At 70.1% G+C, this 81,504-nt stretch carries 64 protein-coding genes and 1 pseudogene; 42 read left to right on the top strand and 23 right to left on the bottom strand.

Annotated features, from left to right (window positions below):
- Positions 1–89 precede the first annotated feature (89 nt).
- Positions 90–557, bottom strand: coding sequence for a hypothetical protein (locus tag ABZ880_RS35710; protein WP_361271726.1), 468 nt, complete (start codon positions 555–557; stop codon positions 90–92).
- Positions 554–1,033, bottom strand: coding sequence for a hypothetical protein (locus ABZ880_RS35705; RefSeq protein WP_361271724.1), 480 nt, complete (start codon positions 1,031–1,033; stop codon positions 554–556). The genes ABZ880_RS35710 and ABZ880_RS35705 overlap by 4 nt, the downstream gene beginning before the upstream one ends.
- 63 nt (positions 1,034–1,096) lie before the next feature.
- On the opposite strand from ABZ880_RS35705, the gene ABZ880_RS35700 reads away from it, so the two are divergent.
- Complete coding sequence (locus ABZ880_RS35700) at positions 1,097–2,032, top strand: YafY family protein (RefSeq protein WP_361271722.1); 936 nt, start codon at positions 1,097–1,099, stop codon at positions 2,030–2,032.
- 75 nt (positions 2,033–2,107) lie between these two features.
- Entirely contained in the window at positions 2,108–4,015 is a 1,908-nt protein-coding gene (locus ABZ880_RS35695) for a rhamnogalacturonan lyase (RefSeq protein ID WP_361271720.1), read from the top strand.
- A 50-nt stretch (positions 4,016–4,065) separates the two neighbouring features.
- Here ABZ880_RS35695 and ABZ880_RS35690 read toward each other — a convergent pair whose 3' ends face one another.
- From ABZ880_RS35690 to ABZ880_RS35680, 3 genes are all read right to left on the bottom strand, one after another.
- Positions 4,066–4,371 (bottom strand): hypothetical protein, encoded by a 306-nt coding sequence (locus tag ABZ880_RS35690; protein ID WP_361271718.1) that lies wholly within the window; start codon positions 4,369–4,371, stop codon positions 4,066–4,068.
- Between the two features lie 103 nt (positions 4,372–4,474).
- The gene (locus tag ABZ880_RS35685; protein WP_361271716.1) at positions 4,475–7,138 is read right to left on the bottom strand and encodes a cellulose binding domain-containing protein; all 2,664 of its coding nucleotides are present in this window, start codon (positions 7,136–7,138) and stop codon (positions 4,475–4,477) included.
- Positions 7,139–7,421: 283 nt separating this feature from the next.
- Positions 7,422–10,337 carry a glycoside hydrolase family 48 protein gene (locus ABZ880_RS35680; RefSeq protein WP_361271714.1) on the bottom strand — a complete coding sequence of 972 codons (2,916 nt, stop codon included), beginning with the start codon at positions 10,335–10,337 and terminating at the stop codon, positions 7,422–7,424.
- A 284-nt stretch (positions 10,338–10,621) separates the two neighbouring features.
- Between ABZ880_RS35680 and ABZ880_RS35675 the strand changes: the two genes are divergently transcribed.
- Positions 10,622–12,097, top strand: a complete 1,476-nt coding sequence (locus tag ABZ880_RS35675; protein ID WP_361271711.1) for a cellulase family glycosylhydrolase — start codon at positions 10,622–10,624, stop codon at positions 12,095–12,097.
- Between the two features lie 55 nt (positions 12,098–12,152).
- Entirely contained in the window at positions 12,153–13,862 is a 1,710-nt protein-coding gene (locus tag ABZ880_RS35670; protein WP_361271709.1) for a glycoside hydrolase family 6 protein, read from the top strand.
- Between the two features lie 22 nt (positions 13,863–13,884).
- On the opposite strand, the gene ABZ880_RS35665 is transcribed toward ABZ880_RS35670, so the two are convergent.
- On the bottom strand, positions 13,885–14,691 hold the full coding sequence (locus tag ABZ880_RS35665; RefSeq protein WP_361271706.1) for a phytanoyl-CoA dioxygenase family protein: 807 nt from the start codon (positions 14,689–14,691) through the stop codon (positions 13,885–13,887).
- Positions 14,692–14,791: 100 nt separating this feature from the next.
- On the opposite strand from ABZ880_RS35665, the gene ABZ880_RS35660 reads away from it, so the two are divergent.
- Both ABZ880_RS35660 and ABZ880_RS35655 read left to right on the top strand, forming a co-directional pair.
- Positions 14,792–15,700, top strand: coding sequence for a methyltransferase (locus ABZ880_RS35660; protein ID WP_361271703.1), 909 nt, complete (start codon positions 14,792–14,794; stop codon positions 15,698–15,700).
- 88 nt (positions 15,701–15,788) lie between these two features.
- Complete coding sequence (locus ABZ880_RS35655) at positions 15,789–16,496, top strand: SDR family NAD(P)-dependent oxidoreductase (RefSeq protein WP_361271701.1); 708 nt, start codon at positions 15,789–15,791, stop codon at positions 16,494–16,496.
- A gap of 36 nt (positions 16,497–16,532) precedes the next feature.
- Here the strand turns inward: ABZ880_RS35655 and ABZ880_RS35650 are convergent, their stop codons facing one another.
- Positions 16,533–17,228, bottom strand: coding sequence for a glycoside hydrolase family 75 protein (locus ABZ880_RS35650; protein WP_361271698.1), 696 nt, complete (start codon positions 17,226–17,228; stop codon positions 16,533–16,535).
- A 186-nt stretch (positions 17,229–17,414) separates the two neighbouring features.
- On the opposite strand from ABZ880_RS35650, the gene ABZ880_RS35645 reads away from it, so the two are divergent.
- On the top strand, positions 17,415–18,026 hold the full coding sequence (locus tag ABZ880_RS35645; RefSeq protein ID WP_361271695.1) for a hypothetical protein: 612 nt from the start codon (positions 17,415–17,417) through the stop codon (positions 18,024–18,026).
- A 114-nt stretch (positions 18,027–18,140) separates the two neighbouring features.
- Here ABZ880_RS35645 and ABZ880_RS35640 read toward each other — a convergent pair whose 3' ends face one another.
- Positions 18,141–18,977, bottom strand: a complete 837-nt coding sequence (locus ABZ880_RS35640) for an aldo/keto reductase (RefSeq protein WP_361271693.1) — start codon at positions 18,975–18,977, stop codon at positions 18,141–18,143.
- 300 nt (positions 18,978–19,277) lie between these two features.
- On the opposite strand from ABZ880_RS35640, the gene ABZ880_RS35635 reads away from it, so the two are divergent.
- From ABZ880_RS35635 to ABZ880_RS35595, 9 genes are read left to right on the top strand one after another with little or no spacing between them, the layout of a single operon-like run.
- Positions 19,278–19,427, top strand: coding sequence for a pyrroloquinoline quinone precursor peptide PqqA (locus tag ABZ880_RS35635; protein WP_361271690.1), 150 nt, complete (start codon positions 19,278–19,280; stop codon positions 19,425–19,427).
- Between the two features lie 22 nt (positions 19,428–19,449).
- Positions 19,450–20,202, top strand: a complete 753-nt coding sequence (gene pqqC, locus ABZ880_RS35630) for a pyrroloquinoline-quinone synthase PqqC (protein ID WP_361271687.1) — start codon at positions 19,450–19,452, stop codon at positions 20,200–20,202.
- Positions 20,199–20,453, top strand: a complete 255-nt coding sequence (pqqD, locus tag ABZ880_RS35625) for a pyrroloquinoline quinone biosynthesis peptide chaperone PqqD (protein WP_361271684.1) — start codon at positions 20,199–20,201, stop codon at positions 20,451–20,453. Before pqqC ends, pqqD begins: the two co-directional genes overlap by 4 nt.
- Positions 20,450–21,526, top strand: a complete 1,077-nt coding sequence (gene pqqE, locus ABZ880_RS35620; protein ID WP_361271681.1) for a pyrroloquinoline quinone biosynthesis protein PqqE — start codon at positions 20,450–20,452, stop codon at positions 21,524–21,526. The genes pqqD and pqqE overlap by 4 nt, the downstream gene beginning before the upstream one ends.
- On the top strand, positions 21,523–22,713 hold the full coding sequence (locus ABZ880_RS35615; RefSeq protein ID WP_361271679.1) for a glycoside hydrolase family 88 protein: 1,191 nt from the start codon (positions 21,523–21,525) through the stop codon (positions 22,711–22,713). The genes pqqE and ABZ880_RS35615 overlap by 4 nt, the downstream gene beginning before the upstream one ends.
- Before the next feature lie 4 nt (positions 22,714–22,717).
- On the top strand, positions 22,718–23,506 hold the full coding sequence (locus tag ABZ880_RS35610; protein WP_361271676.1) for a Tat pathway signal sequence domain protein: 789 nt from the start codon (positions 22,718–22,720) through the stop codon (positions 23,504–23,506).
- 12 nt (positions 23,507–23,518) lie between these two features.
- The gene (locus ABZ880_RS35605) at positions 23,519–26,761 is read left to right on the top strand and encodes a glycosyl hydrolase family 28 protein (protein ID WP_361271673.1); all 3,243 of its coding nucleotides are present in this window, start codon (positions 23,519–23,521) and stop codon (positions 26,759–26,761) included.
- Positions 26,758–29,007 (top strand): alpha-galactosidase, encoded by a 2,250-nt coding sequence (locus ABZ880_RS35600; protein WP_361271670.1) that lies wholly within the window; start codon positions 26,758–26,760, stop codon positions 29,005–29,007. The genes ABZ880_RS35605 and ABZ880_RS35600 overlap by 4 nt, the downstream gene beginning before the upstream one ends.
- An 11-nt stretch (positions 29,008–29,018) precedes the next feature.
- On the top strand, positions 29,019–31,049 hold the full coding sequence (locus tag ABZ880_RS35595; protein WP_361271668.1) for a PQQ-dependent sugar dehydrogenase: 2,031 nt from the start codon (positions 29,019–29,021) through the stop codon (positions 31,047–31,049).
- Here the strand turns inward: ABZ880_RS35595 and ABZ880_RS35590 are convergent.
- On the bottom strand, positions 31,046–32,872 hold the full coding sequence (locus tag ABZ880_RS35590) for an AMP-binding protein (RefSeq protein ID WP_361271666.1): 1,827 nt from the start codon (positions 32,870–32,872) through the stop codon (positions 31,046–31,048). The two genes, ABZ880_RS35595 and ABZ880_RS35590, sit on opposite strands and share 4 nt — an antisense overlap.
- Positions 32,873–33,124: 252 nt before the next feature.
- Positions 33,125–34,660: an MFS transporter gene (locus ABZ880_RS35585; RefSeq protein ID WP_361271663.1), complete on the bottom strand. Its 1,536-nt coding sequence runs from the start codon at positions 34,658–34,660 to the stop codon at positions 33,125–33,127.
- A gap of 120 nt (positions 34,661–34,780) precedes the next feature.
- On the opposite strand from ABZ880_RS35585, the gene ABZ880_RS35580 reads away from it, so the two are divergent.
- Entirely contained in the window at positions 34,781–35,761 is a 981-nt protein-coding gene (locus ABZ880_RS35580) for an Lrp/AsnC family transcriptional regulator (RefSeq protein WP_361271661.1), read from the top strand.
- A 249-nt stretch (positions 35,762–36,010) separates the two neighbouring features.
- Here the strand turns inward: ABZ880_RS35580 and ABZ880_RS35575 are convergent, their stop codons facing one another.
- A complete protein-coding gene (locus tag ABZ880_RS35575; protein ID WP_361271658.1) occupies positions 36,011–36,883 on the bottom strand; it encodes a LysR substrate-binding domain-containing protein in 873 nt (290 codons plus the stop codon).
- 180 nt (positions 36,884–37,063) lie between these two features.
- On the opposite strand from ABZ880_RS35575, the gene ABZ880_RS35570 reads away from it, so the two are divergent.
- Complete coding sequence (locus tag ABZ880_RS35570) at positions 37,064–38,095, top strand: bile acid:sodium symporter family protein (protein WP_361271746.1); 1,032 nt, start codon at positions 37,064–37,066, stop codon at positions 38,093–38,095.
- Here ABZ880_RS35570 and ABZ880_RS35565 read toward each other — a convergent pair.
- Both ABZ880_RS35565 and ABZ880_RS35560 read right to left on the bottom strand, forming a co-directional pair.
- The gene (locus ABZ880_RS35565; protein WP_361271655.1) at positions 38,031–39,239 is read right to left on the bottom strand and encodes a DUF4185 domain-containing protein; all 1,209 of its coding nucleotides are present in this window, start codon (positions 39,237–39,239) and stop codon (positions 38,031–38,033) included. The genes ABZ880_RS35570 and ABZ880_RS35565 overlap by 65 nt on opposite strands.
- 10 nt (positions 39,240–39,249) lie before the next feature.
- Positions 39,250–41,115: a sialidase family protein gene (locus tag ABZ880_RS35560; RefSeq protein WP_361271652.1), complete on the bottom strand. Its 1,866-nt coding sequence runs from the start codon at positions 41,113–41,115 to the stop codon at positions 39,250–39,252.
- A gap of 407 nt (positions 41,116–41,522) precedes the next feature.
- Between ABZ880_RS35560 and ABZ880_RS35555 the strand changes: the two genes are divergently transcribed.
- Entirely contained in the window at positions 41,523–42,125 is a 603-nt protein-coding gene (locus ABZ880_RS35555; protein ID WP_361271649.1) for a GIY-YIG nuclease family protein, read from the top strand.
- Between the two features lie 206 nt (positions 42,126–42,331).
- On the opposite strand, the gene ABZ880_RS35550 is transcribed toward ABZ880_RS35555, so the two are convergent.
- Positions 42,332–43,252 (bottom strand): zinc-binding dehydrogenase, encoded by a 921-nt coding sequence (locus ABZ880_RS35550; protein WP_361271646.1) that lies wholly within the window; start codon positions 43,250–43,252, stop codon positions 42,332–42,334.
- Positions 43,253–43,355: 103 nt separating this feature from the next.
- Between ABZ880_RS35550 and ABZ880_RS35545 the strand changes: the two genes are divergently transcribed.
- Both ABZ880_RS35545 and ABZ880_RS35540 read left to right on the top strand, forming a co-directional pair.
- The gene (locus tag ABZ880_RS35545; RefSeq protein ID WP_361271644.1) at positions 43,356–43,793 is read left to right on the top strand and encodes a MarR family transcriptional regulator; all 438 of its coding nucleotides are present in this window, start codon (positions 43,356–43,358) and stop codon (positions 43,791–43,793) included.
- 32 nt (positions 43,794–43,825) lie between these two features.
- Positions 43,826–44,350, top strand: a complete 525-nt coding sequence (locus ABZ880_RS35540; protein WP_361271641.1) for an isochorismatase family protein — start codon at positions 43,826–43,828, stop codon at positions 44,348–44,350.
- Here ABZ880_RS35540 and ABZ880_RS35535 read toward each other — a convergent pair.
- Positions 44,259–45,077, bottom strand: a complete 819-nt coding sequence (locus ABZ880_RS35535; protein ID WP_361271638.1) for an SDR family oxidoreductase — start codon at positions 45,075–45,077, stop codon at positions 44,259–44,261. The genes ABZ880_RS35540 and ABZ880_RS35535 overlap by 92 nt on opposite strands.
- A gap of 128 nt (positions 45,078–45,205) precedes the next feature.
- Between ABZ880_RS35535 and ABZ880_RS35530 the strand changes: the two genes are divergently transcribed.
- On the top strand, positions 45,206–46,060 hold the full coding sequence (locus ABZ880_RS35530; protein WP_361271636.1) for a LysR substrate-binding domain-containing protein: 855 nt from the start codon (positions 45,206–45,208) through the stop codon (positions 46,058–46,060).
- A gap of 180 nt (positions 46,061–46,240) precedes the next feature.
- Here the strand turns inward: ABZ880_RS35530 and fdhD are convergent, their stop codons facing one another.
- Genes fdhD through ABZ880_RS35505 form a run of 5 tightly spaced genes read right to left on the bottom strand, consistent with a single transcriptional unit; the run spans position 46,241 to position 52,690 of the window.
- On the bottom strand, positions 46,241–47,089 hold the full coding sequence (gene fdhD, locus ABZ880_RS35525) for a formate dehydrogenase accessory sulfurtransferase FdhD (protein WP_361271633.1): 849 nt from the start codon (positions 47,087–47,089) through the stop codon (positions 46,241–46,243).
- Positions 47,090–47,096: 7 nt separating this feature from the next.
- Positions 47,097–47,957: a 2Fe-2S iron-sulfur cluster-binding protein gene (locus tag ABZ880_RS35520; protein ID WP_361271630.1), complete on the bottom strand. Its 861-nt coding sequence runs from the start codon at positions 47,955–47,957 to the stop codon at positions 47,097–47,099.
- Positions 47,954–49,768, bottom strand: coding sequence for an NAD(P)H-dependent oxidoreductase subunit E (locus ABZ880_RS35515; RefSeq protein WP_361271743.1), 1,815 nt, complete (start codon positions 49,766–49,768; stop codon positions 47,954–47,956). Before ABZ880_RS35515 ends, ABZ880_RS35520 begins: the two co-directional genes overlap by 4 nt.
- 5 nt (positions 49,769–49,773) lie before the next feature.
- Positions 49,774–51,699 carry a molybdopterin-dependent oxidoreductase gene (locus tag ABZ880_RS35510; protein WP_361271628.1) on the bottom strand — a complete coding sequence of 642 codons (1,926 nt, stop codon included), beginning with the start codon at positions 51,697–51,699 and terminating at the stop codon, positions 49,774–49,776.
- A 19-nt stretch (positions 51,700–51,718) separates the two neighbouring features.
- A complete protein-coding gene (locus ABZ880_RS35505) occupies positions 51,719–52,690 on the bottom strand; it encodes a 2-dehydropantoate 2-reductase (RefSeq protein WP_361271625.1) in 972 nt (323 codons plus the stop codon).
- Between the two features lie 224 nt (positions 52,691–52,914).
- On the opposite strand from ABZ880_RS35505, the gene ABZ880_RS35500 reads away from it, so the two are divergent.
- The 4 genes from ABZ880_RS35500 to ABZ880_RS35485 all read left to right on the top strand — a co-directional run bounded on the left by ABZ880_RS35500 (position 52,915) and on the right by ABZ880_RS35485 (position 56,283).
- Positions 52,915–54,255, top strand: coding sequence for an OFA family MFS transporter (locus tag ABZ880_RS35500; protein WP_361271623.1), 1,341 nt, complete (start codon positions 52,915–52,917; stop codon positions 54,253–54,255).
- Positions 54,224–54,358 (top strand): hypothetical protein, encoded by a 135-nt coding sequence (locus ABZ880_RS35495; RefSeq protein WP_266962832.1) that lies wholly within the window; start codon positions 54,224–54,226, stop codon positions 54,356–54,358. Before ABZ880_RS35500 ends, ABZ880_RS35495 begins: the two co-directional genes overlap by 32 nt.
- A 160-nt stretch (positions 54,359–54,518) precedes the next feature.
- Entirely contained in the window at positions 54,519–55,466 is a 948-nt protein-coding gene (locus tag ABZ880_RS35490) for a beta-ketoacyl-ACP synthase III (RefSeq protein ID WP_361271620.1), read from the top strand.
- A 139-nt stretch (positions 55,467–55,605) separates the two neighbouring features.
- On the top strand, positions 55,606–56,283 hold the full coding sequence (locus ABZ880_RS35485) for a GntR family transcriptional regulator (protein ID WP_361271618.1): 678 nt from the start codon (positions 55,606–55,608) through the stop codon (positions 56,281–56,283).
- A gap of 18 nt (positions 56,284–56,301) precedes the next feature.
- Here ABZ880_RS35485 and ABZ880_RS35480 read toward each other — a convergent pair whose 3' ends face one another.
- Positions 56,302–57,126, bottom strand: a complete 825-nt coding sequence (locus tag ABZ880_RS35480) for an NAD(P)H-binding protein (protein ID WP_361271615.1) — start codon at positions 57,124–57,126, stop codon at positions 56,302–56,304.
- Between the two features lie 231 nt (positions 57,127–57,357).
- On the opposite strand from ABZ880_RS35480, the gene ABZ880_RS35475 reads away from it, so the two are divergent.
- The 16 genes and pseudogenes from ABZ880_RS35475 to ABZ880_RS35400 all read left to right on the top strand — a co-directional run bounded on the left by ABZ880_RS35475 (position 57,358) and on the right by ABZ880_RS35400 (position 78,317).
- Positions 57,358–58,539: an ROK family transcriptional regulator gene (locus ABZ880_RS35475; protein ID WP_361271612.1), complete on the top strand. Its 1,182-nt coding sequence runs from the start codon at positions 57,358–57,360 to the stop codon at positions 58,537–58,539.
- A gap of 108 nt (positions 58,540–58,647) precedes the next feature.
- Positions 58,648–60,165, top strand: a complete 1,518-nt coding sequence (locus tag ABZ880_RS35470; RefSeq protein ID WP_361271609.1) for a sugar ABC transporter ATP-binding protein — start codon at positions 58,648–58,650, stop codon at positions 60,163–60,165.
- Entirely contained in the window at positions 60,162–61,178 is a 1,017-nt protein-coding gene (locus ABZ880_RS35465) for an ABC transporter permease (protein ID WP_361271606.1), read from the top strand. The genes ABZ880_RS35470 and ABZ880_RS35465 overlap by 4 nt, the downstream gene beginning before the upstream one ends.
- Positions 61,179–61,193: 15 nt before the next feature.
- Positions 61,194–62,255: a substrate-binding domain-containing protein gene (locus ABZ880_RS35460; protein ID WP_361271604.1), complete on the top strand. Its 1,062-nt coding sequence runs from the start codon at positions 61,194–61,196 to the stop codon at positions 62,253–62,255.
- 61 nt (positions 62,256–62,316) lie between these two features.
- Complete coding sequence (locus ABZ880_RS35455; RefSeq protein ID WP_361271601.1) at positions 62,317–63,525, top strand: Gfo/Idh/MocA family oxidoreductase; 1,209 nt, start codon at positions 62,317–62,319, stop codon at positions 63,523–63,525.
- 27 nt (positions 63,526–63,552) lie between these two features.
- Complete coding sequence (locus tag ABZ880_RS35450; protein ID WP_361271598.1) at positions 63,553–64,551, top strand: sugar phosphate isomerase/epimerase family protein; 999 nt, start codon at positions 63,553–63,555, stop codon at positions 64,549–64,551.
- 124 nt (positions 64,552–64,675) lie between these two features.
- Positions 64,676–67,180 carry a PQQ-dependent sugar dehydrogenase gene (locus ABZ880_RS35445; protein WP_361271595.1) on the top strand — a complete coding sequence of 835 codons (2,505 nt, stop codon included), beginning with the start codon at positions 64,676–64,678 and terminating at the stop codon, positions 67,178–67,180.
- Positions 67,181–67,191: 11 nt separating this feature from the next.
- The gene (locus ABZ880_RS35440) at positions 67,192–68,529 is read left to right on the top strand and encodes a ThuA domain-containing protein (protein WP_361271593.1); all 1,338 of its coding nucleotides are present in this window, start codon (positions 67,192–67,194) and stop codon (positions 68,527–68,529) included.
- Positions 68,530–68,630: 101 nt separating this feature from the next.
- Positions 68,631–69,755 (top strand): annotated as a pseudogene (locus tag ABZ880_RS35435) (inositol-3-phosphate synthase); the annotation flags it as partial.
- 506 nt (positions 69,756–70,261) lie between these two features.
- Positions 70,262–71,287, top strand: coding sequence for an SCO3242 family prenyltransferase (locus ABZ880_RS35430; RefSeq protein ID WP_361271591.1), 1,026 nt, complete (start codon positions 70,262–70,264; stop codon positions 71,285–71,287).
- A gap of 341 nt (positions 71,288–71,628) precedes the next feature.
- Complete coding sequence (locus tag ABZ880_RS35425) at positions 71,629–72,573, top strand: sugar phosphate isomerase/epimerase family protein (protein WP_361271740.1); 945 nt, start codon at positions 71,629–71,631, stop codon at positions 72,571–72,573.
- A 302-nt stretch (positions 72,574–72,875) separates the two neighbouring features.
- The gene (locus ABZ880_RS35420; RefSeq protein WP_361271588.1) at positions 72,876–73,757 is read left to right on the top strand and encodes an EboA domain-containing protein; all 882 of its coding nucleotides are present in this window, start codon (positions 72,876–72,878) and stop codon (positions 73,755–73,757) included.
- Complete coding sequence (locus ABZ880_RS35415) at positions 73,757–74,605, top strand: TatD family hydrolase (protein WP_361271585.1); 849 nt, start codon at positions 73,757–73,759, stop codon at positions 74,603–74,605. The genes ABZ880_RS35420 and ABZ880_RS35415 overlap by 1 nt, the downstream gene beginning before the upstream one ends.
- Positions 74,606–74,608: 3 nt before the next feature.
- Positions 74,609–75,778 (top strand): metabolite traffic protein EboE, encoded by a 1,170-nt coding sequence (gene eboE, locus ABZ880_RS35410; RefSeq protein ID WP_361271582.1) that lies wholly within the window; start codon positions 74,609–74,611, stop codon positions 75,776–75,778.
- Positions 75,775–77,175, top strand: a complete 1,401-nt coding sequence (locus tag ABZ880_RS35405) for a nucleotide pyrophosphatase/phosphodiesterase family protein (protein ID WP_361271579.1) — start codon at positions 75,775–75,777, stop codon at positions 77,173–77,175. The genes eboE and ABZ880_RS35405 overlap by 4 nt, the downstream gene beginning before the upstream one ends.
- A 101-nt stretch (positions 77,176–77,276) precedes the next feature.
- Positions 77,277–78,317: a sugar phosphate isomerase/epimerase gene (locus tag ABZ880_RS35400; RefSeq protein ID WP_361271576.1), complete on the top strand. Its 1,041-nt coding sequence runs from the start codon at positions 77,277–77,279 to the stop codon at positions 78,315–78,317.
- Positions 78,318–78,391: 74 nt separating this feature from the next.
- Here the strand turns inward: ABZ880_RS35400 and ABZ880_RS35395 are convergent, their stop codons facing one another.
- Both ABZ880_RS35395 and ABZ880_RS35390 read right to left on the bottom strand, forming a co-directional pair.
- A complete protein-coding gene (locus ABZ880_RS35395; RefSeq protein WP_361271574.1) occupies positions 78,392–79,783 on the bottom strand; it encodes an OFA family MFS transporter in 1,392 nt (463 codons plus the stop codon).
- 2 nt (positions 79,784–79,785) lie between these two features.
- On the bottom strand, positions 79,786–81,174 hold the full coding sequence (locus ABZ880_RS35390) for an OFA family MFS transporter (protein ID WP_361271571.1): 1,389 nt from the start codon (positions 81,172–81,174) through the stop codon (positions 79,786–79,788).
- Positions 81,175–81,504 lie beyond the last annotated feature (330 nt).

Raw genomic sequence — 81,504 nt, 5'->3', positions numbered from 1 at the left:
GTAGCTCCGCTACGAGGGCTTCCGCCCGGCACGCCGAGAGCACGCACCGAACGCCGCTCCTTCTCCCACGGAGATCCATCAGAAGAGCCCTAGGCGGCCTTCGGGCGGCTGAAGTCCATGGTCCAGTTGGTCAGCCAGGTCTCCCCGCCGTCGAGGGAGAAGGCCTGCTCCCAGCGCGCCGAGGTGGGGGAGACATCCGCCCACACGAACCGCACGCGCACGTCCTTGCCGTCGTGCGTGTCGTCGCCGTAGAACTCGCCGCGGTCGCCGTCGAAGCGGCCGACGACCGGCGGGAAGAGCTTGCCGCTGCGGCTCGCGGCCCAGTTCAGCGACCATTCCCCCCTCTCCCGGTCGAAGAGGCGCAGGGTCGCCCCCTTCGCCCCCAGGTGCGGCATGTCGATCTCGTCGACGTTCGCGGTCCCGTCGAACAGCGGCCAGCAGCGGTTCGTGGCCGGGAACTCCACCCAGTCGCTGTCCGGGTCGAGGAAGTCGGTGCGGCGGCGGTTCACGACCGCCCACTCGCCGTGGAAGAAGTCGAAGTCGTGCGGGCTGCTCATGAGCGCTCTCCAGTGGTTCCTGCGGGCAGGGAGTCGGCCAGGTAGGCGTCCAGGTCCGGGACTTCGGGCACGAGCATGTGCCGTACCCAGGCGTCCCGTTCGTGCTGGATCGGCGGCAGTTCGAAGACACAGCCGATCCAGGGCAGTTCCGGCCTGATGAAGTGGGTGGGGTCATGGTCCGGGCAGCCCGTCATCGGCTGGCCCGCCGCCGCGTTCGCGTAGTGCAGGACGTTGTCCCACACCCAGCTGTACGCGTTGATGTAGGCGCCGTCGTCGTTGCCCCGGTGCACCACGACGAAGGTCACCGGCGGAGTGCCGTCCGCCTCCGGCAGCAGCTCCGGGAGGATCGCGTACGCCGCCTTCTCCACGTCCGGCGCGATACCGGCCGGGTCGGCGGTGACGTGGTAGCGCTTGATGTGCCGCCCGGCCACCTCGATCGGCGGCGGCACGGTCAGGAGTTTTTCCTCGAAGGCCATGGCCAGGACGCTAGGACCACTTCACTGACATCATCTGTCAGTGAAGTCTGGGAACCTGAGGACGTGAAGTCCAGTCGCCTCGTCTCGATCCTGCTCCTCCTCCAGACCCGTGGCCGCATGACCGCCGCCCAGCTCGCCGAGGAGCTGGAGGTCTCGGTGCGTACGGTCTACCGGGACGTCGAGGCGCTGAGTGCGGCGGGCGTCCCGCTCTACGGCGACGCAGGGCACGCCGGCGGCTTCCGCCTGCTCGACGGTTACCGCACCCGTCTGACCGGCCTCACCGCCGGCGAGGCCGAGGCCCTGTTCCTCGCGGGCGCCCCCGGCCCGGCCGCCGAGCTGGGCCTCGGTTCCGTCCTGGCCGCCGCCCAGCTCAAGGTCCGTGCCGCGCTGCCGCCGGAGCTGCGCGCGGGCGCCGACCGGATCAGCGGCCGCTTCCACCTCGACGCACCCGGCTGGTACACGGACGCGGAGGAGACGCCGTATCTGCCGGCGGTGGCCGACGCGGTGTGGAACTGCCGGGTGCTCGACGTCCTGTACCGCCGCTGGGCGGAACCCACCGACGTGGAACGCCGCCTCGAGCCGTACGGACTGGTGCTGAAGGCGGGCCGCTGGTACGTCGTGTCGGGCCCCGGCCCGCGCACCTTCCGCGTCGACCAGATCCTCGAACTCGCCACCTCCGACGAGGAGTTCACCCGCCCCGACGACTTCGACCTGGCCGCCTACTGGACCACGTACCAGCGCGACTTCCACAACCGCCTGTACCGCGGTGAGGCACTGGTCCGCCTGGCACCGGGTGTACAGCTGCCGAGAGCGGTCAACTGCCGTACGGACGAGGACGGTTGGACCCTCGCCACGGTGCCCGTCGAGTCCGTCGAGCACGCGCACGGCGAGTTCCTGCGGCTGGGGGCGGACATCGAGGTGCTGGAGCCGGCGGAGTTGCGCGAGCGCATCGCCCGGACCGTCGCCGAACTGGCCGAAAGATACGCCAAGTTGGCGTAAAGACATGGCAACGCGGTGGCAAGCGGCGGCGACCGAGTGTGCGGAACCCGTCCGTCCTCTCTGGAGGTTCGTCCCTTGCAGCACCCGCACAAGCACCGCAGACGCCGAGTCCTCCTCTCGGCGGTGACCGGCGCCGCGGCCCTCGTGGCCGCAGGGCTCACCGCGCTCAACGCCGGTACGTCCCCCACGCTCGAACTCACTCGCGCGGGAGGGGCCCCCATGGCCGCCACCGCACGGCAGGTCGAGAAGCTCGACCGGGGTGTGGTCAGCGTGCACACCGACAGCGGCAACCTGGTCAGCTGGCGCTGGCTCGGCACCGACCCGAACGACGTGTCCTTCAACGTCTACCGGGCCGGCACCAAGGTCAACTCGGCCCCGATCACCGGCTCCACGAACTTCTTCCACTCCGGTGCGCCCGCCCAGGCCGACTACACCGTCCGGGCGATCGTGGGTGGCGTCGAGCAGGCCGACTCCGTGCACGCGGTCCAGTTCCGCACCGGCTACAAGGACGTGCCGATCAGCCCGCCCGCGGGCGGTACCACGCCCGACGGGGTCGCCTACACCTACGAGGCGAACGACGCCTCCGTCGGAGACCTCGACGGCGACGGCCAGTTGGACTTCGTCCTGAAGTGGCAGCCGACCAACGCCAAGGACAACTCCCAGTCCGGCTACACCGGCAACACGATCGTCGACGGCATCAAGCTCGACGGCACCCGCCTGTGGCGTGTCGACCTCGGCCGCAACATCCGCTCCGGCGCGCACTACACGCAGTTCCAGGTGTACGACTACGACGGCGACGGCAAGGCCGAGATCGCCATGAAGACGGCCGACGGCACGGTCGACGGAACGGGGACCGTGATCGGCAGCTCCTCCGCCGACCACCGCAACTCCAGCGGGTACGTGCTCTCCGGACCCGAGTACCTGACCATGTTCAACGGGCAGACCGGCAAGGCGATGCAGAGCGTCGACTACGTCCCGGCCCGCGGCACGGTGTCGTCCTGGGGCGACTCGTACGGCAACCGGGTGGACCGCTTCCTCGCCGGGACGGCGTACCTGGACGGTGCACGACCGTCGTTGATCATGGCGCGCGGCTACTACACGCGCACGGTGCTCGCCGCCTGGGACTGGCGCAACGGCTCCTTCACGCGGCGCTGGACCTTCGACACCAACTCGTCGACCAACTCCGGCAAGGGGTACGACGGTCAGGGCTCGCACAGCCTGTCGGTCGGGGACGTCGACAGCGACGGCAAGGACGAGATCGTCTACGGAGCGATGGCCGTGGACGACAACGGCAACGGCCTGTGGACCACCAAGACCGGGCACGGCGATGCCCAGCACCTCGGCGACCTCGACCCCTCGCACGCCGGCCTGGAGTACTTCAAGGTCTCCGAATCCGGCTCCCAGCCCGCCGAGCTGTACATCAACCCGGCCAACGGAACGGTCAATTGGAAGCTCGACCCCTGCTGCGACAACGGCCGGGGCGTGGCCGGTGACATCTACGCCGGAAACGACGGAGCGGAGGTCTGGTCGGCGTCCGACTCGTCCATCCGCGACGAGGCCGGCGCCACCAAGGGCCGCGAACCGTCCTCCGTGAACTTCCTGTCCTGGTGGGACGGGGACACCACGCGTGAACTCCTGGACGGCACCCACATCGACAAGTACGGCACCTCGGGAGACACCCGCCTGCTGACGGGCTCCGGCGTCCACTCCAACAACAGCACCAAGGCGACGCCGTCCCTGTCCGGCGACATCCTCGGCGACTGGCGCGAGGAGGTCGTCTGGCCGACCGGCGACAACACGGCGCTGCGGATCTACTCCACGCCGTACGAGACCGGCACGAGGATCACGACTCTGCTGCACGACACGATGTACCGCACGGGCATCGCCTGGCAGAACACGGCTTACAACCAGCCGCCGCACCCGAGCTTCTTCATCGGCAACGGCATGGCGACGGCACCGAGGCTGACGGTCTACACCCCGTGACACGGAGGCGGTCGCCCGCCGGCTGCGGGCGACCGCCTCATCGCATCGGTTCAGCCGCCGCCGAGGCCGCCCAACAGGCCGCCCAGCAGGCCGGTGACGACGCCCAGGATGCTGGCCAGGGGATCGTCGTCGCCCTTGTTGCCCTTGTCGCCCTTGTCGCCCTTGGAGGAGGTCTCGTCGTCCGAGGGCGTGAGACATGCCTCGTGGCCCAGGAGGGACACATGGGTTGTCCCCTCGCACTTGGCGGGGGTGTCGGCCGCAGCGGCGCACGGCGCCAGCAGGGTCACGGTGAGTACGGGCGCGGCGAGGACCGCCGCGATGCGGGCGCGAGTCGTCTTGCGTGTGCGCTGCGACATATCTGTCCCTTTCGACAGGTATGGGAATACTTCCTTGATCAGACTCACGTGATCCGCTGCGCTCCGCAACTCGAACAACACTCACCGTGACAGCCTGCTCGGGTCAGGCGACCGTGCAGCTCTGGTCACCCAGCGCGAACGACGTCGGTTTCGTGTTCGACCCCGACCAGCTCCCCGTGAACCCGAAGCCCACGGACGCACCCGCCGCCACATTGCCGTTCCAGCCCACGTTCTTCGCGGTCACCGCCGCACCCGACTGGGTGTGGTCGGCGTTCCACAGCTGGGCGATCTTCTGGCCGTCCGCGAAGGTCCACCCAAGTGACCAGCCGCTCCAGGCAGTTGACCCCGTGTTGCTCAGCTGCACGTCGGCCTGGAAGCCACCCGACCACTGATTGGTGATCTTGTATGTCACCGTGCAGGCACCGGTGGGCGTCGGCGTCGGGTCCGTGCCCCCGCCGCCGTCACCGCCACCGGTGTCCGACGTGTCGCCGTAGATGACGCCTCGCCCGTTGGTCGAGACGTACACCCGCCCGTAGACCCGCGGGTCACCGGTGATCGCCGCACCCGTCCAACCCCACTGGTGGGCATCGTCGTTGATACGGGTCCAGCTCACGCCCTTGTCGGTCGAGCGGAAGATGCCGCGTACGCCGCCGATCTTCGCGCTGGTGTACAGCGTCTGGTACGAGGCTCCCGTCGCCGCCTTGCCGAAGCCGATCGTGTCGGCCTGCTCGACGTTCGACAGCTTGGTGAAGCTCGCCCCGCCGTCCGTGGAGTGCCACAGGCCGTACGCGCCGTCCGAGGCGCCGCCCGCGAGCCAGACGTCGCCCTTCGTGCCGGGCAGCGCCTTGAAACGCACGCTGTCGCCGCTCGGGAGGCCGTTCGCCGACGATGCCGTGAAGGTCGCGCCGCCGTCCGAACTGACGTAGAACTTCCCCGACTTGAAGCCGTAGAAGGTCTTCGGGTCGACCCGGTCGGACTCGACGGTCGCACCGGAGGGGATGCCGCTCGACGCCGACCAGGACGAGCCGAAGCCGGTCGTGTACTGCACGCCCGTGCCCGCCGGGCTCCACACGAACCGGCTGCCGTCGGAGGCCGCGGCCACCGTCCCGCCGCCGCTCACTCCCGAAGGGTCCGTCCCGGCAAACCAGTTGGCGCCGTTGTCCGTCGAGAACGCGATGTGCGGCCCGGAGTCCAGGTTGCCGACGCGGACGACCGTGTTCGGGTTCGTCTCCGCGAAGTCCAGACTGGTCGTCGTCGTGAAGGTCGGCGAAGTGAACATCATCGACGGGACCTTGGTCAGGTCCGTGTGCCGGAAGCCGCCGATGTCACCGAGGGCGCTGAACAGCTGGGCGCCTCCCGACGGGGGAGCGGCGAGGTCGTTGACCGCCGTCTCCTCCAGACCCTGCACCATCGGCTTCACCGTGAACTGGCCCCCGCTGTCCCACTTGGTCAGGTCCTCGGTGCCGTAGAGCGTGTCGCCCGTCCCGTACATCATCCGGTCCGAGTTGAACGGGTCGATCTCCAGCGCCTCCGTCATCCAGCCCAGTTTCGGGCTCTGTTCGGGCGGGGACGGGTTCGCGCCGAAGGTCAGCCAGGGGGAGGACGAGACGTCCATCGTGTAGCGGTTCGAGCGGTTGGGGTACGAGGTGTAGTCCCACGCCTTGGTCCAGGTGCCGCCGCTGTCCGTGGAGCGGAAGATCTGGGTGTCCGGCCACCAGGAGCTGTAGGCGGTCGCCATGACCGTGCCCGGGTGCCGGCGGTCGACGCTCAGACCGCTGAAGCCGTAGTAGGTGTCGGCCTCCGCCACCGGGCTGATGTTCGTCCAGGTGCCGGTCGCCGTCGCATACCGCCACAGCTGACCCTTGCCGCCGTCGTACGGGCCGCCCTTGTCGCTGTAGGCGAGATAGAGGTAGCCGTTCTTGGCGTCGAGGACGCCCTTGTGGGCGAGGTAGCCGGTCGGCTGCCCGGCCAGCCGGGTCCAGCTCGCCCCCGCGTCCGTCGAGCGGTACACCGCGTTGTCCTTGTCGGCGACCCCGACGTAGATGGTCCTGGTGGCGCTTCCCGAGGTGCCGGTGGACTCGTCGAAGGTGACCCAGACGATCCCTTGGTTGTCGCTCGCGTACCCGCTGGTGTCGCCCGAATCCTGCACGTAGTTACCGACATTGGGGAAGTTCGTCACCTGCGACCAGGTCACGCCGGAGTCCGTCGACCGCCACAGGCCCTTGCCGCTGGGTGCGCCCAGGTACAGCACGCTGTCCTTGTTCGGGTCGATCGCGAGCCGCTCGCCCATGCCACGGCCGGGCATGTTGCCGCCGAGCTTGAAGGGCAGGGCGGTCTTCTGCCAACTGGCGCCGCGGTCGGCCGACCTGAGCACGGCGCCGTTCCCCGGGTCCCAGCTGTTGGTGTACGTCCCGACGGCCGCGTACACCTTGTTCGGGTCGACGGAGTCGGAGGCGAGGCTCACCACGCCGGTGTGCCCCCAGTCGTCCCAGCCGATCGAGTCCGTCAGGGGCGTCCAGGTCTTCGCCGACTCCTGCCAGCGGTAGGCGCCGCCGATGTCGGTGCGGGCGTAGGCGAGGTTCTTCTCGCTGCGGTTGAAGACGATCCCGGGGACGAAGCCACCGCCGTCGATCCGGGCGTTCTTCCAGGTGTAGGTGTCGGCGGCGAGCGTCACCTTGGGGGTGCTCGCGGCGAGGGCGGGCGGACTGCCCGCGAGCAGGCCGGCCGCGAGGGCCAGCACGGCCGTGAGGATACGGGTTCTTCGCACGGCGGGTCCTTTCCGGAGTGGGGGAACCGGGGACAGAACAGAGAGGCCGGTAAGCGCTTTCCACTTGGTGTGCGAGTGCCGGGCGGCCCCCAGTGCGGGTGGGGGCCGCCCGGCTGTTGGCCCCGGCGTCCGGTGTCGGGGCCCACGCACACGGAGCTCTCGGACGGTTCCGGGGGAGTGGGCGGTGCCGGCTGCGCCCTTCAGGGGCGCGGGGAACTGCGCGACCAGCCACAGCGGACCCGCAGCCGAACACGGCCCAACCCACGGAGCGCCCGGCGGGGACTTATTCGAGGAGCTCCGCGTACGAACCCATGGCGAGGGCTATGTCCGCCTGCGCCCAGAAACGGTGGTACGTGAACGACGGCGCGGCCCCGCCCGCCAGATAGGCCTCGATCTTCGACCAGGCCGGGTCGTTCTTGTAGAAGGACCTGAGCGAGCTGAACGTGGACGAGGAGTTGATCACGTCGCCGTTCGGCATCTTGCCGCTCCAGCCGCTCGGGACGTACACACTGTCGTCGAAGCGGTTGTAGTCCGCGCGGGTCTCCGGCACGGCGATGCCCAGGCCGTCCTGGTAGTTGCTCCACATGCCGTCCAGCAGCGCCTTCGCCGTCGTCTTCGCCTCCGTGTCACCGGACTTGGCGGCGTAGTACGTCAGGGTCTTGGCGTACGCGGCCGCCACACCCACGTCGTTGGTGTAGTCGGCGACCGTGACGTGAAGTCCGCTGTTGGCGCCGGGACTTGACGCGTTCCAGGTGTCGGGCCGGCCCGACCACTGCAGCGTCGACGGGATCAGATAGGTGCCGTCCGGATTGATCGTGGTCTTGGACAGCGCCCAGTCGACCCACTTGTCGAGGACCGCCTTGGCCTGCGCGTTCCCCGTCTGCTGGTAGTACTCGGCCACTCGCTCCATCGACCACGCCTGGAAGCCGAACCACTGGTTGGACGGCGGGTCGTGGTAGACGGGCTGCTGGTCGTAGTACATGCCGTAGAAGGTCGACGTACCGGACGGCGGGGTCGCGTAACGGCCCGCCCAGCTGTTGGTCGCACCACCCGCGATGGCGCCCTCGTTGGACTGCAGCCAGCGGTAGAACTCCAGCTGCCGGGTCAGCGAGGTGCCCCAATCGGCCGCCCCTGTCGAGGACTTGGGCTTCAGGTCGGCGTACGAGCTGAGCGCGTAGGCTGCCAAGGGGTTCTGGTAGCCGCCGTGCACATGGCTCGAGCCGATGCGCCAGGCCCAGCCCGCACTGGTGTCGGTCGCGCCGCCCCATGCGTAGTACCAGGACAGCAGATAGGACGAGGCGTCCTTGCCGGTGCCGGCCGCACATGTGGACGGCCCGACGCAGTTGCCGATTTTCTTGAAGTACTTGTCGTACATGGCGTAGCGCAGATAGTCGCCCATCTTCGCCGCCTTGCCGACGGTGGCCGACACGTCGCTGCCCTTGCCCTGCCCCTTGGCCCAGACATCGGCCCAGTACGCGGCCTGCACCGCACGCGCGTCGGCGTCCGGGGCGTCCGTGTACTTCCACTGCCTGGCGTAGGACGAGTCGCCGGTGAACAGGTCCAAGTACCCGTTCGTGCCGCCGTACTTGAAGGCGTCGCAGGTCGGCTGCGGCACCGTCTCCCACACCGACTCCTGCGCGCCGCGCTGGAAGGTGTTGATGTACGACGGTCCCGTGGCCGTCGGCCCGGCCTCGCACTTGCCGGGCTCGTTGCCGTAGCCGTAGACGTTGTCGACGTCCTGCAGCCAGTGCATGCCGTACACGTCGTCCGTGCCGTACGCGCTCTTCAGCTCCGATGCGATCGGGTCCGAGCCGACCGGGACCGACGTGTCGAGCTTCGCCGGGTACTCGTCAGGGGTGTCCAGCTCGGGCGCGTACGTCGCCGGCTTCGAGGCGTTGTAGAAGGAGTTGGTGGGCTGGTCGGCGTGGGTCGGGATCATGTACTTCTCCATGAGATCCCAGGCGCCGTTGAACTTGGTCCAGTCACCGGTGACCTTGCCGTACATCGCCTGCAGCCACAGCAGGTAGCTGTACGCCTCCGACGTGGTCTCGTGGCCCTGGTCCGGAGCCTCCACGATCAGCGTCTCGACCGAGTGGTAGGGGATGCCCTCGGGCGAGAAGTAGCCGTTCGCCGGGTTGGTGATCTTCCCGTAGAGGTCCAGGAACCGGGCGTCGTACGCCTTCGAGGCCGCCAGCTGGGTCACCGTGACCGCCGCCTTGGAGTGCCCGGTCGCCGTCGACTCGAAGGACGCCGAACCGGTCCCGGAGGAGTCGGCGGTGATGGTCACCTTCTGCGCGGTGCTCCAGTTGGATGGCGTGAAGGTGAGCGTCGAGCCGCCGGTGACGGACAGGCTGCTGTTGCCGCTCGCGCGGGCCGTCGTCACGGTCACGTTCGCCGAAGGCTGCGTGGACAGCTTCACGTCGTACGTGCCCGACTTGCCCTGCTGGACGCCCAGTTGGGTGGGGGAGGCGACCACTGCCGGGCCGGAGGCAACCGTGATGCCGACCGGCGTGGACTCCGCGGACGCGCCCAGGCTGTCGTACGCCTTCGCCAGCAAGGAATGACTGCCCACGGTCAACCCGGAGGCCGAGTACGTGAACGGCGCGCTGGTGTCCGTGCCCAGCAGGGTCGTGTCGTCGTAGAACTCGACCTTGCTGATCGTCGCGTTGTCGGCCGCCGCGGCGGTGGCCGCGAGCGGGACCGCGTCGCCCTGCGTGTAGACCGCGCCCGCGGTGGGGCTGGTCAGCACGGTGACGGGCGGCTGGTGCGCGCCGGCACAGGTGGTGCCGTTGATCGCGAAGTTCGTGGGGGCGGTGTTGGTGCCGCTGTAGGTGAACTGCGCGCCGGTGGAGACGGCCGCGCCGGCGGCGATCTTCCCGTTGTACCCGGCGTCCTTCACGGTGATCGCCGTGCCGGACTGGGACCAGGTGCCGTTCCAGCCGTTGCTGAGCTTCTGGTTGCCCGAGTAGCCGTACGTCAGCGTCCAGCCGTCGATCGTGTCCGTGCCGCGGTTGGTGATCGTCAGGTCCGCGGTGAAGCCGGAGCCCCAGTCGTTCGTCTTGTAGTCGACGCTGCACTGAACTGCCGCCGCCTGGGCGGGAGTTGTGCCGGTGCCGAGCATGGTGAGCGGAAGTGCGAGAGCAGCCACGACGGCTGTCCATAACCGCGGCACGGCGCGGCGTCTCCTTCTGGGATGCATGTGCTGGTTCCTCCTTGCGGCTCGGGACAAGAAGTGGGGGGAGGGGAGGAGCAACAAGCCTTGAACCAGTGGGAGCGCTCCCATAGTGGGGAAGGGGGTGAGGGTGGTCAAGGTGCTTGAAGAGTCGAAAAGATTCGACGCGATTTAGTTGAGGGAAAGTCAGGAAAGTCTGTGACTCCCCTGTCCTTTGCCGTCACTTGGCGCTAGCTTCATTGACACCAGTGGGAGCGATTCCATCAGTCGACGCGTCCGTCACGACGCGCCCGATCTGCAAGGAGTCGCTCATGCGACACCCCCCGCGTTCAGGTCTTTTAGCCGTTGCCGCCGCCGTGGCCCTGGTGGGCACCGTGGTCGCACCGGTCGTCACGGCGCACGGCGCCACGCCCGCCTGCTCGGTGGAGTACTCCGTCACCGGCCAGTGGGACACCGGCTTCCAAGGTGCCGTGAAGATCACCAACAACACGGCGGCCGTGAGCAGTTGGAGCCTGGGCTTCGACTTCGCAGGCGGTCAGAAGGTCACCCAGGGCTGGAACGCCAAGTGGTCCCAGTCCGGTACGACGGTGACCGCGGCCAACGAGAGCTACAACGGCTCGCTGGCCACGGGCGCGAGCGTCAGCGCCGGGTTCATCGCCTCCTGGCCGGGGTCGGGGACCAACGCCGTACCGACGTCGTTCAAGCTCAACGGGACGACGTGCAACGCCGGTTCGCAACCGTCGCCGACACCGACCGATCCGCCCGCGACGGGTACGGCGCCCGCGCTGCACGTCTCCGGGAACAAGCTCGTGGACGCCTCGGGAGCGACGCGCCGGCTGCTCGGTGTGAACCGGTCCGGCGGCGAGTTCATGTGCGTGCAGGGCCGGGGCATCTTCGACGGCCCGGTCGACGACGCGGCGATCAGGGCGATCGCCGACTGGAAGGCGAACACGGTCCGCATTCCGCTCAACGAGGAGTGCTGGCTGGGACTTTCCAACATCCAGTCCGCGTACGGCGGCGCCAACTACATCAACGCGGTCAAGGATCTGGTGGCCCGCGTCGAGGCGCACGGCATGACGCCGATCGTCGAACTCCACTGGACCTACGGCCAGTACACCGGCAACTCCGCCGGCTGCTCCGACGTGCACGCCAGCTGCCAGAAACCGATGCCGGACATGCAGTACACACCGTCCTTCTGGTCCTCGGTGGCGAACACCTTCAAGGCCGACCCGGGTGTGGTGTTCGATCTGTTCAACGAGCCGTATCCGGACCGGGCCACCTCCACGACCACCCAGGCGTGGCAGTGCTGGCGGGACGGCGGCACCTGCCCCGGCATCGGGTACGAGGTCGCCGGTGTGCAGGACCTGGTCGACGCGGTGCGCGGCACCGGCGCCAAGAACGTCGTCATGGCCGGCGGACTGGCGTACTCGAACGACCTGAGCCAGTGGCTGACGTACCGGCCCAGCGACCCCACGGGCAATCTGGTCGCCGCGTACCACGTCTACAACTTCAACACCTGCGCGAACGAGAGCTGCTGGAACTCGACGCTCGCCCCCGTCGCGGCCCAAGTGCCGCTGGTGGCCGGGGAGATCGGCGAGAACACCTGCTCGCACGGGTTCGTCGACCAGGTCATGAAGTGGTTCGACGACCGGGGGCTCTCCTACCTCGGCTGGACCTGGAACACCTGGGACTGCTCCTCCGGACCGTCCCTGATCTCCGACTACGACGGGACCCCCACGTCGTACGGCATAGGGCTGCGCGATCACCTGCGTGCCCTGAACGGATGACTTCCGAAAGCTCCGCAACGGACAACTCCCGCAACGGACAAGGAAACCCGCACTCATGAGTCGTACCAGAACAGCGATACTCGCCGCCCTGGCGCTGGTCGCCTCGGCCGCCGGGACCGCGACGGCCGTCGTCCCCGGCGACGTCGGCACGGCCGCCGTCCCCTGCACCGTCGACTACAAGGTGCAGAACCAGTGGGACACCGGCTTCACCGCCGCCGTCACGGTCACCAACAACGGTGCCGCCAAGAGCAGTTGGGCGGTGAAGTGGTCGTACGCAGGCAATCAGAAGGTCACCAACTACTGGAACACCAAGCTCACCCAGAGCGGTACGGCCGTCACCGCGGCCAACGAGACCTACAACGGCTCGCTGGCGACCGGAGGTTCGGTCAGCTTCGGGTTCCAGGCCTCCTACAGCGGTAGCAACGCGATCCCGACCGGCTTCACGCTCGACGGTGTGACCTGCAACGTCGACTCCGGACCCACCGATCCGACCGACCCGACGGGGCCGAGCGACAAGGTCGACAACCCGTACACCGGCGCCAAGGTGTACGTGAACCCCGAGTGGTCCGCGAAGGCCGCCGCGGAGACGGGCGGCAGCCGGATCTCCAACCAGCCCACCGGTGTCTGGCTCGACCGCATCGCCGCGATCAACGGCGTGGGCGGCGGCATGGGGCTGCGCGATCACCTCGACGCGGCCCTCGCGCAGAAGGGCAGCGGGGAAGAGGTCGTCCAGCTCGTCGTCTACGACCTTCCCGGGCGTGACTGCGCGGCACTCGCCTCCAACGGCGAGCTCGGGCCGACGGAGATCGACAAGTACAAGACGCAGTTCATCGACCCGATCGCGGCGATCCTCGCCGACAGCAAGTACAGCTCGCTGCGGATCGTCACCACCATCGAGATCGACTCGCTGCCCAACCTGGTCACCAACACCGGCAGCCGCGCCACCGCGACCCCGCAGTGCGACACCATGCTGGCCAACGGCAACTACGTGAAGGGCGTGGGCTACGCGCTCGCCAAGCTCGGCGCGATCCCCAACGTCTACAACTACATCGACGCCGGCCACCACGGCTGGCTCGGCTGGGACGACAACTTCGCGCCCGCCGCCACCCTGTTCAAGCAGGCGGCCACCAGCGAGGGCGCGACCGTCGACGACGTGCAGGGCTTCATCACCAACACGGCGAACTACAGCGCCCTGAAGGAGAACAACTTCACCATCAACGACACGGTGAACGGCACGTCCGTGCGCCAGTCGAAGTGGGTGGACTGGAACCGGTACGTGGACGAGCTGTCGTACGCGCAGGCCTTCCGCAACCAGCTGGTCTCGGTGGGCTTCAACTCCGGTATCGGCATGCTGATCGACACGTCGAGGAACGGGTGGGGCGGCACTGCCCGGCCCGCCGGACCGGGTTCGACGACCAGCGTGGACACATACGTCGACGGCGGGCGCTACGACCGGCGCATCCACGTCGGGAACTGGTGCAACCAGTCCGGGGCCGGACTCGGCGAGCGGCCGCAGGCCAATCCGGCGACCGGGATCGACGCGTATGTGTGGATGAAGCCGCCGGGGGAGTCCGACGGGTCCAGCTCCGCCATTCCCAATGACGAGGGCAAGGGGTTCGACCGGATGTGCGACCCGACGTACACGGGCAATGCGCGCAACGGGAACAGCATGTCGGGTGCGCTGCCGAACGCTCCGCTGTCGGGGCACTGGTTCTCGGCGCAGTTCCAGCAGCTGATGCAGAACGCGTATCCGCCCCTGTCATGACGCGGTGACGGCTCCGCCGGGGTCAGGTCTCGTCGGCCAGGCCCCGGCGGATTGCGAACTCGACCGCCGAGTAGTCGCCGTCGGGGCGGTTCAGCTCGTAGGGGACAGCAGACATGAGGGGCGGCTGGGCCATGAAGCGCGGGCGGGTGCCGTGGTGGGGCTGGGCCGCGTGGACCAGGAACGGGTGGCAGAGGTAGACGTCGCCGGGGCGGCCGGTGGCGTACGTGAGCGGACGGGCGGCCGAGGCCTCCGCGACCTTGGGGCCGAGCTCCATGAACGAGGCCCCTTCTTCGCCGTACGGCTCCAGCACCGCTGGCACGTCGAGGTGTGAGCCGACACGGATGCGGGTCGGGGCGTCGGCCTCGGTGACCTCGCTGAACAGGAACAGCATCAGCAGGGCGCGCTCCCGTGAGCGGAGGTTCGTGTGCCACAGGGTGGCGCCCTCGGGGAGATAGCTGCCCTCGATGTGCCAGCCCGCGTCGTCGGGCTCCTCCTCGTGCGGGAACCGCAGCGGGAAGCTTCCCAGCGAGTAGCGCGGCGTCCAGCGGCGCTCGCCGACCAGCAGGTCGAACGCCTCATGCAGCACAGGGGAGTTGGCGGCCGCCGCGAACGGGCCCTGTGCCATTCCGGCCACCCAGACCACGGGGTCCTTCCAGGTGGCGGGGTCGTCGGGGTCGTACCCCGTCTCCTGCCACAGCAGCCGCGCGCAGCTCTCGGCGACCCGTGGCGGAAACGCCCCCTCGATCTTCACGAACCCGTCCTTGAGGAACCGCTCCACCATCTCGTCGTCCATCGGGCCATCGTGGGCGACTCGCCCGGAGCCGCGCATCTGATTTTTTGCCGCCGCTTTTTGCCGTCATGGCAACAGCACTGGCCGCGACGCGGTGCGTCGGCGCACCCTGGCCGCACCCGGAGGAGAGGCTGACACCATGGCGCACGGACACCACCACGATCACGGACACTCCCACGAACACGGCCACCTCGATCACGGCCACACCGACATCGACTGGGCCGAGATGGCCCCGCTGCTCGAATCGCAGGCGGAGCTGTTCACGCCCCTGTACGAGCGGGCGATGGCCTGGTTGACCGACAAGCAGACCGAACCGGGGCTGATCGTCGACGCGGGCAGCGGACCCGGCGTCGTCGCCTGTCTGCTCGCCGAGGCCTTCCCCGGGGCGCGGGTCGTCGCGGTCGACAGCTCAGCGCCGCTGCTCGAACGGGCCCAGGCCCGGGCCGACCGGCTCGGCGTCGGCGACCGCTTCGGCACCCTGGCCGGTGAACTCCCGGACGTGCTGGACGAGTTGGACTACCCCGCCGATCTGCTGTGGGCCAGCCGCAGCCTGCACCACCTCGGCGACCAGCGGGCCGCCCTCGCCGCCTTCGCCGCGCGGCTCGCCCCCGGCGGCACGCTGGCGATCATGGAGGGCGGTCTGCCCGCCCGGTTCCTGCCGCGCGACATCGGCATCGGCCGCCCTGGACTGCAGGCCCGCCTCGACGCGGTGGAGGAGGAGTGGTTCGCCGAGATGCGGGCGAGTCTGCCCGGCGCGGTCGCCGAGGCCGAGGACTGGCAGGCGCTGATGACCGCCGCCGGACTCAGGCCCACCGGCACCCGCACCTTCCTGCTCGACCTGCCCGCCCCGGCCAAGGACCGCGCCCGCGCCTACGTCGCGGCCTCCCTCTCCCGCATCCGCGACGGGCTCGGAGACCACCTCGACGCCGACGACCGCGCCACCCTCGACCGGCTCCTCGACCCCGACGACAAGGCGAGCGTGCACCACCGGCCGGACGTGTTCGTCCTGGCGGCACACACGGTGCACACGGCGGTCCACGCCATGTGAGGTGCATGGCCTTGACTTCGAGAATGCTCCAACTGATTCACTCCCTCCCGTACGCACGAACCCGTGCGTACGACCACAGGGGGTAACCATGTCCACCAGCACCGAATCTCCCGTCGCACTGATCACCGGCGGCGGCACCGGCATCGGAGCCGCCGCCGCGCGGCTGCTGCTCGACGCCGGGCACCGGGTGGCCGTCACCGGGCGCCGGGAGGAGCGGCTGAGCGCCTTCGCCGACGAACTCGGCAATCCCGAGGGACTGTTGACGATCGTCGGCAACGCGGCCGAGTACGCGGACGTGCAGTCGGCGGTCGACAGCACGCTGAAGGCGTTCGGCCGACTGGACACGGTCGTCGCCAACGCCGGCTTCGCCACTCACGACACCGTCGCCGACGGCGACCCGGCCGGCTGGACGGAGATGGTGCTGACCAACGTCCTCGGCCCGGCCCTGCTCATCCGCGCCTCCGTCGACGCGCTCAAGGAGACCCGCGGCCGGATCGTCCTGGTCGGCAGCGTCGCCGGGTTCGTGCACGGTCCGGGCAACATCTACGGGGCGACGAAGTGGGCGGTGACCGGGCTCGCCGAGAACACCCGCCGCCAGGTCACCGAGTGGGGCGTCGGCGTGACCCTGATCGCCCCCGGCCGCGTGGAAACGCCGTTCTGGGACGGCAACGGGCTGCCGCCGGGTCACCTGCTCACCGCGGACCAGATCGCCGACTCGGTCGTGTGGGCGATCCGCCAGCCCGAGGGCGTCGACGTCAACACCATCGTCGTACGACCGATCGGACAGCCCGTCTGACCCCCGCACGAAGGCCGGACGGGCTGTCCGTCGGGGTCAGTTGTTCTGCAGGAACTGCTTCGCCAGCTTGTCCCCCAGCGTGACCGCCGCGCTGTGGCTCTCGATGGGGGACACCTGGGAGTTCTTGAACAGGATGTAGGTCACGCCGGAGTCGGTGCCGCCGGTCTCGGGGTTGGAGTCGATACCGAGGGCCTTGGCGGTGGCGTAGGACGCCTCACCGATGATCTTCGTGGGGCCGGTGTCGCCCACGACGGCGTACTCGACCTTGTTGTTGTAGATCACTGCGACCACGCCGCCGCCCTTGATGCCGGCGCTGGAGTACTTCCAGATGCTGCTGGAGCTGGGCACGACCACGTAGGGCAGTGAATCGGCCTTCAGCGGCTTGCCGTTGGACTGGTGGAACGCCGTGTCGTCCTGGTACCAGGGGTCGGTGTCCTCGTTGCACTTCGACGTGCGCTGTCCGTCGCAGTCGATGTCCATGTCGGCCTTCCAGAACACGGCGCCGTTCTTGCCGCACACGGGGATGTTGGCCGAGGTCTCGTCGTCGGTCTTGTACTTGCCGTTGGAGATCTGGGAACAGGACGTCACCTTGGCGAGCAGGTCGGCCGCGCTGACCGAGCCCTCCTGGGTGGACGCCGGTCCCGAGGTGCCGGAGGCGTTCGCGGGGAGCACTCCGGCGGCGAGCAGTGCGGCGCCGGAGGCCGCAGCGAGGGTCAGTGTTCGTATGCGCACTGTGGGGGACCCTTCTGTTAGGAAAGTTTCCTGACCGGGTTGGCGTACAAGGTGCCCCGTCGGCATGGCCGCGTCAACCCCCCGCGGCAAGCCGGTCCAGGCGGCGTCCTGATTGCAGCGGTCTCTCCGCAGGAGAACACTGGCGATATCGAACATTCCGGAAAATCAGCCGGGAGGCGAGGCGTCATGTTCGTTCGCACCGTGTACGCGACCGGTGATCCCGCGAAGATCGACACGGCCATCAGGGCGTTGAACTCGCAGGGGCGGGAGCTGCTCGAGGAACGTCCGGGGTACCGCGGGGCGGGCATCTTCGTGGACCGGGCGCTCGGCAAGCTGCTGGCGGTGAGCTGGTGGGAGTCCGAGGAGGCCCGGCGCAACAGTGACGAGGTCATGCGCGAGCGGCGTGGGGTGCTGCTGGAACCGTTCGCGGCGACGACCTCGGTCGAGAACTACGAGGCGGCGGTCTTCCATCCGGTACGGAAGCCGGAGGCCGGCGGCGGACTGCGGCTCACCAGGCTGGAGTTCGACCCCGCGGACGCCGATCTGCTGGCCGACACCTTCCGGACCTCGGTCGTCCCCCGGCTGGAGGGCCTGCCCGGACTGGCCAGGACCTCCCTGCTCGTCGACCGGGAACGGGGCCGCGGCCTGGTCGGCGCCATGTTCGTCGACCGCGAGTCGCTGGCGGCCTCCCGCAGCGCCCAGGCGGCGGCCCGGCACGAGGGTGCGGCCAAGGCGCATGTGACGGTGGTCGGACTGGAGGAGTTCGAGGTCGTCTTCACGGACGTGCGGGGCGACTGAGGCCTCCCGCACGGGAGTTGGTCGAAGCGCACGGGGGTCGGCCGAGGGTCCGACTCCGCGCATGCGTCGGCCCCCGCCGCACGGCGGGGGCCGACGTCCGTACCGAAGCGGCCGTCAGGCCATGTTGAAGCTCGACGGGTCGGGGCCCAGGCGCCGGTCCTCGTTCAACGCACTGATCGCCGCCAGGTCTTCGGTGTCCAGGCTGAAGTCGAAGACCTCGATGTTCTCCTTGATCCGGGACGGGGTCACGGACTTGGGGATCACCACGTTGCCGAGCTGGAGGTGCCAGCGCAGCACGATCTGGGCCGGGGTGCGGCCGTGCTTCTGGGCGATGGCGACGATCGCCGGGACCTCCAGGAGCCCCTTGCCCTGGCCGAGCGGCGACCAGGCCTCGGTGGCGATGCCCTGCTCCGCGTGGTACTCACGGGCGGCGCGCTGCTGCAGGTGCGGGTGCAGCTCGATCTGGTCGACCGCCGGGATGACCGAGGTCTCGGCGATCAGCCGCTGCAGGTGGTCCGGCTCGAAGTTGGAGACGCCGATCGCACGGATGCGGCCGTCGGCGTGCAGCTTCTCGAACGCCTTGTACGTGTCGACGTACTTGTCGCGCGCCGGCGTGGGCCAGTGGATCAGGTACAGGTCGATGTATTCCAGGCCGAGCTTCTCCAGCGACGCGTCGAACGCGCGCAGCGTGGCGTCGTATCCCTGGTCGCTGTTCCAGAGCTTGGTGGTGAGGAAGATTTCCTCGCGCGGGACGCCGGAGGCGGCGATGGCCTTGCCGGTGCCCTCCTCGTTGCCGTAGATCGCCGCTGTGTCGATGCTGCGGTACCCGGCCTCCAACGCGGTGGCGACGGCCCGCTCCGCCTCGTCGTCCGGCACCTGCCAGACGCCGAAGCCCAGCTGGGGCATCTCGACGCCGTTGTTGAGGATGATCGGGGGGACCTTGCTGCTCACGAGCTCTTGATCCTTACGGTTGTCGTCAGGTGGTGCTCCCATCGTCAACGATCACGGGCCGTGATGCATTCCTGACCGGGAAATCCGTCCGAACTGACCGATGAGTCAGTCCGGGTACCCGAGATTGGCCGGAAATGCATCCGACGTCTTCGGTCCGGACCATTGACCGCGGCCCGTCCATCCCGCAACTCTGGATCGCGCCACCGAACGAGTTCATGAACTCGGTGCATGCATGTGAACACCTCGCACCTGTCTGGGCATCTGAGACCCCCCACCCCTCAGGAAAGCAGGTACAGCCGCATGAACGAGACGCTCCTTCACGCCCTCCGGACGGAACAGCCCCTCCAGGAGACGCAGGAGACATCGGATGAAAAGGTCTGGCAAAGCCCTGGTTATGCGGTCGTGGAGACTGCCCTCGAGGTGACCGCCTACGCCCTCGGCGACCGCTGACCGGCCGAACGGCAACCGCGTCATGACCGCGACACCCCTCCGCGTCGACGGCGCCGCCGCCCGGGGAACCACCGGGTTCACCGCGCGGCTGCGTGCCGTCGCCGCGGAGCGCTACCACGACCGCCACCCCTTCAACCTGCGTATGCACCGCGGCGAGTTGAGCCCGGCGGAGCTGCGCCGCTGGATCGCCAACCGCTTCCACTACCAGCGCCACATCCCCGTCAAGGACGCCCTGATCCTCGCCGAGCTGGACCGGCCCGAGCTGCGCAGATCCTGGCTGCGGCGCATCCAGGACCATGACGGCACGGCCGACGGGGAGGGCGGGATCGAGCGCTGGCTGCGGCTCGGAGAGGCGGCCGGGCTGCACCGCGACGAGCTGTGGGACGGCTCCCGGGTGCTGCCCGGTGTGCGTCTGGCGGTCGACGGATACGTCAACTTCTGCCGCCTGCGTCCGGCCCTGGACGCGATCGCCGCCTCGCTGACGGAGCTGTCCGCACCCGACCTGATGCGCACCCGCATCGCCGCCTTCGAGCGCCACTACCCGTGGATCGACCCCGCCGGCCTCGCCTACTTCCGCACCCGCATCGACCAGGGCGGCCGCGACGGCGTCGAGGCTCTGGCGCTGGTCCTCGACCTCGCGCGCACTCCCGAGCAGCAGCAACGCGCCCTGTCCGCACTGCAGTTCAAGTGCGATGTGCTGTGGTCGCTGCTGGACGCGGTGGACGGAGCGGGCGCCAAGGGCGTGACGGGCGCGGCGGACGGGGGCCGGCCATGACCTGGCATCCGGCTCTCTCCCGCGGAGTCGTCCTGCGCCACGACCGCGTGCGCGACACCGACCTGCTGCTGCTCCCCGAGCGGGTGGTCGTGCTGCGGGGCAGCGCCGGCCCCGTCCTCCGGCTCTGCGACGGCACACGCGGCGTCGAGGACATCGTCGGCGAACTCGACGGACGGTACCCGGGCGCGCCCGTAGCCGCCGAAGTCCCCGATTTCCTCGCCGCGTTGCGAAAGGAGGGCTGGCTCACGTGACCGTGGACGCACCCTGGGCGCTGCTCGCCGAGCTCACCCACAGTTGTCCGCTGCGTTGCGGATACTGCTCCAACCCGATCGAACTGATCGGTCGGTCAAGGGAGTTGGACGCCGAGCAGTGGTCCGACGTGTTCCGACAGGCCGCCGACCTCGGCGTCGTACAGACCCATCTGTCCGGCGGTGAACCCCTGCTCCGACGCGACCTGCCCCGTATCGTCGCGGCCGCGGACACCGCGGGCCTCTACACCCAGCTGGTCACCAGCGGGGTCGGCCTGAGCGAACGGCGCACGGCGGAACTCGTCGGGGCCGGACTGCGCAGCGTCCAGCTCTCGGTGCAGCACGCCGACCCGCGCGCCTCCGAACGCATCGCGGGCGCCCGCTCCTTCGCGGCCAAGGAGCGCGCCGCCCGGCTGATCCGCGCCTCGGGCCTCCCCTTCGGCCTCAACGTCGTGCTGCACCGGGCCAACCTCGACGCCCTGGACGACCTGATCGCCCTCGGCCTGAGCTGGGGTGCCGACCGCATGGAGCTCGCGCACACCCAGTTCCACGGCTGGGCCCTGCACAACCGCGCGGCCCTGCTGCCCACCCGCGAACAGGTCGAACAGGCCCGCGCCTCGGTGGCCCGCCGGCGTGAACTCCTCGACGGAACCATGGAGTTGGTGTGGATCGCCGCCGACTGGGTGGACGCCACCGCGAAACCCTGCATGGGCGGCTGGGGCAAGGTCTCACTCACCGTCGCCCCGGACGGCACGGTCCTGCCGTGCCCGGCCGCGGCCGCCCTGCCGGACCTCGACCCACCCAACGTTCGCGAGCACCGACTCGCCTGGATCTGGCAGGAGTCGAAGGCGTTCAACGCCTACCGCGGCGAGTCCTGGATGCCCGACCCCTGCCGCGGCTGCGCCCTGCGCACCAGCGACCACGGCGGCTGCCGCTGCCAGGCGTACGCGCTCACCGGCGACGCAGCCCGCACCGACCCGGCCTGCCGGCACGCCCCCGACCACCATCTCGTACGCGATCTCGTGCAGGGGCCGCGCGACGACCTCGCGTACGCCTACCGAAAGGGAGGAACATGAGCCCCAGACGTCTGCGGACGGCACTCGCGACCCTCGCCCTCGTCACCGCCGGCCTGGTCACGCTGCCGGCCGCCGCACCCCCGCCGACTGCGGCCGCTCCTGCGCCCGTTCACCGCCCCAAGGCCGCCCCGGACTGGTCCGTGGCCATGGTCGACTCCACCATGGCCCGCTACACCCCGAGCGCCATCGGCGGCTGGTCCTACCCGGTCGGTCTCTACCTCTACGGCCAGTACCTCACGTACAAGCGCACCCACGACGCCCGCTACCTGACCTACATCAAGAACTACGTCGACCGCTTCGTGAAGAGCGACGGCTCCATCGACCAGTCCTTCAACAGCCTGGACAGCATGCAGGCCGGCCGGCTCCTGGTGATCCTGCACCACGAGACGGGCCAGGACCGCTACCGCAAGGCGGCCAAGAAGATCCGCGACCGGCTGAACACCTACCCGCGCACGAGCGACGGCGGCTTCTGGCACGCCGACACCTCCAGCCGCGCCCACCAACTCTGGGCGGACGGTGTCTACATGGTGAACCCGTTCCTCGTCGAGTACGGCAAGGAGTTCGGCGACAGCGCGTACGCCGACGACGAGGCGGCGAAGCAGCTCTACGTCTACGGCAGTCATCTGCAGGTCGCGAACGGACTGCTCAAGCACGCGTACGACGAGTCCAAGAGCGTGAGTTGGGCCGACCCGCAGACCGGGCTCGCCCCCGAGCACTGGTGCCGGGCGGTCGGTTGGTACTCGATGGCGATCGTCAACGTGCTGGACGCGATCCCCGCGAACCATCCGCGTCGGCCTCAACTCCTGTCGATATTCCGGAAGTTGGCGGCAGGCCTGGAGAAGTACCAGGACCCGGCGACCGGACGCTGGTTCCAGGTGATCGACAAGGGCGGCCGGAGCGACAACTGGACCGAGACGTCCTGCTCCAGCATGTTCACCTACGCCCTCTCGCGCGGCGCCCAACAGCACTACCTCGACCCGCACTTCACGGCCGTCGCCCAGCGCGGCTACCAGGGCGTCCTGGCCAAGCTCTCGGTCGGCACCGACGGCCGCACCGACCTGGCCGACATCTCCATCGGCACCAACGTCGGCGACTACGCGTACTACGTCGCCCGCACCCGGGCCACCAACGACTTCCACGGCCTGGGCGCCTTCCTGATCATGAACGAACAACTGCGAGGTGATTAGTGTCATGAGCACGTCCAGAAGGGCTCTGCTGGGAGCCGCCCTCGGCGGTGCGGCCGGAGCCGCGGTCGGTCTGCCGGCCACCACCGCCCACGCCGCCTCCTGGCAGCAGAAGTGGGCCCCGTCCGCGAGCGGTGACGGCCTCGGCGCCTTCGAGACGATCGAGGACGACCGTGCCGACTCGCACCCCGCCGGGCATCCGCACATCTACGCCACCGGCAACAACTGGCGCTTCAACATGCACACCGTCGACCGCGACACCTCGACCGACCGCCAGCGCCAGGAGGTCACCGGCCTGCGCAACGGCAGCGGCAGCAACTACCTCAAGTGGACCCAGGGACAGACCTGGCGGGTCACGTACTCGATGTACATCCCGAGTTCCCTGAAGGCGACCACCACCTTCACCCACATCATGCAGATGAAGCAGCCGGGCAACGGCACCTCGCCGATCGTCGTGCAGTCGCTGCGCCGCGTGAACGGCAGGCAGACCATCGAGCTGAAGCTCGCCATCGACGACATCCTCGTCGGCCGCACCGACCTGGACCCGCTGCACGACAAGTGGACCGACGTCGACTTCCAGATCAAGGTCGGCAACGGCTCGGCGGGCTCCGTCCGATGGATCCTCAAGTCCGGCGGCTCGACGGTCATCGATGCCTCGAAGACCGGTGTCGACACCTTCCTCGCCGACCGTGTGCGCCCGAAGTGGGGGATCTACCGCTCCCTCGGCGACACCTCCGGGTCCCTGCAGGACACCTACCTCCTGCTGACCGATCTCCGCGGCTACCAGCTCGTGTGAGGAGCAGTCCGCATGAAACCCCCCACTGTTCCACCGCGCAGAGCGGCAGCCGTCGTTCTCTTCGTCCTGGCCGTCGTCCTCGGCCTCACGCATCCCGCCGCCGTCGCCGCGCCGCGCAACGCCGCACGAGCAGGAGCCGTCTACGACGTCCGTGACTACGGCGCCAAGGGAGACGGCTCGGCCAACGACACCCCCGCCGTCAACAAGGCGATCACTGCTGCGAATTCGGCCGGCGGCGGCACGGTCCGCTTCCCGGCCGGCAAGTACAAGTCCAAGAACACCATCCACATGAAGAGCAATGTGACGCTCCAGGTCGACACGGGCGCCACGATCCAGGGCTCGTCGGCGGACACGTACGACGCACCCGAGTCCAACCCCTATGACCAGTACCAGGACTACGGGCACAGCCACTTCCACAACGCGATGATCTACGGCGACCGGCTGACGAACATCGGCTTCGTCGGCGGCGGTGTCATCGACGGGCTCGGCAACCTGATCACGGGCAACCCGAAGTCCGGCGAGGCCGACAAGATCATCTCGCTGACGCGCTGCGACGGACTGCGCATCGGGGACGGGCTCACCCTGCGCCGCGGCGGCCACTTCGCCGCCCTGATCAACGGCTGCAAGAACGTCACCTCGGACCGGCTGACCATCGACACGGCGAGCGACCGCGACGGCTGGAACATCATCTCCACGACGAACGTCACGGTGACGAACGCGAACATCAAGGCCAACGACGACGCGCTCGTCTTCAAGAGCGACTACGCCCTCGGCGCCAAGCTCCCCAACGGCCACGTCCGCGTCAACGACTCGTATCTGTCGGCCCGTTGCTGCAACGCCCTGATGTTCGGCTCCGAGACCTGCGGTGACTTCTCGGACTACCGGTTCGAGAACATCCGCATCGACGGCGCCGACAAGTCCGGCCTCGGCATGGTGTCGATGGACGGCGCGAAGATCTCCGACGTCCACTACCGCGACATCACGATGACGAACGTCCACTCGCCGATCATGCAGAAGATCGGCACACGGAAACGGTGCGGGAACAGCCCGGGCGTCGGATCGATCAGCGACATCACCTACGACAACATCACGGCCACCGGCAACAGCCCGTCCTTCAGCCCGACCCTCTGGGGCGAGACCGGCCACCGGATCAAGGGCGTCACCTTCAACAAGGTCGACATCACGGTCCCCGGCGGCAACGGCACCATGTCCACCGGAGTGCCGAGCAACGACCCGGGCGACTACAACCCGAAGGCCATCGGCACCCGGCCGGCCTACGGCTGGTACCTGCACAACGCCGACGACGTCCAGTTCACCGACAGCTCGGTGAAGTTCGCTGCGAACGACGGCCGCCCGGCGGTCATCGCCAACGCGGCGAACGGCATCCGGTTCAGCGGGCTCACCGCCCAGCGCGGCTCGAACTCGCCGTACGACATGGGCTTCCAGGACGTCGACGGGTACTGCCTGACGGGCAGTCACGACACGTCCGGCGGGGCGCTGCGGGTGTCGGGCAGCGGGTCCACCGAGGACTGCACCAGTGCCGTGCGTCCGCTCGACCTGGAGAACCCCCGCCAGGACTTCCTGCGCAACTCCGTCGGCGGTCTCTTCCTGCACTGGGGCCTGCGCACCGCGCCCGCCCACACCAGCTGCACCGCCTGGGAGAACGACGTCACCAGCGGCGGCTGGACCCCTGACTACTGGGTGAAGGAGGCTCAGAAGCTGCACACCCAGTACCTCGTCCTCGCCACCTTCCACAGCCGCCTCGGCTACGCCCGCCCCTGGCCGTCGAAGATCCCCGGATCCTGCGCCACCAAACGGGACTTCCTCGGTGAGCTGATCACCGCCGCCAAGGCCAAGGGCCTGAAGGTCGTCCTCTACATGACCGACGACCCGCAGTGGCACGACGAGGGCGGCCACGAGTGGCTCGACTCGGCCGCCTACTCCGCCCACAAGGGCAAGAACGTCGACCTGACCACCCGCGACGGCTTCGGGCAGTTCAGCTACGACAACTTCTTCGAGGTCATGGACCGCTACCCGGACCTCGGCGGCTTCTGGATCGACAACGACAACGCGTACTGGGAGAGCCACAACCTCTACCAGCAGATCTACCAGAAGCGCCCCAACTACACGCTCAGCAACAACAACGAAGACACGCCGATCATGGACATGATCAGCAACGAGCAGAAGACGGGGATGACCCCGTCCTACGACTACCCGCAGGCCGTCTACACCGCCCAACCCCGCCTGACCGAGGCCGACTTCAAGCTGCCCTCGACCGGGGCGTGGTGGTACGACGGCTCCAACCCGGCCGTCGACAAGAAGCTCACCCTCGGCCGCCTGATCACCAACGCCGGCTCGTCGGTCAAGGCGCTGATGGCCGAAACCGCCCAGGTCAACGGGAAGTTCCCGGCCAACCAGGCGGCCTTCAACACCTTCGCCGACTCCTACCTCGACCCCGTCTGGGAGTCCCTGCACGGCACCGAGGGCGGCGGCTACATGTACGGCGGCCTCAAGCCCGGCTTCTGGAACGACGGCGCCCACGGCGTCACCACCATCGCCAAGGACGACCCGAACCGGCAGTACGTCCACGTCCTGACCCCGCCCAGCACGAGCACCCTGCGCATCCGCGACAACGGCTACCGCATCGCCTCCGTCACCAACTTCCGTACGGACAAGGCCGTTTCGTGGTCGCAGTCCGGCGGAGTGCTCACCCTGACCGGGCTCGGCGACTGGGACCCGTACGACACCGTCTTCAAGGTCACCACCGCCGGCCGCCAGGGCATCCTCACCGGCGTCAGGACGACGGCGAGCGCCTCCGCGAGCGGTCATGCGGGCTCGGCCGCCGGTGACGGCGACTACCTGACGTACTGGGACAACAACAAGACCCTGCCCGTCAGCCTCACCTTCGACCTCGGCTCGGCTAAGAAGGTGCAGTACATCGGCCTCAACCAGCGCGAGGACTCCGTCGCCTACGCCCGCTCCGCCACCGAGCAGTCGGCGCGGATCAAGGACTACAAGGTGTTCCTCAGCGACGACGGCACGAACTGGGGGAGCGCGGTCAAGACCGGCCAGCTCCCAAGTCGCCGTGGAATCCAGGGAATCGACCTCACCGCGGCAAACGCACGCTACGTCCGCCTCGAGGTCGACACCACCTGGGCCGCCTCCACCGACACGACACGTTACAAGCGGCTCCGCGTCGACGAGGCGTGGATCGGCACGTCCTACGCGACGCCCGCGAACGGGGGACAGTCATGAACCGGTTCAGATCGCTCACGGCCGCGGTGGCCGGCCTGCTCACCGCGGCGGCGGTGCCGCTCGTGGGCGCCGCCCACCCCGCGGCCGCCTCCGACAACGGCCAGTCCGTCCGGCCCGCCATGGGCTGGAGCAGCTGGAGCTTCGTGCGTCGGCAGCCCACCGAGGCGAAGATCAAGACGCAGGCCGACGCACTGGTGGCCGGCGGGCTGAAGGACCACGGCTTCGTGTATGTCAACCTCGACGACTTCTGGCAGAAGTGCGACTCCAACGGCTTCGCCGTCGACTCCTACGGGCGGTGGGCCGTCGACTCGGCCAAATTCCCGTCCGGCATCAAGGCCTTGGCCGACTACGTCCACTCCAAGGGCCTGAAGTTCGGCTTCTACGTCACGCCCGGCATCGCGAAGAACGCGGTGCTGAAGAACACGCCGATCGAAGGGACCTCGTACCACGCCAAGGACATCGCGGACACCTCGAAGACCGAGAAGAACTACAACTGCAAGAACATGTACTACATCGACTACTCCAAGCCGGGCGCGCAGGAGTTCGTGAATTCCTGGGCGAAGGAGTTCGCCTCCTGGGGAGTCGACTACCTGAAGATCGACGGTGTGGGCAGTCAGGACGTCCCCGACGTCCAGGCCTGGGACAAGGCGCTGCGGGCGAGCGGACGGCCCATCAACTTCGCGCTCTCCAACAACCTCCCGATCGCCGACGCGTCCACCTGGCGCAAGCTCGCGAACAGCTGGCGCACCCAGGGCGATGTGGAGTGCTACTGCGGGCCCGGCTCCAACGGCAGCGGCTATCCGCTGACCGACTGGTCGCACGTCTCGGCCCGCTTCAACACGGCCGCGTCCTGGCAGCCGTACGCGGGGCCCGGCGGCTGGAACGACCTGGACTCCCTGGAGATCGGCAACGGCGACCAGGCGGGCCTGACGGCCGACCAGCGCCGCTCGCACTTCACGCTGTGGGCGATGGCGGCCTCGCCGCTGCTGCTCGGCACCGACCTCACCCACCTCGACTCCGTCGACAAGGCGATGCTCACCAACGACCGGCTGATCGGCGTCGACCAGGACGGGGTCGCGGCGAAACGGGTTGTGAACAGTGGTGTCAAGCAGGTCTTCAGCAAACGCGAGAACAGCGGCGCCTATGTGGTCGCGCTGTTCAACACCGGTACGTCCGGCAGCACGACGGTCTCTGTGAACTGGTCGCAGGTGGGTTTCACCGGCTCCGGTGACGTCACGGACCTCTGGTCCGGCTCGCACAAGGGCGTGATCGCGGACTCCTACAGCGCGACGCTGCGGCCGGGCGAGACACGGCTGATCCGTGTGAACCCCGTCAACGGCCTCAGGACGGCGGCCGCCTCACCCGGCTTCGCGGTTGCCCCCTACGAGTACCTCGGCTGGGGCAACCCGCCCAGCCCCACCTCGGTGATGTCGGCGACCGGCGTCAAGTGGTTCACGATGGCGTTCATCCTCTCCGACGGCACCTGCAACCCCAAGTGGGACGGCTCGCGTGCGCTGACCGGCGGCAACGACCAGGCCAAGATCAACGCGATCAGAGGGGCCGGCGGTGACGTGATCGTCTCCGTCGGCGGCTGGAGCGGGGCCAAGCTCGGCGAGAAGTGCAGCAGTGCCTCGGCGCTGGCGGGGGCCTACCAGAAGGTGATCAACGCCTACAAGCTGAAGGCCCTCGACATCGACATCGAGAACACCGAGTGGTCGAACGCCACCGTGCGCCAGCGCGTCGTCGACGCGCTGAAGAAGGTGAAGGCCGACAACCCCGGCCTCAAGACCGTCATCACCTTCGGCACGACCACGAGCGGCCCCGACTCCACCGGCGTCGACATGATCAAGCGGGCCGCGAACTCCGGCCTCGCGAACGACGTCTGGTGCATCATGCCGTTCGACTTCGGCGGCGGCACGACCAACATGGGCACCCTGACCACCCAGGCCATGGAGGGCCTCAAGGCACGGGTCAAGTCCGCCTACGGCTACAACGACGCCACCGCGTACGCCCACATCGGCCTGTCGTCCATGAACGGCAAGACCGACGACTCCGGTGAGCGCGTCCGCGTCGCCGACTTCAAGACCATGCTCGCCTACGCCCAGCAGCACCACATCGGGCGCCTCACCTACTGGTCCGTGAACCGCGACCGCGCCTGCGGCTCCGGCACCGACGGCGACTCGTGCAGCGGTGTGTCGCAGCAGCCGTACGACTACCTCAAGGTCTTCGCCCAGTACACGGGCTGAGGGGAACATCCATGAATCTCAAGAGAGTTCTGCCGTACGGCCTCACCGTGGCCCTCGCGCTGCCCCTCGCCGGCCTGAGCCAGGGCACCGCGCAGGCGGCCACCGACTACCAGGCCGAGGACGCGTCCATCACGCAGGGCGCGGTGGCCACCAACCACACCGGCTACACGGGCACCGGCTTCGTCGACTACACCAACGTCAAGGGCTCCTCTGTGGAGTTCACGGTGAGCGCGGCCTCCGCGGGCACCGCCTCGGTCACCCTGCGGTACGCCAACGGCACCGCCACCGACCGCCCGATGGACATCTCCGTCGGCGGCACGGTGGTCGCCTCCGGCGTCTCCTTCCCGGCCACCGCCGACTGGAACACCTGGGCCACCAAGGCCGTCAACGTCGCGCTGACCGCGGGCAGCAACAAGATCCGCGCCACCGCGACCACCGCCAACGGCGGCCCCAACCTCGACCGCATCAGCGTCGGCACGGCGGCCGACACCCAGGCCCCCACCCGCCCCGGACAGCCCAGCTGCTCCGACATCGGCGAGGACGGCCTCACCCTGGCCTGGGGCGCCTCGACCGACAACGTCGGCGTGACGGCGTACGACCTCTACGAGCACGGCAACAAGATCGGTGAGGCGCCCGGCAGTTCTACCAGCAAGGCGCTCACCGGCCTCACGCCCAACACCACTTACAACCTCACCGTCATCGCCCGCGACGCGGCCGGCAACACCTCCTCGGCCAGCCCGGTCGTCGACTGCACCACCAAGCCCAGCTCCGACACCACCCCGCCGACGAAGCCGGGCAGCCTCTCCGCCGCCAACGTCACCGCCAACAGCGCCGAGTTGACCTGGGGTGCCTCGACGGACGACCGGGCGGTCGCCGCGTACGACGTGCGCAGCGACACCACCGTCTACAAGTCCGTCACGAGCGGCACCTCGACCACGCTCACCGGGCTCGCCTGCAACAGCCCGTACTCCCTGAACGTGGTCGCCCGCGACGCGGCCGGCAATGTCTCCCCGGAGAGCAACACGGTCACCTTCACCACCAAGGCCTGCGCCACCGACGGCGGCGTCCCGTCCTCGATCTCCACGCTCTCCTCGGGCTGGACGATCCCCTGGGGCACGTACTGGATGCCCGACGGGCAGAGTGCGCTGGTCACCGAGCGGGACGACTTCCGGGTCTGGAAGGTCACCAAGGCAGGGGCGAGGACCCAGGTCGGCACTGTGCCCAACGCCGTGACCACCAACGGCGAGGGCGGTCTCCTCGGCGTCGCCGTCGACCCCAAGTGGGAGACCAACCACTACGTCTACTTCATGCACACCGCGTCCGAGGGCAACCGCGTGGTCCGCATGACCTACGACGGCACCACGCTCAGCGACTACAAGATCCTGCTCCAGGGCATCAAGAAGAACCGCTACCACAACGGCGGCCGCCTCGCCTTCGGCCCCGACGGCTACCTCTACGTCTCCACCGGCGAGGCCCAGACACCCGACCTCGCGCAGGACAAGAACTCCCTCAACGGCAAGGTCCTGCGCATGACGACGGACGGGAAACCGGCCCCCGGCAACCCGTTCGGCAACTACGTCTACAGCCTCGGCCACCGCAACCCGCAGGGCCTCGCCTTCGACCGCAACGGCCGCCTGTGGGAAGCGGAGTTCGGCAACAGCTCCAAGGACGAACTGAACCTCATCAAGCCGGGCGCCAACTACGGCTGGCCGATCTGCGAGGGGTCCTGCAGCACTGCCGGGATGACCAACCCGAAGGCCACCTGGAACGTCTCCGAGGCCTCGCCCAGCGGCATCGCCATCGTCCGCAACGTCGTCTACATGGCGTCCCTGCGCGGCGAGCGGCTGTGGCGGATCCCGATCAACGGAGACAACGAGAGCGTCGGCACACCGACCGCGTACTACGTCGGGACCTACGGACGCCTGAGGACCGTGACGAAGGTGCCGGGCGCCGACCAGCTGTGGCTGTCGACCACGAACTGCGACAACAACGGGAACCAGCCCGACGGTTCGGACAAGCTCTTCCGAATCAACATCAGCTAGGCGCGGTAGAGGGCCTCGACCTCGTTGGCGTAGGCGTTCTCGATCGCCTTGCGCTTCAGCTTCAACGACGGGGTCAGCAGGCCGTGTTCCTCGGTGAACGGCTGGGCCAGTATCCGGAACGTGCGAATCGACTCGGCCTGCGAGACGAGGGTGTTGGCGGCGACCACCGCACGCCGCACCTCCGTCTCCAGGTCGGCGTCGCGCACCAACTGGGCCGGGGACATCTGCGGTTTGCCGCGCATGGTCAGCCAGTGCTCGACGGCCTCCTGGTCGAGGGTGACCAGGGCGGCGATGTACGGGCGGTCGTTTCCGACCACGATGCACTGGTTGACCAGCGGATGGTCGCGTACCCGCTCCTCCAGCAGCCCGGGGGAGACGCTCTTGCCGCCGGAGGTCACGAGGATCTCCTTCTTGCGGCCCGTGATGGTGAGATAGCCGTCCTCGTCCAGGGCACCGAGGTCGCCGGTGGCGAGCCAGCCGTCGTGCAGGGTCTCGTCGGTGGCCTTCTGGTTGTTGAGGTAGCCCTGGAAGATGTTCGGGCCGTGCAGCCAGATCTCGCTGTCGTCCGCGATGTGCACGGTGACGCCCGGGATCGGCTGGCCGACGGTGCCGTAGCGGGTGCGCTCGGGCGGGTTGGCGGTCGCGGCCGCCGTCGACTCGGTCAGGCCGTAACCCTCGTAGATCTGCACGCCCGCGCCCGCGAAGAACAGGCCGAGCCGGCGGTCCATCGCCGAGCCGCCCGACATGGCGTTGCGGATACGGCCGCCCATCGCGGCCCGCACCTTGGAGTAGACGAGCTTGTCGAACAGCTGGTGCTGCACACGCAGCCCGGCCGACGGGCCAGGTCCGATGCCCCAGGCCTTCGCCTCGACGGCGTCCGCGTACTTCACTGCGATCTCGACGGCCTTCTCGAACGGCCCTGCCTTGCCGTCCTTCTCGGCCTTGCGGCGCGAGGCGTTGAAGACCTTCTCGAAGATGTACGGCACCGCGAGGATGAACGTCGGCTTGAACGCCTGCAGATCGGGCAGCAACGCGGCCGCGTTGAGCTGGGGCTGGTGACCGAATCGGACCCCATTGCTGATCGCCGCCACCTCCACCATCCGCCCGAAGACGTGCGCGAGCGGCAGGAAGAGCAGCGTCGCCGCCTCGTCGCCCTTCTTGGAGTGGAACACCGGCTCGAACTTCTCGACGACCGTGTCCGCTTCCCACATGAAGCTGCCGTGCGTGATGACGCAGCCCTTCGGGCGGCCCGTGGTGCCCGAGGTGTAGATGATCGTCGCCGTCGAGTCGGGCGTGACCGCCTGCCGGTGCCGGTGCACCACCTCGTCGTCGATGTGCGCGCCCGCGTCGTACAGCTCCTGCACGGCGTTCGAGTCCAGCTGCCACAGCTGGTGCAGCTGCGGCAGCCGGTCGATGACGGTGGCGATCGTCATCGCGTGGTCCTCGTGCTCCACGATCGCGGCGGAACACTCGGCGTCGTAGAGCATCCAGAAGCACTGCTCGGCCGAGGAGGTGGGGTAGATCGGCACCACCTGGGCGCCGATCGTCCACAGCGCGTAGTCGAAGAGCGTCCATTCGTAGCGGGTGCGGGACATGATCGCGACCCGGTCGCCGAACCGGATGCCCCGGGCGAGCAGCCCCTTGGCGAGGGCCAGCACCTCGTCCCGGAACTCGGCCGCCGTCACATCACGCCACTGCCCGAACTCGTCCTTGCGGCCGAGAGCGATGTGCAGCGGATCGTCGTGGGCACGCTCGAAGACGACGTCGGCCAGACCGCCCACCGGCGGTGACAACGTCAACGGAGGGTTGGTGAACTCGCGCAAACCCCGCTCCCCGCTCCTCAGCGCCCGATTTGAGTGCTACTCCGCACAGGGCGTGAAAGCTACCCCACCGGGGGACAGGGCGGGAGGGGGGCCGAATCCGAGCAGTGCTCAGGTACGCGCTGGTCACGGCCGGAAAATGCCCTCACATCCGGAAGGGTCGGACAGAAAACTGACGGTTGAGTAAGTTTCGGTCCCGTAATCTCCACCGAATCTGTACGACCTGGATCCGGCCCCCCAACCCCGTCGGCGACCTCATCCGCGAGGCGCCGTCGCCTCCTCTGTCAGCGCCGGAGCGGAGGATTCCGTTACTCCCGTCCCGGTCGCGCGCACCGGCCTGACCAGGGCGACCACCAGCGCTCCCGCGGCCGTCGCGGTCAGGCCCGCCACCACCGCCGCCGTGTTGAGCCCCGAGGCGAACGCGGCCCGCAGCGCATGGTCGGAGAAGGCGCCGCGCAGCGCCCCGGCAGCGCCGCCCGCCAGGGCGTGGGCCGCGTCGTGCGGCAGCGTGTCCTGCATCCGCGAGGTCAGCACGGTGCCGTATACGGCGATACCGAGCGCCAGGCCGAGCTGCCGGAAGGTGTTGACCGCGCCGCCCGCCATCCCGGCCCGCTCCGGCGGTACGGCGGCCAGCGCCGCACCGGCGATGCCGGGTGAGACCAGCCCCGTGCCGACACCGACCAGCACCAGCCCCGGCGCCAGCACGGACGCCGTCGACCCGGTGTCCAGCACCGCCATGCAGAACTGCCCCGAGCCGACCAGCAGCAGCCCGCCGCCGACGGTGATCCGGGGCGGCACCCCGTGCAACAGCCGCCCGCCGACCGCCGCCACCACGAACGCCGACAGCGACATCCACAGGAACACCGCACCGCCGCGCACCGGGCTCAGCCCGAGCAGCGACTGCATCCATATCGAGTCGTACGCCATGAGGCCGAAGGCCCCCGCGTTGAAGGCGAGCGCGCCCAGCATCACGACGGAGAAGCGGGGATCGAGGAACAGCCGCGGATCCAGCAGCGGATCGGTGCCGCGCCGCTCCACGGCGACGAAGCACACCAGCGCCACGGCGGCCGCCGCGAAGACGACGAGGGTGCCCGTCCCGCCCCAGCCGCGCTCCCCGGCCCGCACCGCCCCGTACGTCAGGCCGCCGGCGAAGACCGCGAACGTCACCGTGCCGGCCCAGTCGATGCTCCCCCACGCTCGGCTTCGCTCGCGCGGGGGGACCCCCACGTCGTGCGAGCCGTGCGACTCCGGCACGACCTTCAGCGTCAGCCACACCGCGGCCACGCTCACCGGCAGGTTGACGTAGAAGATCCAGCGCCAGCCCCGGCCGTCCGTCAGCACCCCGCCGAGCACCGGCCCCACCGCGGCCGCCGCACCGCTGACCGCGCCCCACACACCGAGCGCCACCGAACGCCGTTCGCCCTGGTAGACGGAGCCCAGCAGCGGGAGCGTGGTCGCGAGCATCGCCGCCCCGCCGAGACCCTGCAGGCAGCGCGCGGCGACCAGCATCCCCGGCCCGCTCGCCAGCCCGCACAGCAGCGAGGCCGTCGCGAACACCACGACACCCACCACGTGCACCCGCCGCCGCCCGAGGATGTCGGCCGCGGCGCCCGTGCCCAGCAGCAGCGCGGCCAGCGCCAGCGCGTATCCGTCCATCACCCACTGCAGATCGCTCAGCGACGCGTGCAGCGACCCCGCCATGTCCGGCAGCGCGACCACCGCGATGGTCACGTCCAGCAGCAACATGAACGTGCTCAGGCACACGGCCGTGAGCGGCCCCCATGTACGCATGTCCTCAACTCCTGTGCTTTGTGTACGTCGGATGCGTATCTCTCCGTACGATGGACGGCGAGCGTCAGATCGCAACGGAAGTCAGGCATCTTGCGACGGAATCCGACGGGAGTGGCCGGGATGGAGATGGAATCCGATGTCTTCGACAAGCTCGACCTGCAACTGCTGAGTGCGCTGGAGGTCAACGGCCGGGCCTCCTTCAGCCGGATCGGCGCCGTGCTCGGCGTCTCCGACCAGACCGTCGCCCGCCGCTACCGGCGGCTGTGCGCCGAGGGCGGCCTGCGCGTCGTCGCGGTCCTGGACAGCGACGCACTCGACCTGGACCACTGGACGCTGCGGCTGCGCTGCGTCCCCGACAGCGCCGAGACCATCGCGGAGGCGCTCGCCAAGCGGCCCGACACCAGCTGGATCGGGCTGGCCTCCGGCGGCACCGAGATCGTGCTCGGCACCCGGCCGCGCAACGCCGGCGACCGCGACGACCTGCTGCTGGGCAAGCTCCCGCGCACCCCGCGGCTGCTGGAGATCCGCGCGTACCAGAAGCTGCACCGCTTCTTCGGCGGCCCGCAGGGCTGGCTACAGAAGTTCTCGGCGCTCGCCCCGGACCAGATCGAGGCCCTCACCCCCGACCCCGTGCCCGACCCGGGCCCCGCCCGCATCGACCCGGAGGACGAGCCGCTGCTCGCCGTCCTCGAACGCGACGGCCGCGCCACCTACCCCGAACTCCAGCGCGCCACCGGCCGCTCGGAGTCCGCCGTCAAACGACGCCTGGCCACTCTGATCGCCTCCGGGGCGATCTACATCGACTGCGAATACCACCCCGAGACCGTCGGCTACCCCTTGATGGCGGCCCTCTGGCTCACCGTCGCCCCCGCAGCACTCCACTCCGTGGGCGAGGCGCTCGCCGCCCACGCCTCCGTCGTCCATGTCTCCGCGACCGCGGGCCCCACCAACGTCACGGCGACGGCCGTCGTCAGGAGCACCTCCGACCTGTACGACTACCTCAGCGGCCCCCTCGGCCACCTGGAGGGCGTCCAACACGTCGAGGCGACGCCGTACCTGCGCAACGTCAAACAGCTGACGTACCGGCCGAGGCCCCGCTAGGGCCTGTCCGTTGGATCAGGCCGACTGCAGGAAACGGCGCCTGACGGCCGAGCCCGAGCGGGGTCTGGGGCGGGCAGTTGCAAGGCGGAGGAGGGAGTCGACGCGGAGCGATGGGGGCCCCTCCCGCTCGAGCGAAGCCGAGAGTGGGGAGGCCGACGACAACGCCGCTGGGGGTCCCCCCACGCCTTTGAGGCAGTGGGGGAGTGCGTGCCAGACCCCGCGACGCCGAGCTGATCCACCGGACAGGCCCTAACCACTGCGCCTGCGCTGCAGCCGGTCCCCGCCCGCCAGGATCGTGGCTGCCAGGGCGTCCGCCGCGCTCTGGGACGAGGTGCGGCGGTGGCCGTGGACCAGGACGAAGTCGACGCGGCCCAGTTCGGGCAGGCCGAAGCGGTCGGGGACGCGGACCAGGCCCGGTGGGACGAGGCCGCGGGAGTGCGCCATCACGCCGAGGCCCGCGCGGGCCGCCGCGATCAGCGCGCTGAGGCTGCCGCTGGTGCAGGCGATGCGCCAGGACCGGCCCTGTCGTTCCAGGGACTCGAAGGCCAGGGCCCGGGTGATGCCGGGCGGCGGGAACACGATCAGCGGTACCGGGCGGTCGGCGTCCAGGCGCAGCCGTTCCGCGCCGATCCACACCAGCTCGTCGTGCCAGACCAGCTCGCCGCGCGGGTCCTCGGGGCGCCGCTTGGCCAGCACCAGGTCCAGCTTCCCGGCCGCCAGCTGTTCGTGCAGCGTGCCCGACAGTTCGACCGTCAGCTCCAGGTCGACCTCGGGATGGTCGTAGCGGAAGCCCTCCAGGATCTCCGGCAGCCGGGTCAGCACGAAGTCCTCCGAGGCGCCGAACCGCAGCCGGCCGCGTAGCCGGGTGCCCGTGAAGAACGCCGACGCCTGCTCGTGCACCTCCAGGATGCGGCGCGCGAACCCGAGCATCGCCTCGCCGTCCTCCGTCAGCTCCACGGAGTGGGTGTCGCGGGAGAAGAGCTGCCGGCCGGTGGCGTCCTCCAGCCGCCGCACATGCTGGCTGACCGTCGACTGCCGCAGCCCGAGCCGCCGCGCGGCCTGCGTGAAACTCAGCGTCTGGGCGACCGCCAGGAACGTACGCAGGTGAGAGGGGTCGTACATACGGACAACGGTAGCCGGTTATCGCATAGCGCGATGGCAGTCAGAGCGGTATGACGGATTCCCGATCGGGCGTCGGAAGAGGACGATGAACGGGGGCCCTCCGGGCCCGGACCGACCCTGGAATCGCCGACAGCAATCAGCAAGTGGAGCACCGTGAAACGCCTGCAATGGCCGAGTTGGATGCCGATCGACCCGTACATCCTGCTGCTGCTCGGGACGGTCGGCCTCGCGGCGCTCTTCCCGGCGCGCGGGGCGGCGGCCGACGTGGCCTCGGGTGCTTCCACGGCCGCGATCGCCTTCCTCTTCTTCCTGTACGGCGCCCGGCTCTCCACCCGTGAGGCGCTGGACGGGCTCAAGCACTGGCGGCTCCATGTCACGGTCCTGGCCTGTACGTTCGTGATCTTCCCGCTGCTGGGCCTGGCCGCCCGCGGCCTCGTCCCGGTCTTCCTCACGCACCCGCTCTACCAGGGGCTGCTCTTCCTCACGCTCGTCCCGTCGACCATCCAGTCGTCGATAGCCTTCACCTCGATCGCCCGCGGCAATGTGCCCGCCGCGATCTGCGCGGGCTCCTTCTCCTCGCTCGTCGGCATCGTCATCACGCCACTGCTCGCCGCCGCCGTGCTGGGCAGCAGCGCCGGCGGGTTCTCGGCCGACTCGCTCGTCCAGATCGTGCTGCAGCTGCTGGTGCCGTTCCTCGCCGGGCAGCTGCTGCGCCGCTGGATCGGCGGCTTCGTCGCCCGGCACAAGAAGGTCCTCGGCCTGGTCGACCGCGGCTCGATCCTGCTCGTCGTCTACACCGCGTTCAGCGAGGGCATGGTCCAGGGCATCTGGCACCAGGTGAGCCCGATCCGGCTCGGCGGCCTGCTGGTCGTCGAGGCCGTACTGCTCGCGGTGATGCTGACCCTGACCTGGTACGGCGGCAAGGCGCTGCGCTTCAACCGCGAGGACCGCATCGCCATCCAGTTCGCGGGCTCCAAGAAGTCCCTCGCCTCCGGACTGCCCATGGCGAGCGTCCTGTTCGGCGCGCATGCCTCGCTCGCCGTGCTGCCGCTGATGCTCTTCCACCAGATGCAGCTGATGGTGTGCGCGGTGATCGCCAAGCGCCGCTCGCACGACCCGCGCCAGGAAGCCGAGGAGGCCGCCGAGGTCACCGCGTCCGCGCCAGCCGCACCGTCACGAACCGCGGTCGGTACAGGGTCACGTCCGCGTTGATGCTCGCCGAAGCCCCCGTCGTCTCCAGCCAGTTGACGTCGTAGCTCAGCACCAGCCGCCCGTCGCCGCTCAGCTCGGGATGCACCTGCGGGTTGTACGCGGCGACGCCCGCGCTCGGCAGCGCCGGGCTGAAGTGCCGCGTCGGCCCGTGCCACGGCCCGGTGGGGGAGCAGGCCCAGTACGAGGTCACGGTGGTCAGCCCCTCCGCCCCCGCGGCCATCGTGAACAGCACATACGTCCCGTCCACCCGCGCCACCGAGAACGCGCTGCCCACCTTCGCCCCGCGCACCGGTTTCGGTGCGGCGCCCCACCGCGACCCGTTCCAGTACCGCCAGGCGGCCGGCTCCCCGAGCCGCCCCTCCGGCACGCGGGCCACATACGCCGACGAGGCCGGCCGGGACGCGGCCTGCCCGTCGTCGCCGCCGTACACATACGTCCAGCCGTCCTTCTCGACCAGCGTCGTACCGAACAGCACCCGCTGGGACGGATCGGACACCAGGCTCTGGTCGAGGACCTTCACCACCGACTCGACCTTCAGATCGGGCAGGGAGAGCGTGGCCACCTCGGTGGCGGTCGGCACCCCGTAGATCCACGGCGACTGCCCGGTCGTCCGCACCCACAGCAGCACCCGTACGACCTTCTCGGACGAACCCGGGGAGCGGGGCTCGACGCGGGCCGCGACCGGCCAGCGCCACTGGTTCGGGGCCGGGTCGGCGAAGAGCGGGGCCGGCAGGGTGCTCTCCAGTCGGCCGCCGCGCATCACCACGGCCGAGTTCCGCACCAGCGGGGCCGTCGTGTCCCGCCAGGCGGCCGACTCGTCGACCGGGTTGGGCGGGCCGTGCACCTGGCCGAGATAGGTGTCCGAGAACAGCCACAGCACCCGGCCGTCCGGCAGCCGCACCGAGTGGGTGCCGTCGCCGCCGGTCCAGTCGTCGGTACGGGTCGCGTCGTCGCCGTAGCGGGCGAACTCACCGGTGAGACGGTCGTCCTTCGTCCACCCGGCCACCGTGCGCGGTGCACAGCCGCCGCCCTCCCGTTCGCCGTCGTCCGGGAGGGCGGTGAGCAGCACGGCCCCGAGAACCAGCGTCAGCAGCAGGCCGATGCCGGTTCCCGTCCGCTGTCGTGCTCGTGTGTCGGCGGGCACCCACGGGACGTTAGTGGCTGCCGCTCACCTGGTCCATGGGCAGCCACAGGACGGTGTCCTTCGCCGATGCGTCACCCGCGGTGATCTCCTCGTCGCTCAACGCGCGGTCCCACACATGCACGTCGTCGATCGCCCCGGTGAAGAACGCCCGGCCGTCCATGCGCTGCCCGACGTGCACACCGAAGGGCGAGTTGCGGCTGACCGAACCCGGCACGTCGGCCGTGCTCAGCTGCGTACCGTCGATGAACAGCGTCAGCCGCCCGCCGCCACGCCGCAGGGCGAGGTGATGCCACTGCCCGTCGTTGGACGCGCCACTCGTACGCACGGACGCCGACTGCGGGGCCGCCGCACCGTTGCGCACCGTGATCAACCCCTGGACGCGGTTGCTCGCGGGCTCGCCGCGCAGCCACACCTGCGGCTGACTGGTGCCGATCCCGCCCATCCACAACAACGGCTGCTCGCCGGTCGTGGCCGAGTACCTGAACCACAGCGACGCCGTGAAGTCCTTCGTCCCGAGCGGCAGTTCACCCCGATACGGCAGACGTACGGCATCGTCGGCGCCGTCGAACTCCAGCGCCCCGCCGTCCACGCCGTCCGTCTCCTTCGCCCCGCCGAGCACGGCCGCGGGCCTTGCGTACGGCGCCCGGTCGACGGTGGTCGGGTCCGGGCCGCGGCGCGGCTGCAGCCAGTCCTCGGTGAACCGGGCGAAGCGGATCTCGTCGCGCGCGTCGACGGCACCCCCCTCGTACATCAGCCCCACGGTGTCGTGGTCGATCCGCGCCATGTCGGAGTAGCCCGACCAGTCCGCGGTCACCACCGTGCCGCGGTCCACGCTGTCCCAGGTGCGCCCGCCGTCGTAGGAGGAGCGGATCATCATGGTCCGGCGGCGGTCCGGATCGCCCGGGCAGGCCAGCAGGATGCGGTCGCCCAGGCGCAGCATCGAACCCTGCACCTGGGGCGTGTAGAGGTCGGGCAGGTCGCGGAACGGGCCGACGAAGCTGCTGCCACCGTCGCGGCTGACCGCCTGCGTGCGATGACCGAGGTCCGTACCGTCCTGCTCACGGCCGCTGACCAGGACCGAGCCGTCGGTGCGCTCGGTGAGCGTCAGCTCCGACGGCTTCTGCCGGAAGGTGCCGTCGACCCCGATCGGCCAGGAGTCCGTGGCACCGATCCGCCAGTGGTCGCCGCCGTCGTCGCTCACGATCAGCGCCGCGTGGTTGGCGGTGACCCGGCTCCCGTCCCAGGTCTCGGTGTTGACGCCGAAGACCAGCCGCCCGGCATGCCTGCCGCGGGTCAGCTGGATGCCGTGCACGGGACCGGTGGCGTACCAGGAGTTCCAGTCGGCCGGCAGGATCTCCCCGCTCAGATCGCGCGGCGCGGACCACGTCACCCCGTCGTCGTCGCTGTACTGCAGATGCGGCGTGCGATCGCACGGCACCGAGCAACTCGAGCCGTCCGCACGGCCCGTGTTGTACGTCTCGGCCAGCAGGATGCGGCCCGTCTGGCGGTCCACGATCGGCGCCGGGTTGCCGTGCGTGTCGCCGCCGCCCTCGTTGACGACCTGGAGCGGGCCCCAGGTGCGGCCGCCGTCCGTGGACCGCTTGAGCACGATGTCTATGTCGGCGGCGTCCCCGCAGTTGAGGACCCGGCCCTCGGCGAACGCCAGCAGCGTGCCGTCCGTGGTCCGCACGATCGCCGGGATGCGGAAGCAGGCGTAGCCGGGATCCTGCGCGGCCTTGAACAGGACCTGCTGCTCGAACCCGCCGGTGGGCGTGGCCGATTGGGCGTGCGCGGGACTCGGCAGCGCGAGCAGTGCGGCCGTGGTGAACACGGCGGTGAGCGTTGATCTCAGACGTGCGCGAAGACGTGACGGCATGGTGCGAACCTGCCCTTCAGAGGTCTGGACATCTGGACATCCCACGTCCAACGTCCGTGTCACAGAGGCTAGTTGCGGTCTCCGGGGCCTCACAAGAACCGTGCGCCTACTCGCCGGGTTCCCGGCGGCGCAGGACCGGAAGGACGGGAAGCATGGCCGCCGGTCCGGGACTTGGCGCCGACGCCGCACCTGCTTTGCGGCAGAGCAGCGCGTCCGGGTCGTCGGCCGGGACCTGGAGCGTGTAGCCGTCGGGGCAGGCGGGGCCGGGGTCGCCCTTTCGGGGAACAAATTTGCCGTTCGGCCCACTTTCTCCCTTCGGGCCAAATGGCTTCCCGTGCATGCCAGTACTTGACCCTGCATACCCGTACCGAGGTATGCCCCTCAGCCCTGCCGCCTGCTTGAACCTGATGCTCCAGCACGCCGGCGACCAACCACTGACGCGTGGCGAGATCGTCGGTTTGTTGGAGAGGCTCCACGCGGAGCAAGGTGGCACGTTCCAGGACGCCGGGCACCTGCTGGGGGCGGTGAAGAAGGCTCTGCGGGCGGGCAAGAGCACCGGAGTGCTGGTCAACCCGCGTCAGAGCTACTACATGCGGGCGAGCACGGCGCCCGGCTCGGAGCCGTCGCAGGAGGCCGTCCTCGGCCCCCCGGCGGAGGGCTTCGACGCAGCCGTGGGTCAGGGGAGCGGCAGTGTCTACGTGTGGTACCTCCCGGCGTACCGCGACCGTGCCCGGTCGACCAAGTCGGCGCACTGGGAGTGCAAGGTGGGCACGAGCGCGTACAGCGCGGCCCGTCGCGTCGCAGAACAGGGGTACGTGCCCGAGAAGCCGGTATGCGCGTTGCTCATTCGAACCGATCACTATCGCGATCTCGAGCGGTACCTGCATTCGGTCCTGGATGGCCGAGGCAGGCGGGTTGAGTCGGCCGTGGGCACGGAGTGGTTCCACACGAGCCCGGCCGAAGTGCTGTCGATCGCCCGGGAGACCCGATGGGTCGACGTGGCGACCTGATGCGCAGGTCGGGTCCGGTACCCGGCAGAGCAGGGTGGTGCCGGCATCCAAGTGACTGCCTCCTACTTGGACGACGGGTCGCACACGACGCGACCCGTTGAACTCAGCCAAAGTAACGAGCCACTTGCCGGTGGGGTGTGCCGCCACGGAGGACTACGCCGGACGGGTGGTGACGGAGCGTCAGGGCTGACGCATAGATGCAGATTTCACGGCCGCAGTACCACCTTGCCCAGATTGTCCCGCGCCTCGATCACCCCGTGCGCCTTCCCCGCGTCCTCCAACGCGAACTCCCCGTGCACGACAGTCCTCAGCGCCCCCTCCTCGAACAGCCGCCACAGCTCCCGCCGCCACCGCTCGTACAACTCCGGCTTCCCTCGGGCGGTCCGCGCCATCTGGAACCCGATCACCGACCTGGCGCCCACGAGCAGGTCGTAGGCCTGGATCGTCCCGCCGCCCGAGCTGTACGCCACCAGCCGGCCGCCGGGCGCGAGCGCGGCGATCGCCGGGGTGAGGAGCTCGCCGCCCACCGCGTCGAGCACGTAGTCGACGGGCTCGCCCCAGCTCTCGTCGTGGTAGGCGATCACGTGGTCGGCGCCGAGGGAGCGTACGAAATCGGCCTTTCCGGGATCGGACACGGCGCCCACCACCCGGGCGGCGCCGCCCCGCACCCTCGCCAACTGCACGGCCAGATGGCCGACCCCGCTCGCGGCGGCCGTGACCAGTGCCGCCTCGCCGGGCTCGGGGCGCGCCGCATCGAGGGCGCCGAGGGCGACCAGCCCGCTGCGGACGAGGGCGACCGCGTCGACGGCGGTCGCGGTGTCCGGGACGGGAGAGGCCATGGCCTCGTGCAGGAGGGCGAAGTCGGCGTAACCGTGCCCGAAGCACAGGCCGGTCACGCGGTCGCCCGCGCCGTGGCGGGTGACGCCCTCGCCGACGGCCACCACTTCCCCGGCGAGCTCGCCGCCCAGCGGGACGGGTTCGGCGGCCTCGGTGACCTTGCGGACGACGGGGAGCGTGACACCGACGGCCTCGCAGCGGACGAGGAGTTCACCGGGGCCGGGTTCCGGGACCGGGGTCTCCTCCAGGAACAGGGGGCCGCCGGGGCGTTCGTAGCGGATGCGGCGCATAGCACCTCCAGGCATCGTTGGGGCTCCCAGCGAATTCGTTGGGAGCCCCAACGATAGCCATCATTCATTGGGAAGTCCAACGATCTGTCGGTAGGCTGTTCGCATGCCCGAAGCCCCCCTCGCCGCGATCCGCTCCCTCCCCAGCTGGCTGCTCGGCCGGGCCGCCGCCCGCGGCCGCGCGCTGGTGGCCGAGGCGTTGGCCGCGGAGGGGCTGAAGATGTGGCACCACGTGGTGCTCTCCGCCGTACGCGATCTCGCGCCGGTCGCCCAGGCCGACCTGGGCCGCAGCGTGCAGCTCGACCCCAAGGACCTGGTCGGTGTCCTCAATGACCTGCAGGCCGCAGGTCATGTCGTGCGCGAACCGGATCCGAAGGACCGGCGCAAGAACGCGGTGTCGCTCACCGAGGGGGGCGCGCGGCTGCTGAAACGCTGCGAGAAGGCGGCGCGCACGGCGAACGAGGAGCTGCTCGCTCCGCTCTCGGCGGCCGAACGCGACCGGTTCATGGGCCTGTTGATCCGGATTTCCGGCACGGAAGGCTGATACGGAGGGCTGCCGGCGGATAACGTTCCGTCATGACCGCACCCCTCGCCCTCGATGCCGCGCGCAGCGCCCTCGTCCTCGTCGATCTGATGGACCGCATCGTCGCGCTGCCTCTGGAGCCCCGCAAAGGGACCGAAGTCCTGTCCGCCGCCGAGGAGTTGATCACCGCATTCCGCTCGGCCGGTGCGACCGTCGTCCTCATCCGGGTCGAACGCCCCGGCGTCGCCGAACAGCCGCCCGGCAGCGGGCTGGTGGCAGGCCTGGCCCGGGACGGCGACATCGAGATCGTGAAGCGGACGATCGGCGGCTTCCAGGGCACGGGCCTGGACGGGCAGTTGCGCGAACGCGGCGTCCACACCCTCGTGTTCGGCGGCATCGCCACCAACCTCGGCGTCGAGTCCACCGCCCGGGCAGCCGGCGACCTCGGCTACGACCTGGTCTTCGTCGAGGACGCCATGGCCGCGTTCACGGCCGCCGAGCACGAGGCCTCGGTCCGGCTGGACTTCCCGCGGCTGGGGACGGTGGTGACGGCGGCGGACGTGCGGTTCGCGGCCTGAGTCTCAGACCAGCGTCCCGCCCGCCGTCCACGGTGACGACCGAGCCGGTGCTGTAGCCGCCGCGCATCAGGTACAGGTACGCCTCGGCGACGTCGGACGGCTCGCCCACCCGGCCGACCGGGAGCGATCCGGCGGCGGACGCGTACAGGCCCTCGCGCTCCGCCTCGGTCAGATCCCGCCACAGTTCGGTGCGGACCACGCCCGGCGAGACCACGTTGACGCGGACCGGGGCGAGCTCCAGGGCCAGGGCGCGGGTGAGCGACTCCATCGCCCCGCACAGGCTCGCCGCGACGGTCGTGCCCGGCATCGGGCGGCGGGCCGCGGTGCCGGTCGTCAGGACGACGGAGCCCCCGGGGCGGATCGAGGCGGCACCGTGTTTGACGGCCGTGTACGCGCCCCACAGCCGTGTGTCCAGGAAGCGCCGGGCCCGGCCCAGCTCCGACTCGGCGAGGCTCTCCATCAGGATGGACTCGCCGGCCGTGTAGACGAGGTGGTCGAAGCCGCCGATCCGCCCGAAGAAGCCGCGTACGGCCTCCTCGTCGGTCGCGTCCAGGACGTGCCCCTCGGCGCCGCCGTCCGGCAGCCGCTTCAGCGCGGCGTCGACGCTCTCCTGCCGACGCGAGGCGATCACGACCTCGGCGCCCTCCTCGGCGGCGGCCTGCGCGACCGCCAGCCCGATGCCCGCGGTGCCGCCGATGACGACGATGCGCTGTCCTTGCAGACTCATGCCGTTCTCCTGATTCGTCTGTGGGGTTGTCCGGCGTCATCCAGCCTGCGGTCGCCCCCGATCCGCCGTCCAAGACCTCTTTCGGCGGTGGCGATACCCTGAAGGCATCGCCGACGGAAGGGGCGGCCATGGACCTCGACCTGCGGAAAGTGCGCTACTTCGTGGCGGTGGCCGAGCTGCTGCACTTCGGGCGCGCGGCCGAGCGGCTGCACATCGCGCAGCCGGTGCTGAGCCGTCAGATCCGCGCGCTGGAGAAGGACTTGGGCGCCGAGCTGTTCGTACGGGACAGCCACGGCGTGACGTTGACCGCGGCCGGACGCCAATTCCTGGACGACGCACAGCAGTTGCTCGCCGCCGCCGACGCGGCCCGTCGCCGGGTGCACCGGGCGGCGCGCGGCCCGCGCCGCTTCGTCGTCGGCTTCCGGGCGGGCGTCGTCGTCACCCCCGCCCTGCGTGCCTTCGGCGCGGCCCACCCCGACGTCGACGTGCAGGCCAGCCGTGTCGAGTGGGACGACCAGGAGCGGCTGATCCTCGACGGGACCGTCGACCTCGCCTATGTCCGCAGGCCGATCGACGAGCGCGGACTCGAGCTGCTGCCGCTGTTCACGGAGACGCGGGTGGCGATGCTCCCGGCGGACCACCGGCTCGCCGGCAAACAGGAGCTGGCCCTCTCCGACCTGGACGGCGAGACCTGGCTGCGCTATTCGGACCCGGGGCCCGACGACGTGCCGATCCGCACGGTCGAGGAGAAGTTCGAGCGGGTGGCGGCGGGCTCGGGGATCACGCTGGTGCCGACGTCCATCGCCGAGCAGTACTCCCGCCCGGACATCACCTACGTGCCCGTACCGGACGCAGAACCGGACCAGGTGTACCTGGCCTGGGAGGCGGACCGCCGCACACCCTTGATCGCCGCCTATGCCGAAACGGCGAGTGCCCTCCAACGGTCACCGCGCCGCGGACACCGGCCGCGAAGAGAGCCGTAAGGGGCGCGGCGGTGTCGAGAGACCGAACGCGCGGAGGCGCGAAGCGCTGAGCACGATCGGGCTCTCGACACCGACTGAAGCGCCCCCGCAGGCGAACGAAGCCAATAGAGGCGGGACCCCGATGGCGCAGGGGGCGCTCCCCGCCGGTCGGGGCCCCGCCGCCGTGTCGCGGGGAGCCGGTCAGCTCTGGGCGGCCGCGGTCCGTAGAGCGATGCGGTCTTCGCCCGCGTACACGTTCATGGAGGCGCCCCGCAGGAAGCCCACGAGGGTCAGGCCGGTCTCCGCGGCCAGGTCCACCGCCAGGGAGGAGGGGGCCGAGACCGCCGCCAGGACCGGGATGCCGGCCATCACGGCCTTCTGGGCGAGCTCGAAGGAGGCCCGGCCCGAGACCAGGAGGATGGTGCGGGACAGCGGCAGGTCGCCGTTCTGCAGGGCGCGGCCGACCAGCTTGTCCACGGCGTTGTGGCGGCCCACGTCCTCCCGTATGTCGAGGAGCTCGCCGTCTTCGGTGAACAGGGCCGCCGCGTGCAGACCCCCGGTCCGGTCGAAGACCCGCTGGGCCGCGCGGAGCCGGTCGGGGAGGCTCGCGAGGAGTTCGGGTTCGACACGGACCGGGGGAGTGTCGGCTATCGGCCAGCGGGCCGTCGTACGCACCGCGTCCAGGCTCGCCTTGCCGCACAGTCCGCAGGACGAGGTCGTGTAGACGTTCCGCTCGAGCGTGATGTCGGGCATCACGACACCCGGCGTGGTCTTCACGTCCACCACGTTGTACGTGTTGGAGCCGTCGACGGTGGCGCCCGCGCAGTAGACGATGTTCTGCAGGTCGGCCTGCTGGGCCAGCACGCCCTCGCTGACCAGGAAGCCCGCGGCCAGCGCGAAGTCGTCGCCCGGGGTGCGCATGGTGATCGCGAGCGGTTTGCCGTTCAGCCGGATCTCCAGCGGTTCCTCGGCGACGAGGGTGTCCGGGCGGGTGGAGACCGCCCCGTCCCGGATGCGGATCACCTTGCGTCGTTCCGTGACTCGTCCCATGTGTGCCTCAGTCCCGGTTCTGTACGTGCTGGTAGCCGAAGCGGCCCTTGATGCAGAGGTTGCCGTGGGTCACCGGGTTGTCGTGCGGGGAGGTGACCTTCACGATCTCATTGTCCTGCACGTGGAGAGTGAGGTTGCAGCCCACTCCGCAGTAGGCGCACACGGTGGTCGTCTCGGTCTGCTCGGTCTCGTCCCAGGTACCCGCCGCCCGCATGTCGAACTCCGACTTGAACGACAGCGCCCCCGTCGGGCACACCTCGATGCAGTTGCCGCAGTACACGCACGCGGAGTCGGTCAGCGGAGCGTCGTGCTCTACGGCGATCCGCGCGTCGAATCCGCGGCCGGAGACCGAGATCGCGAAGGTGTTCTGCCACTGGTCGCCGCACGCGTCCACGCACTTGTAGCAGAGGATGCACTTGTCGTAGTCGCGCACATACAGATCGTTGTCGACCTTGGGTTCCTCGTTGAGGCGGGCCGCGTCCGGGCCGAAGCGGTCCGGTTTCGCCTCGTACTCCTTGATCCATTCAGCGACTTGTGGAGTCGTCGACAAGTCGACCGAGGAGGCGAGCAGTTCCAGGACGATCTTGCGGCTGTGCCGGGCCCGCTCGGTGTCGGTCCGCACCTCCATGCCGGGCTCGGCCTTGCGGGAGCAGGCCGGGACGAGGGTCCGGGAGCCCTCGACCTCGACCACGCAGACCCGGCAGGCGTTCTTCGGCCGCAGGGTGTCGCCCTGGCAGAGGGTCGGTACGTCCTTCCCGGCGGCCCGGCAGGCGTCGAGGATCGTCGAGCCCTCGGGCGCCCGGACCGCCTCCCCGTCGATCGTGAACTCCAGCAGCCGGCGCGGGATCCCCAGCGGTGTCACGGTCATTCGTACGCCCCCAGACGGTCGATGGCGGATTCCACGGCGTTCCACGCGGTCTGCCCCAGACCGCAGATCGAGGCGTCCCGCATCGCGCGGCCGACCTCCCTGAGCAGGGCGATGTCGCCGGCGGCCGCCGCACCCGTGCGCTCCGCGATCCGGTGCAGCGCCTCCTCCTGCCGTACGGTCCCGACCCGGCACGGCACGCACTGCCCGCACGACTCGTCCCGGAAGAACTCGGCGATCCGCAGCAGCAGCCGGGGAAGCGGCACGGTGTCGTCGAAGGCCATCACGACCCCCGAGCCGAGCGTGGTGCCCGCCTCCCGTGTGCCTTCGAAGGTGAGCGGGATGTTCAGTTCGTCCGGTCGTACGAAGCCACCCGCCGCGCCGCCGAGCAGCACCGCCCGCAGGCGGTCGCGTACGCCGGCTTCGGTGAGCAGATCCCCCAGCGTGGCACCGAAGGGGAGCTCGTAGATCCCGGGCCGCTCCACACTGCCCGACACGCAGAACAGTTTCGGCCCCGTCGACCTCTCCGTCCCGATCGCCGCGTACGCCGGGGCTCCCATGGTCAGGATCGGCAGCACGTTGACGAGTGTCTCGACGTTGTTCTCGACCGTCGGCTTGCCGAACAGGCCCTTCTCCACCGGGAAGGGCGGCTTCGAGCGCGGCTCGCCCCGATACCCCTCGATGGAGTTGAACAGGGCCGTCTCCTCGCCGCAGATGTAGGCGCCCGCGCCGCGCCGGATCTCGAGGTCGAAGGCGTAGCCATGGCCGAGGACGTCCTCGCCGAGGAAGCCACGCGCGCGTGCCTGGTCGATGGCGTGCTGGACACGCCTCAGCGCCCTCGGGTACTCGCCGCGCAGGTAGATGTACCCCTTGTGCGCACCGGTCGCGTACGCCGCGATGGTCATCGCCTCGACCAGCGCGTACGGGTCGCCTTCCATGATCACGCGGTCCTTGAAGGTGCCGGGTTCGGACTCGTCGGCGTTGCACACCAGGTAGTGGGGGTGGTCGGGCTGGGACGCCGTGGCCTGCCATTTGCGGCCGGTGGGGAAGGCGGCGCCGCCGCGCCCGACCAGGCCGGAGTCGGTGACCTCGCGGATGACTCCGGCGGGACCGAGCTCGAAGGCCCGGCGCAGCGCGGTGTAGCCGCCGCCCGCCCGGTAGTCGTCGAGACTCGACGGGTCCACCACGCCGACGCGCCCGAGGAGGATCAGCCCTTCCTGCCCTGCCTGCGGTACGGCCGTCGGTTCCGCCGCCGCCGAGTCCGGCGCGCTCGCGGCGAGGACGGCGTCGTGCACGGTCGCCGGCGCCGACACCGCCGTACGCACCGGATCGCCCGCCTTGATCGCGAGCGCCGCCGGAGCCCGCTCGCACAGGCCGAGGCAGGGACTGCGCTCGACCTGCACGCCACTGCCGAGCCCGAGCCGCGCCTCGACCCCGGCGCACAGCTCGGACGCGCCCGCCGCCGCGCACGCGAGGTCCGTGCAGACGTGGAGCACGGTGGCGGGGCGCGGTTTGACCGAGAACATGGCGTAGAAGGTGGCGACGCCGTATGCCTCCGCCGGCGGCACGGTCAGTCGTCGGCACAGGTAGTCGAGGGCGCCCTCGCTGATCCAGCCGATCCGGTCGTTGATCGCGTGCAGCCCCGGCAGCAGCAGGTCGCGGCGGTCCCGGGCCTCGCGGCCGCCGCGCGCCCACCTCAGGTCGGCGTCGGAGCGGTCCGCGCCCTCCCAGGATGACTCCGGAGGGCCCAACAGGGCGTCCACGGCGGCCCGTTCGTCGTCCGTCGGCTTGCTGTCGCCGAAGTGCAGGTCCACTTGCGTCACCTCACGATGGTCGCGACGGGGAGCTTTTCGATCCGGATCGCCGACGCCTTGAACTCCGCCGTCCCCGCGATCGGGCAATTGGCCTCGATCGTCAGCTGGTTGGTGTCCACCTCGTCGGGAAAGTGCATGGTCATGAAGGCCAGCCCGGGCCTGAGGGCCGGATCGACCCACACCGGCGCCACCACCGCACCGCGCCGCGAGGACACCTGCACCTCCTCGCCGACCACGACCCCGTACCGCTCGGCGTCCTCCGGGCACAGCTCGATGTACTCGCCGCGCCGCAGCGGGGAGGCGAAACCCCCGCTCTGCACACCGGTGTTGTACGAGTCGAGCCGCCGCCCGGTCGTCAGCCGGATCGGGAACTGCTCGTCCGTGAGGTCGACCGGCGGATCGTGCCGGACGATCCCGAAGGGCGCCGGCATCCCGCGCCCGGCCGGGTCCTTCTCCCACAACCGGCCGTGCAGATACGTCGGTTCGAGCTCCTCTGTGCTCGGGCACGGCCACTGGATGCCCTGGTGCTCCTCAAGGCGTTCGTACGTCATCCCGTAGTGGTCCGGCGAGACGGACCTCAGCTCGTTCCAGACCGCCTCGGAGTCGGCGTACTTCCACTCGTGGCCGAGGCGTGCCGCAAGGTCGCAGATGATGTCGATGTCCTCGCGGGCCTCGCCGGGCGGGGTGACCGCACGCCGGACCCGCTGAACCCGCCGCTCGCTGTTGGTGGTTGTGCCCTCGGTCTCCGCCCAGCCGGCGGTGGCCGGGAGTATCACGTCCGCGAGCTCGGCCGTCTTCGTGAGGAAGATGTCCTGCACGACCAGGAAGTCCAGCTGCTGCATGCGCCGTACGGCCTGCTCGCTGTCGGCCTCCGACTGCGCCGGGTTCTCGCCGATGCAGTAGACGGCCTTGAGGGTGCCTTCCTCCATGGCCTCGAACATCTGGGTGAGGTTCAGGCCGTAGTGGGGCTGGATGACGGTGTCCCACGCCGACTCGAACTTCAGGCGCGACTCGGGGTCGAGGATGTCCTGGAAGCCGGGCAGACGGTTGGGGATCGCGCCCATGTCGCCGCCGCCCTGCACGTTGTTCTGGCCGCGCAGGGGCTGCAACCCGGCGCCGTACCGGCCGACCTGCCCGGTCAGCAGCGACAGGTTGATCAGTGCGCGGACGTTGTCGGTGCCGTTGTGGTGCTCGGTGATGCCGAGGGTCCAGCACAGCTGGGCGCGCTCGGCGCGGGCGTACGCGTGCGCCAACTCCCATATGGCACGGGCCGGTACGCCCGTCACCTTCTCGGCGAGGGAGAGGGTCCACGGCTCGACGAGCTTCCTGTACTCCTCGAAGCCGGAGGTGGCCCGCTCGATGAACGCCTCGTTGGCGAGCCCCGCGTGGATGATCTCGCGGCCGATCGCGTGCGCCATCGGGATGTCGGTGCCGACGTTGAGGCCGAGCCAGCTCTCCGCCCACTCGGCGGTCGAGGTGCGGCGCGGGTCGACGGTGTACATCCGGGCGCCGTTCCTGATCCCCTTCAGCACGTGCTGGAAGAAGATCGGGTGCGCGAAGCGGGCGTTGGAGCCCCACATCACGATGACGTCGGTGTGCTCGATCTCCTCGTACGACGACGTCCCGCCGCCCGAGCCGAACGCGGCCGAGAGGCCCGCGACGCTCGGGGCGTGGCATGTGCGGTTGCAGGAGTCGACGTTGTTGGTGCCCATGACGACGCGGGCGAACTTCTGCGCCACGTAGTTCATCTCGTTGGTCGCGCGGGCGCAGGAGAACATGCCGAACGCGTCGCGGTTGCGCTGCAGGCCACGGGCCGCGCGGTCCAGGGCCTCCTCCCAACTCGCCTGCCGGAAGGGCTCGTTGCGGGAGTCGCGGACGAGCGGGTGGGTGAGGCGGGTGTAGGTCTTCGGGGTCCGGTTCCTTTTGCTCATGCGGCAGTCCTCATGTCGCTCATGCGGCAGTCCTCAATGCGAGCAGGTCAGAGATGGCGTGCACGGTGCGCAGGGTGGGCACCTCGACGCCGGTGATCTCCGCCAACTCGACGACCGCGGCGAGGAGTACGTCGAGTTCGAGCGGTTTGCCGCGCTCCAGGTCCTGGAGCGTGGAGGTGCGGTGGTCGCCGACGCGTTCGGCGCCCGCGAGGCGGCGTTCGATGGAGACGCCGACCTCGCAGCCGAGGGCCTCGGCGACGGCGAGCGTCTCGGCCATCATGGTCTCGATGACCTTGCGGGTGCCGCCGTGCAGACACATCTGCCGCATGGTGGCGCGGGCCAGCGCGCTGATCGGGTTGAACGAGATGTTGCCGAGCAGCTTGAGCCAGATGTCGTTGCGGAGATCCGGCTCCACCGGGCACTTCAGGCCACCGGCGATCATGGCCTCGCTGAAGCTCAGACAGCGCTTGGACACGCTGCGGTCGGGCTCGCCGACGGAGAACCGCGTGCCCTCCAAGTGCCGTACGACACCTGGTCCTTCGAGCTCGGTGGCCGCGTAGACGACACACCCGACGGCCCGTTCGGGCGCGAGCACCGCACTGACCGCGCCGTTGGGGTCCACGCTCTCGACGCGGTGCCCGTCGTGGGGGCCGCCGTGCCGGTGGAAGTACCACCAGGGGATGCCGTTCTGGGCGGCGATCACCGCCGTGGTGTCGTGCAGAAGGGGCTCGATCAGCGGCCCGCACGCCGCGTACGAGTTGGCCTTCAGGCCCAGGAAGACGTAGTCGACCGGGCCGATCTCGGCAGGGTCGTCGGTGGCGTGGGCGTGCGCGGTGAAGTCGCCGCGCGGGCTCAGCACCCGTACTCCGTGCCGCCTCATGGCCGCCAAGTGCGGTCCACGGGCTACGAGATGGACGTCGGCACCGGCGCGGTGGAGCGCGGCTCCGACGTAGGCGCCGATCGCACCGGCGCCCAGGACTGCGACTTTCATGACGAGGGAGCTCCGTTCGGTCGAGGGATACCGCGGAGATGGCGCACTGTCGAACTCTGTCGACTGAATATTGTCTACAGTATGGTGATGGGGGCGACAAGACTTCGCGCACGGTTCGGAAAACCGGGCGGTACGACCGTTCGGCGCGCGTCGCATACCGCTCATCGCATACGGTCGACGCGCCGCCTTCTCAACTCCCGTGCCGCTGCCTACGGTTCGGGATCATGAGTCCCCCTGTCGCACCGGCCGGCTGGAGCCGCTGGCTCGTACCCCCCGCCGCCCTCTCCGTCCATCTCTCCATCGGCCAGGCCTACGCCTGGAGCGTGTTCAAGCCGCCCCTGGAGTCCTCGCTGGGCCTCAGCGGCACACAGAGCGCCCTGCCGTTCCAGCTCGCCATCGTGATGCTCGGCCTGTCCGCCGCGTTCGGCGGCACGCTGGTCGAGCGCAACGGGCCGCGCTGGGCGATGACCGTCGCCCTGGTCTGCTTCTCGTCCGGCTTCCTGATCTCCGCGCTCGGCGCGTCCACCGAGCAGTACTGGCTGATCGTCCTCGGCTACGGCTTCGTCGGCGGCATCGGCCTGGGCATCGGCTACATCTCGCCCGTCTCCACACTGATCAAGTGGTTCCCGGATCGCCCGGGCATGGCCACCGGCATCGCCATCATGGGTTTCGGCGGCGGCGCGCTGATCGCCTCGCCCTGGTCGGCGCAGATGCTGGAGTCGTTCGGCAGCGACAGCTCCGGGATCGCGCTCGCGTTCCTCGTGCACGGGCTGTCGTACGCCGTCTTCATGTCGCTCGGCGTGCTGCTGGTGCGGGTGCCGCGCGGCGAGGACCGTGAAGCTGCAGCGGGCGCGCCGAGCGTTCTCCAGGGGCCGCAGGTCTCCGCCAACAGTGCCATCCGCACACCGCAGTTCTGGTGTCTGTGGGTCGTGCTCTGTATGAACGTGACCGCGGGCATCGGCATCCTGGAGAAGGCCGCCCCGATGATCCAGGACTTCTTCAAGGACACCTCCACCCCCGTCTCGGTGTCGGCCTCGGCCGGATTCGTGGCGCTGCTCTCCGCCGCCAACATGGCGGGCCGCATCGGCTGGTCGTCCACCTCCGACCTGATCGGGCGCAAGAACATCTACCGCGTCTATCTGGGCTTCGGTGCGGTGATGTACGGCCTGATCGCCCTGTTCGGCGACTCCTCGAAGCCGCTGTTCATCCTGTGCGCGATGGTGATCCTCTCCTTCTACGGCGGCGGGTTCGCGACCATCCCGGCCTACCTGAAGGATCTCTTTGGAACGTATCAAGTCGGGGCGATCCACGGGCGGTTGCTCACCGCCTGGTCCCTGGCCGGCGTCCTCGGGCCGCTGATCGTGAACTGGATCGCCGACCACCAGAAGGACGCCGGCAAGAGCGGCGCGTCCCTGTACGGACTCTCCTTCGTCATCATGATCGGCCTGCTCGTCGTCGGCTTCGTCGCCAACGAACTCGTCCGGCCCGTCAACGCCCGCCACCACATTCCCGCACCGAGGGAGGAGACCGTCGATGTCGAACGACAGCAGCCAGAGTCCGCCTGACCGTCGCCCGCTGATCGCCTTCGCCTGGCTGTGGGTGGGGGCGCCGCTCGCGTACGGGGTGTACGAGCTCGTGCAGAAGGCGACCAAGCTGTTCACCGGGTGACTGTTCGGTAGGTGTTCGGGCGTCCCCTTCTCCCCTTGGGGGGATGACAGAATCCGACAACCCGGGCGCCCGAATCCTGTCGTCTTGGCTTACGCCGTACCCGTGAGTCACTGATCAGACTGGTGGATCCCGCTACCCAAGGCACGAGGGGGACCACCCAATGAACGGCTCGCGCATCGCCGCCGTCGGCCACTATCAGCCCGCCAAGGTGCTCACCAACGAGGACCTGGCGGGCCTGGTCGACACCAGTGACGAGTGGATCACCAGCCGGGTGGGCATCCGCACGCGCCACATCGCGGGCCCCGACGAGCCCGTGGACGAGCTGGCCGCGCACGCCGCCGCCAAGGCGCTCGCCGCGGCCGGCCTCGCGCCCGAGGACATCGACCTCGTGCTGGTCGCGACCTCCACCGCCGTGGACCGCTCGCCCAACATGGCCGCCCGGGTCGCCGCCCGGCTCGGCATTCCCTCGCCCGCCGCGATGGACGTCAATGTGGTGTGCGCAGGGTTCACGCATGCGCTGGCGACGGCCGACCATGCCGTCCGCGCGGGCGCCTCCACCCGTGCCCTGGTCATCGGCGCCGACAAGATGTCCGACGTGACCGACTGGACCGACCGCACCACCTGTGTCCTCGTCGGCGACGGGGCGGGGGCCGCCGTGGTCGAGGCGTGCGCTGCCGGCGAGGAGGCCGGCATCGGGCCGGTGCTGTGGGGGTCGGTGCCCGAGATGGGGCACGCGGTGCGGATCGAGGGCACGCCCGCGCGGTTCGCGCAGGAGGGGCAGAGCGTCTACCGCTGGGCCACCACGCAGCTGCCGCCGATCGCGCGCAAGGCCTGCGAGCGCGCCGGGCTCGCGCCCGAGGATCTCGCCGGAGTCGTCCTGCACCAGGCCAACCTGCGCATCATCGAGCCCCTCGCCGAGAAGCTCGGCGCCGTCAACGCCGTCGTCGCACGGGATGTCGCCGAGTCCGGCAACACCTCGGCGGCGAGCATCCCGCTGGCCTTCTCCAAGCTCGTCGAACAGGGCGCCGTCTCGGCCGGGGACCCGGTACTGCTGTTCGGCTTCGGCGGGAACCTTTCGTACGCCGGACAGGTCGTCCGCTGCCCGTGACCTGCACGTACGGCCCGATGTGACGCAGTAGACCACCCGATCCCCTGGCCTTTGTGCGCCGTAGACTGTAGACGAAAGACAATTCATACTGGCTTTCCGTCTGCAGTTGCTCCGCGCTGCTCAGGAGGGGGACCGACCGATGTTGTCGACAGGACTGCCGCAGGGCGCAGTACCCAAGCTCGAACGGCCCGGCCCGCTGCGCGACCGCGTCTACGAGGCGTTGCTCGAACTCATCACCACCCGTGCCCTGCAGCCCGGCCAGCACCTCGTCGAGAGCGAACTCGCAGGCCACCTCGGGGTGTCGCGCCAGCCGGTGCGGGAGGCGCTGCAGCGGCTGAACACCGAGGGGTGGGTCGATCTGCGGCCCGCGCAGGGCGCGTTCGTGCACGAGCCGACGGAGGAGGAGGCCGACCAACTCCTCACCGTACGCACGCTGTTGGAGGCCGAGGCCGCCCGGCTCGCCGCCGCCAACGCGGGCAGCGCCGGCATCTCGGTGCTCCAGGAGCTGTGCGCCGAGGGCGAGAAGGCCGTCGCCGCGGACGACGTGGACGGCGCGGTCACGATGAACGCCCGCTTCCACACGAAGATCATGGAGCTGGCGGGCAACGCGGTCCTCGCCGAACTCGCGGCCCAGGTCGACCGCCGTGTGCGCTGGTACTACACACCGATCGCCCGCCAGCGCGGCCGGCAGTCCTGGATCGAGCACCGGGAGCTGATCGCCGCGATCTCCGACCGCGACGAGCAGCGGGCGACGGAGCTGATGCGGGAGCACACGGAGCACACGCGGCGCTCGTATCACGACCGTCAGCGGCCGTAGTTCTTCTCGCCCTACGGCTCAGAAGGCGTCCGCGTGCGCCCGCGCCCACTCGGTGAAGGTGCGGGGCGCGCGGCCCGTGATCTCCTGGACGGTCGGCAGGATCACCGATTCGTCCAGGGTGCCGTCGACGAAGAAGCTGAAGAAGGCGTCGACGTACGGCTTGGGCATCCGGGCCTCCAGCTCGGTGCGCGCCTCCTCGGGCGTGAGGCCCACGGCCTGCAGGTCCCGGTCCAGCACCTCGCCGAGGACACGGACGCGGTCGGCGGGCAACAGCGCCTCGGGGCCGGTCAGTTCGAGGGCTCCCGTGGGGCCGTCGGGGAGCAGGGCGCGGGCGGCGACCCGGGCGATGTCGTAGGGGTCGATGTCGGCGGTGTACGCGTCCGGGAACGGCACCCGCACAGCGTCCCCCTTGCGGATCTGGTCCGCCAGCTGCAGCGCGTTCGACATGAAGCTCGTGCAGCGCAGCGACGTCCAGGTCAGCCCCGACTCCCGTACGGCCTCCTCCGCGTCGATCAGATAGCCGGCGACCGCGTTGTCCCGGGCGCCCGTGCCCGCGGACCTTCCGGACAGCAGGACGACCCGGGTGACGCCGGCGGCCCGTGCGTCCGCGAGGATCTGCCGCTGGCCGCCGTAACCGGGCATCAGGAACAGGCCCCGCACGCCGTCCAGCGCGTCCCGCACGGTGTCGGGCCGGTCGAGGTCACCGGCCACGGCCCGCACCCCCGCCGGCAGTCCTTCCGGCCGCCCGGCCCGGCTCATCGCCCGCACCTGCTGCCCGGACTCCGCCAGCGCGCGTACGAGTTCCGCGCCGATGTTTCCCGTGGCACCCGTCACCAGGATCATTCGGTTCCCCCTCTGCGGTTGTCCCGCTCATCCTGCGGGCCAGGGACGGAAGGCGCCAGGGGGCCCGTCCTGCCGCGAGTGCCCGCCCCGCGTGCCCTTTGTCCTGTCAGTGGAGAAAGTCGGCAGCAATTCGTGCACAGCTTCTTCTCAGGTTCGCGGTTCGCTGCTACGTTCCCCTCGAAAGCCCGAACAGAGGCGGCCGATTGAGGCGGGGAGGGGCCAGTGAGACGCATGACGGCACGACCCGCGAACGCTCATCAGGCCAAGCTGCTCAAGCTGTTGCGTGACGGCGGGCCCAACTCCCGTGCGCAGCTGGGCGATCAGGTCGACCTGTCGCGGTCCAAGCTGGCCGTGGAGGTGGACCGGCTGCTGGACACGGGTCTGGTCGTGGCCGACGGACTCGCCGCCTCGCGCGGCGGGCGCCGCTCGCACAACGTCCGGCTCAACCCGGAACTGCGCTTCCTCGGCGTGGACATCGGCGCGACCTCGGTCGACGTCGCCGTCACCAACGCCGAACTGGAGATCCTCGGGCATCTCAACCAGCCCATGGACGTACGCGAGGGCCCCGTCGCGGTCTTCGAGCAAGTCCTGTCCATGGCGGCGAAGTTGAGGGCCTCGGGGCTCGCGGAGGGTTTCGACGGCGCCGGCCTCGGCGTCCCGGGACCGGTCCGCTTCCCCGAGGGCGTACCGGTGGCTCCACCGATCATGCCGGGCTGGGACGGCTTCCCCGTACGGGAGGCGCTCAGCCAGGATCTCGGCTGCCCGGTCATGGTCGACAACGACGTGAACCTGATGGCGATGGGGGAGATGCACGCGGGCGTCGCACGCTCCGTGGGCGACTTCCTCTGCGTCAAGATCGGCACCGGTATCGGCTGCGGCATCGTCGCCGGCGGTGAGGTCCACCGCGGGGTGACGGGCAGCGCCGGCGACATCGGGCACATCCAGGCCGTGCCCGACGGGCGGCCGTGCGCCTGCGGCAACCGGGGCTGCCTGGAAGCCCACTTCAGCGGGGCGGCCCTCGCTCGCGACGCCGTGGAGGCGGCCGAGCAGGGGCGCTCCGACGTACTGGCCTCACGGCTGACGGAGAACGGCACGCTCACCGCCGTCGACGTCGCCGCCGCGGCCGCCGCCGGCGACGCCACCGCCCTCGACCTGATCCGCGAGGGCGGCAACCGCACCGGCCAGGTCATCGCCGGCCTGGTCTCCTTCTTCAACCCCGGCCTGGTGGTGATCGGCGGCGGGGTGACCGGCCTCGGCCACACCCTGCTCGCCGCGATCCGCACCCAGGTCTACCGCCAGTCGCTGCCCCTCGCGACGGGCAACCTGCCCATCGTGCTGGGGGAGTTGGGCCCCACCGCCGGAGTCATCGGCGCGGCCCGCCTCATCAGCGACCATCTCTTCTCGCCTGCCTGACCAACCCGTTCTGAAGGTCATCAGTACGGCCCCGTTTTGAAGCTCACCAGTACGGCGTCCTGCTTCGCCCTGCCCTGAACCGGCCCGCACGCCCGCCAAGGGGACCTCATGGCACCAGAACCACCCCTGCTCAGCATGTCCGGCATCACCAAGTCGTTCCCCGGAGTCCGGGCCCTCGACGGCGTCGACCTCGACGTCCAGGCCGGCGAAGTGCACTGTCTGCTCGGCCAGAACGGTGCCGGCAAGTCCACCCTCATCAAGGTGCTGGCCGGCGCCCACCAGCCCGACACCGGCACCATCCACTGGCGCGGCGAGGAGGTCACCCTCCGCTCACCGATCGCCGCCATGCGCCTCGGCATCGCCACCATCTACCAGGAACTCGACCTGGTGGAGCACCTGTCGGTCGCCGAGAACGTCCACCTCGGCCATGAACCCACGGCCGCCGGCTTCGTCGTACGACGAAAGACCGCCCGGGCATCGACACGCCGGCTGCTCAAGCGACTTGGGCACCAGGAGATCGACCCGGCGCGGCTCGTCGGCGAGTTGTCCGCGGCCCAGCAGCAGATCGTCTCCATGGCCCGGGCGCTCTCCCACGACGTACGGCTCATCGTCATGGACGAGCCGTCCGCCGCCCTCGACCCGGACGAGGTCGACAACCTCTTCCGCATCGTCGGCGACCTGACCGCCGAGGGCGTCGCCGTCGTCTACATCTCCCACCGCCTGGAGGAGATCCGCCGCATCGGCGACCGGGTGACCGTGCTGAAGGACGGCCGCGCCGTGGCGGGCGGACTGCCCGCGAAGTCGACGCCGACCCGCGAGGTGGTCGCGCTGATGACGGGCCGCAACGTCGAGTACGTCTTTCCGGAGCGCCCGGCCTCGGGCGCGGACGGCGCGCCCGTGCTGGAGGTCCAAGGGCTGGCCCGGGACGGGGAGTTCGCCTCCTTCGACCTGGAGGTGCGGCCGGGCGAGATCGTCGGTCTCGCCGGGCTCGTCGGCTCGGGACGCTCCGAGATCCTCGAGACGATCTACGGCGCCCGCAAGCCCACCGCCGGTCAAGTCCGCGTCGACGGACGGGCGTTGCGGCCCGGGAGCGTACGGGCCGCAGTCCGCGCCGGGCTCGGGCTCGCCCCCGAGGAACGCAAGGCGCAGGCCCTGCTGATGCTGGAGTCGGTCACCCGCAATGTCTCGGTCTCCTCCATGTCCCGCTTCTCGCGCGGCGGTTGGATCGACCGGGGTGCCGAGAAGGGGGCGGCACGGGCGGCGACACGGGAGCTGTCGCTGCGGCCCGACAACCCCTCCGTGCCGGTCCGCACCCTCTCCGGCGGCAACCAGCAGAAGGCCGTCCTGGCCCGCTGGCTGCTGCGCGGCTGCCGCGTCCTGCTGCTCGACGAACCCACCCGCGGCGTCGACGTCGGTGCCCGCGCCGAGCTGTACGCGGTCATCCGCCGCCTGGCCGACGAAGGCCTGGCCGTACTGCTGGTCTCCAGCGAGGTCCCCGAGGTGCTCGGCCTCGCCGACCGCGTCCTGGTGCTCCGCGAGGGCCGCGTCGTCCACACGGCGCCCGCCCGCGAGCTCGACGAACACCGCGTACTCGACCTGGTCATGGAAGGAAGCCCGGCGTCATGACACAGCACGCCTCCCCGCCCCGGGACAACACCGACAAGGTGCCGTCGGTCCAACTCCCGGCCTGGCGCGGTCTGTTGGCACACACCGACGTCCGCACCCTCTCCCTGCTCGGCGTGCTCGCCGCGCTGGTCCTGATCGGCGGCATCACCAAGCCCGACGAGTTCCTCGACACCCGCAACCTCCAACTCGTCCTCACCCAGGCCTCGGTGATCGGTGTCGTCACCGTCGGCATGACCTTCGTCATCACCTCCGGCGGCATCGACCTGTCGGTCGGCGCGATCGTCGCCCTCTCCTCGGTGTGGGCGACGACGGTGGCCACCCAGGAGTACGGCTTCGCGGGCATCCTCTTCACCGCGGTGATCGTCGGCGTCGGCTGCGGACTGGTCAACGGACTGCTCATCGCCTACGGCGGAATGGTCCCGTTCATCGCCACGCTCGCCATGCTGGCCTCGGCGCGCGGACTCGCGCTGCAGATCACCGACGGCAAGACGCAGATCGTCACTGTCGGCAGCATCCTCGACCTCGGCGAGCGCGACGCCTATGTGCTCGGCATCCCGCCGCTCGTCATGGTGTTCGCGGTCGTGACGATCATCGGCTGGCTGATCCTCAACCGCACCACCTTCGGCCGCCGCACGGTCGCCGTCGGCGGCAACGCGGAGGCCGCCCGCCTCGCCGGCATCGACGTACGCCGCCAACGCCTCTACCTCTATCTGCTGTCCGGACTGTGCTGCGGAATCGCCGCCTTCCTGCTGATCATCCTGTCCGGCTCCGGCCAGAACACCAACGGAAACCTGTACGAGCTGGACGCGATCGCCGCCGCGATCATCGGCGGCACGCTGCTCAGCGGGGGGCGCGGCACCATCACCGGGTCCGTGCTCGGTGTCCTGATCTTCACGACGATCACCAACATCTTCGCCCTGAACAACCTGCAGAGCGACGTCCAGCAGATCGCCAAGGGCGCGATCATCGTCGCCGCCGTGCTGGTCCAGCGCCGTACCGCGAGCACGACCTGAGGAGGGTTCAGTAATATGTCACATTCCACCAGTGCTGTATCACATTCCACCAGTCGCAGAGGGCTGCTCTTCGGAGCCGCCGCCGTGTCCACCGGCGCCCTCCTCGCAGGTTGCACGAGTAACGACTCCAAGGACGAGAGCCCGGCTGCGAACGACCAGTCGGCCGCCGACGACAAGCCCGGCAAGCACGTCACCATCGGCTTCGCCGGCCCGCAGGCCGACCACGGCTGGCTCAACGCCATCAACGACAACGCCAAGAGCCGCGCCAAGAAGTACACCGACGTCACCCTGGAGATCACCGAGGGCTCGAACGACACCGCCGCGCAGATCGGCCAGATCGAGACCCTGATCAACAAGAAGGTCGACGTGCTGGTCGTGCTGCCGGCCGACGGCAAGGCGCTCACCCAGGTCGGGCTCAAGGCGATGCGCGCGGGCATCCCGGTCGTCAACCTCGACCGTATCTTCAACTCCCCGCAGGCGTACCGCTGCTGGATCGGCGGCGACAACTACGGCATGGGTCTCAACGCCGGTACCTACATCGGCGAGAAGCTCAAGGACAAGAAGGGCGCCAAGGTCATCGAGCTGGCCGGCCTGGACAACCTGGAGCTGACCAAGCAGCGCACCCAGGGCTTCGACGACGCCCTGAAGAACTACCCGAACATCAAGAAGGTGGCCCGCCAGGCCGCCGAGTTCACCGTCGAGTCAGGGCAGGCCAAGATGGCCCAACTCCTGCAGGCCCAGCCCAAGTTCGACGCCCTGTGGAACCACGACGACGACCAGGGCGTGGGCGCGCTGCGCGCCATCGAGCAGGCCGGGCGCGAGGACTTCCTGATGGTCGGCGGCGCGGGCGCGCTCTCCGCCTTCCAGGCCATCGAACAGGACAACGGCGTACTGAAGGCGACCGTCCTGTACCCGCCGACGATGGCCGCGTCCGCGATCGACCTCGCCCGCGCGCTCGGCCAGGGCAAGGGCGTCAGCGGTCTAGCCGAGTTCGAGATCCCGGCCTCGCTGACGCTCTACTCGGCCGTCGTCGACAAGACCAACGTCGACCAGTACATGCCCACCGGCTTCCGCTAGGCCGCACCCCGCCCCGCACCCCCCACGGCGCAATCACGACGAGGACGAGGAGGACATCCGTATGGGACAGCCCCAGCAGTCGGACGGATCGGAGGCCGCGAAGCCGCCCCTGCGCGTCGGCATGGTCGGCTACGCCTTCATGGGCGCCGCCCACTCCCAGGGCTGGCGCACCGTGGGCCGCGCCTTCGACCTGCCCCGCCGCCCGGTCCTGGCCGCGATCTGCGGACGCGACGCGACCGCCGTGCGAGCGGCCGCGGACCGGCACGGCTGGGCATCGGCCGAGACCGACTGGCGGGCCCTGATCGAACGCGACGACATCGACCTCGTCGACATCTGCACCCCCGGCGACAGCCATGCCGAGATCGCCCTCGCCGCCCTCGCCGCCGGCAAGCACGTACTGTGCGAGAAGCCCCTCGCCAACACGGTGGAGGAGGCCTCCGCGATGGTCGCTGCGGCCGAAGAGGCCTACGGGCGCGGCCAGTTGGCGATGGTCGGCTTCAACTACCGCCGGGTCCCCGCCACCGCGTTCGCCCGGAGCATGGTCGCCGAGGGCAGGCTCGGAAGGCTGCGGCACGTGAGGGTGACGTACCTTCAGGACTGGCTCGTGGACCCGGAGTTCCCGCTCACCTGGCGGCTGCGCAAGGAACTGGCCGGCTCGGGCGCGCTCGGCGACCTGGGCGCCCATATCGTCGACCTCGCGCAGTACCTGGCGGGGGAGCAGCTGGCGGGCGTCTCCGCGCTGACGGAAACCTTCGTACGCGAACGGCCGTTGCCGGTCGGAGCCAGCAGCGGACTGTCCTCGGTCGCCTCCGCCGGGACGGGACAGGTCACCGTCGACGACGCCGCCCTGTTCACCGGCCGCTTCACCTCCGGCGCCCTCGCCTCCTTCGAGGCCACCCGCTACGCCACCGGCCGCAAGAACGCCCTGCGCATCGAACTCAACGGCGAGAACGGGTCGTTGGCCTTCGACCTGGAGCGCCTCAACGAGCTGTCGTACCACGACGGTACGGAGCCCGCGGCGCAGGCCGGCTTCCGCCGCATCCTCGTCACCGAACCCGACCACCCCTACCTGGACGCCTGGTGGCCGCCGGGCCACGGCCTCGGCTACGAGCACACCTTCGTCCACCAGGCCCGCGACCTCGTCCACGCGATCGCCGAGGGCCGGCAACCCGAACCCTCCTTCGCCGACGGGCTGCAGGTGCAGCGCGTGCTGGCGGCGGTGGAGGAGAGCGCCGAGAAGAACTCCGTCTACACACCCATAGCCGTCTGAATCGCCGTCCGAGGAGGGTTCGGAGAAATGCCGCGCCAGTTCACGCTGTTCACCGGCCAGTGGGCCGACCTACCGCTCGAAGAAGTCTGCCGCCTCGCCCGCGACTTCGGCTACGACGGCCTGGAACTCGCCTGCTGGGGTGACCACTTCGAGGTCGACAAGGCGCTGGCGGACCCCGGCTACCTCAAGTCCCGGCACCAGCTGCTGGAGAAGTACGGCCTGAAGTGCTGGGCCATCTCCAACCACCTGGTCGGCCAGGCCGTCTGCGACGCCATCATCGACGAACGCCACCAGGCCATCCTGCCGGGCGAGGTGTGGGGCGACGGCGACCCGGAAGGGGTACGGCGGCGGGCGGCGGACCGCATCAAGGACACCGCGCGAGCCGCGGCCGCCTTCGGCGTCGACACCGTCATCGGGTTCACCGGGTCCGCCATCTGGCACCTGGTCGCGATGTTCCCGCCCGCGCCGGAGTCGATGATCGAGCGCGGCTACGAGGACTTCGCCGAGCGCTGGAACCCGATCCTGGACGTCTTCGACGAGGAAGGCGTGCGGTTCGCGCACGAAGTCCACCCGAGCGAGATCGCGTACGACTACTGGACAACTCAACGCGCCCTGGAGGCCGTTGGCGGACGCCCGGCCTTCGGCCTGAACTTCGACCCCTCGCACTTCGTGTGGCAGGACCTCGACCCGGTCGGCTTCCTGTGGGACTTCCGCGACCGGATCTACCACGTCGACTGCAAGGAGGCCCGCAAGCGCCTCGACGGCCGCAACGGCCGCCTCGGCTCCCACCTGCCCTGGGGCGACCCGCGCCGCGGCTGGGACTTCGTGTCCGCCGGCCACGGAGACGTCCCCTGGGAGGACGTCTTCCGGATGCTGCGCTCCATCGACTACCGGGGCCCGATCTCGGTCGAGTGGGAGGACGCCGGCATGGACCGGCTCCAGGGCGCACCCGAGGCCCTCACCCACCTGAAGGCGTACGACTTCGAGCCGCCGTCGGCCTCCTTCGACGCGGCGTTCGGCAACTGAGCCTTCGCAGGAGGCAACTGGGCCTTGCTGCAAGGCGATTGACCTCATCACCGCTCTCCGGGATGACGGCGCATCCCGGCGCACCGCACCCGCCCGTACAACCGGCCCCTTACTGGAGGCATTCGTGCACGGGAACGACCGCACCACCAGCACCGACAGAATCGAGACCCACAGACGACGCTTCCGCAGAGCCGTCGCCGTGCTCGGCGCCGCGCTCCTCGCAGGCGCATCGCTCACCCTCACCACTCCCCAGGCCGGCGCAGCCGTCGCCGACCCGGGAGCCGCGCCCGCGGCAGCCGCTGCGGAGGACTTCCAGCAGGTCACCCTCGCCAAGGGCGAGGCGGAGGTCGGCGAACCCATGTCGCTCGCCGTCCTCCCGGACCGCTCGGTCCTGCACACCTCGCGCGACGGCGAACTCCGCCTCACGGACGCCGCCGGCAACACGCGGCTGATCGGCAAACTCGACGTCTACTCCCACGACGAGGAAGGCCTCCAAGGCGTGGGCGTGGACCCGGACTTCGCGACCAACCGCGCCATCTACCTCTACTACGCACCCCCGTTGAACACCCCGGCCGGCGACGCCCCCGAGACCGGCACCGCGGCCGACTTCGCACCCTTCGACGGCGTCAACCGCCTCTCCCGCTTCGTCCTGAACGCGGACGGCACCCTCGACACCGCGAGCGAGAAGAAGGTCATCGACATCCCGGCCTCCCGCGGCCTGTGCTGCCACGTCGGCGGCGACATCGACTTCGACGCGGCCGGCAACCTGTATCTGTCGACGGGCGACGACACCAACCCCTTCCAGTCCGACGGCTTCACGCCCATCGACGAGCGCGCCGACCGCAACCCCGCCTTCGACGCCCAGCGTTCGGCCGGCAACACCAACGACCTGCGCGGCAAGATCCTGCGCATCAGGGTGAACGCCGACGGCTCGTACACGGTCCCCGACGGCAACCTCTTCGCACCCGGCACGGACAAGACGCGCCCCGAGATCTACGCCATGGGCTTCCGCAACCCGTTCCGCTTCAGCGTCGACAAGAAAACGGGGATTCTGTACGTCGGTGACTACGGCCCCGACGCGGGCGCAGCCGACCCGGCGCGCGGTCCGGCGGGCCAGGTCGAGTTCGCCCGGGTGACCGGCCCCGGCAACTTCGGCTGGCCGTACTGCACCGGCGCCAACGACGCCTACGTGGACTACGACTTCGCGACCCAGGCGTCCGGCGCGTCCTTCGACTGCAACGCCCCGAAGAACAACTCCCCGCACAACACCGGACTCACGGACCTGCCCCCGGCCCAGCCCGCCTGGATCCCGTACAACGGCCCGTCCATACCGGAGTTCGGCGACGGCTCCGAGTCCCCGATGGGCGGCCCGGTCTACCACTACGACGCCTCGCTCGACTCGCCCGTGAAGTTCCCCGAGGCGTACGACGGGAACTTCTTCGCCGGTGAGTTCGGCCGCCGCTGGATCAAGCGGATCGTGAGCGACGGCAGCGGAACCGTGCAGTCGATCAACGCCTTCCCGTGGACCGGCACCCAGGTGATGGACATGGCGTTCGGCCCCGACGGGGCGCTGTACGTCCTCGACTACGGCACCGCGTGGTTCGGCGGCGACGACAACTCCGGCCTGTACCGCATCGAGAACGCGACCGACGGCCACTCACCGGTGGCGCAGGCGACTGCGAGCAGGACGTCGGGTCAGGCGCCGCTTAGGGTGCAGTTCTCCTCCGAGGGCACGTCCGACCAGGACGGCGACGCGGTCACGTACAGCTGGGACTTCGGCGACGGCGGCAAGTCGACGGCGCCCAACCCGACGTACAAGTACAAGAAGAACGGCACCTACACCGCGACCCTGACCGCCAAGGACTCGACCGGCCGCACCGGCAGCGCGAGCGTGCAGATCGTCGTCGGCAACACGGCGCCCACGGTGACGGTCGAACTCCCGCGCGACGGGCAGCTGTTCAGCTTCGGCGACGCGATCCCGTTCAAGGTGAAGGTCACCGACCCGGAGGACGGCACGGCGATCGACTGCTCGAAGGTCAAGGTCACCTTCGTCCTCGGCCATGACACCCACGGCCACCCGATCACCTCGGCCCAGGGCTGCAGCGGCACCCTACAGACCTCCGCCGACGGCGGCCACGACGAGGACGCCAACATCTTCGGGGTGCTCAACGCCGAGTACACCGACAACGGCGGCGGCGGCCAGGCCCCGCTCACCTCGCACGACCAGAACGTCCTGCAGCCGCGGCACCGCCAGGCCGAGCACTTCGGCAACGCCTCGGGCGTCTCGGTCATCACCAAGGACGCGGCGCACGGCGGCAGGACGGTCGGCGACATCGACAACGGCGACTGGATCTCGTTCACGCCGTACGTGTTGAGCAACGCCAAGAAGATCACGGCACGCGTCTCCTCCGGCGGCGCGGGCGGCACGCTCGAGGTCCGCGCGGGCTCGTCCACCGGCACGCTGCTCGGCAAGGCCACCGTCCCGGTGACCGGCGGCTGGGAGACCTTCCAGGAAGTCAGCGCCGACCTGTCCCGCGCGCCGAGGGGCACGACCACGCTCTATCTGGTCTTCAAGGGCGGCCCGGGCGCGCTGTTCGACGTGGACGACTTCATCTTCACAACAGGTTGAGAGGGGGTGCCATGCGCTCAACTGGTCGCATCATGACGGGTGTTGCGGGCGCCGCCCTGCTCCTGGGGTGTGTCTCCGGACCGGCTGCCTCGCAACCCGACGAAGGCAAACGGGTGCTGGTCTTCTCCAAGACGGCCGGCTTCCGGCACGACTCCATCCCGGCGGGCGTGGAGGCGGTGAAGCAGCTCGGCTCCGGCGGCGGCTTCACGGTCGACGCGACCGAGGACGCGGGCGCGTTCACCGCGCAGAACCTGCGGCGCTACGACGCGGTCGTGTTCCTGTCGACGACGGGTGACGTCCTCGACGAGGCCCAACAGACCGCGTTCGAGGGCTATATCCGGCACGGCGGCGGCTACGTCGGCATCCACGCCGCCGCCGACACCGAGTACGACTGGGCGTTCTACGGCGGCCTCGCCGGCGCCTACTTCCAGTCGCACCCGGCGATCCAGCCGGCGACGGTGGACGTCGAGGACCGCGCCCACCCGGCGACGTCGGGCCTGGAGCGGACCTGGTCCCGAACCGACGAGTGGTACAACTACCGCTCGAACCCGCGGGACCGGGTCCACGTCCTCGCCTCGCTGGACGAGTCGTCGTACACCGGCGGCACCATGAACGGCGATCACCCCATCGCCTGGTGCCAGAACTACCAGGGCGGCCGCGCCTTCTACACCGGCCTCGGCCACACCAAGGAGTCGTATGCCGAACCCGCCTACCGGCAGCACCTGTTGGGTGGCATCCGGTGGGCGATCGGCGACGCACAGGCCGACTGCCGACCGGAGAACGGCTACCGCGCCCTGTTCGGCGGCGGCTCCCTGGACGGCTGGAAGCAGGCAGGTCCGGGCTCCTTCACCCTTGACGACGACGGCACACTGACGTCGTCGGGCGGCATGGGACTGCTGTGGTACGAGGCGTCGGACTTCGCCTCGTACTCGCTCAAGCTGGACTGGAAGATGGCCGGCGCCGACGGGGACGACAACTCCGGCGTGTTCGTGGGCTTCCCGCCCTCGGACGACGCCTGGTCGGCCGTGAACAACGGCTACGAGATCCAGATCGACGCCACGGACGTACCCGAGAAGACGACAGGGTCCGTCTACGGCTTCCGGTCCGCCGACCTGAAGAAGCGCGACCGTGCGCTGAACCCGCCGGGGGAGTGGAACACGTACGAGATCCGCGTGGAGGGCGAACGCCTCCGCGTCTGGCTCAACGGCGTGAAGATCAACGATTTCACCAACACCGATCCGGCCCGGAGCCTCGTCGACGGACACATCGGCATCCAGAACCACGGAGCCGACGACCAGGTGTCCTTCCGCGACATCCGGATCAAGGAACTGCCCGGCAAGGGCAATTGAGCGGCGGCGGGCGGAGGACGCCGGACCTCCGCCCGCCGTCTCCCCCCTCTCGGCCAGGGGCTCATGGCTCATCCGCGACGCGCTCGACAAGGAGGCTGCCCATGTCCGCGTCCGACTCCGCTCCCACCCCCGTCTCCCAACAGCGCATCGGCGTATGGCTGATCGGGGCCCGCGGCTCCGTCGCGACGACCGTCGTCGCGGGCTGCGCCGCCATGACCGCCGGCCTGCACCCACCGACCGGCCTGGTCACCGAGACCGCCGCGTTCGCGGACGCCGGACTGCCACCCCTGACCTCCCTCGTCTTCGGCGGCCACGACACGCTGGACTGCCCCCTGCCCAAGCGCGCCGAGGCCCTGGCAGCAGGCGGCGTCCTGCCACCCGGCCTCCCCACGGCGGTCTCGGCCGAACTGACCGCCGCCGACGGGGAGATCAGACCGGGCGGCCCGGTACCGGGAGACACCCGGACCGAGGAAGAACTGATCACCACCTTCGCCACGGACATCACCGACTTCATACGGCGGTGCGGCCTGACCCGGGCCGTGGTGGTGAACGTGGCCTCCACCGAGCCCCCGGCGACCGGCCGGGCCCTCCCGCCCAGCTCCCTGTACGCGGCGGCGGCTTTGCGCGCGGGCTGCCCCTACGTCAACTTCACCCCGTCCACGGGTCTGCACCACCCGGCGCTGGAGGACGTCGCCCGGTCGAGCGGCCTGCCGTACGCGGGCCGCGACGGCAAGACGGGCCAGACGCTGCTGCGCTCAGTCCTGGGCCCGATGTTCACACAGCGCGCGCTGGCGGTCCGCGCCTGGTCGGGCACCAACCTTCTCGGCGGAGGCGACGGTGCAGCCTTGGCCGACCCGGCCGCCGCGGCCGCGAAGAACGCCGGCAAGGAACGGGTCCTGGCGGACACCCTTGCCACCACCCCCGAGGGCGAGGTCCGCATCGACGACGTTCCCGCCCTCGGCGACTGGAAGACCGCCTGGGACCACATCGCCTTCGACGGGTTCCTCGGCACCCGCATGGTCCTCCAGACCACGTGGCAGGGCTGCGACTCGGCCTTGGCGGCCCCCCTCGTCCTGGACCTGGCCCGCTTGGCGACCCGATCCCACGAGGCGGGCCTGTCCGGCCCACTGGGCGAACTCGGCTTCTACTTCAAGGATCCGATGGGCGAGGGACCTGCTGCCTTGGCGGAGCAGTACGCGGCGTTGATCGGGTTCGCGGAGCGGTTGGGGGGAGGGCGGGGCGGCGGGCCTGCGGGGGAGCGGCTCGGGTGGGGTGCGGGAGCCGGCGGTGCGAGTCGTTCGGAGGGGGCGGGGCGGGGTGACGGTTCCGGTGGGGTGAGCGGCTCCGGTCGGCAGGCGTGGGACAGGGACTCTGGCGGTCCGGGTGGTTCCGGTCGGCCGGGGCGGAGTGAGGGTTCTGGCGGTGCGGGTGGTTCCGGTGGGCTGGGTTGCGGTGATGGTTCGGGTGGGGTGAGTGGTTCCGGTCGGCTGGGGTGGGATGGGGGTTCTGGCGGTCCGGGCGGTCGCGGTCGGCCTGGGTGGGATGGGGATTCTGGCCGTCCGGGTGGTTCCGGTCGGCGTGAGCGGGGCGAGGGTTCCGGTGGTGCCGGCCGTCCGGAGCGGCCGGATCGGGGTGACGGTTCCGGCCGTGCGGGGCGTTCCGGTCGGCTGGGGGAGTTGTGGTGAGCCGGGGCGGCGTGACGGCGCGCCTCGGTGGGGTGCGTGGCGCAACCGTGGCGAACCGGGCTCCGGGCCCGGAGCGCAGCCGCGCAGTCCGCCCGAACCACGGGCTCGCCTGGGCCGAACTGCTGCGCCTCCCGGCCCTGTTCACCGTCCCCGGTGACGCCCTCGCCGGCGCCGCAGCGACCGCCGCCGCCCCGAACCACCGCACTCTGCTCGCGATCGGCTCCTCCCTCTGCCTCTACGAGGCCGGCATGGCCCTCAACGACTGGGCGGACCGCGCGGAGGACGCCGCCGAACGCCCCCACCGCCCCCTCCCCTCCGGCCGTATCCATCCGGCCGCCGCCCTGTCGACGGCCTGCGCCCTCACCGGCGCCGGACTCGCCCTCGCGGCACGCGCCGGCCGCCCCGCCCTCGCGATCGCCGTCCCCCTCGCAACCACCGTCTGGGCATACGACCTCGCCCTGAAGCACACCCCCGCCGGACCGGTGGCCATGGCCGCGGCCCGCGGCCTGGACCTCCTCCTCGGCGCGGCGGCCACGACGGGCCGCCCCCGCGAAGCGCTCTCTTCCGCAGCACTGCTCGGCACGCACACACTCGCCGTGACCACGGTGTCCCGCCGGGAGACAACAGGCGGTTCACCCGTGCCTCCCCTGGCGGCGCTGGCCACCACTGCTCTGCTGACCCGGCTGGTCACCGGCGGGTCACCCCGAACCCAGTCCCGGGCAGGCCGACGGGAAGCAGCCGCCCGAGGCCTGCCGGGCACTCGGGCAGCCCTCACGACCTCCGGCACGGCCCCCGACCGACGGCGGGCGCGCGCCTCGACGGAGAAGGCCGCCGTCGCCCTGCGCCTGGCCCTCGGCGCCGCCTACACAGCCACCGCCGCCCGCCCGTACCTGCACGCCACCCTCAACCCCTCACCCCCACTCACCCAACGCGCCGTCACCGGCGGCATCCGCGCCACGATCCCCCTCCAGGCCGCGCTCACCGCCCGCTCCGGTGCCGACGTCACCGCCCTGCTGATCGCGGCTCTCGCCCCACTCGGCAGGAGATTCGCGAGGAAGGTGAGCGTCACATGAGCCGCCATACCCCACTGCCGGCCAATGCGATGGCCACCGTCCGCGGCGACCGCCACGAGCGCCCGGGACCGGACGACCAGCGCCCAGCACCTCCTTCGCAGAGCGAACCGGCGTCGTCCGCCGGGCAGTTGGCAGCCGCGGCGCTCCGTCGTCGTCCGGTGCCGCCGTGGTGGAGCGGAGGGGTGTCCTCTGCCCTCCAAGGGGACGCCGAGGCCGGGGAGGAGGCCAAGGCCAGCGACCGCCGTCAGGGGCTCCCTTCGCAGAACCCTCTGCTGCCTTCCCCTCGCCTGGGGGCACCCGACCTGGGGGGACCCGCGGAGAACGGTCGCCCCCGCCCCGACATCAGCCCCACCCGAGCTCCGGCCACCCACACCCCCCTCCGCTTCGGTTACGGCACCAACGGCCTCGCCGACCTCCGTCTCGACGACGCCCTCGCCCTCCTCGCCGACCTCGGCTACGACGGCGTCGGACTGACCCTCGACCACATGCACCTCGACCCTCTGGCGCCGGACCTCTCCGCCCGCACCCACCGCCTCGCCCGGCGACTGGACGCGCTCGGCCTGGACGTCACCGTCGAGACCGGCGCCCGCTATGTGCTCGACCCGCGCCGCAAGCACGGCCCCTCTCTGCTGGACCCCGACCCGGACGACCGCGCCCGCCGCGTCGGCCTGCTGATCCGCGCGGTCCAGGTCGCCGCGGACCTGGGCGCCCACGCCGTGCACTGCTTCAGCGGGATCACCCCGGCAGGAACGGACACGGACACGGCGTGGAAGCGCCTGGCCGAGGCACTCGTCCCCGTCCTGGACGCCTCCGCGATCGCCGGCGTCCCCCTCGCCGTCGAGCCCGAACCGGGCCATCTCCTCGCCACCCTCGCCGACTTCCACCGGCTCCGCCGCGCCCTCGACGACCCGGAACACCTCGGCCTGACCCTCGACATCGGCCACTGCCAGTGCCTCGAACCCCTCTCTCCCGCCGACTGCGTACGCGCCGCCGCCCCCTGGCTGCGTCACGTCCAGATCGAGGACATGCGCCGCGGCATCCATGAACACCTCCCTCTCGGAGACGGCGAGATCGACTTCCCGCCCGTCCTCTCCGCCCTGGCCGCATCCGGCTACCAGGGCCTGACCGTCGTCGAACTTCCCCGCCACTCCCACGCGGGCCCCCACTTCGCCGAACTCTCCCTCCCGTTCCTCCACCGCGCGGCCACGACGACCGCCCCAACGCCCCAACCAGCCCAACCTCACGGCGATCCCTCCGCCACCCCCGAAGGGAGCACCACCTCATGACACAGCGCCACACCGCCTGGGACACCCCCACGGCAGGCATCGGGGACACCGGCACCGCTCCTGTCCCTGTGCCAGGCATCGGGGACACCGGCACCGCTCCTGTCCCTGCGCCAGGCATCGGGGACACCGGCACCGCTCCCGTCCCTGCGCCAGGCATCGGGGACACCGGCACCGCTCCCGTCCCTGCGCCAGGCATCGGGGACACCGACACCGCTCCCGTCCCTGCGTCAGGCACCGGACACGCCGGTCCCGCCTCTACCCCTGCGGCAGGCATGGGAGACGCAGGCTCGGTCCCCGCCCCCGTGGCTGGCACTCGGGACCCCGGCTCCGAGCCCGCCCGCGCGGCTGGCACCCGGGACCCCGGCTCCGAGCCCGCCCGCGCGGCTGGCACCCGGGACCCCGGCTCGGCCCCCGCCCGCGCGGCTGCCACCCGGGACCCCGGCTCCGACCCCGCCCGCGCGGCTGGCACCCCCGACCCCGCCCCCACCTCCGCGGCGGGCACCCGAGACACCGGCCCCGCCCTCACCCCACCCGCCGACCTGTACCGCCAACTCTCCGCCCGCCTCGGCGGAGCCGCCCGCGCGTGGTTCGATCAGGCCCTCGACGAGGCGGCCGCCCAGCCCGGCATCCACGGACCCATCTCCGTGTGGGAGTTGCGGCTCGCCGAGGCCGGGCGTCGGTGCGGCCCCGAGCACGCCGACACCGCGCGTGTGCTGATCCTGCACGCCGCCCATGCGGGACCGGACGCCCTCACCCGCGTCTACTCCCAGGGCACCGCCGCCGAACGCCGCGCCGTGCTGCACGCCCTGCCGCACCTCGTCGAGGGGCCCGACGCCCTCCCGCTCGTCGAGGACGCCCTGCGCACCAACGACACCCGGCTCCTCGCCGCCGCAGTCGGCCCCTACGCCGCCCGGCACCTCCCTGCCCATCCCTGGCGCCACGCCGTCCTGAAGTGCCTGTTCACCGGTGTGCCCGTCGACGAGGTCGCCGACCTGGGCCGCCGCGCCCGCGCCGACGCGGAACTCGCCCGCATGCTCGGCGACTACGCCGCCGAACGCACCGCCGCGGGCCGTCCCGTGCCCGAAGACCTGCACCGCGTCCTGACCCTGACCGACCCCACGGCCACCCCACCCGCGCCGGCCGCCGCACACGGCCCGCGCGGCACCGACGGCAAGGAGTCCTGATGCGCATCTTCGACCCCCACATCCACATGACCTCCCGCACCACCGACGACTACTCCGCCATGTACGCCGCGGGCGTCCGCGCCGTCGTCGAACCCTCCTTCTGGCTCGGCCAGCCCCGCACCTCTCCCGCCTCCTTCTTCGACTACTTCGACTCCCTCCTGGGCTGGGAACCCTTCCGCGCCGCCCAGTACGGCATCGCCCACCACTGCACGCTCGCCCTCAACCCCAAGGAGGCGAACGACCCACGCTGCACGCCCGTCCTCGACGAACTGCCCCGGTATCTCGTCAAGGACCAGGTCGTCGCCGTCGGCGAGATCGGCTACGACTCGATGACCCGCGCCGAGGACACCGCCCTCGCCGCCCAGCTCCAACTCGCCGCCGACCACAGCCTGCCCGCGCTCGTCCACACCCCGCACCGCGACAAGCTCGCCGGCCTGCGCCGCACCCTCGACGTCGTACGCGAGTCCGCCCTCGCCCCGGACCGCGTCCTGGTCGACCACCTCAACGAGACCACCGTCAAGGAGGCCAAGGACAGCGGCAGTTGGCTCGGTTTCTCCGTCTATCCCGACACCAAGATGGACGAGGAGCGGATGGTCGCGATCCTGCGCACGTACGGGCCCGAGCAGGTGCTCGTCAACTCCGCCGCCGACTGGGGGAAGAGCGATCCCCTCAAGACCCGCAGGGTCGGCGACCTGATGTTGGCCGAGGGCTTCTCGGAGGACGAAGTCGACCGGGTGCTGTGGCGCAATCCCGTCGCCTTCTACGGACTCAGCGGCCGGCTCGACCTCGACATCGCGGCCACTGACGCCACCCACGAGGGCAACTCGATCCTCCGCGGCGGGGCGTGAGCCATGCGCTTCCGCCACCCCGACGGCTCCACCGTCCACCTCGCCTACTGCACCAACGTCCACCCCGCCGAAACCCTCGACGGCGTCCTCGCCCAGCTCCGCGACCACTGCGAACCCGTCCGCCGCCGCCTCGGCCGCGACCGACTCGGCATCGGACTGTGGCTGGCCAAGGACGCCGCGCACGCCCTCGTCACCGACCCGTCCGCCCTGCGCGGCCTGCGCACCGAACTCGACCGGCGCGGCCTCGAGGTCGTCACCCTCAACGGCTTCCCGTACGAAGGCTTCGGCGCCGAGGAGGTCAAGTACCGCGTCTACAAGCCGGACTGGGCCGACCCCGAACGCCTCGACCACACCACTGCCCTGGCCCGGGTCCTCGCCGGACTCCTTCCCGACGACGTCACCGACGGCACCATCTCGACCCTGCCGCTCGCCTGGCGCACCGCCCATGACGAAGACCGCGCCGAGAAGGCCCGCACCGCCCTGCTCACTCTCGCCGAACGCCTGGACGCCCTCGACGAGTTGACCGGCCGCTCCATCCGCATCGGCCTGGAACCCGAACCCGGCTGTGTCGTCGAGACCACCGGCGACGCGATCGCCCCGCTCACCGCGATCGCCCACCACCGCATCGGCATCTGCGTCGACACCTGCCACCTCGCCACCTCCTTCGAAGACCCGCACACCGCCCTGGACGCGCTCACCGAAGCCCGCGTCCCCGTCGTCAAGTCACAGCTCTCAGCCGCCCTGCACGCCGAACACCCCCATCTCCCCGAGGTCCGCGAAGCCCTCGCCGCCTTCGACGAACCCCGCTTCCTGCACCAGACCCGCACAGCCAGCGCCGCCGGCCTGCGCGGCACCGACGACCTCGGCGAAGCCCTCGCGGTCGATGCCCTGCCCGACGCGGCCCCCTGGCGCGCCCACTTCCACGTCCCGCTGCACGCGGCGCCCGCCGCGCCCCTCACCTCCACTCTCTCCGTCCTGCAGACCGCCCTGACCCGGCTCGTCGGCGGCCCGCACCCCCTCACCCGCCACCTCGAGGTGGAGACCTACACCTGGCAGGCCCTCCCGCCCGACCTGCGCCCCCGAGGCCGCGCCCAGCTCGCCGACGGCATCGCCGCCGAACTCACCCTGGCCCGCGACCTGTTGACCGACCTCGGCCTGAAGGAACTCCCATGAGCGCCCACCGGGCCGATCCAGGCCACCCCACCCCGCTCCTCGTCCTCGACGTCGTCGGCCTCACCCCCCGCCTCCTCGACCACATGCCCCACCTCAAGTCGCTCGCCCAGTCCGGCTCCCGCGCCGCGCTCGGCACCGTCCTGCCCGCCGTCACCTGCGCCGCCCAGTCCACCTTCCTCACCGGCACCCACCCGTCCGAGCACGGCATCGTCGGCAACGGCTGGTACTTCCGGGAGCTCGGCGACGTACTCCTGTGGCGACAGCACAACGGTCTGGTCGCCGGAGACAAACTCTGGGACGCCGCCCGCCGCGCCCACCCCGGCTACACGGTCGCCAATATCTGCTGGTGGTACGCCATGGGCGCCGACACCGACATCACCGTCACCCCCCGTCCGGTCTACTACGCCGACGGCCGCAAGGAACCCGACTGCTACACCCGGCCCCCGGCCCTGCACGACGAACTCACCGAAGAACTCGGCACCTTCCCGCTGTTCCACTTCTGGGGTCCCGGCGCGGACCTGGTCTCCAGCCAGTGGATCATCGACGCCACCCGCCACATCCTGCGCACCCGGCACCCCGACCTGACGCTCTGCTACCTCCCTCACCTCGACTACGACCTGCAGCGCTTCGGCCCCGACGACCCGCGCTCCCTGAAGGCGGCCGCCGACCTGGACGCCGCCATGGCCCCGCTCCTGGACGACGCCCGCGCCGAGGGCCGTACCGTCGTCGCGCTGTCCGAGTACGGCATCACCCGAGCCGACCGGCCCGTCGACATCAACCGGGCGCTGCGCCGCGCCGGCCTGCTCGAAGTGCACACGCAGGACGGCATGGAGTACCTCGACCCGATGGCGTCACGTGCGTTCGCGGTCGCCGACCACCAGATCGCGCATGTCTACGTGCGCCGCCCCGAGGACCTCGACGCCACCCGGGCAGCCCTGGCCGACCTGCCCGGCATCGACCAACTCCTCGACGACGAGGGCAAGAAGACCCACCACCTCGACCACCCGCGCTCCGGCGAGCTGGTCGCCGTCGCGGAGCCGGATGCCTGGTTCACGTACTACTACTGGCTCGACGACGCCCGCGCGCCCGACTTCGCGCAGCTCGTCGAGATCCACCGCAAACCCGGCTACGACCCGGTCGAGTTGTTCATGGATCCGCTCGACCCGTACGTCAAGGTCAAGGCGGCAACGGCGCTTGCCCGCAAGAAGCTGGGCATGCGCTACCGGATGGCGGTCGTGCCCCTCGACCCGTCACCTATTCGAGGCAGCCACGGCCGCCTCCCTGCGAGCGACGACGACGGTCCGCTCCTCATCTGCTCCACCCCCCGCGCTGTCGGCGACCGCCTCGCGGCCACCGATGTGAAGTCACTGCTGCTCCAACTCGCCGGTCTCGCCTGACGGACCGGCCCTCAGCGGCCCGTCCGGTCCCAGTGATCCGACTGGTCCCAAGTGAAGCACTCACCACTGACAACGCCCTCCGAACCCGAGGAGTTCCAGGCATGAGCCGCATCTCCCAGACCGACCCCGAACTCACCCACCGCCTCACCAGACGAGGCATGCTCGGCGTGGCCGCGGGCGCCACCGCCGCCGCACTGCTCGGCGCCGCGGCCACCCCCGCCACCGCCGCCACGGACACCGCGTCCGGAGCCGCGGGCCGCGGCCGACCCGTCCTGCCCCCCGGCCGCCTCGGCATCCAGCTCTACAGCCTCCGCGACAAGGTCTCCACGCTCGGCTTCGCTCCCGTCTTCGCCGAGTTGGAGAACTACGGCTACGACGAGGTCGAGTTCGCCGGCTACACCCAGGGCTCCGCGGGCCCCATCACCCTCGCCCAGCTGAAGCGGCTGGCGAGGAACCACGGCCTGACCCCGATCGGCAGCCACGTGGGCTACTACTCCAGCGACCCGAACGCGTACACCTTCGCCCAGAACCTCACCAAGGTCCTCGACGAGGCCCAGGCCCTCGGCCTCAAGCACATCGGCACCGCCTCCGGGCCGAACCGCTACGGAAACACGGTCGACGCCTGGAAGCGCGCCGCCGAGGAGTTCAACACCTACGGCGCGGCGGCGAAGGCGCGCGGCATGAAGTTCTACCAGCACAACCACTCCGACGAGTTCTCCTTCGCCACCGACAATCCCAAGGTCCGCCTCTACGACGTGCTGCTCGCCGAGACCGACCCCGACCTGGTGTTCCTGGAGATGGACATCTTCTGGGCCTACGCCGGCCAGTTCCGCTTCTCGAAGCGGCCCGACGGCAGCGCCGCCCCCTTCGAACCCCTCGACTACGTCCTCAAGCAGCCCCACCGCTACCCGCTCTTCCACGTCAAGGACGGCGTGAGCGACCCCTCCAACCAGTTCGGCTACCGCATGGTCGACGTCGGTGACGGCGACATCGACTACCAGCGCTTCATCTCCGCCGTGACCCGGCTGCGCGGGGAGCGCCTCGCCCACCACTGGCAGGCCGAACACGACCAGCCGACCGAGTCGTTCACGTTCGCCCGCCGCTCCAGCGAGTACCTGCACTCACTGCGCGAGAAGTGCTGACGACCCCATAAGGGCCCCGCACGTGAGGAGGGCCTCCCCGCACCCGGGAAGGCCCTCCTCACGCGCGCCTGCCGTCACCCCGCGGGCTGAGGCTCCGGCGTCAACGCGGTCGTACCGCTCCGCCCCGGCTGCCGCAGCAACAGGGCGATCGCCGCCGCGACCATGGAGACGCCGCCGGCCAGGGCGTACGCCCCGTTGTAGCCCCAAGCCGCGACCACCATGGAGCCGAGGCCGCCGCCGAACAGACCGCTGACCAGCTTGCCGCTGTAGACCAGGCCGTAGTTGGTGGCGTTGTAGTTCTCCCCGAAGTAGTCCGGGGTCAGCGCCGCGAACATCGGGTAGAAGGCGCCGCCGCCGAAGCCGGAGAGGAAGGCGAAGAACAGGAACAGCCACTCACTCTTCATCTCGCCCGCCAGGATCACCCCGAACTGCGCGAGCCCCAGCACGACGATGACGAACACCAGGGTCGACTTGCGGCCCCACTTGTCGGACAGCCAGCCCACGACACCGCGCCCGATGCCGTTGATGACCGCCATGACGCCCATCGAGGAAGCCGCCACCAGGGGACCGAATCCGACGTCCTTGGCGTAGTCGACCTGGAAGGAGATCCCGAAGATCGACACACCGGCGGTCATCACGATGGAGATCCACATCAGAGGCAGCATGCCGGTCCTGATGGCCTCCTTGGGCGTGTACTGCTTCACCGCCGGAGGGTTCTTGGCGAGGCTCTGCGCGTTCTTCTGGTTGCCGGAGAACGTCAGCGGGTCGATGTCCGCGGGCCACCAGTTCTTCGGCGGGTCCTTGAAGAAGAACGCGCACCCGAAGACCACGATCATGATGTAACAGCCGATCAGGTCCAGTACGCGGTGGTAGTTCCCGGTGTCGAAGGCGTAGTTGAAGATGAAGATGAACGGCAGCGACCCGTACGCGAAGCCGCCGTTGACAAAGCCGGTACGGGCGCCGCGGCGCTCGGGGAACCACTTGCCGACCATGTTGATGCAGGTCGCGTAGACCAGGCCGGCGCCGATGCCGCCGATGACGCCGAAGCCCAGGATCGCCAGCAGGACGTTGCTCAGGTGCGAGAGGGCGAAGAACCCGACCAGGCACATGAACGAGCCGACGTACATGGCCTTGCGGGCCGTCAGGATGCCCTTCTCGCGCATCCAGCCCGCCGGGAAGGCGATGCCTGCCTGGAAGAAGACCCAGATGCTGAGGATCCAGAAGGTGTTGGACTGCGTCCAGCCGTGCGCGTGGGACAGGGTGTCCTCCGCGGAGCCGTACGCGTACTCGAAGACGCTGATGGCCATCATGGCGATCCACGGGAGGTACACCATGAGCTTGCGGGAGTGGCCGAGGATGTCGTGGTCGGTCTCGCCGATGCGGTAGACGCGGCCCCGGGAGTCGGTCACTTCGCGGTAGGGACGGCGTGCGGCTGCCGGATCGGCCGAGAGCGGATCTGCTGTCATGCTTATGCCATCTCCTCGCCGAGCGGTTGCGGGTTGGGGACGATGCGCCGGGCCTTCGGCCTGCCCGGGGACTTCAGGAAGAGCGCCAGCACCGCGGAGGCCAGGCCGATGGAGCCCGCCAGCACGAACGCGCCGTGGTAGTCCCAGGCGCCGACGACGACCGCGCCCAGGCCGGAGCCGACGAGCCCGGAGATCAGCTTCGAGCTGTAGACCATGCCGTAGTTGGTGGCGTTGTTGTTCTCGCCGAAGTAGTCCGCCGTCATGGCTGCGAACAGCGGGAAGATCGCCCCGCCGCCGAACCCGGAGACCATGGAGCAGAACAGGAAGAACGGCATGCTGCCCATCTGGCCGGAGATCAGCACGCCGAACTGTGCCGTACCGAGCACGATGCAGACGATGATCAGGGTGTTACGGCGCCCGGAGCGGTCGGAGATCCAGCCGATGACACCGCGCCCGGTGCCGTTGACGATGGCCTTCAGGGACATCGCGGTGGCCACGATCCCGCCCGCGAACCCCATGTCCTTGCCGAACGGCACCTGGAAGGCGATGCCGAAGATGTTGATGCCGGCCGTGCACAGCAGACAGAACCACATCATCCACAGGACGGGCGTACGGGCGGCCTCCTTCGGGGTGTACTGCTTGACCGCCGGCGGGTTCTTCTCCAGCGCCCGGCGGATCTTCGGGTCGTCGGTGAGCTTCAGCGGATCGACGTGCGTGGGCCACCAGTTCTTCGGCGGGTCCTTGAAGAACCAGCCCGCCGTGGCCACCACCAGGCACAGCCCGATGCCCACGCAGGCGAGTACGGTCCGGTAGTTGCTCAGGTCCATGTACGAGGTGAACAGGAAGACGAAGGGCACGGACCCGTAGGCGAAGCCGCCGTTGACGAAGCCCGTCTTGCCGCCCTTGCGCTCCGGATACCACTTGCCGACCATGTTCACGCAGGTCGCGTAGACGAGACCGGCGCCGATGCCGCTGAACATGCCGAAGCCGATGTAGGCGACGGTCACGTGCGGCGCGTACGCCAGCGACAGATAGCCGAGCATCGTGCCGACGGCGCCGATCATCATCGCCGTACGGGCGGGCAGTTTGCCGCTCTCCCGCAGCTGTCCGGCGGGGAAGGCCACGGCCGCCTGGAAGAAGATCCAGACGCCCATCAGCCAGAAGATGTGTCCGCTGCTCCACAGATGCGCCTCGTGGAGCGTGTCCTCCGCCGACGTGAACGCGTACTCGGCGGAGCTGATGCCCATCATGCCCACCCAGGGCAGGATGACCATCCACTTGCGTGTGCGGCCCATGATGTCGACGTCTGACTCGCCGATCCGGTACACGCGGCCGTTGCGGTCCGTCACCTCCCTGTAGGGGACGGACGCCGAATAGTCGGTGGTTGTCATCGTTCAGTGCCCCTTGCGTCGAAAGTTCTGGCCAGCGCCCCCTGTCCAATGCCTTTCGTGTGCGCACGGGTCCCGGGGCCGGCCGACCGCACTGTCGGCCGACCCCGCGTCCACTCACGTCATGAACCGCCCCCCAACAGTCCCGCCGCCCGCGCCCAGCGGGCTGCGTCACGCCCGGGGGACAACCCCCGGACCCCCGGCCGGCTCAGCTCGCGCGCCGGCGTCACAGGAGCCCCGCCGCCCGCGCCCAGCGGGCTGCGTCACGCCCGGGGGACAACCCCCGGACCCCCGGCCGGCTCAGCTCGCGCGCCGGCGTCACAGGAGCCCCGC

Source organism: Streptomyces sp. NPDC047043, from assembly GCF_040644055.1.
In the GTDB taxonomy this organism is placed as follows: Bacteria; Actinomycetota; Actinomycetes; order Streptomycetales; family Streptomycetaceae; genus Streptomyces.
Note: the sequence above shows the minus strand (reverse complement) of the source record. Positions and strands in the feature narration are given on the sequence as shown.

Coding starts and splice junctions, on each gene's coding strand:
- ABZ880_RS35710 (WP_361271726.1), bottom strand. CDS start 557: ATGAGCAGCCCGCACGACTTCGACTTCTTCCACGGCGAGTGGGCGGTC.
- ABZ880_RS35705 (WP_361271724.1), bottom strand. CDS start 1,033: ATGGCCTTCGAGGAAAAACTCCTGACCGTGCCGCCGCCGATCGAGGTG.
- ABZ880_RS35690 (WP_361271718.1), bottom strand. CDS start 4,371: ATGTCGCAGCGCACACGCAAGACGACTCGCGCCCGCATCGCGGCGGTC.
- ABZ880_RS35680 (WP_361271714.1), bottom strand. CDS start 10,337: ATGCATCCCAGAAGGAGACGCCGCGCCGTGCCGCGGTTATGGACAGCC.
- ABZ880_RS35675 (WP_361271711.1), top strand. CDS start 10,622: ATGCGACACCCCCCGCGTTCAGGTCTTTTAGCCGTTGCCGCCGCCGTG.
- ABZ880_RS35670 (WP_361271709.1), top strand. CDS start 12,153: ATGAGTCGTACCAGAACAGCGATACTCGCCGCCCTGGCGCTGGTCGCC.
- ABZ880_RS35665 (WP_361271706.1), bottom strand. CDS start 14,691: ATGCGCGGCTCCGGGCGAGTCGCCCACGATGGCCCGATGGACGACGAG.
- ABZ880_RS35660 (WP_361271703.1), top strand. CDS start 14,792: ATGGCGCACGGACACCACCACGATCACGGACACTCCCACGAACACGGC.
- ABZ880_RS35655 (WP_361271701.1), top strand. CDS start 15,789: ATGTCCACCAGCACCGAATCTCCCGTCGCACTGATCACCGGCGGCGGC.
- ABZ880_RS35645 (WP_361271695.1), top strand. CDS start 17,415: ATGTTCGTTCGCACCGTGTACGCGACCGGTGATCCCGCGAAGATCGAC.
- ABZ880_RS35635 (WP_361271690.1), top strand. CDS start 19,278: ATGAACGAGACGCTCCTTCACGCCCTCCGGACGGAACAGCCCCTCCAG.
- pqqC (WP_361271687.1), top strand. CDS start 19,450: ATGACCGCGACACCCCTCCGCGTCGACGGCGCCGCCGCCCGGGGAACC.
- pqqD (WP_361271684.1), top strand. CDS start 20,199: ATGACCTGGCATCCGGCTCTCTCCCGCGGAGTCGTCCTGCGCCACGAC.
- ABZ880_RS35615 (WP_361271679.1), top strand. CDS start 21,523: ATGAGCCCCAGACGTCTGCGGACGGCACTCGCGACCCTCGCCCTCGTC.
- ABZ880_RS35610 (WP_361271676.1), top strand. CDS start 22,718: ATGAGCACGTCCAGAAGGGCTCTGCTGGGAGCCGCCCTCGGCGGTGCG.
- ABZ880_RS35605 (WP_361271673.1), top strand. CDS start 23,519: ATGAAACCCCCCACTGTTCCACCGCGCAGAGCGGCAGCCGTCGTTCTC.
- ABZ880_RS35600 (WP_361271670.1), top strand. CDS start 26,758: ATGAACCGGTTCAGATCGCTCACGGCCGCGGTGGCCGGCCTGCTCACC.
- ABZ880_RS35595 (WP_361271668.1), top strand. CDS start 29,019: ATGAATCTCAAGAGAGTTCTGCCGTACGGCCTCACCGTGGCCCTCGCG.
- ABZ880_RS35585 (WP_361271663.1), bottom strand. CDS start 34,660: ATGCGTACATGGGGGCCGCTCACGGCCGTGTGCCTGAGCACGTTCATG.
- ABZ880_RS35580 (WP_361271661.1), top strand. CDS start 34,781: ATGGAGATGGAATCCGATGTCTTCGACAAGCTCGACCTGCAACTGCTG.
- ABZ880_RS35575 (WP_361271658.1), bottom strand. CDS start 36,883: ATGTACGACCCCTCTCACCTGCGTACGTTCCTGGCGGTCGCCCAGACG.
- ABZ880_RS35570 (WP_361271746.1), top strand. CDS start 37,064: ATGCCGATCGACCCGTACATCCTGCTGCTGCTCGGGACGGTCGGCCTC.
- ABZ880_RS35560 (WP_361271652.1), bottom strand. CDS start 41,115: ATGCCGTCACGTCTTCGCGCACGTCTGAGATCAACGCTCACCGCCGTG.
- ABZ880_RS35555 (WP_361271649.1), top strand. CDS start 41,523: ATGCTCCAGCACGCCGGCGACCAACCACTGACGCGTGGCGAGATCGTC.
- ABZ880_RS35550 (WP_361271646.1), bottom strand. CDS start 43,252: ATGCGCCGCATCCGCTACGAACGCCCCGGCGGCCCCCTGTTCCTGGAG.
- ABZ880_RS35545 (WP_361271644.1), top strand. CDS start 43,356: ATGCCCGAAGCCCCCCTCGCCGCGATCCGCTCCCTCCCCAGCTGGCTG.
- ABZ880_RS35540 (WP_361271641.1), top strand. CDS start 43,826: ATGACCGCACCCCTCGCCCTCGATGCCGCGCGCAGCGCCCTCGTCCTC.
- ABZ880_RS35535 (WP_361271638.1), bottom strand. CDS start 45,077: ATGAGTCTGCAAGGACAGCGCATCGTCGTCATCGGCGGCACCGCGGGC.
- ABZ880_RS35530 (WP_361271636.1), top strand. CDS start 45,206: ATGGACCTCGACCTGCGGAAAGTGCGCTACTTCGTGGCGGTGGCCGAG.
- fdhD (WP_361271633.1), bottom strand. CDS start 47,089: ATGGGACGAGTCACGGAACGACGCAAGGTGATCCGCATCCGGGACGGG.
- ABZ880_RS35520 (WP_361271630.1), bottom strand. CDS start 47,957: ATGACCGTGACACCGCTGGGGATCCCGCGCCGGCTGCTGGAGTTCACG.
- ABZ880_RS35510 (WP_361271628.1), bottom strand. CDS start 51,699: ATGAGCAAAAGGAACCGGACCCCGAAGACCTACACCCGCCTCACCCAC.
- ABZ880_RS35505 (WP_361271625.1), bottom strand. CDS start 52,690: ATGAAAGTCGCAGTCCTGGGCGCCGGTGCGATCGGCGCCTACGTCGGA.
- ABZ880_RS35500 (WP_361271623.1), top strand. CDS start 52,915: ATGAGTCCCCCTGTCGCACCGGCCGGCTGGAGCCGCTGGCTCGTACCC.
- ABZ880_RS35495 (WP_266962832.1), top strand. CDS start 54,224: ATGTCGAACGACAGCAGCCAGAGTCCGCCTGACCGTCGCCCGCTGATC.
- ABZ880_RS35490 (WP_361271620.1), top strand. CDS start 54,519: ATGAACGGCTCGCGCATCGCCGCCGTCGGCCACTATCAGCCCGCCAAG.
- ABZ880_RS35485 (WP_361271618.1), top strand. CDS start 55,606: ATGTTGTCGACAGGACTGCCGCAGGGCGCAGTACCCAAGCTCGAACGG.
- ABZ880_RS35480 (WP_361271615.1), bottom strand. CDS start 57,126: ATGATCCTGGTGACGGGTGCCACGGGAAACATCGGCGCGGAACTCGTA.
- ABZ880_RS35475 (WP_361271612.1), top strand. CDS start 57,358: ATGACGGCACGACCCGCGAACGCTCATCAGGCCAAGCTGCTCAAGCTG.
- ABZ880_RS35470 (WP_361271609.1), top strand. CDS start 58,648: ATGGCACCAGAACCACCCCTGCTCAGCATGTCCGGCATCACCAAGTCG.
- ABZ880_RS35465 (WP_361271606.1), top strand. CDS start 60,162: ATGACACAGCACGCCTCCCCGCCCCGGGACAACACCGACAAGGTGCCG.
- ABZ880_RS35460 (WP_361271604.1), top strand. CDS start 61,194: ATGTCACATTCCACCAGTGCTGTATCACATTCCACCAGTCGCAGAGGG.
- ABZ880_RS35455 (WP_361271601.1), top strand. CDS start 62,317: ATGGGACAGCCCCAGCAGTCGGACGGATCGGAGGCCGCGAAGCCGCCC.
- ABZ880_RS35450 (WP_361271598.1), top strand. CDS start 63,553: ATGCCGCGCCAGTTCACGCTGTTCACCGGCCAGTGGGCCGACCTACCG.
- ABZ880_RS35440 (WP_361271593.1), top strand. CDS start 67,192: ATGCGCTCAACTGGTCGCATCATGACGGGTGTTGCGGGCGCCGCCCTG.
- ABZ880_RS35415 (WP_361271585.1), top strand. CDS start 73,757: ATGCGCATCTTCGACCCCCACATCCACATGACCTCCCGCACCACCGAC.
- eboE (WP_361271582.1), top strand. CDS start 74,609: ATGCGCTTCCGCCACCCCGACGGCTCCACCGTCCACCTCGCCTACTGC.
- ABZ880_RS35405 (WP_361271579.1), top strand. CDS start 75,775: ATGAGCGCCCACCGGGCCGATCCAGGCCACCCCACCCCGCTCCTCGTC.
- ABZ880_RS35400 (WP_361271576.1), top strand. CDS start 77,277: ATGAGCCGCATCTCCCAGACCGACCCCGAACTCACCCACCGCCTCACC.
- ABZ880_RS35395 (WP_361271574.1), bottom strand. CDS start 79,783: ATGACAGCAGATCCGCTCTCGGCCGATCCGGCAGCCGCACGCCGTCCC.
- ABZ880_RS35390 (WP_361271571.1), bottom strand. CDS start 81,174: ATGACAACCACCGACTATTCGGCGTCCGTCCCCTACAGGGAGGTGACG.